This is a genomic window from Streptococcus downii (assembly GCF_004353325.1).
Taxonomy (GTDB): domain Bacteria; phylum Bacillota; class Bacilli; order Lactobacillales; family Streptococcaceae; genus Streptococcus; species Streptococcus downii.
The window spans coordinates 346,228-461,570 of sequence record NZ_MZNX01000009.1; the positions used below are offsets into that span (position 1 = coordinate 346,228).

Annotated in this window: 115 protein-coding genes, 3 pseudogenes, 1 CRISPR repeat array and 1 other annotated feature (2 of these 120 only partly in view); of the genes and pseudogenes, 107 read left to right on the forward strand and 11 right to left on the reverse strand. The window is 41.0% G+C overall.

What is annotated here, in order from left to right; all coding sequences use genetic code 11:
* The 4 genes from E2R31_RS07955 to yaaA form a co-directional block, all read left to right on the forward strand.
* Positions 1-2,641, forward strand: partial view of a cation-translocating P-type ATPase gene (locus tag E2R31_RS07955; protein ID WP_132973860.1) — the 3' portion only. The gene continues 56 nt to the left of window position 1, outside the view; only the last 2,641 of its 2,697 coding nucleotides appear in the window; its start codon lies off the left edge, out of view; the stop codon is at positions 2,639-2,641.
* A 104-nt stretch (positions 2,642-2,745) separates the two neighbouring features.
* Positions 2,746-3,156, forward strand: a complete 411-nt coding sequence (locus tag E2R31_RS07960) for a peptide deformylase (RefSeq protein ID WP_132973862.1) — start codon at positions 2,746-2,748, stop codon at positions 3,154-3,156.
* Positions 3,157-3,167: 11 nt separating this feature from the next.
* Positions 3,168-4,763, forward strand: coding sequence for a hypothetical protein (locus E2R31_RS07965; protein ID WP_132973864.1), 1,596 nt, complete (start codon positions 3,168-3,170; stop codon positions 4,761-4,763).
* 76 nt (positions 4,764-4,839) lie between these two features.
* Entirely contained in the window at positions 4,840-5,568 is a 729-nt protein-coding gene (yaaA, locus tag E2R31_RS07970; RefSeq protein WP_132973866.1) for a peroxide stress protein YaaA, read from the forward strand.
* 31 nt (positions 5,569-5,599) lie between these two features.
* Here the strand turns inward: yaaA and E2R31_RS07975 are convergent, their stop codons facing one another.
* Together E2R31_RS07975 and E2R31_RS07980 are read right to left on the reverse strand one after the other, a co-directional pair.
* Positions 5,600-6,148 (reverse strand): NAD(P)H-dependent oxidoreductase, encoded by a 549-nt coding sequence (locus tag E2R31_RS07975; protein ID WP_132973868.1) that lies wholly within the window; start codon positions 6,146-6,148, stop codon positions 5,600-5,602.
* Positions 6,149-6,238: 90 nt separating this feature from the next.
* Complete coding sequence (locus E2R31_RS07980) at positions 6,239-6,685, reverse strand: MarR family winged helix-turn-helix transcriptional regulator (protein ID WP_132973870.1); 447 nt, start codon at positions 6,683-6,685, stop codon at positions 6,239-6,241.
* A 118-nt stretch (positions 6,686-6,803) separates the two neighbouring features.
* Here E2R31_RS07980 and E2R31_RS07985 point away from each other — a divergent pair, with 118 nt between their 5' ends.
* The 17 genes from E2R31_RS07985 (at position 6,804) to E2R31_RS08065 (ending at position 18,903) form a co-directional block, all read left to right on the forward strand.
* Positions 6,804-7,280, forward strand: coding sequence for a cell wall elongation regulator TseB-like domain-containing protein (locus E2R31_RS07985; RefSeq protein ID WP_132973872.1), 477 nt, complete (start codon positions 6,804-6,806; stop codon positions 7,278-7,280).
* 9 nt (positions 7,281-7,289) lie between these two features.
* Positions 7,290-8,471, forward strand: coding sequence for a pyridoxal phosphate-dependent aminotransferase (locus tag E2R31_RS07990; RefSeq protein ID WP_132973874.1), 1,182 nt, complete (start codon positions 7,290-7,292; stop codon positions 8,469-8,471).
* Positions 8,471-8,842 carry a VOC family protein gene (locus tag E2R31_RS07995; protein ID WP_132973876.1) on the forward strand — a complete coding sequence of 124 codons (372 nt, stop codon included), beginning with the start codon at positions 8,471-8,473 and terminating at the stop codon, positions 8,840-8,842. The genes E2R31_RS07990 and E2R31_RS07995 overlap by 1 nt, the downstream gene beginning before the upstream one ends.
* 13 nt (positions 8,843-8,855) lie before the next feature.
* Positions 8,856-10,199 (forward strand): asparagine--tRNA ligase, encoded by a 1,344-nt coding sequence (gene asnS, locus E2R31_RS08000; protein ID WP_000167131.1) that lies wholly within the window; start codon positions 8,856-8,858, stop codon positions 10,197-10,199.
* A gap of 133 nt (positions 10,200-10,332) precedes the next feature.
* Complete coding sequence (locus E2R31_RS08005; RefSeq protein WP_084926080.1) at positions 10,333-11,541, forward strand: MFS transporter; 1,209 nt, start codon at positions 10,333-10,335, stop codon at positions 11,539-11,541.
* A gap of 132 nt (positions 11,542-11,673) precedes the next feature.
* A complete protein-coding gene (gene rpsF / locus E2R31_RS08010; RefSeq protein WP_049505311.1) occupies positions 11,674-11,964 on the forward strand; it encodes a 30S ribosomal protein S6 in 291 nt (96 codons plus the stop codon).
* Between the two features lie 11 nt (positions 11,965-11,975).
* Positions 11,976-12,446: a single-stranded DNA-binding protein SsbA gene (gene ssbA, locus E2R31_RS08015; RefSeq protein ID WP_000609594.1), complete on the forward strand. Its 471-nt coding sequence runs from the start codon at positions 11,976-11,978 to the stop codon at positions 12,444-12,446.
* A gap of 31 nt (positions 12,447-12,477) precedes the next feature.
* Complete coding sequence (rpsR, locus tag E2R31_RS08020) at positions 12,478-12,717, forward strand: 30S ribosomal protein S18 (RefSeq protein ID WP_000068664.1); 240 nt, start codon at positions 12,478-12,480, stop codon at positions 12,715-12,717.
* Positions 12,718-12,942: 225 nt separating this feature from the next.
* Positions 12,943-13,452, forward strand: a complete 510-nt coding sequence (locus E2R31_RS08025; protein WP_084948899.1) for a GNAT family N-acetyltransferase — start codon at positions 12,943-12,945, stop codon at positions 13,450-13,452.
* An 81-nt stretch (positions 13,453-13,533) separates the two neighbouring features.
* Positions 13,534-14,934 (forward strand): bifunctional Cof-type HAD-IIB family hydrolase/peptidylprolyl isomerase, encoded by a 1,401-nt coding sequence (locus E2R31_RS08030; protein ID WP_132973878.1) that lies wholly within the window; start codon positions 13,534-13,536, stop codon positions 14,932-14,934.
* 1 nt (position 14,935) lies between these two features.
* A complete protein-coding gene (locus E2R31_RS08035; RefSeq protein ID WP_000689611.1) occupies positions 14,936-15,295 on the forward strand; it encodes a S1 RNA-binding domain-containing protein in 360 nt (119 codons plus the stop codon).
* A 32-nt stretch (positions 15,296-15,327) separates the two neighbouring features.
* Positions 15,328-16,074 carry a tRNA1(Val) (adenine(37)-N6)-methyltransferase gene (locus E2R31_RS08040; RefSeq protein ID WP_084948896.1) on the forward strand — a complete coding sequence of 249 codons (747 nt, stop codon included), beginning with the start codon at positions 15,328-15,330 and terminating at the stop codon, positions 16,072-16,074.
* On the forward strand, positions 16,064-16,348 hold the full coding sequence (locus E2R31_RS08045; protein ID WP_084948895.1) for a GIY-YIG nuclease family protein: 285 nt from the start codon (positions 16,064-16,066) through the stop codon (positions 16,346-16,348). The genes E2R31_RS08040 and E2R31_RS08045 overlap by 11 nt, the downstream gene beginning before the upstream one ends.
* A gap of 85 nt (positions 16,349-16,433) precedes the next feature.
* On the forward strand, positions 16,434-17,369 hold the full coding sequence (locus E2R31_RS08050) for a manganese-dependent inorganic pyrophosphatase (RefSeq protein WP_084948894.1): 936 nt from the start codon (positions 16,434-16,436) through the stop codon (positions 17,367-17,369).
* Positions 17,370-17,454: 85 nt separating this feature from the next.
* Positions 17,455-17,967: a YiiX/YebB-like N1pC/P60 family cysteine hydrolase gene (locus E2R31_RS08055; RefSeq protein ID WP_132973880.1), complete on the forward strand. Its 513-nt coding sequence runs from the start codon at positions 17,455-17,457 to the stop codon at positions 17,965-17,967.
* The gene (locus E2R31_RS08060) at positions 17,951-18,601 is read left to right on the forward strand and encodes a DUF1803 domain-containing protein (RefSeq protein ID WP_125449487.1); all 651 of its coding nucleotides are present in this window, start codon (positions 17,951-17,953) and stop codon (positions 18,599-18,601) included. The genes E2R31_RS08055 and E2R31_RS08060 overlap by 17 nt, the downstream gene beginning before the upstream one ends.
* A 101-nt stretch (positions 18,602-18,702) precedes the next feature.
* Positions 18,703-18,903 carry a CsbD family protein gene (locus tag E2R31_RS08065; RefSeq protein WP_000051179.1) on the forward strand — a complete coding sequence of 67 codons (201 nt, stop codon included), beginning with the start codon at positions 18,703-18,705 and terminating at the stop codon, positions 18,901-18,903.
* 36 nt (positions 18,904-18,939) lie between these two features.
* Here the strand turns inward: E2R31_RS08065 and E2R31_RS08070 are convergent, their stop codons facing one another.
* The gene (locus tag E2R31_RS08070) at positions 18,940-20,385 is read right to left on the reverse strand and encodes a UDP-N-acetylmuramoyl-L-alanyl-D-glutamate--L-lysine ligase (protein WP_132973882.1); all 1,446 of its coding nucleotides are present in this window, start codon (positions 20,383-20,385) and stop codon (positions 18,940-18,942) included.
* 105 nt (positions 20,386-20,490) lie between these two features.
* On the opposite strand from E2R31_RS08070, the gene E2R31_RS08075 reads away from it, so the two are divergent.
* Positions 20,491-22,113, forward strand: coding sequence for a putative polysaccharide biosynthesis protein (locus tag E2R31_RS08075; RefSeq protein ID WP_132973884.1), 1,623 nt, complete (start codon positions 20,491-20,493; stop codon positions 22,111-22,113).
* Between the two features lie 109 nt (positions 22,114-22,222).
* Here E2R31_RS08075 and E2R31_RS08080 read toward each other — a convergent pair whose 3' ends face one another.
* On the reverse strand, positions 22,223-22,588 hold the full coding sequence (locus tag E2R31_RS08080; protein ID WP_025168386.1) for a DUF3397 domain-containing protein: 366 nt from the start codon (positions 22,586-22,588) through the stop codon (positions 22,223-22,225).
* A gap of 91 nt (positions 22,589-22,679) precedes the next feature.
* Between E2R31_RS08080 and mnmL the strand changes: the two genes are divergently transcribed.
* From mnmL to E2R31_RS08115, 7 genes are all read left to right on the forward strand, one after another.
* On the forward strand, positions 22,680-23,618 hold the full coding sequence (gene mnmL, locus E2R31_RS08085; RefSeq protein ID WP_000867020.1) for a tRNA modification radical SAM protein MnmL/YtqA: 939 nt from the start codon (positions 22,680-22,682) through the stop codon (positions 23,616-23,618).
* 1 nt (position 23,619) lies between these two features.
* Entirely contained in the window at positions 23,620-24,177 is a 558-nt protein-coding gene (gene mnmM, locus E2R31_RS08090; RefSeq protein WP_000828444.1) for a tRNA 5-(aminomethyl)-2-thiouridylate-methyltransferase MnmM, read from the forward strand.
* Entirely contained in the window at positions 24,170-24,424 is a 255-nt protein-coding gene (locus E2R31_RS08095; protein WP_000361094.1) for a hypothetical protein, read from the forward strand. Before mnmM ends, E2R31_RS08095 begins: the two co-directional genes overlap by 8 nt.
* 11 nt (positions 24,425-24,435) lie before the next feature.
* Positions 24,436-26,490, forward strand: coding sequence for a cation:proton antiporter (locus tag E2R31_RS08100; protein ID WP_084948884.1), 2,055 nt, complete (start codon positions 24,436-24,438; stop codon positions 26,488-26,490).
* A 29-nt stretch (positions 26,491-26,519) separates the two neighbouring features.
* On the forward strand, positions 26,520-27,404 hold the full coding sequence (locus E2R31_RS08105) for a YihY/virulence factor BrkB family protein (protein ID WP_084948882.1): 885 nt from the start codon (positions 26,520-26,522) through the stop codon (positions 27,402-27,404).
* Positions 27,405-27,493: 89 nt separating this feature from the next.
* Positions 27,494-27,946: a MarR family winged helix-turn-helix transcriptional regulator gene (locus tag E2R31_RS08110; protein WP_125837564.1), complete on the forward strand. Its 453-nt coding sequence runs from the start codon at positions 27,494-27,496 to the stop codon at positions 27,944-27,946.
* Between the two features lie 13 nt (positions 27,947-27,959).
* A complete protein-coding gene (locus E2R31_RS08115; protein WP_132973886.1) occupies positions 27,960-28,667 on the forward strand; it encodes a B3/B4 domain-containing protein in 708 nt (235 codons plus the stop codon).
* Between the two features lie 61 nt (positions 28,668-28,728).
* On the opposite strand, the gene queA is transcribed toward E2R31_RS08115, so the two are convergent.
* Positions 28,729-29,757, reverse strand: coding sequence for a tRNA preQ1(34) S-adenosylmethionine ribosyltransferase-isomerase QueA (gene queA, locus E2R31_RS08120; RefSeq protein WP_132973888.1), 1,029 nt, complete (start codon positions 29,755-29,757; stop codon positions 28,729-28,731).
* 147 nt (positions 29,758-29,904) lie between these two features.
* Between queA and E2R31_RS08125 the strand changes: the two genes are divergently transcribed.
* From E2R31_RS08125 to E2R31_RS08260, 27 genes and pseudogenes are all read left to right on the forward strand, one after another.
* Entirely contained in the window at positions 29,905-30,612 is a 708-nt protein-coding gene (locus E2R31_RS08125) for a glucosamine-6-phosphate deaminase (RefSeq protein ID WP_132973890.1), read from the forward strand.
* A gap of 104 nt (positions 30,613-30,716) precedes the next feature.
* A complete protein-coding gene (locus E2R31_RS08130) occupies positions 30,717-31,334 on the forward strand; it encodes a class I SAM-dependent methyltransferase (RefSeq protein ID WP_132973892.1) in 618 nt (205 codons plus the stop codon).
* Between the two features lie 13 nt (positions 31,335-31,347).
* Positions 31,348-31,968 (forward strand): Type 1 glutamine amidotransferase-like domain-containing protein, encoded by a 621-nt coding sequence (locus tag E2R31_RS08135; protein WP_132973894.1) that lies wholly within the window; start codon positions 31,348-31,350, stop codon positions 31,966-31,968.
* Between the two features lie 126 nt (positions 31,969-32,094).
* Positions 32,095-32,652 (forward strand): hypothetical protein, encoded by a 558-nt coding sequence (locus E2R31_RS08140; protein WP_132973896.1) that lies wholly within the window; start codon positions 32,095-32,097, stop codon positions 32,650-32,652.
* 93 nt (positions 32,653-32,745) lie between these two features.
* Positions 32,746-32,922 (forward strand): 30S ribosomal protein S21, encoded by a 177-nt coding sequence (gene rpsU, locus E2R31_RS08145; protein ID WP_000048054.1) that lies wholly within the window; start codon positions 32,746-32,748, stop codon positions 32,920-32,922.
* A 130-nt stretch (positions 32,923-33,052) separates the two neighbouring features.
* Positions 33,053-33,988 carry an HPr(Ser) kinase/phosphatase gene (hprK, locus tag E2R31_RS08150; protein ID WP_000115188.1) on the forward strand — a complete coding sequence of 312 codons (936 nt, stop codon included), beginning with the start codon at positions 33,053-33,055 and terminating at the stop codon, positions 33,986-33,988.
* Positions 33,981-34,769: a prolipoprotein diacylglyceryl transferase gene (lgt, locus tag E2R31_RS08155; RefSeq protein WP_132973898.1), complete on the forward strand. Its 789-nt coding sequence runs from the start codon at positions 33,981-33,983 to the stop codon at positions 34,767-34,769. The genes hprK and lgt overlap by 8 nt, the downstream gene beginning before the upstream one ends.
* A complete protein-coding gene (locus E2R31_RS08160) occupies positions 34,770-35,153 on the forward strand; it encodes a DUF948 domain-containing protein (protein WP_061417113.1) in 384 nt (127 codons plus the stop codon).
* A gap of 15 nt (positions 35,154-35,168) precedes the next feature.
* Positions 35,169-35,567 (forward strand): YtxH domain-containing protein, encoded by a 399-nt coding sequence (locus E2R31_RS08165; protein ID WP_132973900.1) that lies wholly within the window; start codon positions 35,169-35,171, stop codon positions 35,565-35,567.
* A 73-nt stretch (positions 35,568-35,640) separates the two neighbouring features.
* Complete coding sequence (gene hemW / locus E2R31_RS08170; RefSeq protein ID WP_132973902.1) at positions 35,641-36,771, forward strand: radical SAM family heme chaperone HemW; 1,131 nt, start codon at positions 35,641-35,643, stop codon at positions 36,769-36,771.
* Between the two features lie 4 nt (positions 36,772-36,775).
* Positions 36,776-37,513 carry an acyl-[acyl-carrier-protein] thioesterase gene (locus tag E2R31_RS08175; RefSeq protein WP_049550086.1) on the forward strand — a complete coding sequence of 246 codons (738 nt, stop codon included), beginning with the start codon at positions 36,776-36,778 and terminating at the stop codon, positions 37,511-37,513.
* Positions 37,514-37,523: 10 nt separating this feature from the next.
* Positions 37,524-38,297: a TIGR01457 family HAD-type hydrolase gene (locus E2R31_RS08180; protein ID WP_132973904.1), complete on the forward strand. Its 774-nt coding sequence runs from the start codon at positions 37,524-37,526 to the stop codon at positions 38,295-38,297.
* The gene (locus E2R31_RS08185; RefSeq protein WP_132973906.1) at positions 38,287-38,907 is read left to right on the forward strand and encodes a TIGR01906 family membrane protein; all 621 of its coding nucleotides are present in this window, start codon (positions 38,287-38,289) and stop codon (positions 38,905-38,907) included. Before E2R31_RS08180 ends, E2R31_RS08185 begins: the two co-directional genes overlap by 11 nt.
* A gap of 197 nt (positions 38,908-39,104) precedes the next feature.
* On the forward strand, positions 39,105-39,506 hold the full coding sequence (locus E2R31_RS08190) for a Spx/MgsR family RNA polymerase-binding regulatory protein (protein ID WP_004246303.1): 402 nt from the start codon (positions 39,105-39,107) through the stop codon (positions 39,504-39,506).
* Positions 39,507-39,785, forward strand: a complete 279-nt coding sequence (locus tag E2R31_RS08195) for a UPF0223 family protein (RefSeq protein WP_125449470.1) — start codon at positions 39,507-39,509, stop codon at positions 39,783-39,785. It abuts the gene before it with no gap.
* Entirely contained in the window at positions 39,775-40,548 is a 774-nt protein-coding gene (locus E2R31_RS08200) for an inositol monophosphatase family protein (RefSeq protein WP_132973907.1), read from the forward strand. Before E2R31_RS08195 ends, E2R31_RS08200 begins: the two co-directional genes overlap by 11 nt.
* Entirely contained in the window at positions 40,549-41,853 is a 1,305-nt protein-coding gene (locus E2R31_RS08205; protein WP_132973909.1) for an RsmF rRNA methyltransferase first C-terminal domain-containing protein, read from the forward strand.
* A 210-nt stretch (positions 41,854-42,063) separates the two neighbouring features.
* Positions 42,064-42,942: a phosphate ABC transporter substrate-binding protein PstS gene (locus E2R31_RS08210; RefSeq protein ID WP_132973911.1), complete on the forward strand. Its 879-nt coding sequence runs from the start codon at positions 42,064-42,066 to the stop codon at positions 42,940-42,942.
* Positions 42,942-43,859 carry a phosphate ABC transporter permease subunit PstC gene (gene pstC, locus E2R31_RS08215; RefSeq protein WP_001070951.1) on the forward strand — a complete coding sequence of 306 codons (918 nt, stop codon included), beginning with the start codon at positions 42,942-42,944 and terminating at the stop codon, positions 43,857-43,859. The genes E2R31_RS08210 and pstC overlap by 1 nt, the downstream gene beginning before the upstream one ends.
* A complete protein-coding gene (pstA, locus tag E2R31_RS08220; protein WP_000543055.1) occupies positions 43,849-44,733 on the forward strand; it encodes a phosphate ABC transporter permease PstA in 885 nt (294 codons plus the stop codon). Before pstC ends, pstA begins: the two co-directional genes overlap by 11 nt.
* A gap of 10 nt (positions 44,734-44,743) precedes the next feature.
* Positions 44,744-45,546: pseudogene (gene pstB / locus E2R31_RS08225) on the forward strand (phosphate ABC transporter ATP-binding protein PstB).
* Positions 45,547-45,558: 12 nt separating this feature from the next.
* Entirely contained in the window at positions 45,559-46,317 is a 759-nt protein-coding gene (pstB, locus tag E2R31_RS08230; RefSeq protein ID WP_132973913.1) for a phosphate ABC transporter ATP-binding protein PstB, read from the forward strand.
* Positions 46,318-46,328: 11 nt separating this feature from the next.
* Complete coding sequence (phoU, locus tag E2R31_RS08235) at positions 46,329-46,982, forward strand: phosphate signaling complex protein PhoU (RefSeq protein WP_000946469.1); 654 nt, start codon at positions 46,329-46,331, stop codon at positions 46,980-46,982.
* 350 nt (positions 46,983-47,332) lie between these two features.
* Positions 47,333-48,385 (forward strand): DNA cytosine methyltransferase, encoded by a 1,053-nt coding sequence (locus tag E2R31_RS08245; protein ID WP_009730329.1) that lies wholly within the window; start codon positions 47,333-47,335, stop codon positions 48,383-48,385.
* A complete protein-coding gene (locus tag E2R31_RS08250) occupies positions 48,382-50,370 on the forward strand; it encodes an ATP-binding protein (RefSeq protein WP_132973915.1) in 1,989 nt (662 codons plus the stop codon). Before E2R31_RS08245 ends, E2R31_RS08250 begins: the two co-directional genes overlap by 4 nt.
* 77 nt (positions 50,371-50,447) lie before the next feature.
* A complete protein-coding gene (locus E2R31_RS10025) occupies positions 50,448-50,585 on the forward strand; it encodes an NUDIX hydrolase (RefSeq protein WP_232194157.1) in 138 nt (45 codons plus the stop codon).
* 272 nt (positions 50,586-50,857) lie between these two features.
* A complete protein-coding gene (locus tag E2R31_RS08260) occupies positions 50,858-51,673 on the forward strand; it encodes an ABC transporter substrate-binding protein (protein WP_132973917.1) in 816 nt (271 codons plus the stop codon).
* A gap of 19 nt (positions 51,674-51,692) precedes the next feature.
* Here the strand turns inward: E2R31_RS08260 and E2R31_RS08265 are convergent, their stop codons facing one another.
* Complete coding sequence (locus E2R31_RS08265; protein WP_132973919.1) at positions 51,693-52,964, reverse strand: aminotransferase-like domain-containing protein; 1,272 nt, start codon at positions 52,962-52,964, stop codon at positions 51,693-51,695.
* A 145-nt stretch (positions 52,965-53,109) separates the two neighbouring features.
* On the opposite strand from E2R31_RS08265, the gene budA reads away from it, so the two are divergent.
* The 7 genes from budA to E2R31_RS08300 all read left to right on the forward strand — a co-directional run bounded on the left by budA (position 53,110) and on the right by E2R31_RS08300 (position 59,563).
* Positions 53,110-53,841 carry an acetolactate decarboxylase gene (gene budA, locus E2R31_RS08270; RefSeq protein ID WP_132973921.1) on the forward strand — a complete coding sequence of 244 codons (732 nt, stop codon included), beginning with the start codon at positions 53,110-53,112 and terminating at the stop codon, positions 53,839-53,841.
* 9 nt (positions 53,842-53,850) lie between these two features.
* Positions 53,851-54,606 (forward strand): YhfC family glutamic-type intramembrane protease, encoded by a 756-nt coding sequence (locus E2R31_RS08275; RefSeq protein ID WP_132973923.1) that lies wholly within the window; start codon positions 53,851-53,853, stop codon positions 54,604-54,606.
* A 111-nt stretch (positions 54,607-54,717) separates the two neighbouring features.
* Positions 54,718-55,623, forward strand: a complete 906-nt coding sequence (gene murB, locus E2R31_RS08280; protein ID WP_165941807.1) for a UDP-N-acetylmuramate dehydrogenase — start codon at positions 54,718-54,720, stop codon at positions 55,621-55,623.
* A gap of 158 nt (positions 55,624-55,781) precedes the next feature.
* Positions 55,782-56,939: an ABC transporter ATP-binding protein gene (locus E2R31_RS08285; protein ID WP_000742900.1), complete on the forward strand. Its 1,158-nt coding sequence runs from the start codon at positions 55,782-55,784 to the stop codon at positions 56,937-56,939.
* Complete coding sequence (locus tag E2R31_RS08290) at positions 56,920-57,726, forward strand: ABC transporter permease (protein ID WP_084948849.1); 807 nt, start codon at positions 56,920-56,922, stop codon at positions 57,724-57,726. The genes E2R31_RS08285 and E2R31_RS08290 overlap by 20 nt, the downstream gene beginning before the upstream one ends.
* Positions 57,723-58,496 (forward strand): ABC transporter permease, encoded by a 774-nt coding sequence (locus E2R31_RS08295; protein WP_084948848.1) that lies wholly within the window; start codon positions 57,723-57,725, stop codon positions 58,494-58,496. Before E2R31_RS08290 ends, E2R31_RS08295 begins: the two co-directional genes overlap by 4 nt.
* Positions 58,493-59,563: an ABC transporter substrate-binding protein gene (locus tag E2R31_RS08300; protein WP_132973925.1), complete on the forward strand. Its 1,071-nt coding sequence runs from the start codon at positions 58,493-58,495 to the stop codon at positions 59,561-59,563. Before E2R31_RS08295 ends, E2R31_RS08300 begins: the two co-directional genes overlap by 4 nt.
* A gap of 1,148 nt (positions 59,564-60,711) precedes the next feature.
* A CRISPR array of direct repeats spans positions 60,712-61,390; the repeat unit is 29 nt; unit sequence ACCTATCTACCTCGCGAGGGGCCGGAAAC.
* Between the two features lie 121 nt (positions 61,391-61,511).
* On the opposite strand, the gene E2R31_RS10170 is transcribed toward E2R31_RS08300, so the two are convergent.
* On the reverse strand, positions 61,512-61,598 hold the full coding sequence (locus tag E2R31_RS10170) for a YopX family protein (RefSeq protein ID WP_380439960.1): 87 nt from the start codon (positions 61,596-61,598) through the stop codon (positions 61,512-61,514).
* A 775-nt stretch (positions 61,599-62,373) separates the two neighbouring features.
* Between E2R31_RS10170 and cas6 the strand changes: the two genes are divergently transcribed.
* The 9 genes from cas6 (at position 62,374) to alaS (ending at position 73,073) form a co-directional block, all read left to right on the forward strand.
* On the forward strand, positions 62,374-63,105 hold the full coding sequence (gene cas6 / locus E2R31_RS08310) for a CRISPR-associated endoribonuclease Cas6 (protein ID WP_084948843.1): 732 nt from the start codon (positions 62,374-62,376) through the stop codon (positions 63,103-63,105).
* Positions 63,086-65,338 (forward strand): type III-A CRISPR-associated protein Cas10/Csm1, encoded by a 2,253-nt coding sequence (cas10, locus tag E2R31_RS08315; RefSeq protein ID WP_132973927.1) that lies wholly within the window; start codon positions 63,086-63,088, stop codon positions 65,336-65,338. Before cas6 ends, cas10 begins: the two co-directional genes overlap by 20 nt.
* Positions 65,339-65,719: a type III-A CRISPR-associated protein Csm2 gene (gene csm2, locus E2R31_RS08320; protein WP_132973928.1), complete on the forward strand. Its 381-nt coding sequence runs from the start codon at positions 65,339-65,341 to the stop codon at positions 65,717-65,719.
* Complete coding sequence (gene csm3, locus E2R31_RS08325; protein ID WP_093585740.1) at positions 65,719-66,381, forward strand: type III-A CRISPR-associated RAMP protein Csm3; 663 nt, start codon at positions 65,719-65,721, stop codon at positions 66,379-66,381. The genes csm2 and csm3 overlap by 1 nt, the downstream gene beginning before the upstream one ends.
* Position 66,382: 1 nt before the next feature.
* A complete protein-coding gene (gene csm4 / locus E2R31_RS08330) occupies positions 66,383-67,288 on the forward strand; it encodes a type III-A CRISPR-associated RAMP protein Csm4 (protein WP_132973929.1) in 906 nt (301 codons plus the stop codon).
* Positions 67,285-68,364: a type III-A CRISPR-associated RAMP protein Csm5 gene (csm5, locus tag E2R31_RS08335; protein WP_132973930.1), complete on the forward strand. Its 1,080-nt coding sequence runs from the start codon at positions 67,285-67,287 to the stop codon at positions 68,362-68,364. The genes csm4 and csm5 overlap by 4 nt, the downstream gene beginning before the upstream one ends.
* Entirely contained in the window at positions 68,361-69,650 is a 1,290-nt protein-coding gene (csm6, locus tag E2R31_RS08340) for a type III-A CRISPR-associated CARF protein Csm6 (protein WP_165941808.1), read from the forward strand. Before csm5 ends, csm6 begins: the two co-directional genes overlap by 4 nt.
* Positions 69,651-69,946: 296 nt before the next feature.
* Positions 69,947-70,432, forward strand: coding sequence for an LURP-one-related/scramblase family protein (locus E2R31_RS08345; RefSeq protein WP_132973931.1), 486 nt, complete (start codon positions 69,947-69,949; stop codon positions 70,430-70,432).
* Positions 70,433-70,454: 22 nt separating this feature from the next.
* Positions 70,455-73,073 (forward strand): alanine--tRNA ligase, encoded by a 2,619-nt coding sequence (gene alaS, locus E2R31_RS08350; protein ID WP_132973932.1) that lies wholly within the window; start codon positions 70,455-70,457, stop codon positions 73,071-73,073.
* Positions 73,074-73,160: 87 nt separating this feature from the next.
* Here alaS and E2R31_RS08355 read toward each other — a convergent pair whose 3' ends face one another.
* Positions 73,161-74,609 carry an alpha-amylase gene (locus E2R31_RS08355; RefSeq protein ID WP_132973934.1) on the reverse strand — a complete coding sequence of 483 codons (1,449 nt, stop codon included), beginning with the start codon at positions 74,607-74,609 and terminating at the stop codon, positions 73,161-73,163.
* Positions 74,610-74,881: 272 nt separating this feature from the next.
* Here E2R31_RS08355 and E2R31_RS08360 point away from each other — a divergent pair, with 272 nt between their 5' ends.
* The 16 genes from E2R31_RS08360 to E2R31_RS08435 all read left to right on the forward strand — a co-directional run bounded on the left by E2R31_RS08360 (position 74,882) and on the right by E2R31_RS08435 (position 92,814).
* Entirely contained in the window at positions 74,882-76,045 is a 1,164-nt protein-coding gene (locus tag E2R31_RS08360) for a class I SAM-dependent rRNA methyltransferase (RefSeq protein ID WP_165941809.1), read from the forward strand.
* Complete coding sequence (gene aroD, locus E2R31_RS08365) at positions 76,042-76,719, forward strand: type I 3-dehydroquinate dehydratase (protein WP_084948828.1); 678 nt, start codon at positions 76,042-76,044, stop codon at positions 76,717-76,719. The genes E2R31_RS08360 and aroD overlap by 4 nt, the downstream gene beginning before the upstream one ends.
* Positions 76,709-77,563 (forward strand): shikimate dehydrogenase, encoded by an 855-nt coding sequence (locus E2R31_RS08370; RefSeq protein WP_084948827.1) that lies wholly within the window; start codon positions 76,709-76,711, stop codon positions 77,561-77,563. Before aroD ends, E2R31_RS08370 begins: the two co-directional genes overlap by 11 nt.
* Positions 77,564-77,581: 18 nt before the next feature.
* Complete coding sequence (gene aroB, locus E2R31_RS08375) at positions 77,582-78,649, forward strand: 3-dehydroquinate synthase (protein WP_132973936.1); 1,068 nt, start codon at positions 77,582-77,584, stop codon at positions 78,647-78,649.
* A gap of 9 nt (positions 78,650-78,658) precedes the next feature.
* On the forward strand, positions 78,659-79,825 hold the full coding sequence (gene aroC, locus E2R31_RS08380) for a chorismate synthase (protein ID WP_132973938.1): 1,167 nt from the start codon (positions 78,659-78,661) through the stop codon (positions 79,823-79,825).
* A 9-nt stretch (positions 79,826-79,834) separates the two neighbouring features.
* Positions 79,835-80,938, forward strand: coding sequence for a prephenate dehydrogenase (locus E2R31_RS08385; protein ID WP_084948823.1), 1,104 nt, complete (start codon positions 79,835-79,837; stop codon positions 80,936-80,938).
* A gap of 10 nt (positions 80,939-80,948) precedes the next feature.
* Positions 80,949-81,287, forward strand: a complete 339-nt coding sequence (locus tag E2R31_RS08390; RefSeq protein ID WP_084948822.1) for a YlbF/YmcA family competence regulator — start codon at positions 80,949-80,951, stop codon at positions 81,285-81,287.
* A 90-nt stretch (positions 81,288-81,377) separates the two neighbouring features.
* A complete protein-coding gene (gene aroA / locus E2R31_RS08395; RefSeq protein ID WP_132973940.1) occupies positions 81,378-82,661 on the forward strand; it encodes a 3-phosphoshikimate 1-carboxyvinyltransferase in 1,284 nt (427 codons plus the stop codon).
* Positions 82,654-83,130: a shikimate kinase gene (locus tag E2R31_RS08400; RefSeq protein WP_132973942.1), complete on the forward strand. Its 477-nt coding sequence runs from the start codon at positions 82,654-82,656 to the stop codon at positions 83,128-83,130. Before aroA ends, E2R31_RS08400 begins: the two co-directional genes overlap by 8 nt.
* Positions 83,127-83,975: a prephenate dehydratase gene (gene pheA, locus E2R31_RS08405; RefSeq protein ID WP_084948817.1), complete on the forward strand. Its 849-nt coding sequence runs from the start codon at positions 83,127-83,129 to the stop codon at positions 83,973-83,975. Before E2R31_RS08400 ends, pheA begins: the two co-directional genes overlap by 4 nt.
* Positions 83,972-85,252: an LCP family protein gene (locus E2R31_RS08410; protein ID WP_084948815.1), complete on the forward strand. Its 1,281-nt coding sequence runs from the start codon at positions 83,972-83,974 to the stop codon at positions 85,250-85,252. Before pheA ends, E2R31_RS08410 begins: the two co-directional genes overlap by 4 nt.
* Before the next feature lie 147 nt (positions 85,253-85,399).
* Complete coding sequence (locus E2R31_RS08415) at positions 85,400-86,236, forward strand: LicD family protein (protein ID WP_132973944.1); 837 nt, start codon at positions 85,400-85,402, stop codon at positions 86,234-86,236.
* Positions 86,233-87,201 (forward strand): glycosyltransferase family 2 protein, encoded by a 969-nt coding sequence (locus tag E2R31_RS08420; RefSeq protein ID WP_132973946.1) that lies wholly within the window; start codon positions 86,233-86,235, stop codon positions 87,199-87,201. The genes E2R31_RS08415 and E2R31_RS08420 overlap by 4 nt, the downstream gene beginning before the upstream one ends.
* A 21-nt stretch (positions 87,202-87,222) precedes the next feature.
* On the forward strand, positions 87,223-89,397 hold the full coding sequence (locus E2R31_RS08425) for a LicD family protein (RefSeq protein ID WP_084948811.1): 2,175 nt from the start codon (positions 87,223-87,225) through the stop codon (positions 89,395-89,397).
* A gap of 42 nt (positions 89,398-89,439) precedes the next feature.
* The gene (locus tag E2R31_RS08430) at positions 89,440-90,252 is read left to right on the forward strand and encodes a LicD family protein (protein ID WP_132973948.1); all 813 of its coding nucleotides are present in this window, start codon (positions 89,440-89,442) and stop codon (positions 90,250-90,252) included.
* Positions 90,253-90,288: 36 nt separating this feature from the next.
* Positions 90,289-92,814, forward strand: coding sequence for an MBL fold metallo-hydrolase (locus tag E2R31_RS08435; protein ID WP_132973950.1), 2,526 nt, complete (start codon positions 90,289-90,291; stop codon positions 92,812-92,814).
* Positions 92,815-92,861: 47 nt separating this feature from the next.
* On the opposite strand, the gene E2R31_RS08440 is transcribed toward E2R31_RS08435, so the two are convergent.
* Entirely contained in the window at positions 92,862-94,340 is a 1,479-nt protein-coding gene (locus tag E2R31_RS08440) for an oligosaccharide flippase family protein (protein WP_132973952.1), read from the reverse strand.
* 122 nt (positions 94,341-94,462) lie between these two features.
* Here E2R31_RS08440 and mecA point away from each other — a divergent pair, with 122 nt between their 5' ends.
* From mecA to E2R31_RS08515, 13 genes and pseudogenes are all read left to right on the forward strand, one after another.
* Complete coding sequence (gene mecA / locus E2R31_RS08445; RefSeq protein ID WP_125448557.1) at positions 94,463-95,203, forward strand: adaptor protein MecA; 741 nt, start codon at positions 94,463-94,465, stop codon at positions 95,201-95,203.
* A gap of 147 nt (positions 95,204-95,350) precedes the next feature.
* Complete coding sequence (locus E2R31_RS08450) at positions 95,351-96,637, forward strand: homoserine dehydrogenase (RefSeq protein ID WP_132973954.1); 1,287 nt, start codon at positions 95,351-95,353, stop codon at positions 96,635-96,637.
* Position 96,638: 1 nt separating this feature from the next.
* Complete coding sequence (thrB, locus tag E2R31_RS08455; protein ID WP_132973956.1) at positions 96,639-97,508, forward strand: homoserine kinase; 870 nt, start codon at positions 96,639-96,641, stop codon at positions 97,506-97,508.
* A gap of 259 nt (positions 97,509-97,767) precedes the next feature.
* Positions 97,768-98,706, forward strand: a pseudogene (gene msrB / locus E2R31_RS08465) (peptide-methionine (R)-S-oxide reductase MsrB).
* Positions 98,707-98,765: 59 nt separating this feature from the next.
* Positions 98,766-100,490, forward strand: coding sequence for an ABC transporter ATP-binding protein (locus E2R31_RS08470; RefSeq protein ID WP_132973959.1), 1,725 nt, complete (start codon positions 98,766-98,768; stop codon positions 100,488-100,490).
* Position 100,491: 1 nt separating this feature from the next.
* Positions 100,492-102,240 carry an ABC transporter ATP-binding protein gene (locus E2R31_RS08475; protein WP_132973961.1) on the forward strand — a complete coding sequence of 583 codons (1,749 nt, stop codon included), beginning with the start codon at positions 100,492-100,494 and terminating at the stop codon, positions 102,238-102,240.
* Between the two features lie 99 nt (positions 102,241-102,339).
* Positions 102,340-103,599, forward strand: a complete 1,260-nt coding sequence (locus E2R31_RS08480) for a TRZ/ATZ family protein (protein ID WP_132973963.1) — start codon at positions 102,340-102,342, stop codon at positions 103,597-103,599.
* Between the two features lie 71 nt (positions 103,600-103,670).
* Positions 103,671-103,806, forward strand: a sequence feature (ribosomal protein L10 leader region).
* A 38-nt stretch (positions 103,807-103,844) separates the two neighbouring features.
* Positions 103,845-104,345 (forward strand): 50S ribosomal protein L10, encoded by a 501-nt coding sequence (rplJ, locus tag E2R31_RS08490; RefSeq protein WP_001287274.1) that lies wholly within the window; start codon positions 103,845-103,847, stop codon positions 104,343-104,345.
* 75 nt (positions 104,346-104,420) lie between these two features.
* Positions 104,421-104,789: a 50S ribosomal protein L7/L12 gene (rplL, locus tag E2R31_RS08495; protein ID WP_001196964.1), complete on the forward strand. Its 369-nt coding sequence runs from the start codon at positions 104,421-104,423 to the stop codon at positions 104,787-104,789.
* Between the two features lie 410 nt (positions 104,790-105,199).
* Positions 105,200-106,102 (forward strand): DUF2268 domain-containing putative Zn-dependent protease, encoded by a 903-nt coding sequence (locus tag E2R31_RS08500; RefSeq protein WP_132973965.1) that lies wholly within the window; start codon positions 105,200-105,202, stop codon positions 106,100-106,102.
* Positions 106,103-106,164: 62 nt separating this feature from the next.
* Positions 106,165-106,533, forward strand: coding sequence for an EXLDI protein (locus tag E2R31_RS08505; RefSeq protein ID WP_132973967.1), 369 nt, complete (start codon positions 106,165-106,167; stop codon positions 106,531-106,533).
* Between the two features lie 212 nt (positions 106,534-106,745).
* Entirely contained in the window at positions 106,746-107,750 is a 1,005-nt protein-coding gene (locus E2R31_RS08510) for an NADP-dependent oxidoreductase (protein WP_084948790.1), read from the forward strand.
* Between the two features lie 16 nt (positions 107,751-107,766).
* Entirely contained in the window at positions 107,767-108,411 is a 645-nt protein-coding gene (locus E2R31_RS08515; protein ID WP_084948788.1) for a TetR/AcrR family transcriptional regulator, read from the forward strand.
* 204 nt (positions 108,412-108,615) lie between these two features.
* On the opposite strand, the pseudogene E2R31_RS08520 reads toward E2R31_RS08515, so the two are convergent.
* Positions 108,616-109,102 (reverse strand): annotated as a pseudogene (locus tag E2R31_RS08520) (GNAT family N-acetyltransferase).
* A 31-nt stretch (positions 109,103-109,133) separates the two neighbouring features.
* Positions 109,134-110,480: an NADP-specific glutamate dehydrogenase gene (gene gdhA / locus E2R31_RS08525; RefSeq protein ID WP_000199519.1), complete on the reverse strand. Its 1,347-nt coding sequence runs from the start codon at positions 110,478-110,480 to the stop codon at positions 109,134-109,136.
* A 205-nt stretch (positions 110,481-110,685) separates the two neighbouring features.
* Here gdhA and E2R31_RS08530 point away from each other — a divergent pair, with 205 nt between their 5' ends.
* The 6 genes from E2R31_RS08530 to E2R31_RS08555 all read left to right on the forward strand — a co-directional run.
* Positions 110,686-111,621: a dihydroorotate oxidase gene (locus E2R31_RS08530; protein ID WP_084948787.1), complete on the forward strand. Its 936-nt coding sequence runs from the start codon at positions 110,686-110,688 to the stop codon at positions 111,619-111,621.
* A 33-nt stretch (positions 111,622-111,654) separates the two neighbouring features.
* Positions 111,655-112,692 carry a DNA polymerase III subunit delta gene (gene holA, locus E2R31_RS08535; protein ID WP_132973969.1) on the forward strand — a complete coding sequence of 346 codons (1,038 nt, stop codon included), beginning with the start codon at positions 111,655-111,657 and terminating at the stop codon, positions 112,690-112,692.
* Positions 112,693-112,761: 69 nt separating this feature from the next.
* Positions 112,762-113,367, forward strand: coding sequence for a superoxide dismutase SodA (gene sodA, locus E2R31_RS08540; protein WP_132973970.1), 606 nt, complete (start codon positions 112,762-112,764; stop codon positions 113,365-113,367).
* A gap of 154 nt (positions 113,368-113,521) precedes the next feature.
* The gene (locus E2R31_RS08545; protein ID WP_049550365.1) at positions 113,522-114,052 is read left to right on the forward strand and encodes a YutD family protein; all 531 of its coding nucleotides are present in this window, start codon (positions 113,522-113,524) and stop codon (positions 114,050-114,052) included.
* A gap of 20 nt (positions 114,053-114,072) precedes the next feature.
* Positions 114,073-115,158, forward strand: coding sequence for a dual-specificity RNA methyltransferase RlmN (rlmN, locus tag E2R31_RS08550; protein ID WP_000804762.1), 1,086 nt, complete (start codon positions 114,073-114,075; stop codon positions 115,156-115,158).
* A 1-nt stretch (position 115,159) separates the two neighbouring features.
* On the forward strand, positions 115,160-115,343 hold the 5' end (the start) of the coding sequence (locus E2R31_RS08555; RefSeq protein WP_132973972.1) for a VanZ family protein. Its footprint extends 296 nt past the window's final position; the window shows 184 of its 480 coding nt (coding positions 1-184); the start codon lies at positions 115,160-115,162; its stop codon lies beyond the right edge, outside the window.

Sequence of the window (115,343 nt, forward strand, 5' to 3'; positions counted from 1 at the left end):
GAAGTCAGTTGAAGCAACTGAGCAAGGTCTTTCGTCAAGCGAAGCGCAGAAACGTCTAGCTGAATATGGACGCAATGAACTGGAAGAGGGTGAGAAAAAATCTCTCCTAGTCAAGTTTATCGAGCAATTTAAGGATTTGATGATTATCATCCTAGTTGCTGCGGCTATCTTGTCAGTCGTAACTTCTGGTGGGGAAGATATCGCAGATGCCATCATTATCCTAGCCGTGGTTATCATCAACGCTGCCTTTGGTGTTTACCAAGAAGGAAAAGCAGAAGAAGCCATCGAAGCCCTCAAGTCTATGTCTAGTCCAGCTGCTCGCGTTATTCGTGATGGGCATATGGCTGAGATTGACTCAAAAGAATTGGTACCAGGTGATATCGTTGCTCTTGAAGCTGGTGATGTAGTTCCAGCAGACCTACGATTGCTAGAAGCTAATTCTCTTAAAATCGAAGAAGCAGCATTGACAGGTGAGTCTGTTCCAGTTGAAAAAGACTTGACAGTCGAGCTCGCTGGAGATGCTGGTATTGGTGACCGTGTCAATATGGCCTTCCAAAACTCAAATGTGACTTATGGTCGTGGTCTTGGTGTTGTTGTCAATACAGGTATGTACACTGAAGTGGGTCATATCGCTGGCATGCTCCAAGATGCGGATGAGACGGATACACCACTCAAACAAAACTTGAACAACATTTCTAAGGTCTTGACCTATGCAATTTTGGTCATTGCCCTTGTTACTTTTGTAGTTGGAGTCTTCATTCAAGGGAAAAATCCACTTGGTGAGTTGATGACCTCTGTTGCGCTTGCTGTTGCAGCCATTCCAGAAGGACTTCCTGCTATCGTGACGATCGTTCTTGCCCTTGGTACTCAAGTTTTGGCCAAACGAAACTCTATCGTTCGTAAGTTGCCAGCAGTAGAAACACTTGGTTCAACAGAAATCATCGCTTCTGATAAGACTGGTACGCTTACCATGAACAAGATGACAGTCGAAAAAGTCTTCTACGATGCAGCCCTACATGATTCTGCTGATGACATTGAACTTGGCTTGGACATGCCGCTTCTTCGTTCTGTTGTCTTGGCCAACGATACTAAGATTGATGCTGAAGGAAACTTGATCGGGGATCCAACGGAAACAGCCTTCATCCAGTATGCCTTGGACAAGGGCTACGATGTTAAAGGATTCTTAGAGAAATATCCTCGTGTAGCTGAATTGCCGTTTGACTCAGATCGTAAACTCATGTCAACGGTTCATCCATTGCCAGATGGTAAATTCCTCGTGGCAGTCAAAGGGGCTCCAGATCAACTTTTGAAACGTTGTGTTGCTCGTGATAAAGCAGGAGATGTTGCTCCGATTGATGAGAAAGTTACTGAATTAATTCACACAAATAACTCTGAAATGGCTCACCAAGCCTTGCGTGTCCTTGCAGGTGCTTATAAGATTATCGATAGTATTCCAGAAAATCTTACTTCTGAAGAGCTTGAAAACAACTTGATCTTTACTGGTTTGATTGGGATGATTGACCCTGAGCGTGCCGAAGCAGCAGAAGCCGTTCGTGTGGCTAAGGAAGCGGGAATCCGTCCAATCATGATCACTGGTGACCACCAAGACACAGCGGAAGCTATTGCCAAACGTTTGGGAATTATCGACGAAAATGACTCGGAAGACCATGTCTTGACTGGTGCTGAGCTTAACGAACTTTCTGATGAAGAATTTGAAAAAGTCGTTGGTCAATACTCTGTTTATGCGCGTGTATCTCCAGAACACAAGGTTCGTATCGTGAAAGCTTGGCAAAACCAAGGTAAGGTCGTTGCCATGACAGGTGACGGTGTTAATGACGCTCCAGCTCTGAAAACAGCCGACATCGGTATCGGTATGGGAATCACTGGTACAGAGGTTTCTAAGGGAGCTTCTGACATGATCCTTGCAGATGATAACTTTGCGACTATCATCGTCGCAGTTGAAGAAGGACGTAAGGTCTTCTCAAACATTCAAAAGACCATTCAGTACCTACTTTCTGCCAATACGGCTGAAGTATTAACGATCTTCCTATCAACCTTGTTTGGTTGGGATGTCCTACAGCCAGTTCATCTTTTGTGGATTAACTTGGTAACCGATACCTTCCCAGCTATCGCCCTTGGTGTTGAACCAGCTGAGCCAGGTGTTATGACCCACAAACCACGTGGACGCAAATCAAGCTTCTTCTCAGGTGGGGTCATGAGTTCCATTATTTATCAAGGTGTACTCCAAGGGGCACTCGTCTTGACTGTTTATGGTCTTGCTCTTGCTTATCCGGTCCATGTAGGAGATAATCACGCCATTCACGCAGATGCCCTTACAATGGCCTTTGCAACACTCGGTTTGATTCAGCTCTTCCATGCTTACAACGTTAAGTCTGTTTACCAATCCATCTTGACAGTTGGACCATTCAAGTCTAAGACCTTCAACTGGTCTATCTTGGTATCCTTCATCCTCTTGATGGCAACAATCGTCGTAGAACCGCTTGAAGGAATTTTCCACGTAACCAAACTAGACTTGTCTCAATGGGCTATTGTTCTAGCTGGAAGCTTCTCAATGATACTTATCGTCGAAATCGTCAAGTTTGTTCAACGTAAACTTGGTCTTGATAAGAACGCGATTTAAAAAGAAAGTCATCTTCGGATGGCTTTTTTTGCATTTGAGGGAAAGGACTAGAAGTTGCCCTCTTTTGTGCTATAATAAAGTAAAGTAGCAAGGAGTGAAAGAGAATGGAAAAGAAAATTGTCCGAGATGTCTTATTCTTGTCGCAGGTCTCGAAAGCTGCAAGTCAGGAAGACCTTTATCTAGCTAAGGATTTGCAGGATACCCTGCTTGCTAATCGCGAGACCTGTGTCGGTCTGGCGGCTAATATGATTGGGGTGCAGAAGCGTGTCATTATCTTTAATCTTGGTTTGGTTCCAATTGTCATGTTTAACCCCATTCTCCTTTCTTATAAAGGACCTTACGAGACAGAGGAAGGATGTTTGTCCTTGACTGGGGTGCGACCAACAACTCGCTATGAAACGATTACGGTATCTTATCGTGATAGCAAGTGGCAGGAACAGACCATTACGCTAACAGGTTTTCCAGCTCAGATCTGCCAACATGAACTGGATCATTTGGAAGGGCGGATTATTTAGGAGGAACTCAGATGAAACGTATACTTTTTGAACTTGTTTTGGTCGCGACGACCTGGTATATCTTTTTGCCACCACTGAATCTTACCAGTTGGGAATTTATCTTTTTCCTATGTGTACATTTGGTGGTGATGGGGATTTTGTTTAGTTTCCGCAAGGATACCAATCTCCTCAAAACTGTTCATGTACGTCATGGCAAGGTTGCCAACGAACTCAATCTAGAAGGGCTTCATTTTAATAAATTAGGTGGAGGATTGTTGCTGGCTGCAGGCCTTATCTTTGCCCTTGCTGGTCTGGTAAGCCTAGTTACCTCTAGCTTTTTCCAAGCAAAAAACTATGCTAATGTGGTGTCTATCACAGAAAAAGACTTTAAAGATTTTCCTAAGAGTGATACCAGTAAGGTTCCGATCCTAGATCGGAGCACTGCAGAAAAGATCGGTGACCGTTATCTAGGCTCTCTGACGGATAAGGTCTCCCAGTACGTGGCAGCAGATACTTATACCCAGCTGACGGTTGATGGCAAACCTTATCGAGTGACTCCTTTGGAGTATGCCGACCCGATCAAATGGTTTAATAATCAGTCCAAGGGAATTGGCGAGTATATCAAGGTTGATATGGTGACAGGAAATGCGGAATTGGTGGATTTAAAAACGCCGATGAAGTATTCGGACTCTGAGTATTTTAACCGCGACGTCAAACGCCATCTTCGGATCAAGTACCCAACCAAGATTTTTAAAACGCCCTCCTTTGAGGTGGATGATGAAGGCAATCCTTTCTATGTAGCAACCGTTTATCAAAAGCAGTTTGGTCTAGGAGTTCCTCGTCCTTCATCTGTTATTATCTTAGATGCTACCAATGGAGAAACCAAGGAATACAGCTTGGATGAAGTCCCAGAATGGGTGGATCGTGTCTATCCAGCGGAAGAAACCATCGAGCAAATCAACTACAACGGCAAGTATAAAGACGGCTTCTGGAATGCCTTGATTTCTAAGAAAAACGTTACCCAAACGACAGAAGGCTATAACTATCTTTCTATCGGAAATGACATTTATCTCTACACAGGGGTGACTTCAGCAAATGCTGACGAAAGTAATCTAGGATTTATCCTTGAAAATATGCGCACTGGTGAAATCACCAAGTACAATCTAGCATCAGCAACCGAAGAATCAGCCCGTGCTTCCGCAGAAGGAGCAGTGCAAGAGAAAGCCTACAAGGCTACCTTCCCTATCCTTGTCAATCTCAACGACAAACCGCTCTATATCATGGGCTTGAAGGACAATGCAGGTTTGGTCAAGGAGTATGCTTTGGTTGATGCAGTGGAGTATCAAAACGTCATCGTAGCAGCTACGGTAGATGAACTCCTCAGCAAGTATGCCAATAAAAACGACCTCGAGCTGGATAATGAAACGGTAGAAAACATCAAGGGAGTGGTTTCAGATCTTAAATCAGCTGTCATCAAGGGGGATACAGTCTATTTCTTTAAAGTTGATGGCAAGATTTATAAGGTCAAGGCTTCCGTATCAGACGACCTTCCTTACCTCGAAAATGGCCAAACCTTCGAAGGTCAAGTTGGAAAAGATAATTATCTCAAGACCTTTAAAGTCAAGTAAAAGAAACCTCGGTATGAACCGAGGTTTTTAAGATGAAATTCTTGGTCGTGGTTGAAAAATATGCTACACTAACAATATGAAAATTTTAATCCCAACAGCAAAAGAAATGAACACAGACCATCCTTGTATTGAAGCGCTCCCTTTGAGGGAAGAAAGTCAGGCAGTCCTTGACTCACTGGCGCACTACTCAGCCAGTGAATTAGAGACTTTTTATAAGGTATCTGCCGAGAAAGCAGAAGAAGAGTACGGGCATATTCAAGCTTTAAAAGATCACAGGGCTAAACATTATCCAACTTTGAAACTCTTCGATGGTCTCATGTATCGCCACATCAAACGAGATGGGTTAACCGAGGCTGAACAAACCTATCTTGAAAATCATGTCCTGATCACCTCGGCTTTATACGGTGTTGTCCCTGCCTTGTCGCCCATGGCTCCTCATCGTTTGGACTTTTTGATGAAGTTAAAAGTTGCTGGTAAGACTTTAAAGAGTCATTGGAAGTCAGCCTACGATGAGGCGCTAGAGGATGAGGATTTGATATTCTCCCTCCTATCATCTGAGTTTGAGACCGTATTTTCGAAGGAAATCAGAGAAAAGATGGTGACCTTCAAATTTATGGAGAACAAGGCAGGACAGTTGAAAATCCACTCAACTATTTCCAAGAAAGCGCGTGGGGCTTTTTTGACAGCCTTGATAGAAGGACAAGTTCAAACAGTCGAACAAGCTCGTAAGCTCAGTTTCGCCGGTTTTGACTATCGACCTGATTTATCAAGTGACTTAGAACTCGTCTTTGTGAAACAAGCATAAAACCAGCTCGAATGAGCTGGTTTTTACTAGATTAGTTGATGGCTGCAAGAAGGTCGTCAGCTTGTTTTTCAAGTGATGAAGCAGTTGCTTCTTCTAACACCAATTTTCCATCTGCCCAAGCAGAGTCATTGACACGTGCAGCAGTGAAATCACCAACGACTTGTGTACGGATAAATGGCAAGAGGTCTTTGTAAATCGCAAAGAGTTGTTCGTGACCGGCATTGGCTACAGATGAGACAGTAACAAACTTGTTTTGGAGGGCAGAAGCACCACGTGTATCAGACAAATCAATGGCACGAGAGAGCCAGTCAAGCAAGTTTTTCACTGTTCCAGGGATAGAGAAGTTGTAGACTGGAGAGAAGATCCAGATTGCATCCGCAGCAAGAACTGCTTCACGAGCAGCAGCTACAGCTGGATGAGTTGGAACTTCAAGATCTTGGCTGAAGAGGGGAACAGCTGAGTAATCAAGATAGCTAACTTCCGCTTTTCCTGCAAGTGCTTTTTCAGCTTCGAGGGCCATTTGGTGGTTGAAAGAACCTTGGCGAAGTGATCCGACGATAAATAGTACTTTTTTAGACATGATGTGTCTCCTTTAGTTAAAATTTAAAGATCGAACTCTTTTGTCACCATCTATGTTACAACAAATAATACTAATTAGCAATAATTTTGCTCACAAATTTTTAAATTTTTTTAAAATCCGAATCAAATCTTCCTTTTCCTCATCTTCCAAGATACTAAAAGCATCTACAATAGAGTTAATATGGTCAGGAAGAACCTCTTCAATTTTTTTGCGTCCAGCAGGTGTTAGTTTCAGGAAAAAAGAACGACGGTCTTTTGGGTCACAAGTTTTAGAAATCCACCCATCTCGAACCATGTTTCGAATAACAACAGTCATGTTTCCAGAAGTGGCTAGCATTTTTTCAATCAAATCCTGAATGCGCAGTTCCCCCTTGCTATAGAGGGTTTCCAAAACTGAAAATTGAGTGGGTGTTAGTCCGTGTTCTTTAGCAGCCTTGGCTTCATATGGTTTAAAAGTTCGTATGGCTTTATTGAGGACGATAGCCGTTTTTAAGTCTAATTGATTATCGGAAATTTTCTCTTTCAAATATTGTTTCATAAGGTTATTTTATCAATAATGAGAGAGAAAAACAAGAACTTATATTTTATAGGGAAAGATTCTTAGAATGTTCCTGTCTTCACTTGTAATAAAGGAGGAGAGATGGTAAAATAGACGAGTGAAACTAAGACAAAAAAAAGCAAAAAATAAGCTACTTTTACAGTATGGAATCGGCATTGCTCTGGTAGTACTAGTCATGACCACTTCCTTCCTTTATCTGATATCACTCAGCATGAAACCCTATCAAGATGCTAGGGTTGAAGGAGAAAAACTGGCCAAGCAGTATGCAGAATTGGAACAGGCAGATCAGGTTGATTTTTATAATGGACTAGAAGGTTATTACAGCGTTTTAGGACATAATAAAAAGCAAGAGGCCATTGCCGTACTGATTGAAAAGAATGACCACAAGATTTATGTTTATCAGCTTGATAAGGGGATTTCTCAAGACAAGGCGGCGACGATTTCGAGGGAAAAAGGAGCTAGCGACATTGACAAAGTCACCTTTGGTCGCTATCAGGACAAGCCGATTTGGGAAGTCAAGTCAGGAAACCACTACTATCTGGTCGACTTTGAAACAGGAGCAGTGATCCAATAAGGAGGGCATATGAAACTATCCAAACGTGTACTAGAAATGGAAGAAAGCGTCACTCTAGCCAGTGATGCAAGAGCCAAAGCATTAAAAGCTCAAGGAAAAGATGTTCTTTTCTTAACCTTGGGACAACCAGATTTTCATACTCCTGAAAATATTCAGGATGCGGCGGTGGAAGCGATTCGTGATGGACGAGCTTCCTTTTATACAGTTGCTTCTGGTCTACCAGACTTAAAGGCTGCGGTTAATACCTATTTTGAACGCTACTATGGCTATTCCGTAGCAGCCAACGAGGTTACCTTTGCCACAGGTGCTAAGTTCTCTCTCTATACCTTTTTTATGGCCGTGGTCAATCCAGGTGATGAGGTCATCATCCCTACTCCATACTGGGTCAGTTATGGAGACCAGGTCAAGATGGCAGAAGGTGTGCCAGTCTTTGTCCAGGCCAAGGAAGACAATCACTTTAAAGTAACAGTAGAGCAGCTAGAAGCAGCCCGAACAGATAAGACCAAGGTCTTGGTTCTCAATTCGCCATCTAATCCGACCGGTATGATCTACTCTCGTGAGGAACTCTTGGCTATCGGAAATTGGGCGGTTGAACATGATGTCCTTATCCTAGCAGATGATATTTATGGTCGTTTGGTTTATAACGGGAACGAATTTGTTCCAATCTCTAGTCTGTCAGAAGCCATTCGCAAGCAAACCATCGTGATTAACGGTGTATCTAAGGCTTATGCTATGACTGGTTGGCGGGTAGGTTATGCAGTAGGAAATCCTGAAATTATCGTTGCTATGAGCAAATTGACAGGACAAACGACTTCAAATCTGACAGCAGTGTCTCAATATGCTACCATTGAAGCCCTAACTGGACCGCAAGATTCTGTCGAAACCATGCGCCAAGCATTTGAGGAACGGTTGAACACTATTTATCCTCTCTTGTGCCAAGTACCAGGATTTGAAGTTGTCAAGCCCCAAGGAGCCTTCTATCTTTTCCCAAATGTTAAAAAAGCGATGGAGATGAAGGGTTATACCGATGTGACGGACTTTACAACAGCTATCCTTGAAGAAGTTGGTCTTGCCTTGATTACAGGAGCTGGATTTGGAGCACCAGAAAATGTTCGTCTCAGCTATGCCACAGACTTGGATACCTTGAAAGAAGCTATTCGTCGTTTGCATCAGTTTATGGAGGAATTATAATGATAGATCATTTTACCCTTAAGGTAAAGAATTTAGAAGTTTCTAAAGCTTTCTATCAAGCTACTTTAGCTACTTTAAATTATCACCTTCAATTTGATACGGGGCAGGTCGTTAGTTTCACAGAACCGCGAGATGTGGATCCAGGTGGTGATTTTTGGCTAAATGTTGGTCAACAAGAGCCGATGCATTTTGCCTTTAGTGCTCGAACTTGTCAAGAAGTAGATGCTTTCTATCATGTAGCTTTGGCTGCTGGAGGAAAGGATAATGGTGCACCTGGCGAACGTAAAAATTACCATGTGGGATACTATGCTGCGTTTATTATTGACCCAGATGGAAATAACATAGAGGCAGTTTGCCATAAAGAAGAATAGAAAAGGAAAAATAATGACAAAACGTGTAACAATTATCGATGTAAAAGACTACGTTGGTCAAGAAGTGACGATTGGCGCTTGGGTTGCCAACAAATCAGGAAAAGGGAAAATTGCCTTCTTGCAATTACGTGATGGGACAGCCTTTTTCCAAGGTGTAGCCTTTAAACCAAACTTTATTGAAAAATTTGGTGAAGAGGTAGGACTTGAAAAATTTGACACCATTAAACGCTTGAGCCAAGAAACTTCTGTTTATGTGACAGGGATTGTCAAAGAAGACGAGCGTTCTAAGTTTGGTTATGAGCTCGATATTACAGATATCGAAGTTATTGGTGAATCTCAAGACTACCCTATCACACCAAAAGAACACGGAACAGACTTCTTGATGGACAACCGTCACTTGTGGCTCCGCTCTCGTAAGCAAGTGGCTGTGATGCAAATCCGTAACGCTATCATTTATGCAACTTATGAGTTCTTTGATAAGAACGGCTTCATGAAGTTTGATAGCCCAATTCTTTCAGGAAATGCGGCAGAAGATTCAACTGAACTCTTTGAAACTGACTACTTTGGAACGCCAGCCTACTTGAGCCAATCAGGTCAGCTTTACCTAGAAGCAGGAGCTATGGCTCTTGGCCGTGTCTTTGACTTTGGTCCAGTATTCCGTGCGGAGAAATCAAAAACGCGCCGTCACTTGACTGAGTTCTGGATGATGGATGCGGAGTACTCTTACTTGACACATGATGAGTCACTTGACTTGCAAGAAGCGTATGTTAAAGCCCTTCTTCAAGGTGTTCTTGATCGTGCGCCTCAAGCCTTGGAAACCTTGGAACGTGATACAGAGCTCTTGAAACGCTACATTGCTGAGCCGTTCAAACGCATCACTTACGATCAAGCCATTGACCTTTTGCAAGAGCATGAAAATGATGAAGATGCTGACTACGAGCATTTGGAGCATGGAGATGACTTTGGTTCACCACACGAAACCTGGATTTCAAACCACTTTGGTGTACCAACCTTTGTCATGAACTACCCAGCAGCCATCAAGGCCTTCTACATGAAACCAGTTCCTGGTAACCCAGAGCGCGTGCTTTGTGCAGACTTGCTGGCACCAGAAGGGTATGGAGAAATCATCGGTGGTTCTATGCGTGAGGAAGACTACGATGCCCTTGTCGCTAAGATGGAAGAACTTGGTATGGATCGTACAGAGTATGAATTCTACCTTGACCTTCGTAAATATGGTACAGTACCACATGGTGGATTTGGTATCGGTATCGAGCGTATGGTAACCTTCGCAGCAGGAACAAAACATATCCGTGAAGCTATTCCATTCCCACGTATGTTGCATCGTATTAAACCATAAAAAAACTAAAACGCCGTAATAGGCGTTTTTTCAAAACACCATAATACTTGAAGGAAGAGGTGAAGGACATGTAAAGTAAAGCTTAACAAGTGACAAACACAAAGATACAAATACACTTGTTAAAGGAGAAACTATGTTTAAACGAAATTACCGGAAGAATATCGGTCTCATGGCTGGTGTGGAATTTTTTGCCTTTTTGGGCATTACCAGCTTTTGGATTCTATTTCTCAGTCAAAACGGGATGTCGCTTTGGCAGATTGGCTTATTGGAAAGTATTTTTCATGCCACTAGTGTCATCTGTGAAATTCCCTCTGGAATGTTAGCTGACCGCTATTCCTATAAAACCAATCTGTATTTAAGTCGAATAGCTGGGATTGCGTCGTCTATTCTCATGTTACTAGGACAAGGTAATTTTTGGATTTATGCACTTGCTATGGTGGTGAGTGCCTTGTCTTATAATTTCGATTCGGGGACGAGTGCAGCCATGGTTTATGATTCGGCCGTGGAAGCTGGATTAAAAGAGCGCTACTTGTCCATCTCAAGTTTTATGTCAGGAGTAGCAGAAGGAACTCGGTCTTTGGGAACCGTTTTAGCAGGATTTTTTGTCCATGATCAGTTGCACTCGACCTACTATGTCATGATTGCTACTTCTATAATCGTTCTTTTCCTAACTTGGATGCTAAAAGAGCCTAGTGTTAAAGCACAAAAATCTGAGCGCTTGACGATGAAAAAAATAATCTGGACTGTCAAAGAGGAGTTGCAGCGAAATCCCAGTCTTTTTGGTTGGATGATTCTGTCCCAAATCATCGGAACACTGATGTGTATGTTTTATTTTTACTATCAAAATCAACTGCCTGACCTAGAAGGATGGCAGATTTCGATGGTCATGCTGATGGGCAGTGCTTTGAATATCTGGGCAGTTTATCTAGCAAGTAAGATTGGAAAGAGGTATTCAGCCTTAAAGCTTTTTCCAATTCTTGTGCTCTTGACGGGAGGAACTTATTTGCTGTCCTACTTTGGTACACCACTGATTTATATTTTAGTTTATTTGATCAGTAACGCCTTATATGCTCTCTTTCAACCAATTTTTGACAACGATTTACAAAAGCGACTCCCAAGTGAGGTACGGGCAACCATGCTAAGTGTCTACTCTATGATGTTCAGCCTGAGTATGATCGTCATTTTTCCTCTGACGGGATGGTTGATTGACTATCTAGGATTTGTAGTAGCCTTTCTTTACTTAGGGTTCATTTTAGTACTAGCCAGCTTTTTGCTATTTTTCATTTTGAAAGAGATGGCCGGATTTTTGGAACTAAAAGAGAATGTTATTTCTAAGAAATAGAGTTATTTTTCACTTTTATCTTTTTTCTCTTGCCATCTACTAGCTTTTCTAGTATAATAGTTAATTGTGAGCAAACCTCACTTACCCCTTGCAAAGACTAGGGGTCATTAGACCAAAAGGAGGAACATATCAATGGCTAAATACGAAATTCTTTATATCATTCGTCCAAACATTGAAGAAGAAGCGAAAAACGCTTTGGTAGCACGTTTTGACTCTATCTTGACTGATAACGGTGCAACTGTTGTTGAATCAAAATCATGGGAAAAACGTCGTCTTGCATACGAAATCCAAGATTTCCGTGAAGGACTTTACCACATCGTTAACGTTGAAGCAAACGATGACGCAGCTCTTAAAGAGTTTGACCGTCTTTCAAAAATCAACACTGACATTCTTCGTCACATGATCGTCAAACTTGACGCGTAAGAAGGTAAATTATGATTAACAATGTTGTACTTGTAGGGCGTATGACACGTGACGCTGAGTTGCGTTATACCCCATCAAATGTAGCAGTTGCGACTTTTACTCTTGCAGTAAACCGTACATTCAAGAGTCAAAATGGCGAACGTGAGGCTGATTTCATCAATGTCGTTATGTGGCGCCAACAGGCTGAAAATCTTGCTAACTGGGCTAAAAAAGGCTCTCTTATCGGGATCACAGGTCGTATCCAGACTCGTAGTTACGATAACCAGCAAGGACAACGTGTCTACGTAACAGAAGTCGTGGCTGATAATTTCCAAATGTTGGAAAGCCGTAGCGTGCGTGAAGGACATACAGGTGGAGCTTATTCTGCACCAACTGCTAGTTATACAGCACCTACACAATCAGTACCTGACTTTTCACGTGATGAAAATCCATTTGGAGCAACCAATCCGTTGGATATTTCAGATGATGATTTACCATTCTAATGGACAATTAAAACTATAAAGGAGAAAAAACATGGCTCAACAACGTCGTGGCGGATTCAAACGCCGTAAAAAAGTTGATTACATCGCAGCAAATAAAATTGAATATGTTGATTACAAAGATACTGAGCTTCTTAGCCGTTTCGTTTCAGAACGTGGGAAAATCCTTCCACGTCGTGTAACAGGAACTTCAGCTAAAAACCAACGTAAAGTAACAACAGCTATCAAACGCGCTCGCGTAATGGCTTTGATGCCTTTCGTAAACGAAGATTAAAAAAAAGACCCGGGTGGGTCTTTTTTTCAGGTCCCCCGGACCTCTTTTTCAGCTTCATACGGGCCTTTTTATCAGGTCCTATGAATCTCTTTTTCAGACTTTACAGGACTCTATTAGAAAGGGCTCTCTTTTGATCTAGTAAGATTCTTTTGCCTTACTAGGTTTTTTCTTTTAATTTTTATTATCGTGTTATAATGGTAGGAGAAAGCTTTAAAGGAGCATCTTATGAAGACGACATGTTCAATTAGAAAAATGCAAGAATCTGACATTAAAGATCTATCTCAAGGATTTATCAGCCAAGGTTGGCCAAGTAGAGAGGAAATTTTAACTCTATACTTTAAGGAACAGGAGAGTGGAGAGAGGGAAGCTTTAGTTGCTAATTTTGAGGGTGTAGTAGCGGGGTACATCACTATTTTACCAATTGCCAAGCATGGTCCCTTTGCTGGAATGTCTCCAGAACTTTCAGATTTCAATGTCTTTGAGCCCTTTCAAAATCAAGGTATTGGAAATCTCTTGCTGGAAGAAGCAGAAAAACGAGTTAAGCTCATATCGGATAAGGTGACTCTTGGTGTTGGGCTCCATTCAGGGTATGGACCTGCCCAGAGATTGTACATCAAACGAGGTTATATTCCAGATGGAACGGGAGTTTGGTATCGAAACCAACCGTTGGAAATGAATGCCACTATTCAAAATAATGATGATTTGGTTTTGTACTTATCCAAGGAATTAGAATAAGAGGTAGCAAATTTTTTGGAGATATGGGATTTCTCTACTTTATGGTATAATGGAAAGAGTTAGATTGAAAGAGGTAGAGAGATGGATGCAAAATTAAAATATAAGGCAAAGAAGATTAAGATTGTCTTTTTTGATATTGATGATACCTTGCGTACGTCAAAGACAGGTTTTATTCCAACTACAATTCCCACTGTCTTTAAACAGTTGCGTGAAAAAGGAATTTTAACAGGAATCGCCTCTGGACGAGGGATTTTCGGTGTCGTACCAGAGATTCGTGACCTCAAGCCTGACTTTTTTGTGACCTTGAATGGTGCCTATATAGAAGATAAAAAAGGAAATGTCATTTATCAAAATCAGATTGAGAAGTCAGATGTAGAGGAGTACATTTCTTGGACGAAGGAAGAGGGAATTGAGTATGGCTTGGTTGGAAGTCATGACGCCAAACTCTCCACGCGAACAGAACTGATCAGTGAGGCTATTGATCCGATTTATCCGAACCTGGGTGTGGATCCTGACTTTCATGAAAAAGCAGATATATACCAGATGTGGACCTTTGAAGATAAAGGGGATGGCTTGCACTTACCAGAGTCTTTATCGGATAAACTTCGCATGGTGCGTTGGCATGAACATTCATCTGATGTGGTACCAATTTCAGGTTCAAAGGCTGCTGGTGTGGCAAAGGTTGTAGAACACCTAGGATTGAAACCAGAGAATGTCATGGTCTTTGGGGATGGTCTCAATGATATGGAACTCTTTGATTATGCTGGAATCAGTATTGCTATGGGAGTTTCCCACGAAAAAATCAAAGAAAAAGCAGATTATATTACAAAAACAGTAGAAGAAGATGGCATTTTTGATGCCTTAGAAGGATTTGGTATGGTAGAAAAAGAATTGCATTTCCCACAAGTAGAAATTGAAACAGTAGAAGGTCCTCTAGCGACTATTAAGACGAATCATGGAGACTTGCGTATCAAGCTCTTCCCTGAACAGGCTCCCAAAACAGTAGCAAACTTTGTCGCTCTTTCAAAAGACGGTTACTATGATGGTGTGATTTTCCACCGTATTATCAAGGACTTTATGATTCAAGGTGGAGACCCAACTGGTACTGGTATGGGGGGAGAGTCTATTTATGGACAGGCTTTTGAAGATGAATTTTCAGAAGAACTTTATAATGTTCGTGGCGCTCTTTCTATGGCCAATGCTGGGCCCAATACCAATGGCAGCCAGTTCTTTATCGTGCAAAACCAACATTTGCCATACTCTAAGAAAGAGATTGCGCGTGGTGGCTGGCCTGAGCCAATCGCTGAGATTTATGCAGAACAAGGTGGAACTCCTCACCTTGACCGTCGTCACACTGTTTTTGGGCAATTGGTCGATGCAGAATCATTTGCGGTCTTGGATGCCATTGCAGCTGTTGAGACAGGCGCTATGGACAAACCAGTTGAAGATGTGGTAATTGAAACGATTGAAATTGAGGATTAAGATGAAAATCGGTGATAAGCTAAATGGGCGTATTACAGGAATCCAGCCCTATGGTGCCTTTGTCGAATTAGAGACAGGGGTGATTGGGTTGATCCATATTTCAGAGATTCGGACAGGATTTATCGAAAATATCTATGAAGTTTTGAAAATTGGTGAAGAAGTGCAAGTTCAGGTTGTTGATTTAGACGAATTTTCAGGTAAAGCTAGTCTATCTATTCGCACTCTGGAGGAAGAAAAACACCAACTACCAAGACGGAGACGTTTTTCAAATGATCGTATCAAGCACGGTTTTGCACCACTTGGGCGAATGATGCCAATCTGGACAAAGGAAGCCCTCAACAATCTGAGAGAGAAAAACTAGTCTATTAGATTTCGTATTTTTAAAATCAATATATGGAAGAACAATTATTAAAACCAGGAGAGCGAATCAATCAGCTCTTTTCGACAGATATCAAGATCATTCAAAATAGAGAGGTGTTTAGCTATTCGGTGGATAGTGTTCTCTTGTCACGCTTTCCTCGCTTCCCTAAACGGGGCTTAATTGTGGACTTTTGTGCTGGAAATGGTGCAGTGGGACTTTTTGCTAGTTCACGTACTCAGGCGCGGATAATATCTGTAGAGATTCAGGAGCGCTTGGCAGATATGGCAGAGCGTTCGGTTCAGTTGAATGGCTTGGAAGAGCAGATGCGAGTCATCTGCGATGATTTGAAAAATATGCCTGCCCACATTCAGGGAAGTAAGGTAGATATGATTTTGTGTAATCCGCCTTATTTCAAGGTGGATCCATATTCCAATCTCAACGAGAGTGAACACTACCTTCTGGCCAGACACGAAATTGCGACTAACTTAGAAGAAATTTGTCGAAGTGCTCAGAGTATTCTCAAATCCAATGGACGTTTGGCCATGGTTCATCGTCCAGATCGGCTCTTGGATATCTTAGACATGCTTCAACGCCACAATTTGGCACCTAAGCGCCTGCAATTTGTCTATCCTAAACGAGAGAAGGAGGCCAATATGCTCTTAATCGAAGCTATCAAGGATGGATCGACAAGTGGCTTCAAGGTCCTGCCACCACTCATTGTTCACAATGATGATGGTTCTTATACGCCAGAAATTCAAGAGATTTACTATGGATCATAAGGCCTATATGTATGTGGTGGAGTGCCGTGACGGTTCTTACTATACGGGCTATACAACGGATGTGAAGAGGCGCCTTGCCGTTCATAATAGTGGTAAGGGAGCCAAGTATACCCGAGCTCGCTTACCAGTCAAACTCGTCTATGCAGAAGGCTTTGCCAGTAAGGAAGAAGCCATGTCTGCGGAGGCTCTCCTCAAACGCAAGAAACGTCCACAGAAAGAACGATTTTTATCTGAAAATCAAGAGAAAAATCTAGTCAATCATATTGATATCTAATGAGGAGTCCTTTGGCTCCTCTTACTTTTGTCAAAAAAGGAAAAAAGTGCTAAAATAAGATGAATAAATTTAAAGAGGTATTATCATGTCTAAGATTCTAGTATTTGGTCATCAAAATCCAGACTCAGATGCCATCGGGTCATCTGTAGCCTTTGCCTATCTTGCAAAAGAGGCTTATGGATTGGACACGGAAGCAGTAGCTCTCGGTACTCCAAATGAAGAAACAGCTTTTGTTTTGAACTATTTTGGTGTAGAAGCACCGCGTGTTATCACATCTGCTAAAGCAGAAGGTGCAGCGCAAGTTATCTTAACTGACCACAATGAATTCCAACAGTCAGTGTCAGATATCGCTGAAGTAGAAGTTTACGGAGTTGTGGATCACCACCGTGTGGCTAACTTTGAAACTGCAAGTCCGCTTTACATGCGTTTGGAACCAGTTGGATCAGCCTCATCTATCGTTTACCGCATGTTTAAAGAACATGGTGTAGCAGTTCCTAAAGAAATCGCAGGTTTGATGCTTTCAGGTTTGATTTCAGATACCCTTCTTTTGAAATCACCAACAACTCACCCATCTGATAAAGTCATCGCTCCTGAATTGGCAGAATTAGCAGGCGTGAACTTGGAAGAATACGGTCTTGCTATGCTCAAGGCTGGTACTAACTTGGCTAGCAAATCTGCTGAAGAATTGATTGACATCGATGCTAAGACTTTTGAACTCAACGGAAACAAGGTCCGTGTTGCCCAAGTTAATACAGTTGATATTGCTGAAGTCTTGGAACGTCAAACTGAAATCGAAGCAGCAATGCAAGCAGCTAATGCAGCAAATGGCTACTCTGACTTTGTCTTGATGATTACAGACATCGTAAACTCAAACTCAGAAATCCTTGCTCTTGGGTCAAACATGGACAAGGTCGAAGCAGCATTTAACTTCAAACTTGAAAACAACCACGCTTTCCTTCCAGGTGCTGTTTCACGTAAGAAACAAGTGGTACCTCAGTTGACTGAAAGCTTTAATGGCTAATAGCTTGAGTGATAATTGAAACGTGGAAACACTTGTTTCCATATAGCTAAAGGGGTTTCGGCTCCTTTTTTTCTAGGAGAGGAAGATGTTAGAAAATGGCGATTTGATTTTTGTGAAGGACCTTTCAGACATGGGGCAGGCCATCCAGGCTTCTACTGGGAATTATAGTCATGTAGCCATCTTTTTGGACGGTTTCATCTACCATGCTAGTGGGCAAGCTGGTGTCATCTGTCAAGAACCAGATGAATTTTTTGAACCGACTCATCTCTACGATCTTTATGTCTATCCAGAGCTGGAAGTTGACTTGGTAAAGGAGAAAGCATGCCAGCATCTAGGTGCTCCTTATAATAGCTCGTTTTATCCAGATGGGTCTGGTTTTTACTGCTCCCAGTACATCGCTGAAATCCTACCTATTTTTGAAACTATTCCGATGAAATTTGGGGATGGGGAGCAGGAGATTAGTGATTTTTGGAGGGAATATTACAGGGAACTCGAACTTCCTGTGCCCCTGAATCAACCAGGGACCAATCCCAGTCAGTTGGCAGCATCCCCTCTTTTAGAATGTAAAGAAAGGAATCTTCATGATTCAAATTTTTAATCCCTCCCGTTTGACTCGACAGCCATTTTTTATAGATTTAGTGGACTATCTGGACCAGCATGACGATGTGATCCTTCGAGAAATCAAGGCTCAGTTTCCAGATGTGGCAGTTGATAAACTCATGGAAGAGTATATAAAGGCAGGCTTGATACTAAGGGAAAACAAACGCTATTTTCTCAATCTCCCCTTTTTAGAATCTACGGAGGATTTAGCCCTTGACCAAGAAATTTTTATCAGAGAGAGCAGTCCAGTCTATCAAGCCTTACTGGAGCAGAGTTTTGAGACGGAATTGCGCAATCAAACCAATGCTGCCATTTTAGTCGAACGTACGGACTTTGCAAGAGAAAAGATGACCTTATCCAACTATTTCTACAAGGTCAAGCACCAATCTCCTTTGACAGAAAAACAGCAGGAACTCTATGCCATTTTGGGAGATGTCAATCCTGAGTATGCCCTCAAGTATATGACGACCTTTTTACTGAAGTTTCTCAAAAAAGACCAACTGATACAGAAACGTCGTGATATCTTCGTTGAGAGTCTAGTCGTCTTGGGCTATGTTGTGCAAAACGAAGAAGGGAAGTATGAGTTGGCTGTTGATTTCGACAAGGAACGGTTGACTTTCTATTTACCTTAATTGCTTGCTTTTGAGCAGATTATTTGACTTTACTAAAGAATAAGCATAAACTGAATGTAAGCGATAACGTTTATCGTATTAAAAGCAAAGGAGACAGAGCTATGTCACTTGAAAATAAATTGGATCAAGCAACTGGTGCTATCAAAGAAGGATTTGGTAAAGTTACTGGCGATAGCAAGACAGAAGCAGAAGGTACTGTAGAAAAAACAGTTGCGAAAGCAAAAGAAGTTGTTGAAGATGCTAAAGGCGCTGTAGAAGGTGCCGTTGAAGGTCTTAAAAATTCATTTAAGAAAGAAGACTAAAAAAATCAAGGGAATGTTTTCCTTGATTTTTTGATTTTATAGATAACGTTCTGCGATGGCTGCGTCCCCAGGATAGTCTTCTTTCTTTCCTTGGACAATCTGGTAGCAATCAGCTCCCTTACCAGCAATAATCACGGCATCGAGTTCTTGATTTGTGATGGTCATCGCTGTCTTGATAGCTTGTTCACGATCGGCAATCTTTTCAACGGGATGACTGATATAGCTGCTGATTTCTTCAGCAATGGCCATTGGATCTTCATAGTTGGGGTCATCAGCAGTCAGAAAGACTTGAATTTCAGGATGTTGATCGAGGAGAAGTCCAAAGTCTTTGCGACGACTTTCACCCTTGTTTCCAGTCGAACCGAGAACCAGAGCGATCTTTCCAGTTTGATGGGTTTCAACAACAGAAATCAGTTTTTTCAGACTATCGCCATTGTGGGCGTAGTCGATGAAGACCTTGGCTCCATTTTTCTGTGTGAGGACTTCCATACGTCCAGGGACGCGGGTTGTAGCGATTCCTTTTTTGATATCCTCCAGACTAGCACCTAGACGGAGGCAGGCAAGTCCTGCAGCGACTGCATTTTCTTGGTTAAAGTGACCGATGAGTTGAATATCATAATCTCCAGCAAGTTTACCAGTAGCTGAAAAGCTAAAAGCTCTGGAATTCTCGATTTGGTTACTTGACTGGCTACCATAGAAGTCATGTTCTTGATGTTCCACTTGTTCCTTCAGTACAGAGAAGTGGTCCATGTCGCTGTTAATAACAACTGCTCGGCTATTTTTCATCAAGAGACGTTTGTGGTAGAAGTAATCTTCAAAACTAGGATGTTCAATTGGTCCGATATGATCAGGGCTGATATTGAGGAAAACTCCTACATCAAAAGTCAGACCATAGACTCGTTTGACCAGATAGGCTTGACTAGAGACTTCCATGATGAGATGAGTTCTACCATTCTTAACAGCCTGATCCATCATATCAAAGAGATCAATGCTCTCAGGAGTTGTGAGGGCAGATTTAAAGAAGGTCTTACCATCTAAGGTTGTATTCATGGTAGACAGCATAGCTGGGCGATGGTGTTGAGCTAAGATGTTATAGGCAAAATAGGTCGCTGTTGTCTTACCCTTGGTTCCAGTGAAGGCGAGAATTTTGAGTTTTTCTTGTGGATTGCCATAAAATCCCATAGCAATCAAACTCATGGCTTTTTTGATATCGTTCACAATGATGACGGGGATACCGACTTCGTAGTCCTTTTCTGCGACATACCAAGCTAAGCCTTGGCTTATAGCAGAAATGAGGTATTCTTTTTTAAAGGCAGCGCCTTTTGCAAAAAAAAGAGTGCCTTCTTTTACTTTTCTGCTGTCGTAACTGATACTATCAAAAACAACTTCGCTGTAGTTGTAGTGGTAATGACCTTGGTCAATAATCTCACGAAAAAGGCCATCTTTCTTTAATATATTTAATACGGTTTCAATCTTAATCATACTTTCTATTATAAACTTCAAGTCTGAATTTTACAAGTAACAAGGAAAAGTTTATAATGGAAGATAGGGAACTTTTCCTAGTTATCAAAATTGAATGAGGAAGCTATGTCTAACGAAAATAATCACCAGCAAGCCCAGATGTTGCGAGGGACTGCTTGGCTAACAGCTAGTAACTTTATTAGTCGCCTCCTTGGGGCTATCTATATTATTCCCTGGTATATCTGGATGGGGACTTATGCCGCCAAGGCAAATGGTCTCTTTACCATGGGCTACAATATTTATGCTTGGTTCTTGCTGATTTCGACAGCGGGTATACCTGTTGCGGTCGCCAAACAAGTGGCTAAGTACAATACCATGCGAGAAGAAGAGCATAGCTTTGCCTTGATTCGGAGTTTCCTAAGCTTTATGACGGGCTTGGGCTTAGTCTTTGCTTTGGTCTTGTATCTCTTTTCTCCCTGGTTAGCAGATTTGTCAGGTGTGGGGAAAGACCTGATTCCCATCATGCAGAGCTTGGCTTGGGCGGTCTTGATTTTCCCATCTATGAGTGTTATCCGAGGTTTCTTCCAAGGGATGAATAACCTGAAACCCTATGCTATGAGTCAAATCGCCGAGCAGGTGATCCGTGTTATCTGGATGTTGATGGCAACCTTCTTCATTATGAAGATGGGTTCTGGTGACTATTTAGCAGCCGTTACCCAATCGACTTTTGCAGCTTTTGTGGGGATGGTGGCAAGTTTTGCAGTCTTGATTTATTTTCTTTCCAAGGAGGGACTGCTCCAAAAGGTATTTGAAACACGGGATAAGATCAATAGCAAGCGACTCTTGGTTGATACCATCAAGGAAGCCATTCCCTTTATCCTGACAGGATCAGCCATCCAGCTCTTCCAGATTTTAGACCAGATGACCTTCATCAATAGCATGACCTGGTTTACCAACTACAGCAATGAAGACTTGGTTGTCATGTTTTCTTATTTCTCTGCCAATCCTAATAAAATTACTATGATTTTGATTTCTGTCGGTGTCTCGATTGGAAGTGTCGGTTTGCCACTTTTGACGGAAAATTATGTTAAAGGTGATTTGAGAGCCGCTGCTCGCCTGGTTCAAGATAGTCTAACCATGCTCTTTATGTTTCTTTTACCAGCAACAGTTGGGGTCGTCATGGTAGGGGAGCCTCTCTATACAGTCTTTTACGGGAAGCCAGATAGTCTGGCCATGGGCTTGTTTGTCTTTGCGGTTTTGCAGTCTACTATCCTAGGCTTGTATATGGTTTTGTCTCCTATGCTTCAGGCCATGTTCCGCAATCGCAAGGCAGTTCTTTACTTTGTCTATGGTTCCCTTGCCAAGTTAGTCTTGCAGTTACCAGCTATTGCCATTTTCCACAGTTACGGTCCCTTGATTTCTACGACTATCGGACTTATCATTCCAAATGTCTTGATGTACCGAGACATCTGCCAAGTAACGGGTGCTCGTCGAAAGATAATCTTGAAGCGAACTATCTTAATTACCATTTTGACACTGGTCATGTTTATTCTGGTTGGTTTCCTACAGTGGATTTTAGGATTTTTCTTCCAACCAACGGGACGCTTCTGGAGTTTCCTTTATGTAGCCCTCATCGGAGGTCTCGGGGGAGGGCTTTATGGTTTAATGAGTCTTGGAACTCACCTATTGGATAAGATTATTGGTAAACCTCAAGCAGACCGCCTACGAGCAAAATTTAAACGATCTTAACAAAATAGATTTATAACTAAAAGAAAAGCTAGCTCCTTGTTAAGTGTCTGGGTTAGCTGACACTTAATTTCCATAAATTAAAATCCCTAGAATCAGTTGTTCTAGGGATTTATTGGGGTGTGAGCATCATTAATTCTACAATCATAGCGATATAGAGGACTAAGGTTAGGAGAAAACCTGCTCTCCAGAAGAATTTGATAAATTTAGGGTAATAAAAACTTCGTTTTTTGAGTAGGAAAAAGACAACTAGGAGGATTGCTAGGAGAGAAAGTGCAACACCAAGTCGTGGCAGAAAGTTGTGGGTAAAGGCTTTTGCAGTGATAAGATAATACTCGAATACCAAAAGTGGAAAAGCTAAATCTGCAAAGTTCAGTCCTAGTTTTTTCAGTTTAAAAAGTTTTGTTACAATGATGGAGACCACGAGGGTTAATACCAACAATAAAGTAGCTGCTATTTTCATTAAAATCATACCCATATTGTATCATAAAAAATCATTAAAGGAAACGAGAAACAAGGGAATCTGTAGGAAAGTCAGGCTTTTGAGATTGTGGGTGATTTTTGTTATAATGAAAGTTATGAAATCTTATAATACCTTGAATGATTATTATCGAAAACTCTTTGGAGAAAAGACTTTTAAAGTTCCTATTGATGCGGGATTTGACTGTCCCAATCGGGATGGAACTGTAGCTCATGGGGGCTGTACCTTTTGTACGGTTTCAGGTTCTGGAGATGCCATTGTAGCACCAGATGCCCCTATCCGTGAGCAATTTTATAAGGAAATCGACTTTATGCACCGCAAGTGGCCAGATGTTAAAAAGTATCTGGTTTATTTTCAAAACTTTACCAATACCCATGAAAAGGTGGAAGTGATTCGGGAGCGATATGAGCAGGCTATCAATGAGCCAGGTGTAGTAGGGATCAATATCGGAACACGGCCAGACTGTTTACCCGATGAAACCATCAAATATTTGGCTGAGTTATCGGAGCGCATGCATGTGACGGTAGAATTGGGCTTACAGACAACCTTTGAAGCAACCTCTGACCTGATTAACCGTGCTCATTCTTATGAATTGTATGTTGAAACAGTAAAACGCTTGAGGAAATATCCCAAGATTGAGATTGTTTCCCATTTGATTAATGGCTTGCCCGGTGAGACTCATGAGATGATGGTCGAAAATGTCCGCCGCTGCGTCACGGATAATGATATTCAAGGAATTAAACTGCACTTGCTCCATCTCATGACCAATACGCGTATGCAAAGAGATTACCACGAAGGACGCTTGCAACTGATGAGTCAGGACGAGTATGTCAAGGTTATCTGTGACCAGTTGGAAATCATTCCTAAGCATATTGTCATCCATCGAATCACAGGAGATGCACCTAGAGATATGCTGATTGGTCCCATGTGGAGCCTCAATAAATGGGAAGTGCTAAATGCTATTGAAACTGAGATGCGCCGTCGTGGAAGTGTGCAAGGATGCAAGGCTGTAAAACAGGAGTTTTAAAATGAAAAGACCACTTGAGATGGCACATGATTTTTTGGCTGAGGTTGTGACTCAGGATGATATCGTAGTGGATGCGACCATGGGCAATGGACATGATACGCTTTTTTTAGCCAAGTTAGCCAAGCAAGTCTATGCCTTTGATATCCAGGAGCAGGCTTTGGAGAAGACGCAAGAGCGTTTGTATCAGGCTGGAATGACAAATGCCCAGTTAATCTTGCAAGGTCATGAGACGCTTGACCAGTTTGTGACAGAAGCTAAGGCAGGGATTTTTAATCTGGGTTATCTGCCTTCTGCTGACAAATCTGTCATTACACAACCTCAGACTACTATTGAAGCTTTAGAAAAGCTGTGCCATTTGCTTGTCAAGGGGGGACGGATTGCCATTATGATCTACTATGGTCATGAGGGAGGAGACATTGAAAGGGATGCTGTTTTGGACTTTGTTAGCCAGTTGAACCAACAAGAGTGTACAGTTGCCATTTATCGGACTCTCAACCAAGTTAACAATCCACCGTTTTTAGTTATGATTGAAAAATTAGAAAGGTATAGACATGGATAAACAATACCTTCGTGAGAAGCTAGAGGCTATGCGCCAAAATTTTGTCGAGTCAACGCATCACGAGCGAGCAGTCGGGGTGCTCGACGAAGCACATATGAGCAAGAAAATGCTTAAAATTAAGAAAAAATTAGTGGCTCTTGAAATGGAACGATGCCAGAAAAAAATTGAGCACAAAGACTGTTCTAAGATTGATCAGAAAATCCAAGAGCAAAAGGAGATTTTTGAATCTTGTTGTAAAAAAGATTAAGGAGGAATTGTGTGGAATTACTCATTTACTTGATTCTATTTTTATTTGTCTTAATCATTTCAACCACGACCAATAAACTTCTCCCTTTTTTGCCCCTTCCTCTTGTGCAAATCCTTTTAGGGATTGGGATTGGCTTATTTGTTCCCGATGCGGACTTTCATCTCAATACAGAGCTGTTTCTGGCCATGGTTATTGGTCCCTTACTTTTCCGGGAGGCAGAAGAAGCAGATATTACATCTGTTTTAAAACACTGGCGCATCATTGTCTACTTAATCTTTCCAGTGATTTTCATCTCGACCTTGAGTTTGGGAGCCTTGGCTCATTTCCTTTGGCTCAGTCTTCCCTTAGCTGCCTGTTTGGCTGTTGGGGCAGCGCTTGGTCCGACGGATCTGGTAGCCTTTGCTTCTCTTTCTGAGCGTTTTCGTTTTCCAAAACGGGTATCCAATATTCTCAAAGGAGAAGGACTTCTAAATGATGCTTCGGGCTTGGTAGCCTTTCGAGTGGCACTGGCTGCATGGACAACTGGCGCTTTTTCCCTCAGTCAGGCTGGAACATCCCTAGCACTTTCAATCCTTGGTGGTTTTGCAGTCGGTTTTGTGACGGCAATGATCAATCGTTTCTTGCATACATTTTTACTGAGTGTGCGAGCGACTGATATAGCGAGTGAACTCTTGCTTGAACTGAGTTTGCCTCTCATGACCTTCTTTATCGCTGAAGAAATCCATGTTTCAGGGATTATCGCAGTTGTAGTCGCAGGTATTTTGAAGGCCAGCCGCTTTAAGAAAATTACGCTCCTTGAGGCTCAAGTAGACACCGTGACGGAGACCGTCTGGCACACAGTGACCTTTATGCTAAACGGATCAGTCTTTGTTCTCTTGGGAATGGAATTAGAGTTGATTGCAGAGCCGATTCTGTCTAATTCTCTCTACAATCCCTTTCTTTTACTACTTTCAGTTGTCGTTCTGACCTTCTTGCTTTTTGCGATCCGCTTTGTCATGATTGCTGGTTTTTACTTTGTGAGAACGCGTCGACTTAAGAAAAAAATTCATAAGTACATGAAAGATATGCTTCTTTTAACCTTCTCTGGTGTTAAAGGGACAGTATCTATCGCGACCATTCTCCTCATACCAAGTCATTTGGAGCAGGAATACCCTCTGTTACTCTTCCTAGTAGCAGGCGTTACACTATTAAGCTTTCTAACAGGTTTACTGGTCCTCCCTCACTTATCTGAGGAACAAGAGGAAAGCAAGGATCATTTGATGCATATTGCGATTCTGAATGATGTAGCTGCAGAATTAGAAAAAGAGCTGGACCATCACAAGAACAAACTTCCTCTTTATGCAGCTATTGATAATTATCATGGTCGGATTGAAAACCTCATCCTTAGTCTGGAAAACAAGAGAGTCCAAGAGGACTGGGAGTCCCTCAAGCTTCTTATCTTGAGTATTGAGAGTGACGGTTTGGAGCAAGCCTACGAAGAAAATAGAATCAGCGAGCGTGGCTATCGAGTTTACCAACGTTACCTAAAAAACATGGAGCAGAGTATCAATCGGAATTTCGCTTCTAGAGTGACTTATTACTTCCTAGTTTCTTTACGGATACTGCGCTTTCTACTCCATGAAATGTTTACCTTTGGCAAAACTTTCCGTAGTTGGATGAATGAAGAATCTCGTAAACTACTAGCAGTTGACTATGATCAGATTTCAGAGTTGTATTTGGAAAATACAGAGCTGATTATCGAGAGTTTGGAAAACCTCAAAGGGGTTTACAAGAGTTCTCTGATTAGCTTTATGCAAGAATCTCGTCTACGCGAGACGGCCATTATCGGAAGTGGTGCTTTTGTTGAGCGGGTTATCAATCGCATCAAGCCAAACAATATCGATGAAATGCTACGAGGCTACTATCTCGAACGCAAGGCAATCTTTGAATACGAAGAAGCTAAACTGATAACAGCCAAGTATGCCAAAAAACTACGCCAAAATGTGAATAACTTAGAAAATTATTCTCTGAAAGAGGCCGCAAATACCTTACCTTATGATATGCTAGATTTAATCAGAAGAACTTAGATGATGAAGAAAATGACGGAGGATGGGATATGAAAAAGTGGTGGAAGGAGCTATTGGATAAGCCCTTATTGAAAGCTTTTTTGCATTATTATCAAGCATCTGATAGCGAGTTGACTAGTGTCGCTGTTGCCTACTATTGGTTGATTTCAATCTTTCCTTTGCTAATGATAATGGTCAATATTTTGCCTTATTTTCAGATTCCGGTCTCAAATTTCTTACTGACGATCAAGGAATTTTTGCCCGATACGGTGTATGATGTGGTCGCCAAGATTGTCCGAGAAGTTCTGACTCAACCATCAACTGGTTTGTTGAGTTTTGCCGTTTTATCTGCACTCTGGACCTTTTCGAAATCAATGGATTTCCTTCAAAAAGCTTTTAACAAAGCCTATGGGGTGACCAAGAGTCGAGGAATTATCTCCCATCAGTTGATGAGTCTACTTGTTAGTTTCGGCTTGCAGATCCTTTTTGCCTTTGCCTTGTTTTTGAGTATGTTTGGTCGTATGTTGCTCAACCTCCTCAAAACTTACTGGCAATCAGACAGTTCGCTATTTTCCTACCTGCAAGATTTTACAGGTCCTCTGGTCTATGCCTTGATCTTTGCCATTCTAGTCATGATTTACTATTTTCTACCAAAAGTAAAAGCACCACGAATCCGCTATGTTTTACCAGGAAGTATCTTTGTCTTGCTGACTCTTGTCTTTTTATTGAATATCTTTTCTGCTTATTTTAATAACTATGTCAATCACCTAGTGGACGTTCGCTTTTTCAGTTCCATTATCGTGGTAGTGATGATGTTCTGGTTTATTCTTATTGCAAAGATTTTGATTATCGGAGCAGTTATCAATGCCAGTGTACAGAGTTTGAAGGATCCAAAGTTTAGTGATAACACATTCTTTTTAAAAAATGAAGAATAAAAAAAGACGCTTTGTTTTCAAAGTGTTTTTTTATTGCATTTGCAACAAAAATGTGCTATTCCATCATCATAGATGCGAGAGGTGGAAACATGTCGTTATTACGCGAAATCGGAATTATAGCTCGTGCCCTAGATTCTATTGCTAATATTGAGTTTCGTGATATTGAACTAGCTCGTGGGCAATACCTTTATTTAGTACGAATCAAGGAGAATCCAGGAATCATTCAAGAAGCCTTGTCGGATTTACTAAAGGTTGACCGTTCGACAGTTGCTCGTTCAGTAAAAAAACTGGAAGAAAAGGGGTTAATAAAACAAGGAATGACCAGTACAAATCGGAAAAATAAAGAGTGGTTTGTCACTGAAAAAGGAGATGCACTTTATCCTTTTATCCTTGCTGAACATCACTATTCAGAGAATTCTGCCCTAAAAGGATTTTCTAGGGAAGAGGCCAGGGAACTGGAGAGCCTACTAATTCGGGTTAGAAAAAATATTACTAGTGATTGGGATATGGTCAAAAAAGGCCAGAAAAGAAATTATTTATAATAAGAGGTGAAAGATGAAAGTTATCGTTGAAAATGAATTTTGGAGCTTGTTTCCAGAAGCACAGATTAGCGTTTTAGTAGTAAAGGGATTAGATAATATAGTTGATGAAAGCAAGGATCCCTATTTCAAAACCTTGCTAGATAAGGGAGCTAAACGAGCTGAGGATTTCATTTCGGATGAAAATTTTACTCAGAATGATGTCATTCAAGAATGGCGTCAGGCTTTCAGCAAGTTCAAAACGAAAAAGGGTGCTCGTTCTTCGATTGAAGCCTTACTTAAGCGGGTCAGTCAGGGAAGAGAGTTCAATCCCATCAATCCCTTGGTAGACATCTACAATAGTGTCTCTCTATCTTATGCGGTTCCCTGTGGTGGCGAGGATGCGAACAAGATTGTAGGCAATCTTCATCTTGGTCAGGCCAAGGGAGGAGAACCTTTCTTTCCACTAGGAGCTGAAAACGATGCTCCTGCACTTCCAGAAGAGCTGATCTATTATGATGATGAAGGAGCGGTTTGTCGCTGTCTCAACTGGAGAGAGGCGCAGAGAACCATGCTGACAGAAGAGACAAAAGATGCTGTCTTAGTGATTGAAGCGATCAATGGTGAACAGGCGGCGCGTGCTCGGGCTGCCATGGAAGAATTACAGGACTTGGTAAAGGACTACTTTGGTGTTCAAGGCAAACTGATTCATTTAACTTCTGAGTCCCCAGAAATTACACTTTAAACAGAAATAGCCCCGTCATCTCTTAGGAATAAACTATCCTAAAGAAATAGCGGAGCTATTTTTAATAGATAAACATGGCATCACCGAAACTGAAGAAACGGTAGTGTTCTTGAATAGCGTGCTGGTAAGCATCTAAGACTAAGTCACGACCTGCAAAGGCAGAAACCAACATGACGAGAGTTGATTTTGGCAGATGGAAGTTGGTTGAGAAAGCATCGACAACCTTCCATTCGTATCCAGGTTTGATAAAGATATTGGTCCAACCAGAATCTGCTTGGATTTGCCCATCAAACTTGGAACCGATGGTTTCCAGTGTGCGGATCGAAGTAGTTCCAACAGCAATAACACGACCTCCATTTTCCTTGACAGAGCGAAGGGTGGCAGCTGCTTCCTCAGAAAGTTGGTAGAATTCGGAGTGCATTTCGTGTTCGTCCAGATTGTCCACAGAAACAGGTCTAAAAGTTCCTAAACCAACGTGGAGAGTCAAATAAACCAAATGGACACCCTTGGCTTGGATTTCTGCTAGCAGTTCTTTGGTGAAGTGGAGGCCAGCAGTCGGTGCAGCAGCAGAGCCACTTTCCTTAGCGTAGACGGTTTGATAACGTTCACGATTATCCAGTTTTTCATGGATATAAGGTGGCAGTGGCATTTCACCGAGACTTTCCAAAACTTCTAGGAAAATTCCTTGGTATTCAAAGCGGACAATGCGGCCCCCGTGGGTCAATTCTTCCGTAACTACAGCGCTGAGGCGACCATCACCAAAGCTGACGCGAGTGCCGACCTTGAGGCGTTTGGCAGGTTTGGCTAGGACTTCCCACTCATCACCGGCAGTATTTTTGAGAAGGAGAAGTTCCACATGGCCTCCTGTTTCTTCCTTTTGACCATAAAGGCGAGCAGGGAGAACACGGGTGTCGTTCATAACAAGAGCATCGCCAGGTTCCAACATATCAATAATAGAGTGGAAGTGTTTATCCTGAAACTCTCCCGTTTCTCGGTTTACGATGAGGAGTTTAGAGGCATCTCGTTTTTCAAGTGGTGTTTGGGCAATCAATTCCTCAGGTAAGTGGAAATCAAAATCAGCTGTATTCATATATCTGTTCATTCTTTCTAAGTTCTAATCCTATCCATTATAACATGTTTCAAGTTTGGACGCTCTTTTTTTGGAAATTAAATCGTTTTCACTTGACAAAAATTGGTCTATACCATATAATGAATATAGAAATATGGAGGATATGAAATGAAAGTTATTAAAGTTGAAAATCAAGTCGAAGGTGGAAAAGTAGCTTTTGAGATTTTGAAGGAAAAGTTGGCCAATGGTGCTCAAACATTAGGACTTGCGACAGGGAGCAGTCCGCTTGAGTTTTACAAGGAAATCGTTGAGAGTGACCTTGATTTTTCAAATTTAACCAGTGTGAACCTTGATGAGTATGTAGGGCTTGACGGAGACAATCCTCAGTCTTACCGTTACTTTATGCAAGAACACTTATTTAACCAAAAACCATTTAAAGAAAGCTTCTTACCCCGTGGGATTAAGGACAATGCTGAAGCTGAGGTAGAACGTTACAACCAAATTTTGGCTGATCATCCTGTTGACCTGCAAATCTTGGGAATCGGTCGCAATGGTCATATTGGCTTTAATGAGCCTGGTACTCCATTTGACAGTCAAACGCATCTAGTCGAACTTGACCAGTCTACAATCGAAGCCAATGCTCGTTTCTTTGATAAGATTGATGACGTCCCAACTCAAGCCATTTCAATGGGGATTAAAAACATCTTGGATGCCAAGTCAATTATTCTCTTTGCTTACGGTGAGTCGAAAGCAGAAGCAATCGCTGGAACAGTGTCTGGTCCAGTGACTGAGAAACTCCCAGCAAGCAGCCTACAAAACCACCCTGATGTGACCATTATCGCTGATGCAGAAGCGCTCAGCTTGCTTGAAAAGTAAAATTACAAGAACCACTTGCTCTTTGGAGTGAGTGGCTTTTTACTTCAAATGTTCACTATCCTGCTAAAGTGGTATAATATAGCTATACAGGGGAGGCTCGAACTTTGATTTATATAATCGGTTTTATTTGTTTTTTACTTTTAATGTTACTGTTTAGTCGCTTAATTCAGCAATCAAAAAACCCTTCGGGCTTTCTAGGAAAACGAATGATGAAATTGTGGAATAGAGCCTACCTTCCCATGTTTGTATGGGCAATTCGTTATCTGGATAGAACATCTTACCCTGCAATCTTAGATGTAGGAGTTGGAAACGGCCGTTCAACCATCCTGCTGAAAAAAACCTTTCCGCAAAGTACCATAACTGGAATCGATATTTCAGATACTGCAATAGCTCAAGCCAAACAGATAGAGATGACTAATCTAAATTTTGAACGAAGAGATGTTAGGGAGACAGGTTTTTCTGATGAAAGTGTTGATTTAATCACAGCTTTTCAAACTCATTTTCATTGGCAGGATTTAGAGGCTTCTTTTATGGAACTTCGAAGAATACTCAAATCAGACGGGATGCTCTTACTGGCTTGTGAATATAACAAGTTGTCTTACTTTTTACCAGAGGTCCAAAACGAAGAAGCATTTAGACGATTCTTGTTATCAGTAGGCTTTGAGCTCATAACTAGTCAAAGAAAGGGATCGTGGATCCTTTATAAAATTATCAAACATTAATGGAGGTACAATCATGAAACAATTATTTTTATGTTCATATTTTGCTGGTGTCAAAAATCTTTTTAGTGATTATGTAAAGGAAAAAAATCTAGAAAAAAAGGCTTTATTTATTCCTACCGCTGGGAACAAAGAGGACTATACTGCCTATATTGATGAGGCTCAGCAAACATTCAGAGATTTAGGATTTGAGATAGAGGTTCTAGATATTGCTTCTTGTGATCGAGAAACTGCTCAGGCAAAGATTTTCCAAAGCAAGATTCTTTATATCTCAGGCGGGAATACCTTTTATTTATTACAAGAATTAAAGAAAAAACAACTCCTATCTCTTATCAAAGAGCAAATAAGAGATGGGCTGGTCTATGTGGGAGAATCAGCAGGAGCTATCATTACAGCCAAGGATATTGACTACAATAAACTCATGGACGACAAGACGGTAGCGACAGAGTTATCTGATACAGCGGGATTAGATGAAGTGGATTTTTACATACTTCCACATTATGGTGAGGAACCTTTTACTGATAGTAGTCAGAAGACCTTTGAAACATATAAAAATCAGCTGGAATTGCTACCACTTCATAACCACCAAGCAATTATCGTTAACAATGAGCAAATAGATATCTTAACAATAGAATAAAGATAATAAAGATGTGGTTGGAAGAACATTAATATTTTACCACTAAAATGATTAGAGGTTGATAACTCACTTAGCGAGAATTTGTTATGGATGAATTAATTTTACGAATTCAAGGAGAGAAAAGTTATGAAAATAAAAACGTTAGATAAAATAGGTGGGTTTATATTCTTGTTTCTAACGATTGCTATCATTGCCGTTTTTTTATCAGATACGAACTTCTTTGAGTGGGCGTTTACTAGACACCAGAATACTCTGAGTTGGTATATTCGCCCTCTCTTTATTATTCCAATTGTAATGGGAGCTTATAAAAAATCCTATAGCCTGATTTTCTTTTCTATATTTTGCTTATTCACTAGTATGTTCTGGTTCCCAAAGCCGGAAATAGTTGATGTAAAAGTAATTGAATTTTTGAATTTTGAGAAGACTTATTTAACGAGCGGATGGAGTATTGAAAAAATTATCATTCTGGCGATGATTCTAGCATTTTTTACGGCGATTATATCCTTAACATGGAGTAGACGTTGGTATGGATTATTAGCAACGGTAGTAATTGGAGCGTTTCTGAAGGTTGCCCATAGTCTTTTATTTAGTGGAGGAAGTGGCATATCGATTGTGCAACCAGCGATTTTGGGCTTGATTCTCTGCATCTTAGTGATTTATTTCATCTTCAAAAGAAAAAAGTAAAAAGAATAAAAGTTTATGGTTGCTTTTCTCTTGACAATTATTCACTTTGTGTGTAGAATAGAATAGATCTTGAACTTGAAGGGAGTGAAAAAAATGTCTAAAACAGTAGTACGTAAGAATGAATCTCTTGACGATGCACTTCGTCGTTTCAAACGTGCGGTTACTAAAGCTGGTACTCTTCAAGAAACACGCAAACGTGAATTCTATGAAAAACCTTCTGTAAAACGTAAACGTAAATCAGAAGCAGCTCGTAAACGTAAAAAATTCTAATTTGAAATGAAAGGCTAGAGAAATCTAGTCTTTTTATTTTAAAATAAATACTGTAAATCCTGCAAAAAAAGGAAACTTCCACCTACAATCTGATATAATAGTAAGGAGAACTTGATTGAAGGAGGAAATTATGTCGGTTTTAGTAAGAGATGTCATTGAAAAGCTCAGACTAGATATTGTCTATGGTGAAGGCGAGTTACTTGAAAAGGAAATCAACACTGCGGACATTATGAGACCAGGTCTTGAAATGACGGGCTATTTTGATTACTATACTCCAGAACGGATTCAACTGTTAGGGATGAAGGAGTGGTCCTATTTGGTCGCCATGCCTGCCCATAACCGTTATCAAGTTTTGAAGAAAATGTTTCTACCTGAAACACCTGCTGTCATCGTTGCTCGTGGCTTGGTAGTGCCAGAAGAAATGTTGAAAGCTGCTAGGGAATGTAAGATTGCGATTTTAACCAGTCGAACATCAACTAGTCGTTTATCTGGAGAGTTATCTAGCTACCTTGATTCCCGTTTGGCTGAACGTACGAGTGTTCATGGTGTCTTGATGGACATCTATGGCATGGGGGTCTTGATCCAAGGGGATAGTGGTATCGGTAAGAGCGAGACGGGTCTTGAGCTTGTGAAACGTGGACACCGTTTAGTAGCAGATGACCGTGTAGATATCTTTGCCAAGGATGAAATGACCCTTTGGGGAGAGCCCGCTGAAATTTTGAAGCATTTGCTTGAGATTCGTGGAGTGGGTATTATTGACGTGATGAGTCTCTACGGAGCAAGCGCTGTAAAAGATTCTTCACAAGTTCAGCTGGCAGTCTATTTGGAAAATTACGATACCCATAAGACCTTTGACCGTCTAGGAAACAATGCCGAAGAACTCGAAGTTTCTGGTGTGACGATTCCGCGTATCCGCATCCCAGTAAAAACAGGACGCAATATCTCCGTTGTTATTGAGGCGGCAGCCATGAACTATCGCGCTAAGGAAATGGGCTTTGATGCGACGCGTTTATTTGAAGAACGCTTGACTAATCTCATCTCCAAAAATGAGGTGAAAGATGATTAATCCAGTTGCATTTGAAATCGGTCCTTTTTCCATTCGTTGGTATGCTTTGTGTATTGTGGCTGGCTTGGTCTTGGCAGTCTATCTTGCCATGAAAGAAGCTCCCAAAAAGAAAATTCTATCAGATGATATTTTGGATTTTATCCTGATTGCTTTTCCAGTTGCGATTTTAGGTGCTAGACTATACTACGTACTCTTTCGCTTAGATTATTATCTTCAAAATCCAGGTGAAATCATCGCTATCTGGAATGGTGGTTTGGCCATTTATGGAGGTTTGATAGCAGGGGCTATTGTTCTTTATATCTTTGCAGATAGAAAGCTGATTAATACTTGGGATTTCTTAGATATTGCAGCACCGAGCGTCATGGTTGCGCAAAGCTTAGGACGCTGGGGAAACTTCTTTAACCAAGAAGCCTACGGTGCAGCAGTAGATAGTCTGGATTATTTGCCAGGCTTCATTCGTGACCAGATGTACATTGATGGTAGCTACCGTCAGCCGACCTTCTTATATGAGTCGGTTTGGAATCTGACTGGATTTGCTTTGATTCTGATTTTTAGACGAAAATTAAAGGGAATCAGACGTGGTCATATTACTGCTTTCTACTTGATTTGGTATGGCTTTGGTCGTATGATTATCGAAGGGATGCGGACGGATAGTCTCATGTTCTTTGGTTTGCGAGTTTCCCAATGGTTATCAGTTATCCTTATCGGACTCGGTATTTTTATCATACTTTATCAAAATCGAAAGAAAGCCCCTTTCTATCATACAGAGGAGGAAAAATAAATGTTAGAAGTTGCATATATTCTTGTTGCGATTGCTTTGATTGTCTGTTTAGTCTATTTGACAATCACGATTCAAAAAGCAGGTCGTATGATTGATGAGACAGAGAAAACCATCAAAACGTTGAGTTCAGATGTGAACGTTACCTTGCATCAGACCAATGAATTGTTGGCTAAGGTCAATGTGTTAGCAGACGATATCAATGTCAAAGTTGCGACAATTGATCCACTCTTTACGGCGGTGGCTGACTTATCAGAATCAGTATCTGATCTCAACCAACATGCACGTGTTTTAGGCAAAAAAGCTTCATCAGCTGGTTCTAAGACCATTAAAACAGGTGCGAGCTTGTCCGCTCTTCGTTTCGCAAGTAAATTTTTCAAAAAATAAAAAAGGAGAAATCTTATGGGTAAACTATCCTCTATCCTTTTAGGAACTGTTTCTGGTGCAGCTCTTGCTTTATTTTTGACGAGTGACAAGGGCAAGCAAGTTTGTAGTCAAGCTCAGGTTTTTCTAGATGATTTGAGAGAAGATCCAGAATACGCTAGAGAGCAGGTTTGTGAGAAATTGACAGAAGTCAAGGAACAGGCAACTGATTTTGTGCTGAAAACAAAGGAACAAGTAGAATCTGGTGAAATCACTTTTGATAGTGTCCTTGACCAAGCTAAAAACTGTGCTCGACAAGCAACAGAAGCGTCAAAGGAAACCTTTAACAACCTCAAGGAGCAGTGGCAAGAACAGTCAGCAACTCCAGACGTTGCTGAAGACCAAGAAGAAATCATCATCGATATTACTGAAGTATAAGGTATCACCATCTCTGGTTTTTGGAGATGGTGATTTTTATCTTTAAGCCTGTCTTTGTGGTATAATAAATACTATGCAGAAAAAACCAACGTCCGCCTATGTGCATATTCCCTTTTGCACACAGATTTGTTATTATTGTGACTTTTCAAAAGTATTTATCAAGAATCAACCAGTAGATAGTTACCTGGAGCATCTGCTAAAGGAGTTTCGTTCTTATGATATCCAAAAGTTACGAACCCTCTACATTGGAGGTGGGACGCCAACGGCTCTGTCCGCTCCGCAATTAGAGCTGCTCTTAGATGGCTTGACTAAAAACTTGGACTTGTCTGTCTTGGAAGAGTTGACCATTGAAGCCAATCCAGGAGACTTAGATGCGGATAAAATTGCGGTTTTGAAACAGTCGCCAGTCAATCGTGTTTCTTTAGGTGTGCAGACTTTTGATGACAAAATGCTGAAAAAGATTGGGCGTAGTCACTTGGAGAAGGATATTTATGAGAATATCGACCGTCTCAAACTGGTTGGTTTTGACAATATCTCCATCGATCTAATCTATGCTCTTCCAGGTCAAACTATGGCTCAGGTCAAGGACAATGTAGCTAAGGCTATCTCGCTTGATATTCCTCATATGAGCCTTTATAGCTTGATTTTGGAAAACCATACGGTCTTTATGAACCGCATGCGACGAGGGAAGTTGCCCCTACCCAAGGAAGAGTTAGAAGCGGAGATGTTTGAGTACATCATCGCAGAACTGGAGCGAGCTGGCTTTGAGCATTATGAGATTTCCAATTTCTCTAAACTCGGATTTGAAAGTCGCCACAATCTCATGTACTGGGACAATGCCGAGTATTATGGTATCGGTGCGGGTGCTTCAGGTTATGTGGACGGGGTGCGTTATAAAAATCATGGTCCTATCCGCCACTATCTCAATGCGGTAGAGGCAGGAAATGCTCGGATTACAGAAGAACACCTGAGTCAAAGGGAGCAGATGGAAGAAGAAATGTTCCTAGGCCTCCGCAAGAAATCAGGGGTTTCCATGGCGCGATTTGAGGAAAAATTCGGACGGTCCTTTGATGGACTTTATGGCGAAATCATCAGAGACTTGGTTCAACAAGGTCTTATGCAGATCGATGGTGATCGTGTCCGAATGACAAAGAGAGGTCTCTTTTTAGGAGACACCGTAGCAGAACGATTTATTTTGGAGTAGAACAATGGGCTTAACTTATCAAATGAAAATGAAAATTCCTTTTGATATGGCGGACATGAACGGTCATATCAAACTTCCAGATGTGATTTTGCTGTCCTTGCAAGTATCAGGTATGCAATCGATTGAGCTAGGAGTCAGTGACAAGGATGTGCTAGAACGTTACAATCTAGTCTGGATTATTACAGACTATGCGATTGACGTGGTTCGCTTGCCACGCTTTGCTGAGGAGATTACGATTGAAACAGAAGCACTGACTTACAATCGTCTTTTTTGCTACCGCCGTTTCACTATCTATGATGAAGCAGGTCAAGAAATCATTCGAATGGTAGCAACCTTTGTTCTCATGGACAGAGACAGTCGTAAAGTTCATGCTGTCGAACCGGAGATTGTTGCTCCTTACCAGTCTGAGTTTGATAAAAAACTCATCCGTGGGCCAAAGTATGCAAATCTAGAAGATCCGATCAGTAAAGACTACCATGTTCGTTTTTACGACTTGGATATGAATGGTCATGTCAATAATAGCAAATACCTGGATTGGATTTTTGAGGTCATGGGAGCAGATTTTTTGACCAAGTATATTCCAAAGAAAATCAATCTCAAATATGTCAAAGAAGTGCGACCGGGTGGTATGATTGCCTCAGCTTATGAACTCAAGGGACTAGAAAGCAAACATGAGATTATCAGTGATGGGGAGATCAATGCCCAAGCTATGATTACTTGGCAAGAAATTGAAGCGAATTAGAAAGGACTATATGGCTTATAAAGGTTATTTAATTGATTTAGACGGAACCATTTACAAGGGGAAAGACAGAATTCCCGCGGGTGAGGCTTTTGTGCATGAGTTGCAAAAACGAGAGATTCCCTATCTCTTTGTGACTAATAATACAACTCGAACTCCTGAGAGTGTTCAAGAGATGTTGGCACAGAATTTTAATATTGATACGCCTCTATCAACTGTATACACAGCAACTCTGGCAACCATCGACTATATGAATGACTTGGGACTGGAAAAGACAGTCTATGTCATCGGAGAAGCAGGGCTCAAGGATGCCATTCAGGCGGCTGGTTATGTTGAAGACAAGCAAAATCCTGCCTATGTGGTAGTTGGACTGGACTGGCAAGTGGACTATGAAAAATTTGCCACAGCAACTCTAGCTATCCAAAAGGGTGCTCACTATATCGGAACCAACCCTGACCTCAATATCCCGACGGAACGTGGTCTTTTGCCAGGTGCTGGTTCACTAATTACACTTCTTGAAGTAGCAACACGAGTGAAGCCTGTTTATATTGGGAAACCAAATGCTATCATTATGGACAAGGCGGTTGAGCACTTAGGTTTGAAAAGAGAAGAATTGCTCATGGTTGGGGATAACTACTTGACAGATATCCGAGCAGGAATTGACAATGGCATTCCAACGCTCTTGGTGACAACAGGTTTTACCAAGGCAGAGGAAGTAGCGGACCTGCCAATTGCACCAACTCATGTAGTTTCTAGCCTTGCGGAGTGGAATTTTGATGAAAACTAAACTGACCTTTTTGGGAAGTATGCTCTTTCTCCTCTCCCTTTCTATTCTCTTAACCATTTATCTGGCTTGGATTTTCTATCCCATGGAGATTCAGTGGCTGAACTTAGCGGATCGAGTCTATCTAAAGCCCGAAACCATTCAGTACAACTTTCATATCTTGATGAATTATCTGACCAATCCCTTTAGTCAGGTCTTAGAGATGCCGGATTTTCGTTCATCAGCGGCAGGTCTACACCACTTTGCGGTGGTGAAGAATCTCTTCCACTTGGTTCAGCTAGTTGCCCTAGTGACATTACCAAGTTTCTATTTCTTTGTTAGAAAAATTGTAAAAAAAGGCTTTCTGCCCCTATATCGTAAAAGTATCCTGGCCCTAGTGCTATTGCCTCTAGTCATTGGCCTTGTAGGAGTGTTAATTGGTTTTGAGCAATTCTTTACTCTTTTCCATCATATTCTCTTTGTGGGAGATGATACCTGGCTTTTTGATCCCGCAAAGGATCCCGTTATTTTGATTTTACCAGAGGCCTTCTTCCTCCATGCTTTCCTTCTCTTCTTTGGACTCTATGAAAGTTTCTTTGGTTTTCTTTATTTGAAAAGTCGTAGAATACTTTAATGTGTTGCATTGATAAAACAGAGATGAAGTTAAAAATTCTTACGAGGAGTGAATTAACTTCATTGGAATTGAGTAATTCGTTCGCATACAGTCTATTTTTCTAGAAAAAAATATGCTTTTTTCTAGAAATTGCTAGTCAAGCGCTTTATTTTTTTGTATAATAAGAATAGCAAAGTATAGATAAAGAAGAGAAAAGCATGATTACACTATTTTTATCACCGAGCTGTACATCATGTCGTAAGGCAAAGGCCTGGTTAGAGACGCATAAAGTTCCTTTTGAGGAGCACAATATTATGACCAGTCCTTTAACAAGAAAAGAATTGCAACACATTCTTTCCTTGACCGAAAATGGTACTGATGACATCATTTCAACTCGTTCAAAAATTTTTCAAAAATTGGATATTGATGTAGAGAGTATTTCGGTATCGGAGTTGCTTCAGTTGATTGAGCAATATCCTAGTCTTTTGCGTCGCCCAATTATTATAGATACCAAACGCATGCAGATCGGTTTTAATGAAGATGAGATTCGTGCTTTTCTCCCTCGTAGTTACCGTAAACAAGAACTAAAAGAAGCAACATTGAGAGCTGGTATTGGATAGATGAACAAACAGTATAGTTACCCACTAGATTTGTCGTGGAGCACTGAAGAACTTGCTTCAGTGCTTTCTTTTTTTAATGATGTTGAAGCTGCCTATGAAGACAAGGTAGAGGCTAAGAAACTGCTAGAATCTTACAAGAAATTTAAGTCTGTGGTTCCAAGCAAAAGCGAAGAAAAGCGCTTAGGTCGTGAATTTGAGGCGGCTAGCGGTTATTCCTTCTATCATGCAGTTCAATTAGCAAAAGAAAAAAGAGAAGGGAAGATTTCTCTTGGAAACTAAATTTGAATTTGCCAAACAGATTGTGCAGGAAGCTGCTGACTATATTTTGGCTCACATGAAAGAAGATTTGCAGGTTGAGCGCAAGTCTTCGCCTACAGACTTGGTGACGCGTTTGGACAAGGAGGTCCAGGAACTCTTGGTTGATCGGATCAAGTCCTCCTATCCTGAGGACTTGATTTGCGCGGAAGAGGGTTGTTTACGTGCTGCAGTCGGTCAAGGTTCCGTTTGGGTGATTGATCCCATTGACGGTACCAATAACTTTGTCGCTCAGCAGGAAGATTTTGCTGTTATGTTGGCCTATTTTGAGGATGGTGTGGGCAAATTTGGCGTCATCTACGATGTCATAAAAGGTGATTGCTATCATGGTGGTGGTGCCTTTCCTCCTTATCGTAATAATGCTCCCTTACCGGCTTTTAAAAAGAAACCTCTTCAAGAATTTTTAGTTGCCGGTAACTCAGGTATGTTTGAAACCAATGAGTGGGGCTTGGCGGATTTGGGGCGAGCAGCGTTGGGAGTCCGTGTTTACGGCAGTGCGGCCATTAGTTTTGCCAAGGTTTTATCGGGTCGCCTTCTGACTTATATTACCTACTTGCAACCATGGGATTACGCTGCGGCTAGTATTTTAGGAGAAAGTCTGGGTTATCGCCTTCTTACGGTATCAGGGGAAGCTGCCGATTTTAAAACTCGTCAGCCTGTCATGATGGTGCCAATCGAGATGCAAGAAGAGATTCAGTCTTATATCTACGAAAGGAAAGAGAACTAAATGCAATTTCCAGAAGGATTTGTTGAAAAATATGAAGCGATACTAGAAGATGAGGCAAGAGACTTTCTTGCCTCTTTTAAACAAGAAGCAGTTTCGGCTTTTCGGGTTAATCCCTTAAAAGAAAGTCAGTTATCGTTTGCAGATGCTATTCCCCATACACCTTGGGGGTATTATGGCAAGGTTTCTGGAAAGTCACCAGAGCACGCGACCGGTCTTGTTTATTCGCAAGAGCCTGCAGCTCAAATGGTGGCCCAGGTAGCTCAACCAAGTCCTGGTATGAAGGTCTTGGACTTGGCGGCAGCACCAGGTGGAAAATCCACTCAACTAGCAGCTTATCTGGCTAATCAAGGAGTCCTTGTCTCCAACGAAATTTCAAGCAAGCGTGCTAAAATTTTAGTGGAAAATATGGAGCGATTTGGAGCGACAAATGTTGTTGTAACCAATGAATCTGCTGACCGCTTGGCCAAGGTTTTTAAAGGTTACTTTGATGTGATTGTCCTTGATGCACCTTGCTCGGGTGAAGGGATGTTTCGTAAGCAGCCAGATGCCATGGATTATTGGAGCCTCGATTATCCTAGCCAATGCGCTAGTCTCCAAAGAGAAATTTTAGAAGATTCAGTGACTATGCTTGCAGAAGGTGGTCGTCTGGTCTATTCGACCTGTACTTGGGCAGCAGAGGAAAATGAAGAAATCGTCCACTGGTTACTTGATACTTATGATTTTGAATTGCTTCCAGTCGAGCGTGTGAACGGTATGGTAGCAGGAATTGATCTTCCTGAAACGGCGCGAATGTACCCTCACCATTTTAAGGGAGAAGGCCAGTTTGTTGCCCATTTGCAGTTTAAGGGAAAAAATCCAGCATCTAAATTCACAGCTAGCAAGAGCAATCTCAGTCGTGAACAGCAGAACTTGTGGCATGATTTTGCCCAAAAACACTTACAGGTCAATCTAACTGGTATCTTGCAGACTTTTGGAGACCAACTTTATCTCTTACCAGAGATGCTACCTGATCTAGGGAAACTCAAAATTGCCCGAAATGGACTCCATCTGGGTACTTTTAAGAAGAAACGCTTCGAACCAAGCTTTGCTCTGGGATTAGCCTTGAAACCAAGCCAAGTAAAACAAAGGGTCGAAATCAATGATGAGGACTTTGTAAAATATGTGGCTGGTGAGACTGTTCAATTGTCTGAATCTCGACCAAATGGATGGTATCAAGTTGTGGTTCAAGGAAATGGATTAGGCTTTGCCAAAGTAACGGGAAATGTTTTGAAAAATTATTATCCAAAAGGGCTCAGATTCAGGTGAAAAAGCTAGTCAAAGAGCCTATTCTATGTTATAGTGGAAGTATGAGTTTTTTCTGATAGTCTTTCATTATTACTTATATTATACGATGGAATTGTCCTCTCCTAAAAATGACTAGATAAAATAAAGCGGGACAATCATTGATGATAATTGGATGATCAGGATAAACGGAAGAAATCAGAACATTTATCATTATGTTCAAGGAGAATAACAGTGAAAAAAAGAAAAAAGCTCGTCATGTCTCTTGCAGCTCTTTTGATGGCAGGTTCTCTAGCAGGATGTGCTAGCTGGATTGATCGTGGAGAATCCATGACAGCCGTTGGTTCAACAGCTCTTCAGCCTCTTGTTGAAGCAGCAGCAGATGAATTTGGTTCTAGAAACATCGGAAAAACAGTCAATGTTCAAGGTGGTGGATCGGGTACAGGCCTTTCCCAAGTCCAGTCTGGAGCAGTAGACATCGGTAACTCTGACGTCTTTGCAGAGGAAAAAGATGGAATTGATGCTTCGGCTCTAGTAGACCACAAGGTTGCAGTGGCAGGTCTTGCAGTGATTGTAAACAAGGAAGTGGATGTAAAAAATCTCACAACCGAGCAACTTCGCAAAATCTTTACAGGTGAAGTGACCAACTGGAAAGAAGTTGGTGGCAAAGACCTAGCAATTTCAATCATCAACCGAGCAGCAAGTTCTGGTTCAAGAGCGACGTTTGACAGTGTGGTTATGAATGGCCAAGCAGCAATGCAGAGCCAAGAGCAGGATTCTAACGGGATGGTCAAGTCGATTGTATCCCAAACACCTGGAGCCATTTCTTACCTGGCTTTTGCCTATGTAGATGACTCAGTGAAAAGTATGAAACTGAATGGGTACGAGCCTACGTCTGAAAATGTAACGACCAACAATTGGCCTTTGTGGTCTTATGAACATATGTACACACTTGGTCAGCCTAATGAGTTAGCTGCTGAATTCCTGAACTTCGTCCTCTCAGATGAAGCTCAAAATGGAATTGTTAAGGGCATGGGCTACATCTCTATCAATGAAATGAAAGTCCAAAAGGATGCTTTAGGTACCGTTACAGCAGTAGAAGGAGGTCAATAATGAATCAAGAAGAATTATCTAAAAAATTACTCTCTCCTTCAAAGAACTCTCGCCTTGAGAAGTTTGGTAAAGGTTTGACCTTCACTTGCCTTTCTTTGATTGTCATCATTGTGGCGATGATTTTGATTTTTGTAGCTCAAAAAGGCTTGTCGACCTTCTTTGTCAATGGAGTGAATATCTTTGATTTCCTCTTTGGACAAACTTGGAATCCTTCAGGGAAACAATTTGGTGCCCTGCCGATGATTTTGGGTTCCTTTATTGTGACGATTTTATCTGCCCTCATCGCAACTCCCTTTGCTATTGGAGCAGCAGTTTTTATGACAGAAGTATCACCAAAAGGTGCAAAGATTTTGCAACCAGCCATTGAACTCCTCGTCGGTATTCCTTCAGTCGTCTATGGATTTATCGGTTTGCAAGTTGTGGTGCCTTTTGTCCGTAGCGTCTTTGGTGGAACTGGTTTTGGGATTTTGTCAGGGATTTTCGTTCTTTTTGTCATGATCCTACCAACTGTAACCTTTATGACAACAGACAGCTTGCGTGCTGTTCCTCGTCATTACCGTGAAGCTAGTTTAGCTATGGGAGCCACTCGTTGGCAAACCATCTGGCGTGTGACCTTGAAAGCAGCACGTTCAGGTATTTTCACTGCAGTGGTCTTTGGGATGGCGCGTGCTTTTGGTGAAGCCCTTGCTATTCAGATGGTTGTCGGAAACTCAGCAGTTATCCCAACCTCACTAACAACACCAGCTGCGACTTTGACATCTGTATTGACTATGGGAATTGGGAATACCGTCATGGGAACGGTTGATAATAACGTTCTCTGGTCACTAGCCTTGGTCCTTCTCTTGATGAGTTTAGCCTTTAACAGTGTCATTAAATTGATTACGAAAGAAAGAGGAAAGAAAAACTATGCACGCTAAGAAATTAGATAAACTTGCAACAGCTGTCCTCTATACCATCGCGGGTATCATCGTGACCATCTTGGCGTCCTTGATTCTCTATATCCTGGTTCGAGGGTTACCTCATATCTCTTGGTCCTTCTTGACTGGGAAATCTTCCTCTTATCAAGCAGGTGGGGGTATCGGGATTCAGCTCTATAATTCCTTCTTCCTTTTGGTCATTACCTTGATCATTTCTGTTCCCCTGTCTATGGGAGCTGGCGTTTTCCTTGCTGAGTATGCCAAAAAAGGACCTGTGACCAATTTTATTCGTACCTGTATTGAGATTTTGTCTTCTCTGCCATCAGTCGTTGTGGGTCTCTTTGGTTACTTGATTTTTGTAGTCCAGTTTGAGTATGGATTTTCAATCATTTCAGGTGCCTTGGCCTTGACGGTCTTTAATCTCCCTCAGATGACTCGAAATGTTGAGGACAGTTTAAAACACGTTCACCATACACAACGTGAGGCTGGTCTGGCCCTCGGAATTTCTCGTTGGGAGACTGTGGTCCATGTCGTCATTCCAGAAGCCCTTCCAGGTATCGTAACGGGTGTTGTCTTGGCATCTGGCCGTATCTTTGGTGAAGCTGCTGCTCTTATCTATACGGCAGGACAATCCGCTCCAGCCCTTGACTGGTCTAACTGGAATATCCTCAGTGTTACCAGTCCTATTTCAATCTTCCGTCAAGCAGAAACCTTGGCTGTCCACATCTGGAAGGTCAACAGTGAAGGAACCATTCCTGATGCTACCATTGTATCTGCTGGTTCTGCCGCCGTGCTCCTCATCTTTATCTTGATTTTTAACTTTGGAGCTCGCAAACTCGGAAGCTATTTACACAAGAAATTAACCGCTGCCTAAAGGAGAAGCCATGTCAAAATATAACTGGGATGAAAAGCATATCATCACCTTCCCTGAAGAAAAAGTGGCCCTCTCTACCAAGGATTTACATGTTTACTATGGTAAAAATGAATCCATCAAGGGCATCGATATGCAATTTGAAAAAAATAAAATTACAGCCTTGATTGGTCCTTCTGGATCAGGGAAATCTACTTATCTTCGTAGTCTCAATCGGATGAATGATACCATTGATATTGCCAAGGTCACAGGTCAAATCCTATACCGAGGGATTGACGTCAACCGCCCAGAAATCAATGTCTATGAGATGCGCAAGCATATCGGAATGGTCTTTCAACGTCCAAATCCATTTGCCAAGTCCATTTACCGCAACATCACTTTTGCTCAGAACGTGCAGGAGTTAAGGACAAGAAAGTCCTTGATGAAATTGTAGAAACCTCTCTAAGACAGGCTGCCCTTTGGGATCAGGTCAAAGACGACCTCCACAAATCAGCCTTGATGCTTTCTGGTGGTCAGCAACAACGTCTCTGTATCGCTCGCGCCATCTCTGTTAAGCCAGATATCCTCTTGATGGATGAACCGGCTTCAGCCTTGGATCCAATTGCGACAGCCCAACTTGAAGAAACCATGTTGGAATTGAAGAAGGACTTTACCATCATCATCGTTACCCACAGTATGCAGCAGGCTGCGCGTGCGAGTGACTACACAGGATTTTTCTACTTGGGTGATTTGATTGAGTATGATAAGACATCCAATATTTTCCAAAATGCTAAGTTACAGTCAACCAATGACTATGTAACAGGACACTTTGGTTAGAAAGGAAACGGTATGTCAGAAGCGATTTTACAGGTGTCAGACCTGTCCGTTTATTACAATAAAAAGAAGGCCTTGAATAGTGTTTCCCTTTCTTTCCAACCTAAGGAAATAACGGCCTTGATTGGTCCTTCTGGATCAGGAAAGTCTACCCTGCTCAAAGCCATCAACCGCATGGGCGATTTAAATCCTGAGGTAACAACAACGGGATCAGTAGTCTATAATGGTCACAATATCTACAGCCCCCGCACTGATACGGTTGAATTGCGTAAGGAAATCGGTATGGTCTTTCAACAGCCTAATCCCTTCCCTATGTCTATCTACGAAAATGTTGTCTATGGGCTGCGTATCAATGGGGTTAAGGACAAGCAAGTCCTTGATGAAGCAGTAGAAAAGGCCTTGCAACGTGCTTCTATCTGGGATGAAGTAAAGGATCGTTTGCATGATTCGGCCATTGGTCTCTCAGGAGGTCAACAGCAACGTGTATGTGTTGCCCGTGTTTTGGCAACCAGTCCTAAAATCATCCTCTTGGACGAACCAACTTCAGCTTTGGATCCTATCTCGGCTGGTAAGATTGAAGAAACCTTGTATGGTCTAAAAGACAAATACACCATGCTCTTGGTAACGCGTTCCATGCAGCAAGCTTCTCGTATCTCTGATAAGACGGGATTTTTCCTAGATGGGGATTTGATTGAGTTTAATGATACGAAGAAGATGTTCCTTTCCCCTCAACACAAGGAAACAGAAGATTATATTACAGGAAAATTTGGATAAGGAGTTGAAAGATGTTACGATCTCAATTTGAAGAAGATTTGGAGAAATTGCACAACCAGTTCTATGCCATGGGACAGGAAGTGCTTTCACAAATCAATCGTACAGTACGTGCCTTTGTCACGCATGACCGTGATTTGGCAAAAGAAGTCATCGAAGACGATGCAGAAGTAAATGAATATGAAGTGAAGTTGGAAAAAAAATCATTTGAAATGATCGCCCTCCAACAACCTGTTTCGCAAGACCTTCGTACCGTCTTGACCGTTCTCAAGGCAGTGTCAGACGTGGAACGCATGGGAGATCATGCAGTGTCTATCGCTGAGGCGACCATTCGTATGAAGGGAGAGCAACGTATCCCTTCTGTTGAAGAAGAAATCAAAAAGATGGGACGCGACGTGAAAAACTTCGTTGAAGCAGCTCTAGATCTCTATCTCAACGGTTCTGTGGATCAAGCCTACGAAGTAGCAGCGATGGACGAAAAAATCAACCATTACTTTGATAGCATCCGTGATTTGGCTACAGAAGAAATTAGGAAAAATCCTGAAGCTATCGTTACAGGCCGTGATTACTTCCAGGTCATTTCTTTCTTGGAACGTATTGGAGACTACGCAAAAAATATCTGTGAATGGGTTGTTTACTTTGAAACAGGTAAGATTGTCGAACTATAAAGTATTCAAATGATAAAACTATTGTGAAAGCTTACTTTTTAATATAGTAAGCTTTCGTTGTATTGATGGTTTATTTTGTCAGAGGTGAGTAATGTACTACATACAGAATATAAGAAAAAAGCAGGAAAAGATAAAATAATTTTAAATTTTACCTGTGGAATATTAAGTCAATCAGGAAAAATTTTATTACAAAAACGAGCAGATAAAGGAACGTGGGGATTACCAGGTGGTGATGTGCATAATAACAGGTGTTTAAAACGTTGATAAAATAAGAGGTTGAGTTTTTACCAATTATATATACTGTAAAAAGTTCAAAAAGAATGCTATAATTTAAAATGGAGGATATTGCCATGAAAATTAATGCTGTAGATTTATTTTGTGGTGTTGGAGGGTTGACCTGTGGTGTTCAGCAAGCAGGTATAAATGTAATAGCAGGTTATGATATAGATCCTCGTAGTCAATTTGCATACGAATTTAACAATAACGCGAGATTTATTTTAAAGGACATAAAAAAAATAGATAGCAAGGAAATTACTAATCTTTTTCCAGATGATACTGATATAAAAGTTTTAATGGGATGTGCTCCATGCCAACCCTTTTCAACATATAGTCATAAGTATAAAAATAATGAGAATACACTTCAAAAGATGGATCTTTTAGATTATTTTGGCAAACAAATTGGATATGTCCAACCTGACATTGTTTCGATGGAAAATGTTCCACAAATGGTCAATGAAAAGGTATTTGATAAATTTATCCAGATTTTGAATGATAATAATTATTTAATTGATTACAAAGTGGTATTCGCGCCAGATTACGGTGTTCCTCAAAAAAGAAAGAGATTATTGCTTTTAGCTTCAAAATTAGGAGAAATCAAATTAATTCCTGCTCAATTTAATAAAGATAATTACCCTACACTTCGAGATACAATTGGAAATTTACCAAAATTGAAGGCAGGAGATACTGATTTAAGTGATCCTCTTCATAGAAGCAGAAATATATCTGAACTGAATATGAAGAGAATAAAACAGTCAAAACCTGGTGGAACTTGGAGGGATTGGGACGAGGAACTATTACTGGAAGCTTATAAGAAAAAAAGCGGAGCTTCTTTTGGATCAGTATATGGTCGTTTAGAGTGGGATAAACCTGCTAATACAATTACAACACAATTCCCAGGAATAGGAAATGGGCGATTTGGACATCCTGATCAAGATAGAGCTTTAAGTCTACGTGAAGGTGCAATGTTACAAACATTTCCGAGAGATTACTTATTTACACAACCTGAACTTGGGGGAAACTATCCAATAGCACAAGTTGCATTACAAATTGGGAATGCTGTTCCTCCGAAGTTAGGTGAAGTTATTGGAAATAGTATATTGAAGCATTTGGAGAAAATTAAATGAGTATTGAAAAAATTGACTTGCAAATTGCCTATGGTGCAGTAAAGCATTTTGGTAGAAATTTATATACATCAAATCCACCAGCAATCACAGAATTGATTGCAAATTCTTGGGATGCTTATTGTACAGAGTGTAATATTTTCTACAATGATATTGAAAATGATGGGGATAAAAAAACTTCTTTGCTAATTGTTGATGATGGTATTGGTATGACAGATGAAGAGTTGTCTGGGAGATATGCTATTTCTGGTACAGAAAAAAATACTGATTCAGTTAGACGTCCTGATGGAATTACACTTAGACCTTATATGGGGAGAAAAGGTATCGGAAAATTTTCAGCATTTAGTTTAGGTGATAGTTATGTACTTTATACAAAGAGTGACATAGATACTCAATGGAAAAAGATGATTTTTAATTATGAATTATTACTTGAAGACAGACCGACTGTTCCAATTGCTGTGGAATATATTGATTCATTGCAAGAATTAAAAAAGTTCTTCCCAGATTTAGAAGAAAATACTACTGGAACAATTGTTTATATACCTGAGATGAGAAGAAAAATCATTTCATCAAGTATTGAGGGATTGAAGAATTTAATTTCTAGAAGATTCTCGATAAATGTAATTAATAACCATGATTTTAGTCTTAAAATTAATTCTGAAATTGTAGATTTGAGTCAGCATTTTTACGATGATAATTTAGAGTTTGTTTATTATTTCGGTACAGAGTTAGAAGAAATCAAACAACGCTTCCCTAATATTCCAGAAAATAATTTTTACAAAGAAGATGATGAATTCTTTACAAATTATTCAATTAGTGGATGGCTTGGTACTGTTGAAATTCCCAGTCAATTACTTGCTGATGAAAATATAAGTATTTCAGGCGTAACAGTCTATATTCATGGAAAATTAGCTGATGAGGATATTTTACGGGATAAATTAAAAAATAGGATAACAAATTCATACTTTTTAGGCGAAGTCAACGCAGATTTTCTTCAAAATGAAGAAGACCCTGTGCTTAGTAGTAGAGAGGGTTTGAATAAAGAAATACCAAATGTCAAATTATTAATTGAAAAACTATCTAAAATTAGTAATAAGTTAAATGCAAATTGGAATAATTTACGTGCTAATAGAGTTAGAGAAAAACTAAATTATCTTGATAAAATGTTAAGTACTGATAGCGGATTGGGGACCGCATTCAAATTTTATAGCGAAGAACAGCAAAAACAGGTTGCAAAGCTTGCACAAAGAGTTTTTGATAATGATGAAAAATATTCAGATGCTGAATATAGGGTTTATGGACAAGCAATCTTTGCACTTGTAAATAATAAAGTTATAAATGAAATTACTATAGATACAGATACGGATACTTTTGGAGAGATCTTAGAGAAGTTCTATAGCTTATTTGAGAAAACGGAACTAAATGCTGCTTTACGTATGAAATCTAATATTGAAGATCGTATTAGTATTATCAATAAACTAAAACTAATTATTGACGATGAGGAAGTTGAGAGTGTTTTTGAGGAACATCTAGCTAAAAATCCATGGTTGATTAATCAATATTGGGATAAACCAAGTAATGAAATAGTGATTGAAACACAAAACAAATATAAAGCAATTATTCAAGAACGTAAGGTTAGTGGAAGAACCGATATTATTACAAAAGTTGCAGATGAGCCTTATCCAATTATCTGTGAGCTAAAAAGAGAGAAAGTTACTGCGTACTCTACACCTGAAATTTCCGAAATAACCAATCAGATCTATAAATACAGACGATTTATTAGTGATGAAATAAACCGATCAAATAATCCTTTAAGAATCTCAAATACTAAGGATATAAAAGCTTATTTTATTTGTGGTGAGAAATCTAAGGAAAAACTAGAAGATTTAGATTTAATTGAATTGAAAAATAACAATATCGAATTAAAAACATATCAAGAGATTATTAGACAAGCTGAAAGAGTTTATAGTGATAGAGTAAGAGAGTAAAATTTTTTATTTAATAAGCCGTATTCCCCTTACCGTGGGGTTCCATTGAACTTGGTGAATCGGCTTTAGAAGCTTTAGTGCGAGAGTTTTATGAAGAAACGGGAGTCGAAGTGAGAGTGGAAAAACTCTTAAATGTTTATACAAAATATTCAGATAGTTATCCGAATGGTGATGAGGCTCAAGTTCTTACAATTTTTGTATTTAGTTTCATCTGAAACTTCTATTTCTACAAATTTTTTTACAAGTGATGAAACTTTAGAATTAGGATTATTTGATCATATAGACATACAAAATATCGTACTTGTAAACCGGCAATATCAAGAAATGATAAATGATTTTTTTGAAAATAATTTCCCAATAGATAGATAAACTAACCACTGAATTTCTATTTTTTGTAACTATATTTTATGAAAATGCAAGAAAAACGTTGACAGTCAGTTTCGAAAGAGTTATAATTATTCAGGAAAAACAGAAAGGTCGTTTATTTATGAAATTTAAGAAATGGATATTAGTTGTGTGTAGTATGCTTGCCAGCATGATTTTAGTAGCTTGCCAGTCAGGAACAGATAGTTCTCAGTCTGCTGTGGACGCTATTAAACAAAAAGGAAAGCTAGTCGTTGCGACCAGCCCAGACTATGCACCGTTTGAATTCCAAGCCTTGGTAGATGGTAAAAATCAAGTGGTTGGTGCAGATATTGATATGGCTCAAGCGATTGCGGACGAGCTTGGGGTTAAACTTGAAATCTCTAGTATGAGTTTTGACAATGTCTTGACCAGTCTTCAAACTGGAAAGGCTGACTTGGCCATTGCAGGAATTAGTGCCACCGATGAGAGAAAGGAAGCCTTTGACTTTTCAATCCCTTACTATGAAAATAAGATGAGCTTCTTGGTTAGAAAAGCCGATTTAGACAAGTACAAGGATCTTTCAAGTCTCGCAAGTGCCAATATCGCAGCTCAAAAGGGAACTATGCCAGAAACCATGGTCAAGGAACAATTGCCAAATGCCCAGTTGACATCCTTGACCAATATGGGGGAAGCAGTCAATGAATTGCAGGCTGGAAAAGTGGATGCTGTTCATATGGATGAACCAGTTGCTCTTAGCTATGCAGGTAAAAACTCAGATCTTGTCGTTGCATCTGTTAACTTGACGATGAAAGATGGCGAAGCCAATGCTGTTGCTATCAAGAAGGATCAATCAGACTTGAAAGCAGTAGTCGATAAGGTTATCCAAAAACTGAAAGATGACGGAACCTATCAAAACTATCTTGAAAAAGCAGCGAAACTAACGGAAGTTGAACAATAAGAAAAAGCAGAGTTGGACTTTAATCCAATTCTGCTTTTATGTATTCTAATAGCTCTTCTAGATTTTCAAGAGAGACTTTGGCGAACTGATAAGGACAGGCGTCCAAATAAGCCTTCTCAAAAAAGTCTAGTTTGAGTGAGCTGTGTTTCAAACTGGCAATTTTAGGATAGTGTCTCAAATCAAGCAAGAGACCATCGTGTAGAGGATAGTGGGGCAAGGGACAGGTGTTTTTTTCAAGTACTTCCTTAATCTGAGCCTGATAGTTCTCTTGAAGGGTCAGTCTGGCCAGTCGATTTTTTTCAAATAACTGGCTATCGATGTAAAGAGACAGAGCCTTTTGCATGATGAGATTGCTGTCATAGTCCAGGATATTTTTGTAGGAAACAAAAGCCTCTTTTAGGGCATTTGGGAGAATGAGAGCGGTAATACGAAGGGCTGGAAAGAGACTAGTTGAGAAGGACTTGATATAAATGACCCGATCCTCAGTATCCAGATAGTGGAAGGTTTGGCCCTTTCTAGGATCTAGGTCCCCTAAATAGTCATCCTCTACGATGTAAACACCATACTGGTTTGCTAGATCCAGAATAGCTCTTTTTTCTTGATCAGAATAGGAATGGCCTAGGGGATAGTGGAAGCGAGGAATGGTATAGAAAAACTTGATTTTTCCAGATTTGAACTGTTCTTCTAGTTCTTCAAGGTCAATGCCATCAATACGGCGTTCAATGGTCTGGTAGGCCAATTCCTGAGCGACCAAGAGGCGGTTCATTCGGTGATAGGTAGGCTGTTCGACCAAAATCTCCTCTCCCTTACTTGGGAAGTTAATCTGAGAAAGGATAAAGAGAGCTTGTTGGGTACCAGATGTTAGAACCAGTTGGTCGGGTTTGCAGTAGAGGGCTTGGTTGAAAAGAAGTTGATGGACAGATTGTCTCAGTTCCTCAAGGCCTTCCTGGTTGTCATAGTAGTTGAAGAGGTAGTTTTCTCGGCCTATCAGGGTTTCATTGACGCAGAGTCTGAAGTCGTCATAAGCACTGGCATGTTCGTCAGTGACTTCGATTTCCAAGTCCTGATGCTGTCCTTGTTCTAGAATATAGTAGCCACTTTGGGGTTTGGCATAGAGGTATTTTTCATGGCGTAATTCCAGCAGGGCTCGTTGGACAGTGTCCTTGCTACAATGAAAGTCTTGGCTCAGTTGACGGATAGAGGGAAGTCTGCTACCTGTTGGAAATTTTCCTGATTCGATACCTTTTTTGAGAAAGGAAACGACTGCTTGGTATTTACTTTCTTTCTTCATTCCAGACCTCCCTTGATTTTGTTACATTGTACCTTTTTTTTGCCTCCTTTGCAATGGGAAAAGTATTTCTCCCTTTCACAACTAGGAGCAAATGTGGTATACTTAGAAAGTATGATGATTCATTGAAAAGAAGATAAGAAAGAGAATGGATAGAAAAGTGCAGGAACCGGTAAAATTATTTCAATACAATACTCTAGGTGCCCTAATGGCAGGTCTCTATGGTGGAACCATGACAGTAGGAGAATTGCTGGAGCATGGCGACCTTGGTTTAGGAACCCTTGATTCGATTGATGGGGAGTTGATTGTCCTTGATGGCAAGGCTTATCAAGCCAAAGGTTCAGGGGAACAACCTGAAATTGTAGAAGTCGCACCTGATGCCCTTATTCCTTATGCGGCAGTGGTTCCCCATCAGGCAGAAGTGATTTTCCGCCAGCGCTTTGAGATGACGGATAAGGAATTAGAAAAGCGGATTGAGTCCTACTATGATGGGGAAAATCTCTTTCGCTCCATCAAGATTCATGGGGAATTTGCCCACATGCACGTACGGATGATTCCTAAATCCACACCTGATACCAAGTTTGCTGATGTAGCGACTCACCAACCTGAATATAGCCGTGAAAATATTTCAGGAACCATTGTTGGATTTTGGACACCGGAGATTTTCCATGGGGTCAGTGTGGCAGGCTACCATTTGCACTTTATCTCAGATGATTTGACCTTTGGTGGGCACGTGATGGACTTTGTTATCAAAGAAGGAATAATCGAGGTTGGGGCAGTCGATCAGTTGGATCAACGTTTTCCAGTCCAAGATCGACAGTATTTATTTGCCAAATTTAACGTTGACGAGATGAAGAAAGACATTGACAAGTCAGAATAGGAGAAAAAGATGACACTACATATTATCCTTACCATGATCGTTTTGGTTTTGGTTCTAGTAGGTGGGACTTGGTACGCCAAAAAACGCTTTAAGATTTCTCTTGCAGTCATGGGCTTGGGGGCAATCGCATTTTTCGTTTCTTCTCAAGTGTTAGAGAAGATGGTCCATTTTCTAGTTCTTCAACCGCAAAAAGATGGAACGATTTCGCTCATGAATGAACACCCCTTCCTATATGTTCTTTACGCGATTGCTATGGCTTCCCTCTTTGAGGAAACTGCCCGCCTTGTCTTTTTTAAATGGTTGGAGAAAAGGAGAAGTCTAGAAGAGAAAGACGCTTTGGCTTATGGCTTGGGACATGGAGGCTTGGAGCTGCTCTATCTCGGTATGGGAAGCTTGATCAGTTTGTTGATCCTCTTTTCACTCATCCAGTCTTCAAATACGGATGTAGCCAATCTTCTTCCAAAGACTACACTCGAAACGGTTCAGTCTCTTTCTGTATGGCAGGTTTATTTACTAGGAGTTGAGCGTGTGCTTGCTCTAGTTCTCCAAATCGGTCTTTCCATCTGGGTTTACCAAAGTGTTAGCCGAAAGAAATGGATCTATCTCTTTGCTGCCTATGGTTTGCATGCCTTGTTTGATTTGGCTCCAGCTTTATCTCAAGTGGGATGGATTGCAAATCCACTTCTAGTTGAGGTCATTCTTCTTTTAGAAGTACTAGCCTTTATCTGGCTAACAAAATCTACATTTTGGAAAAAATCATCATAAAAAGAGGGAAACCTCTTTTTTTAACGCAATGCTTTGACACCAAGAATTTTCCTGTCGTCAAAAGCCCTTAAAAATGGTATAATGAAATGACTTTACAAAAGGATGAGAGATATGACATTCGTAACTAAAATACAAGAACAATTAGAAGGAATTGATATTCGTTTCAAGGAACCCTTGAAGACCTATACCTATACCAAGGTTGGAGGTCGAGCGGATTACCTAGTTTTGCCACGCAATCGCTATGAGATGGCGCGTGTCGTCCAATTTGCCAATCAGGAGAATATTCCTTGGATGGTGCTAGGAAATGCCAGCAATATCATCGTTCGTGAAGGTGGAATCCGTGGTTTTGTCATCTTGTGCGATAAGCTTAATAACGTTTCAGTTGATGGTTACACTATTGAAGCTGAAGCGGGTGCTAATTTGATTGAAACGACACGTATTGCCCTTCGTCATAGTTTGACTGGTTTTGAGTTTGCCTGTGGCATTCCAGGGAGCGTCGGTGGAGCAGTCTTTATGAATGCGGGTGCCTACGGAGGAGAGATTGCTCACATTTTGCAGTCTTGTAAGATTCTGACCAAGGAAGGGAAAATCGAGACCTTATCTGCTAAGGATTTGGCTTTTGGTTACCGCCATTCAGCTATTCAGGATTCTGGGGCGATTGTCTTGTCAGCTAAATTTGCCCTAGCTCCAGGAAATCACCAGGTTATCAAGCAGGAAATGGATCGCTTGACTCACCTTCGCGAACTTAAACAACCTCTAGAGTACCCATCTTGTGGCTCAGTCTTTAAGCGTCCAGTAGGGCATTTTGCAGGTCAGTTGATTTCAGAGGCTGGTCTGAAAGGCTATCGTATCGGTGGTGTTGAAGTATCTGAAAAGCATGCAGGCTTTATGGTCAATATTGCTGACGGAACGGCTAAAGACTACGAGGACTTGATCCAATCTGTTATTGAAAAGGTAAAAGAACACTCAGGTGTCACTCTTGAGAGGGAAGTCCGTATTTTGGGTGAGAAGGAGTAAGGTTTCACCAGAATAGTTGCTGCTATGTCAATGGAAAGGGGGTGAAAGCCTATCGGTAGCGAAGATGTATGCAGGTGGTTTTACTCCCTGCAAGAGGTAGTAGCGGCTTGACAGAGCCCTGATCTGTTAATTTATGAAAAAGAAGGAATTTATGCCAATTGAAAAAACCAATTATCGAATTCAAAAACGTCTCTAAAGTTTTTGAAGATAGCAACACCAAGGTTCTCAAAGACATTAACTTTGAGTTGGAAGAAGGGAAGTTTTACACACTTCTAGGTGCATCTGGTTCTGGGAAATCAACCATCCTAAACATCATTGCAGGTTTGCTGGATGCGACGACGGGAGATATTTTGCTAGACGGGGTACGGATCAACGACATCCCAACCAACAAGCGAGACGTCCATACAGTCTTCCAATCCTATGCCTTGTTTCCACATATGAATGTGTTTGAAAATGTTGCCTTTCCGCTTCGCTTGCGTAAGATTGACAAGAAAGAAATCGAGCAGCGAGTAGCGGAAGTTCTCAAGATGGTCCAGCTGGAAGGTTATGAAAAACGTTCCATCCGTAAACTATCTGGAGGACAACGTCAGCGTGTGGCCATTGCCCGTGCCATCATCAACCAACCTCGTGTGGTCTTGTTGGACGAGCCTCTGTCAGCGTTGGACTTGAAATTGCGAACAGATATGCAGTACGAGCTGCGTGAACTGCAACAACGATTGGGGATTACCTTTGTCTTTGTTACTCACGATCAGGAAGAAGCCCTAGCTATGAGTGACTGGATTTTCGTTATGAACGATGGTGAGATTGTCCAGTCAGGAACACCTGTGGATATCTATGATGAGCCCATTAACCATTTTGTTGCCACCTTTATCGGTGAGTCCAACATCTTGCCAGGAACCATGATTGAGGACTACTTGGTCGAGTTTAACGGCAAACGCTTTGAAGCGGTCGACGGTGGGATGAAGCCTAATGAACCTGTTGAGGTTGTTATTCGTCCAGAAGACTTGCGCATTACCCTTCCTGAAGAAGGCAAGCTCCAAGTTAAGGTGGATACTCAACTTTTCCGTGGGGTTCACTACGAGATTATCGCCTATGACGAACTTGGAAATGAATGGATGATCCACTCAACTCGTAAGGCCATCGTTGGTGAGGAAATCGGTCTGGACTTTGAACCAGAAGACATCCATATCATGCGTCTCAATGAAACTGAAGAAGAGTTTGATGCTCGTATCGAAGAATACGTAGAAATCGAAGAGCAAGAAGCAGGTCTGATTAACGCGATCGAGGAGGAAAGAGATGAAGAAAACAAGCTCTAAACTCTTTGTAGTGCCCTACATGCTTTGGATTGCACTCTTTGTACTCGCACCCTTGGTCTTGATTTTCGGTCAATCCTTTTTCAACATTGAAGGGCAGTTCAGTTTAGAAAACTATAAATCTTACTTTGCGTCACAAAACTTGACCTACCTCAAAATGAGCTTCAACTCGGTGCTCTATGCTGGGATTGTAACTCTAGTGACACTTCTTATCAGCTATCCAACAGCCCTCTTTTTGACTCGTCTCAAGCACCGTCAACTCTGGCTCATGCTGATTATCCTGCCGACTTGGATCAATCTCCTCCTAAAGGCCTATGCCTTTATCGGGATTTTTGGTCAAGATGGGTCTATTAACCAATTCTTGGAATTCATCGGAATTGGTTCGCAACAGTTGCTCTTTACCGATTTCTCCTTTATCTTTGTCGCAAGCTACATCGAGCTTCCCTTTATGATTTTGCCGATATTCAATGTCTTGGATGATATGGACAACAATCTTATCAATGCCAGCTATGACCTCGGTGCGACCAAGTGGGAAACCTTCCGCCACGTTATTTTCCCTCTGTCTATGAATGGAGTGCGAAGTGGAGTCCAATCTGTCTTTATCCCTAGCTTGAGCCTCTTCATGCTGACACGTTTGATTGGTGGTAACCGCGTTATCACCTTGGGGACGGCCATTGAGCAGAACTTCCTGACAAATGACAACTACGGTATGGGTTCAACCATCGGTGTGATTCTCATCCTGACAATGTTTCTCACCATGTGGGTGACCAAGGAAAGGAGAGAACGATGAAAAAATTTGCCAATCTCTACCTAGCCTTTGTCTTTATCATCCTCTATTTGCCAATTTTTTACTTGATTGGCTATGCCTTTAATGCTGGCGATGATATGAACAGTTTTACTGGTTTTAGCTTGAACCATTTTAAAACTATGTTTGGTGATGGTCGTCTCATGTTGATCCTCACCCAAACCTTTTTCTTGGCCTTTCTATCAGCCTTGATTGCGACAGTAATTGGTACCTTTGGGGCTATCTATATCTACCAATCACGCAAAAAATACCAAGAAGCCTTTCTATCACTCAATAATATCCTCATGGTTGCGCCTGATGTTATGATTGGTGCCAGCTTCTTGATTCTCTTTACCCAGCTGAAGTTTTCACTTGGCTTTTTGACGGTTCTATCCAGTCACGTGGCCTTTTCCATCCCAATCGTGGTCTTGATGGTCTTGCCTCGTCTCAAGGAAATGAATGATGATATGATTCACGCAGCTTATGACCTAGGTGCCAGCCAGTTTCAGATGTTCAAGGAAATCATGCTTCCGTACCTGACTCCGTCTATCATTGCAGGTTATTTCATGGCCTTTACCTATTCGCTGGATGACTTTGCCGTGACCTTCTTTGTAACGGGAAATGGCTTTTCAACCCTGTCAGTCGAGATTTACTCTCGTGCTCGGAAGGGGATTTCGTTAGAGATCAATGCCCTGTCTGCACTCGTCTTTCTCTTTAGTATTATCCTAGTTGTAGGATATTACTTTATCTCTCGTGAGAAGGAGGAGCGAGCATGAAAAAACTCTATTCATTTTTAGCAGGAATTACAGCGATTATCCTCGTCTTGTGGGGAATTGCGACTCATCTAGACAATAAAATCAATAGCCGAGATAGTCAAAAACTGGTTATCTACAACTGGGGAGACTATATCGATCCAGAACTCTTGGAGCAATTCACAGAAGAAACAGGAATTCAAGTCCAGTACGAGACCTTTGACTCCAACGAAGCCATGTATACCAAGATTAAGCAGGGTGGAACGACCTACGACATTGCCATCCCGAGTGAATACATGATCAACAAGATGAAGGATGAAGACCTCTTGGTTCCACTCGATTATTCAAAAATTGAAGGAATCGAAAATATCGGACCAGAGTTTCTCAACCAGTCTTTTGATCCGGGCAATAAATTCTCTATCCCTTACTTCTGGGGGACCTTGGGAATTGTCTACAATGAAACCATGGTAGATGAGGTGCCTGAGCATTGGGATGACCTCTGGAAACCAGAGTACAAGGATTCCATCATGCTCTTTGATGGAGCGCGTGAGGTGCTGGGACTGGGTCTTAACTCACTCGGTTACAGCCTTAACTCAAAGGATCCTCAGCAGTTGGAAGAGACAGTAGATAAGCTTTACAAACTGACTCCAAATATCAAGGCCATCGTGGCCGATGAGATGAAGGGTTACATGATCCAGAACAATGCTGCTATCGGCGTGACCTTCTCTGGGGAAGCCAGCCAGATGTTGGAGAAAAATCCTAATCTCAAGTATGTCGTTCCGACAGAAGCCAGCAATCTCTGGTTTGATAACATGGTCATTCCAAAAACCGTGAAAAATCAAGATGCCGCCTATGCCTTTATCAACTTTATGTTGAAACCCGAAAATGCTCTGAAAAATGCGGAGTATGTAGGCTATGCAACGCCAAATAACACAGCCAAGGAACTGCTCCCAGAGGAGACCAAGGAAGACAAGGCCTTCTATCCAGACGCTGATACCATGAAAAACCTAGAAGTTTATGAGAAATTTGACCATAAATGGACAGGCAAATATAGCGACCTCTTCCTCCAGTTTAAAATGTATCGGAAGTAGGAGTTAGCAGTTATGAAACGAATCAGTCAAGCTGGTTCGTTTTTTTCGTTCTTGAAAAATTAATATTTGGGCTTGAAAAAAGTAATTTTGGTGATAAAATAGTATCCTTTATACATTTAGGAGGAATAAAAAAGAGATGTGATTTATTTGGTATTCAGAAATGAAAACTCTTACAAAATATGGTATACTAATAGTAGTTTCCAATAGGTTATATCTAGTGCTTGTTATAGGTTTACATACAAGATATGGGGTATAGCTACCTATCTACCTCGAGAGGGGCCGGAAACATCGGCTGAAAAAGAGTGAGATTTCCTTTTAATTTACGGTAAGTATAGATACCTACCTACCTCTCGAGGGGGACGGAAATGCATGTTTTTCGGGCTTCACATCAGGAACTGAGACAGTATATCTCCCTATCTCCCTCGAGAGGGGCCGGAAACAAGTTTTGTCGAAGCACATTTTTAGGTTCTACAATGTATAGCTACCTATCAACCTCGCGAGGGGCCGGAAACGCCATGTAACCATCTTCGTCGAACCAGTACCGCTTACGTATAGGTGCCTATCTACCTCGCGAGGGGCCGGAAACAACATTTTCTGAGGGTTGTACCATTTTTCTTTTTCTTGTATAGATACCTATCTACCTCGCGAGGGGCCGGAAACCCGCTAAATTTTCGCTTTTTCGAATACTGAAAGCTATCGTATAGCTACCTATCTACCTTGAGAGGGGCCGGAAACTTCTTAGCTTTCGCGTTTTCTTCTTTGACAGTCTTGTATAAGAACCTATCTACCTCCTACCTCGCAAGGGGCCGGAAACAAGTTAGCGTCCAAGTTAGTATTGCGTGCATACCCGTATAGATACCTATCTACCTCGAGAGGGGCCGGAAACGCTCCAAGAACATGTGTATCTGTAAATGCCATATTTCGTGTAGAACAACCTATTCACCCTGCGAGGGGCCGGAAACCAAGCGTCTCTTTATCAGCAGACCACCCAGATAGAAAGGTATATATACTTATCTACTTCGCGAGAAGTCGGAAACAATTCAGGTTTCGCATACCATGATACATCCGATAAACCACCCACTTCACCTCGTGAAGGGCCGGAAACGCTAACCAAATCTCTCGTAGATTCATCCGATCAGTGTATAGCTACCTATCTACCTCGCGAGGGGCCGGAAACAAGTCTTTTCTTCCTTTAAGTAAATTTACCATTGTATAGCTACCTATCTACCTCGAGAGGGGCCGGAAACTGGTTGTTTGCTTTAGACTTTTCAATACGAGCTTGTTTTGTTAGCTACCTATCAACCTCGCGAGGGGCCGGAAACTTTTCCATCACAATTGTTTGTGCAGGAACCGGTGCTTGTATAAATACCTATCTACCTCGCGAGGGGCCGGAAACTGTCCTTGGTTAGAATTTTGTCCTTGGTTAGGATTTTGTGTATAGCCACCTATCTACCTCGCGAGGGGCCGGAAACACTATTTTGCTCGACGGTAAAAGTACTATTGTATAGATACCTATCTACCTCGAGAGGGGACGAAAACGAAGTGCAAAAACAAATATTATAAAAAGCCATAAAAAGGTATAGATACCTATCTACCTCGCGAGGGGCCGGAAACTAACAATTATTTTTTGCAGCATAATGTACTCACCTCCGTATAGCTACCTATCAACCTCGAGAGGGGTCGGAAACATTGAGATAATGAGCTCTTTCAGTGACTGCTCTACTGTATAGAAACCTATCTACCTCGCGAGGGGCCGGAAACTTGGTCATGCTGCAAGCTGCACAGTTATTGTATAGCCACCTATCTACCTCGAGAGGGGTCGGAAACTCATCATCGTTCTTAAAGCGTAATATACCCTTATCATCCAGAGTATAGCTACCTATTTACCTCGAGAGGGGGCGAAAACCCATTTCCTACAACATGAGAGAAGAATCCGAGTTCAGTATAATTACCTATCTACCTCGTTAGGGGCCGGCAACTCCAAAAGCTCAGGATTTTCGTAGATGTTTCCTATAACTTTATAGATACCTATCAACCTCGGGAGGGGCAGGAAACGCTTCTTGTTTCACATAGTCAGCTTCAATTTCTTTTTGGTATAGCTACCTATCTACCTTGAGAGGGACGGAAACTAGAAAATGTATTTTCCAACATTAGCGAAGTTACCTTGAAGATAAACACCTGTCTACCTCGCGAGGGGCCGGAAACGGATAAGGGCCATCTGACTCCTCCCACCACCAGCCGGGTATAGATACCTATCTACCTCGAGAGGGGCCGGAAACTTTAGGAGGTCTTGATTGATAACATACGACCATTTGGTATATCTCCCTATCTACCTCGCGAGGGGCCGGAAACACAATATATCCATATCCACGTTCAGTATCTTCTACTTGTATATCCACATATCAACCTCGCGAGGGGTCGGAAACTTGATAAAGTCAGAGTTTGTACTTTGGTCAAACTCAGGTATAGACACCTATCTACCTCGCGAGGGGCCGGAAACAAGTTTGCATCCAAGTTAGTGTTACGAGCATAACCTTGAATCAGTATAGCTACCTATCCATCTCGAGAGAGGCCGGAAACGCAGATAGAACAATCCAGATTGCGATGAATCGTTTGTATAGATCCCTATCTACCTCGCGAGGGGCCGGAAACTTACGAATAGAACCGTAAGCTTTAGTTTCTCTATTAAAGGTATATTTCCCTATCTACCTCGAGAGGGGACAGTTTCAAAAGGGAAAAGGATTCCAAAAGTAAAATAAAAAAGCGCTCATGAGAAACCAAAAGCGCAATTGTATCAATAAAGGAGGCATATGAAACGCATCGAACTATCATTTAAGCGGATTGACCAATCACCGAGCGAGCTATCGACAAAATTCCAAGGTTTTCTCATGGAAAACCTAGAACCAGACTATGTGACTTGGCTACATGAGCAGGAGACCAACCCCTACTCACTAAAAATCATCCATCAAAAGGATAAGACCCTATGGTCTCTTCATCTCCTAACGGATGAGGCTGTCAAGCAGATTTTGCCTGTTCTATTGGAGCTCAAGAAAGTAGAACTTCATGATTTACCGACTCTCATGGTGGAGTCTTTGTCCATGCAAGATCTCAGTTCGGAGCAACTCTTTGAGTTTTTTAATGAAAATCAAGATCGGTCACTCTACACTATCCATTTTCAAACTCCGACAGGATTTCGCTCCCAGGGAGAGTACGTGCTCTTTCCGACCATGCGTCTCATCTTTCAGAGTTTGATGATGAAGTATGCACGTCTGGTCGAGAATCGTCAGGAAATCGAAGAGGAAACCTTGGACTACTTGGTCAAGCATAGTAGAATTACCAGCTATCGATTGGAATCCAGCTATTTTAAAGTCCATGGCAAAAAAATACCTGGTTTCAGGGGGAGATTAACCTTTAAGATTACAGGTCCAAATACCTTGAAAGCATACGCCAATATGCTTCTAAAATTTGGGGAATACTCAGGTCTAGGTATGAAAACTAGCTTAGGGATGGGAGGTTTAGAACTTGAAGAAAGAAAAGATTGATTTAGTTTATGGATCGCTTTTGCACGCTATCGGCAAGGTGATTCAAGGTTCCAGGTATGATGAGAAAGACCTGGGTACCATTGGGTCCGAATGGTTTAAACGCTTTTCGGACAATGAAAAAATAGCCCAGCAGATAGCCAAGGCGACTTCTAGTGATTTGCCGACGGACTTGGCTCCTGATAGTTTGGTCTATATCACGTCTGCTGCCGCAAAGATTGCTTCAGGCCTAAAAGGGGCAGTAGACACTCATGAAGGGAAAGAGGATTTCCTAAGTAAACAATCGGATATCTTCAATGTATTTTTAGATACCCCTAGTCTGCGTTATCTTGATGCGCGGCTATTAGAGCTTGACGGGGAGCCAAACTATGCTAAGGAATCGAGTGAGCCGTCTGACCAGTCAGATTATGACTTGATAGTAGAGACCTTAGAAAAAGAGTTTGAGAGATTAGACTTTAGCCAGTCTGAGATAGATGCCCTTTTGAATCTCCTTGAGTCTACTCTTTCCTATGTACCTGTTTCGACAGGAACCAAAGGATTGTCAGATATTTCTCTAGCAACCTACAGTCGTCTGACAGCTGGCTTTGCCCTAGCCATAGAGGACTATTTAGCAGACAAGAATTGCCGTGACTATGAGAAGGTACTGGGGCAGGATTTAGAAGCTTTTTATAGCGAAAAAGCCTTTTTATTAGCAAGTTTTGATCTGTCAGGGATTCAGGACTTTATCTACAATATCGCAACAGCTGGTGCAGCCAAGCAACTAAAAGCACGTTCCTTGTATCTAGATTTTATGGGGGAACATATCGCTGACAGCTTACTGGAAAGGTTAGAGCTTACAAGGGCTAATCTCCTCTACGTCGGTGGAGGGCATGCCTACTTTATCCTTCCAAACACCGAAAAAACTAGAGAGACCTTGGCTAGCTTTGAAGCAGAATTCAATCAGTTTTTGGTCAAGCATTTCCAGACAGGCTTGTACGTAGCATTTGGTTGGAGTCCATTTTCAGCCAATGATATGACAACGACACTGGCTGACTATCGAAAAGTCTATCAAACAACTAGTCGGATGATTTCCCAAAAGAAAATTTCTCGCTATGACGCCAAAACGCTCCTTGAACTCAACCAAGGAGGAAGAAGTTCTCAGAGAGAATGTGCTATTTGCCACTCAGTCGAAAAGCTTACCAAGTATAAAGATCAAGAAGTCTGCCATATCTGTGCAGGAATGTATCACTTTGCCAAGGAAATACAAGAAGACTACTATATTGTGACAAAAGAAAAAGGCCTGCCGATAGGTCCGGGAGCCTATATTAGTGGTATTTCCAAAGCCGACCTCGCTAATGAAGAGTGGGACCGTGTTTATGTCAAGAATAGCTATAGGACAGATATCCTAAAAGCAACCCATGTCTTTGTCGGAGATTACAAGTATGATGAGATTTATGAGTATGCTAAACTATCTCAGGATGGTGAAACTGGACAAGGGATTAAGCGATTAGCAGTCGTTAGACTAGATGTGGATGACCTAGGAGCAGCCTTTATGGCTGGATTCTCCTATCAAGATGGTGGCAAGTATAATACTCTGGCACGGTCAGCGACCTTCTCTAGAAGTATGAGTCTCTTCTTTAAAGTCTATATCAACCAGTTTGCCAAAGAGAAAAAACTATCAATCATCTATGCCGGTGGAGATGATGTATTTGCTATTGGTTCCTGGCAGGATATTATTGAGTTTACTATTTGTCTCCGACAAAACTTTATCAAGTGGACAAATGGCAAATTAACCCTATCAGCAGGGATCGGACTCTTTCCAGATAAGACTCCAGTTAGCCTCATGGCTGAAGAAACTGGTAAGTTAGAAGGAGCAGCAAAGGATAACGACAAGGATAGTATTTCCCTTTTTGAAAAAAATTATACCTTGAAGTTCGACCAATTCATTAACAATGTTTATAATGGAAAACTTAAGAGTATCCGATACTACTTTAATATTCAAGATGAGCGTGGAAAGAGTTTTGTATACAGACTGATTGAGCTCCTTCGTAACTACGATCGTATGAATATTGCTCGATTAGCCTATTATTTGACGCGCTTAGAGGATCAAACTTCTAAGGATAAAAAAGAAGAGTTTAAAGAGTTTAAAGAGTTTAAAGATTTATTCTTTTCTTGGTATACAGGTAGCAAAAATGAACGTAAGGAAGCAGAGATAGCTTTACTTCTATATATTTATGAGATTAGAAAGGATTCATAGATGGAAATTTTAAGAGATGATAATTACGTAGATAAGGCAGAGAATGTTATTAAATCACTGAATCGAAACACTAGAGATTCTAGGAACCCTGAAGCATTCCTTTTAACAACTAGCAAAATTAGAAACCTGCTAAGCTTGACGAGTACCCTCTTTGATGAAAGTAAGGTTAGAGAGTATAAGGATTTAGCTGACAAAATTGCTTATTTGAGAGTGCAGTTTGTTTATCAATCGGGCCGTGAAACTGCGGTTAAAGACTTGGTGAAAAAGGCTGAAATTCTAGACATTCTAAAAGAAATTAACAACAAGGAAAGTCTCCAACGTTTTTGTCGCTATATGGAAGCGCTAGTAGCTTATTTCAAATTTTATGGAGGAAAAGATTAATGGCATTTGCAAAAATTAAAGTAACAGGACAAATTCGTCTCGAAACAGGACTTCATATTGGGACAAGCAATGCATTTGCGGCAATTGGGGCTACGGACTCACCTGTGATTAAAGATCCAATTACAAACTTACCTGTTATCCCAGGTTCTAGTATCAAAGGGAAAATGCGTACACTGCTGGCAAAAGTATATAACACTAAATTAGCAGAAAAACCAGGAGACGATGGGGAAATTATTAGTCGTCTCTTTGGGAATAGTTCAGACAAAGACTATAAAGTAGGAAGACTCATTTTTAGAGATGCCTTTCTAACTAACAAAAAAGATTTAGATTCACGAGCTGTCAAAGGTTATACTGAAGTTAAGTTTGAAAATACTATTGATCGTATCACTGCTGAAGCAAATCCAAGACAAATTGAACGTGCTATCCGAGACAGTATCTTTGGATTTGAGTTGATCTATGAGGTGACAGACAAGAGTCAAGCTCAAGTGGAAGAAGACTTTAAAGTGCTTCTTGATGGATTAAAGCTGTTGGAACTTGATTATTTAGGAGGTTCAGGATCTCGTGGATATGGTAAAGTTGTTTTTGAGAATCTTAAAGCAAATACAGTTTTCGGAAACTATGATGTTAGTAAATTGAATGAACTTTTAACTACGGAGGTCTAATATGACCTATAAGATGTATATTATGAACTTCCAGTCTGCTCACTTTGGAGCAGGTACTCTGGATAGTTCTAAAATGACTTTTGCAGCTAATCGCTTATTTTCTGCCTTAGCTATTGAAGCGAAAAAAATGGGGAAAATGGAGGAATTTGTGTCATTAGCAGGTCAAGATGATTTTGTTTTGACTGATGCCTTTCCTTATCAGTCAAGTCCATTTTTACCTAAGCCTATTGGATTTCCAAAGTTTGATCAGCAAGACTTAACAACGGATGTTAAAGAAGTAAGACGTCAAGCGAAAATGGCAAAGAAACTTCAGTTTATTCCTTTAGATAAATTTGATTCCTATGTAAATGGGACGCTTTTTGAAGATGCAGAACATGCAGTAACAAACATTATCACTAAAAACCAACCTCATGTGGATGGGGCTCTTTATCAAGTTTCTACGGTTAGATTTGCTGATAAGTCTGCTCTCTATGTGATTGCTACCGAATCAGACCTTTTGAATGAACTCATGACAAGTTTGCAGTACGCGGGAATTGGGGGTAAACGTTCTAGCGGCTATGGACGGTTTGATTTAACCATTACAGACATACCTGATGCTCTTAAAAATCGTCTTACTAAGGTCCATCAAGGAACAGTCATGGCCTTAACAACTTCTTTACCCATTGAAAAGGAACTTGAACATGCTATGGAAACAGGTTCCTATTTACTAAGTAAATCAAGTGGTTTTGCCTTTAGTACAGAAACTAATGAAAATTATCGTAAGCAGGATTTATATAAGTTTGCTTCTGGATCTACTTTCTGTGAAACCTTTACAGGACAGATTGTAGATGTAAGGCCTCTTGATTTCCCGCATGAAGTATTAAACTATGCTAAGCCACTATTTTTCAAGATGGAGGGAGAAAGATGAAAACAGAATATAGAACCTTTCAATTCAGCCTCCTAGCTATGGCTCCTATTCATATTGGGAATGGTGAAAAATATACTTCTCGAGAATTTATCTATGAAAATGGGTACTTTTATTTCCCTAATATAGGTAAGTTTTATAATCGCATGGTGGAGAAAGGATACGATCAGAAGTTTGAGCGTTTTTTACAAGAGACAAAGCCAAGCGCTAGAAATAATCGCTTGATTTCCTTCTTGGATGATAACCGGATATCTAATCGTGATTTCGGTGGTTACCGGATTGTTGAGACTGGTTTGGAAATCGAAAAGAATAATCGCGATTCCAAATTAGGTACGATAAATGAAGTGGCAAAATTTATTAGAGACCCTTTTGGGAGTCCGTATATTCCAGGTAGTTCCTTAAAGGGAGCCATTCGGACCATTTTAATGAACACAAATCCTGACTGGAACAATAAGAATGCAGTTGATTTTCGTGGTAGAAGTCCCAAAGAAAACAAGAAGATGATTCCATGGGGTACTAAAAAGGGTCAAGAATTTAATGATTTGTTTAATGCTATTCGTGTTAGTGATAGTGCTCCATTTAACAATGAGCAGATTATTCTAGTTCAAAAATGGGATTATTCAGCCAAGTCCTTAACTGCCAAGTCTCTTCCTTTATACAGGGAAGCAATCGCGCCCTTAACTAAAATCAATTTCACTATTACTACAACTACTAAGGAAGCTGGAATCCTAATGGAAGAATTAGGACAGAGAGCGCAAGCCTTCTACAAAGAATATAAAGACTTTTTCTTATCAGATTTTCCTGAAAATAAAATTCAGCCAAATCTTCAATATCCTATCTATTTGGGAGCGGGAAGTGGAGCCTGGACAAAAACCTTATTTCAACAAGCAGATGGAATCTTACAAAAACGGTATAGTCGAATGAAGACCAAGATGGTTAGTAAGGGAGTGTTGAAACTTACAAAAGCACCAAGGAAATCTGTTAAAACAACACAAGCAACTCGTAAACTGATAATAAATGATGAATCCTTCTATGAGATGGGCAAGGCAAACTTTATGATTAAGGAGTTTACTAAATGACAATTTTAATTTCAGCAGTAGGTAATACGGATCCTATCAGTAAGAACAGAGACTCAGCGTTAATGCACATAGTTCGAAAATATAAACCAGAAAGAATCGTCTTACTCTACAGTGAGGAAATGTTAGTTAAAAAAACTCTTATTGAGAGAGCCCTTTTTTCATTTAAAGACTATAAACCTGATGTGAAAATTCATGAGCAAATATTAAGGAATGATGAGGTTTATTTGTATGATAAAATGTATGAGGTCATAGGAAAAATTATAAAAGAGTATTCTAAATTAGGAGAGGAATTAATTCTAAATCTATCTTCCGGCACTCCTCAGATAAAATCAGCTCTATTCGCTATAAACCGAATTGATGACTATAATACGCAGGCAATTCAAGTTACCACTCCTAGTAATTCATCTAACAATCCCCAAAAAATACTCTCCAAGGAAGAGGAAGATAATCTGTTTAAAAATAATGAAGATAATCAGGATAATTATGACAATAGATGTATCATGGATGTAGCGGAGAAGTTCAATCATTCTTTAATTAAACGTCATTTAAGAAGTTTGATAGAGTCATATGATTATTTAGCAGTTGAAAAGATTGTTATCCGGAGAGATTCGAAGGGGCTACTTTCAAATAAGCAATTAGCTCGTTTAAGAATCATTCTAACTGACTTAGTAAATGTTTTTAAAAAACAAGAAGTTCTTTCAGAAATTCAGAAATATTCACTTTCAGATGTTGAAAAAAAAGCTCTTAATTATTTTTTGATGATTGAGATTCTAAACAAACGAGATCAAGTAGCGGATGTTTTGATAAAGTCAAAATCATTAGTCGAATTTATATTAGAAGATAGAATAAAAAGGAATCATCCGAATCTAATAACATATAAAAATAAGTTACCTAAGCTAAACAAAGAACATCAAGATTTTGAAAAAGTTATCGGTTATTTAGATAGTGATTATAAAAAATCACAGAATGAAAATGAGGGCAAAAAAGAAGACTTTTCTCCTACAACAACTCTAAATCTAATTATATACACTAAAATTTTAGAGTATTACAAATATAGTCCTGAATTAATTAAGTCACTTAGAGTTATCATTTCTTTAAACAATGAGAGAAATAAGGTGGCACATGGCTTGTCAGAAATTGATAGTAAACTAGTCAATTCTAAGAAATTGCAACAGACAATAGATACCTTGCGTTTTATTTTACAAGATACATTTGAGATTGATGAAAGCTATTTCTCTTGTTATCAAACACTCAATAATGAAATGCTTGACTTACTTCGTCAATAATATACTTATTAATAAATCTATTTTGCTGAAGATACATATAATGAGATTGCAAGTGCTTGTTTTCCCAGTTGACGAACTCCTCCAAAAACGATATAATAATAAAGTTGAGAATTGATTTTCAGTTGCCTTAGTCCAGAGAATTGGCGGTGCTGCGAGCCATCTAAGCTAGGAAGTCATGCTACTCAATCAGACAATTGCATAAGAATAAGAGAATGACAAGTTCATTGAATGAAGGTGGTACCGCGGTTTTTCGCCCTTCGTGATGTGAGCTTGTCTTTTGATTTTTGGAGGTGTTTATGAAGACATTTCTCGTGAAACAAAAGTTTCGTCTCGGAGGCGAACGCTTTGATATCAAGGATGATAGAGGAGTAGTGAACTATCAGGTGGAGGGATCATTTTTCCAAATTCCTAAGACCTTTACCATCTATGACGCCTATGGTGAGCAAGTCAGTGAAATCAGCAAAGAATTTTTCACCTTGCTTCCTCGCTTCAACATTCAGCTACGGGACGGGTCAAATTTCGTCATTCGTAAGAAGTTGACCTTCTTTCGAGATAAGTATGAGTTTGATCATCTAGGACTTCGTATCGAGGGCAATATCTGGGATTTGAATTTCAAATTGCTAGATGATCGTGATCAGCTTATCGCCGAGATTAGGAAAGAAATTTTCCATTTGACCTCAACTTATGCTGTAACTGTTCTCGAAGACTCTTATGCAGATTTAGTCATTTCCCTCTGTGTCGCAATTGACTATGTGGAGATGCTGGAAAGCCAATCAAATTAAACAAGTGAAATAAGGAGACAATATGAAACAACTATCTAGTGCACAAGTACGCCAAATGTGGCTTGACTTCTGGGCAAGTAAAGGACACTCTGTAGAACCATCAGTAAGCTTGGTTCCAGTAAACGACCCAACACTTTTGTGGATCAACTCTGGGGTAGCAACTCTTAAGAAATACTTTGACGGAACCATCATCCCTGAAAATCCACGTATTACCAATGCCCAAAAAGCCATCCGTACTAACGACATCGAAAACGTAGGGAAGACAGCACGTCACCATACCATGTTTGAAATGTTGGGGAACTTCTCTATCGGTGATTACTTCCGTGATGAAGCCATCACTTGGGCTTATGAACTTTTGACAAGCCCAGAATGGTTTGATTTCCCTGCTGAAAAACTTTACATGACTTACTATCCAGATGATAAAGATTCTTACAACCGCTGGATTGAAGTAGGAGTAGACCCAAGTCACTTGATCCCAATCGAGGACAACTTCTGGGAAATCGGTGCGGGACCTTCTGGACCTGATACTGAGATCTTCTTTGACCGTGGGGAAGCTTTTGACCCAGAAAATATTGGTCTTCGTCTGCTTGCAGAAGATATTGAAAACGACCGTTATATCGAAATCTGGAACATTGTTTTATCACAATTTAACGCGGATCCTGCTGTTCCTCGTAGCGAATACAAGGAATTGCCACACAAGAACATTGATACGGGCGCTGGTTTGGAGCGTTTGGTAGCCGTTATCCAAGGGGCTAAGACAAACTTTGAAACAGACCTCTTCATGCCAATTATCCGTGAAGTTGAGAAATTGTCAGGTAAGGTCTACGACCAAGATGGCGATAACATGAGCTTTAAGGTTATCGCTGACCACATCCGTTCTCTTTCATTTGCAATCGGTGATGGTGCCCTTCCAGGAAATGAAGGCCGTGGCTATGTCCTTCGTCGTCTGCTTCGCCGTGCTTCTATGCATGGTCAAAAATTGGGCATCAACGAACCTTTCCTCTACAAACTCGTTCCAACTGTTGGAAAAATCATGGAAAGCTACTATCCAGAAGTGCTTGAAAAACGTGACTTTATCGAGAAAATCGTTAAGAGCGAGGAAGAGTCATTTGCTCGTACCCTTCACTCAGGTCAACACTTTGCAGAAACCATTGTAGCAGACTTGAAAGAAAAAGGTCAATCTGTGATTGCTGGGCAAGATGTCTTCAAACTCTACGACACTTACGGATTCCCAGTTGAGTTGACGGAAGAAATCGCTGAAGAAGCTGGGATGACTGTAGACCGTGAAGATTTTGAAGCAGCCATGAAAGAACAGCAAGAACGTGCGCGTGCGTCAGCTGTCAAAGGCGGCTCAATGGGAATGCAAAATGAAACCCTTCAAAATATCACAGTGGAAAGTGTCTTCAACTACAATGCTAGTCAATTGCATTCTAAGTTGGTGGCTATCGTAGCGGACAATGCTGAAGTTGAAGCTGTTTCAGAAGGAACTGCCTCCCTGTTCTTTGCTGAGACTCCATTCTACGCGGAAATGGGTGGACAGGTGGCTGACCACGGTCAAGTCTTGGACGCTGCTGGAAATGTCGTGGCTACTGTGACAGATGTTCAAAAAGCTCCAAATGGCCAGCCACTTCATACTGTTGAAGTTCTTGCACCGCTTGCTTTGAATGCAGAATATACTTTGGCAATCGATACCGACCGTCGTCTTCGTGTCATGAAGAACCACACGGCGACTCACTTGCTCCATGCAGCTCTTCACAATATCCTTGGTAGCCACGCAACTCAAGCAGGTTCACTTAATGAGGTCGAATTCCTTCGCTTTGACTTTACGCACTTCCAAGCAGTAACTTCTGAAGAATTGCGCGCCATTGAACAACAGGTCAATGAGAAAATCTGGGAAGCAATTGCAGTAGAAACTGTTGAGACAGATATTGACACTGCTAAAGAAATGGGTGCTATGGCCCTCTTTGGTGAGAAATACGGTAAGGAAGTTCGTGTTGTTACGATTGGTGACTACTCAGTGGAACTTTGTGGTGGTACCCACGTTGGCAACACTTCTGAGATTGGTCTCTTCAAGATTGTCAAAGAAGAAGGAATCGGATCAGGAACTCGCCGTATCTTGGCAGTGACTGGTAAGGAAGCCTTTGAAGCCTACCGTGAACAAGAAGACGCTCTGAAAGCAGTCGCAGCAACCTTGAAAGCACCTCAACTCAAAGAAGTACCCCACAAGGTGGAAGGGCTTCAAGAACAACTCCGTCAGCTTCAAAAAGAAAATGCAGAATTGAAGGAAAAAGCAGCAGCAGCAGCCGCAGGCGATGTCTTCAAGGATGTGAAGGAAGTCAACGGACACCGTTACATTGCAAGCCAAGTTTCTGTATCAGATGCAGGTGCCCTTCGCACCTTTGCGGATAACTGGAAACAAAAAGACTACTCTGATGTGCTTGTCCTAGTTGCAGCTATCGGTGACAAAGTCAATGTTCTTGTAGCTAGCAAGACAAAAGATGTGCATGCAGGAAACCTTGTCAAAGAATTGGCTCCAATCGTCGATGGACGTGGTGGTGGTAAACCAGACATGGCCATGGCAGGAGGAAGCAACCAAGCGAAAATCCAAGAACTCTTGGATTCAGTAGCAGGTAAATTTTAAGACAATAAAGATCTATCCATTAGGGTAGGTCTTTTTGTGCATACAAAAAAGCCAAATCTGCTTGGATCTGGCTTGTAACTGATAGGTTTATTTTGTTGCCCAGACACTGACTGAACCCGCTGCTACTGGAAATTCTCCATAACCTTCAGCATTGATTGTAACTTGTGCTGGATGATTTTCAAGGAGATCAACAAAGGTTTGGTCAGCCCATTCTTGACCAACAAACATAGACTTGCTGTTTTCTTGGTCATTTGAGATAAGGACAGCGATTGGAGATTGATGTTCAGCACCTGAACGAACCCATCCGATACAGTTGGCATCGTCAAAGTAGTCTGTTTGCTCTCCATAGGCCTTGTCTTTTCGGATGGCTAGGAGACGATCAAGAACTTCTCTGAAATCTTGTTGAGCAAATTGCCCTGAGATGCCGTAATAGTCTCCGTAAAAGACACATGGAAGCCCATCTTGGCGTAATAGAATAAGGGCATAGGCTGCTGGCTTGAACCATTCTTCAACAGTAGACTCAAGGGCTTGTCCTCGTTGAGTATCGTGGTTGTCAACGAAAGTGACAGCCTTGTCAGGCTTGAGTTCAACCAAGCTATCTGTGAAAATATTACGAAGGTCGTAGCTTGCTCCAGCCTGACTAGCTTCAAAGAGGTTCTGGTGGAGGCGAACATCGACAAGGTCAAAACGTTCCTCTGTTTTCTCGAGATAGTCTAGATTGGCTTCCTTGTCTGGATTCCAAAATTCACCAAAAACATAGAAATCTTGACCGTATTTTTCCTTCATATCACGAATGAAATTTCCCATAAAGAAGGAGTCGATGTGTTTAACGGCATCCAAGCGGAAACCAGCTACACCAGTTGTTTCCATGAACCAGTCAGCCCAGTCATAGATGTTTTGGATGACTTCAGGGTGTTTAAAGTCTAGGTCGGCATACATGAGGTAGTCGTAGTTACCGTTTTCGTTATCGACCAATTCCTCATTTGCCCAGCCTTTATTGTCTCCTTGGATCAGGTAAATACCAGACTTACGGCGTTTGGCATCGTAGTCTGTACCTGTGAAGTGGTACCAGTGCCAGTGGAAGTCATTGTAGGTATCTTGGCGACCATCGAAAGTAAAGTGAGTCCAGCCATTGATAGTAAAGGGTTCGCTTAGTTGAACGGTACGATCCTCAGGGTTCACTTCAATAACCTGAAAGGCTTCCATGTGATCGGCAGCAGCCTTGTGATTGAGCACCACATCGGCCATAGGTTGAATTCCCTGCGTCTTTAGGGCTTGAACGGCTTGAAGATAGTCTTCTTTAAACCCATACTTGGTGCGGACAGTTCCTTTTTGGTGAAACTCGCCTAGGTCAAAAAGATCATAAACACCATAGCCGACATCTTTTTCATTGGTTGCCTTAAAAGCTGGTGGCATCCAGACGTGACTGATACCAAGGTTTGCTAGGTGCTCTGCATCATTTGTCAGTCGATTCCAGTGTTGGCCGTCATGAGGCAGATACCATTCAAAGTATTGCATAAGTGTCTGATTTTGCATTGTTTTTCCTCTTGCTTATCAATGTTGTGTTTTATTCTACCATAAAGTTTAGAACTAGGCAAACGTTTGCGCAAGATTCTATACTCATTTCTGTTTTTGTCTATTTTTAGCGAATAGAATCTCTCTTTCCATCACAAGGGAGAGGATGTTTTGGTGAAAAAGTAAATGGGATAAACTTATTTTAACAAAAATGACACTCAGTAAACTAAAGTACAACTGGTTAAACGGTTTCTTTTTTGAGAATTGTCACAAAATTTGCTATAATAGTAGCTATGAATAGAATTAGGGTCAGCAGACGCGTTGAAAAAAAGCTAGCTAAGGGTCTAGTTCTTTTGGAAGCAAGTGATTTAACAGATATTGAACTGACGGATCAGGCAGTAGAAGTTCTTAGTCAAGACGGGAAGTTTTTAGGGAGCGCCTATCTTTCCCAGCAGAACAAGGGAATCGGCTGGTTCATCAGCAAGGAAAAGGTTCGTTTCAATCAAGCTTTTTTTGAAATCCTGTTTCGTAAGGCCAAGGAAGCTAGAAAGCCTTATTATCAGGATGACTTGACTACTGCCTTTCGCCTTTTTAACCAAGAGGGGGATGGTTTTGGTGGTCTGACTGTTGATCTCTATGGAGATTATGCTGTCTTTTCTTGGTACAACTCCTTTGTTTACCAGATTCGTAAGCTGATCATAAATGCTTTTAAGGAAGTTTTCCCTGAGGTCTTGGGTGCTTATGAGAAGATTCGTTTTAAAGGTCTAGACTACGAGTCTGCCTATGTTTATGGTGAGGAAGCGCCAGATTACTTTACTGTTCTTGAGAATGGCGTGCTCTATCAAGTCTTTATGGATGATGGCTTGATGACAGGGATTTTCCTAGACCAGCATGAGGTTCGTGGGAGTCTGGTTGACGGTCTAGCCATGGGCAAATCCTTGCTCAATATGTTTTCCTATACGGCTGCCTTTTCAGTTGCTGCAGCTATGGGAGGCGCTAGTGAGACGACTTCTGTCGACTTGGCCAAACGGTCCAGAGAGCTGTCAGAAGCTCATTTTCAGGCAAATGGACTCAGCACGGATAATCACCGTTTTATCGTCATGGATGTTTTTGAGTACTTCAAGTATGCCAAGCGAAAAGGCTTGACCTATGATGTGATTGTGCTTGATCCGCCGAGCTTTGCCCGCAATAAAAAACAAACATTCTCTGTAGCTAAGGACTATCACAAGTTGATTTCCCAGAGTCTAGAGATTTTAAATCAGGGAGGCATTATCATTGCTAGTACTAATGCTGCCAATGTTTCCCGCCAGAAATTTACAGAACAAATTGATAAAGGTTTTGCAGGAAGAAGGTATCAGATTTTAAACCAATATGGTCTTCCTGCAGACTTTGCCTATAATAAAAAAGATGAAAGCAGTAATTACCTCAAGGTGATTAGTATGAAGGTTAGTAAATGAAATTAGTCGTCTCAGTAATGCCAAGAAGTTTAGAAGAAGCGCAAGAACTGGATGCCACTAGGTATGAAGATGCCGATATCATCGAGTGGCGTGCGGACTTTCTTGCAAAGGACGCTATTTTACAGGTAGCACCCGCTATCTTTGAGAAATTTGCAGGACGCGAACTTGTCTTTACCCTTCGAACTCGCGCTGAGGGAGGAGAAATCGAACTTTCCTCAGAAGAGTATGTTCAAATTATCAAGGAAGTCGCTCAGCTCTATCAGCCGGATTATGTAGATTTCGAGTATTTCAGCCACAAGGATGTTTTTGAGGAGATGTTGGATTTTCCAAATCTGGTCTTGAGTTATCACAATTTCCAAGAAACACCTGAAAACATGATGGAAATCTTGTCTGAATTGACCAGCTTGACTCCAAAAGTAGTGAAGGTATCGGTAATGGCAAATACAGCTCAGGATGTTTTAGACCTGATGAATTATACGCGAGGTTTCAAGACACTCAATCCTGAGCAAGAGTACGTGACCATTTCCATGGGGAAAATTGGTAAGGTTTCGCGTATCACTTCAGATGTGACAGGTTCCAGCTGGTCTTTTGCTAGTATGGATGCGGCCAGTGCACCGGGTCAGATTTCTCTATCAAGTATGAAAAAAATCAGGGAGATTTTGGATGAAGCTTGATGGCTATACACGTTTAGCTGCAGTTGTTGCCAATCCCATCAAACACTCTATTTCACCCTTTATCCACAATAGGGCCTTTGAGGCGACAGCTATTAATGGTGCCTATGTAGCTTGGGAGATTGAAGCGGGTGATTTGGCAGAAACAGTTGCCAATATTCGCCGTTACCAGATGTTTGGGATTAACCTGTCTATGCCTTACAAGGAGCAAGTGATTCCTTATCTGGATGAGTTGAGCGATGAGGCTCGTTTGATTGGGGCGGTCAACACAGTTGTTAATCAAGACGGAACGTTAATTGGATATAATACAGATGGCAAGGGATTTTTTAAGAGCTTGCCTTCTTTTACAATTTCGGATAAGAAAATGACCATTCTGGGCGCAGGTGGTGCGGCCAAATCAATCTTGTCACAAGCCGTTTTGGACGGCGTCAGTCAGATTTCTGTCTTTGTGCGTTCAGCTTCCATGGAAAAAACAAGACCTTATCTGGACAAGTTACAGGAGCAAACAGGCTTTAAAGTGGACTTGTATGCTTTAGAAGATGCTTCTGAACTGCAAGCAAGGATTGCTGAGTCGGACCTGCTCGTCAATGCGACCAGTGTAGGGATGGATGGGCAGTCGTCCCCAGTTCCAGAAAGCATCAATTTACCAGAAACTCTCTTGGTCGCAGATATCATTTACCAACCCTTTGACACGCCATTTTTGAAATGGGCTAAAAGTCAGGGCAATCCAGCCGTCAATGGCCTGGGGATGTTGCTCTATCAAGCTGCTGAAGCTTTTCAATTGTGGACAGGTAAAGAAATGCCGACAGAAGAGATTTGGCAGTCCTTAACAGAAAAATATAAATAGTGAAAAGGAGACCCTACTATGAAAATCAGAATCGATATTCCACGTCATCCTTATGATATTCAGATTGAAAAAGGTTGTCTAGCTCAGGCTGGTCAATGGTTGCGAGAACTCTGGCAACCTCAAAAAGTGGTTATCGTAACCGACAACCATGTAGCTTCTCTTTATGCAGAGAAGGTCAAGCTCAGCCTAGAAGATGCTGGTTTTCAGGTAGCTGTTTTTGACTTTTTAGAAGGTGAAGAAAGAAAAAATTTAACTACTGTTCAGAAAGTCTATGAATTTCTAGTTAAGCAAGGTCTGACTCGTAGCGATGGGATTGTTGCTCTTGGTGGTGGTGTCGTTGGGGACCTGGCTGGTTTTGTGGCCTCTACCTATATGCGGGGCATTCACTTTGTTCAGATTCCGACTAGTTTGACAGCCCAGGTTGATTCTTCTATCGGTGGAAAGACAGGTGTTAATACTCCTTTTGCTAAGAATATGGTAGGGACTTTTGCCCAACCAGATGGGGTTCTGATTGATCCGCTTGTCCTAGAAACGCTTGGAAAAAGAGAGCTGATTGAAGGAATGGGTGAGGTTATCAAGTATGGCTTGATTGAGGATCCGAAACTATGGGCTCTCTTGACGGAGCTAGATGGTTCTGTAGAGAGCATTTTGGAACATGCAGAGACTTTGATTGAACATTCTTGCCAAGTTAAGCGCAAGATGGTAGTTGAGGATGAGTTGGACAACGGTGTTCGTCTTTACCTCAATTTTGGCCACACTATTGGCCATGCCATTGAAGCGACTGCAGGTTATGGAAAAGTCATGCATGGAGAAGCCGTTGCAATGGGAATGGTGCAGATTTCCAAGGTTGCTGAGGGGAAAGGCCTCATGCCAGAAGGAATGACCCAGTCCATCACAGAAATGTGTCTGAAATTTGGACTTCCTGTGGAGTATGAAAATTGGGATGTTGAAAAGCTTTATCAGGCTTTGACTCATGATAAGAAAGCGCGTGGCAACACCTTGAAATTGGTCTTGGTGCCGGATCTTGGGTCAGCGACCATTCACCCTGTTTCCCTAGAAGAGATGAAAGACTACTTGGTAAAATAAGGAGAGCCTATGAGATATTTAACTGCAGGAGAATCACACGGACCCCGTCTGACAGCTATCATTGAAGGAATTCCAGCGGGCCTTCCTTTAACAGTAGAGGACATCAATGAGGATCTGAAACGCCGTCAGGGTGGCTACGGTCGTGGTGGTCGTATGAAGATTGAGAGTGACCAGGTTGTCTTTACATCGGGCGTTCGCCACGGGAAGACGACAGGAGCTCCCATTACCATGGATGTTATCAATAAGGACCACCAGAAATGGCTGGATATCATGTCTGCGGAGGGCATTGAAGACCGCCTCAAAAGCAAGCGGAAAATCACTCATCCTCGTCCAGGTCACGCCGACTTGGTAGGGGGAATCAAGTACCGTTTTGATGACTTGCGAAATTCTTTGGAGCGTTCATCAGCTCGTGAAACAACTATGCGGGTGGCAGTCGGGGCAGTAGCTAAACGTCTCTTAGCCGAGCTGGATATAGAGATTGCCAACCATGTCGTGGTCTTTGGTGGCAAGGAAATCGATGTACCTGAAATTCTGACAGTTGCGGAGATTAAGGAACGAGCTGCCCAGTCTGAAGTTTCTATTGTCAACCAAGACCGTGAACAAGAAATCAAGGACTATATTGACCAAATCAAACGTGACGGCGATACCATCGGTGGGGTTGTCGAAACGGTCGTTGGAGGTGTTCCAGTCGGCCTCGGTTCCTATGTTCAATGGGACAGAAAATTGGATGCGCGATTGGCCCAAGCAGTTGTCTCTATCAATGCCTTTAAAGGGGTGGAATTTGGTCTTGGATTTGAAGCTGGTTACCGAAAAGGCAGCCAGGTTATGGATGAAATTCTCTGGTCTAAAGAAGACGGTTATACTCGCCGCACCAATAATCTAGGTGGTTTCGAAGGTGGTATGACAAATGGGCAACCTATCGTTGTTCGTGGAGTCATGAAACCCATTCCCACTCTTTACAAACCACTTATGAGTGTGGATATCGAAACCCACGAACCTTACAAGGCAACTGTGGAGAGAAGTGATCCGACCGCCCTTCCAGCAGCTGGTGTAGTTATGGAAGCCGTTGTAGCAACGGTTCTGGCGCAAGAAATCCTTGAAAAATTCTCATCAGATAATCTTGAAGAATTAAAAGAGGCAGTTGCCAAACACCGAGACTATACAAAGAACTATTAAGGAGTCCTTATGGCAAAAACCATCTATATCGCAGGTCTCGGTTTGATTGGTGCTTCGATGGCACTCGGTATCAAGCGCGATCATCCTGATTATGAAATTTTAGGTTATAATCGCAGTCAGGCTTCGAGAGATATTGCCTTGGAGCGAGGAATGATAGACCGTGCGACGGATGATTTTGCCAGTTTCGCTCCTCTAGCAGATGTCATCATCTTGACCTTGCCAATCAAACAGACCATTGCTTTTATTAAAGAGCTGGCAGATTTAGACTTGAAAGAAGGCGTCATTATCTCGGATGCAGGCTCAACCAAGTCAGCCATTGTAGATGTGGCGGAGCAGTATTTGGTTGACAAGCCTGTTCGCTTTGTCGGGGCCCATCCCATGGCTGGTAGCCACAAGACAGGGGCTGCCTCTGCGGATGTTAATCTCTTTGAAAATGCCTACTATATCTTCACACCTTCGAGCCTGACAAGTCCTGACACACTTGAGGAAATGAAGGATCTGCTTTCAGGCCTTCATGCTCGTTTTATCGAGATTGATGCCAAGGAGCATGATCGGGTGACTTCTCAGATTAGTCATTTTCCTCATATTCTGGCTTCCAGCCTTATGGAGCAGACAGCAGTTTATGCTCAAGAACATGAGATGGCAAGACGCTTTGCGGCGGGTGGTTTTCGAGATATGACTCGCATTGCGGAAAGCGAGCCAGGTATGTGGACTTCTATTCTCTTGTCCAATCGTGAGACTATTCTAGATCGAATTGCGGATTTCAAGGATCGCCTAGATGAGGTTGGACAAGCCATCAGCAAGGGAGATGAAGAGCAAATTTGGAATTTTTTCAATCAGGCGCGTGCGCAACGTCAGGCTATGGAAATCCATAAGCGTGGTGGTGTGGATAGCTCTTACGACCTCTATGTCGACGTTCCCGATGAAGAAGATGTCATCTTGCGTATTTTGGAATTGCTACGTGGAACTTCCTTGGTCAACATTCACATCAACGAAGAAAACCGTGAGGATGTTCACGGGATTCTACAAATTTCATTTAAAAATGCTCAAGATTTGGAACGAGCGGAGCGCTTAATTACAGAAAATACAGACTACACAGTCGTCATCAAATAAGGAGAAAATCATGTCAAATATTTACGATAGTGCAAACGAACTCAGTCGCGGTCTACGCGAATTACCAGAATACAAGGCGGTTAAGTCAGCCAAAGATGCTATCCAAGCTGATGAACAAGCTAGCAAGATTTTTGCAGACTACCTCGCCTTCCAGCAAGAAATCCAAGTCATGGCGCAAACGGGACAAATGCCAGATGCCTCTTTCCAAGAAAAGATGCAGTCTTTCAGCAAGCAAATCCAAGAGAACGCTCTTTTGTCAGATTTCTTTGCCAAACAGCAACAGTTATCTATTTACCTTTCAGACATTGAAAAAATTGTCTTTGAACCTGTTTCAGAATTATTGAAATAGTATTTTATCTGTATAAAAGCCAGAAATTTCAGGAATTTCTGGCTTTTTTGTGATAAAATAAGAAAAAGTATTGCAAGTATGAGGTCAACTATGAAACTAAAAACAAACATTCGCCACTTACATGGCAGTATCCGGGTTCCAGGTGACAAGTCTATTAGCCACCGTTCGATTATTTTTGGAAGTTTGGCTGAGGGCGAGACTAAGGTTTATGATATTCTGCGTGGAGAGGATGTTCTCTCAACCATGCAGGTTTTTCGTGATCTTGGTGTTGAAATAGAAGATAAAGACGGTGTGATTACGATTCAAGGTGTAGATATGGATGGCTTAAAAACTCCGCAAAACGCCTTGGATATGGGGAATTCTGGCACCTCGATTCGCCTGATTTCAGGTGTCCTTGCTGGTGCAGACTTCGAAGTAGAGATGTTTGGAGATGATAGTCTTTCTAAACGTCCTATGGATCGTGTGACGATTCCATTGAAAAAAATGGGCGTTAGCATTGCAGGGCAAACCGAGCGAGACCTGCCTCCTCTTCGCCTAAAAGGGACGAAAAACCTTACACCTATTCACTATGAGTTGCCAATCGCCTCTGCCCAAGTCAAGTCCGCCTTGATGTTTGCAGCCTTACAGGCTCAGGGGGAGTCCGTTATTATCGAGAAAGAATGTACTCGTAACCACACCGAAGATATGCTTCAGCAATTTGGTGGTCATTTAAGTGTGGATGGCAAGAAAATTACAGTCCAAGGACCACAAAAACTTACCGGACAAAAGGTAGTTGTGCCAGGAGATATTTCCAGTGCAGCCTTTTGGTTGGTCGCAGGTTTGATTGTGCCAGATTCTCGTGTGGTGCTGCAGAATGTGGGCATCAATGAAACGCGTACTGGTATTATTGATGTCATTCGTGCCATGGGAGGAAAACTAGAAATAACTGAAATTGATCCAATCGCTAAATCTGCAACCCTGACTGTCGAGTCTTCGGATCTCAAAGGAACAGAGATTGGTGGAGCCTTGATTCCCCGCTTGATTGATGAATTGCCTATTATTGCCCTTTTAGCGACACAAGCACAAGGTGTAACTGTCATTAAGGATGCTGAAGAACTCAAGGTCAAGGAAACCGACCGCATTCAGGTGGTGGCAGACGCTTTAAATAGCATGGGGGCGGACATCACCCCTACAGCAGACGGGATGATTATCAAAGGGAAATCAAGACTTCATGGCGCTAGAGTCAATACTTTTGGTGACCACCGTATCGGCATGATGACAGCCATCGCATCCCTCTTGGTTGTAGATAGAGAAGTGGAGCTTGATCGTGCCGAAGCCATCAATACCAGCTATCCTAGCTTCTTTGATGATTTGGAGACCTTGATTCATGGCTAAGGTATTACTCGGATTTATGGGAGCTGGTAAGTCGACAATCGCTAGAGGATTGGACCCAGACTACATCGATATGGATGCCTTAATCGAGGAACGTTTAGGCATGTCCATTGCGGATTTTTTCGCTGAAAAGGGAGAAGTGGCCTTTCGTCAAGTGGAGTCAGAAGTTCTAGCTGACTTACTAAAAACGGACCGAGTTGTGTCAACTGGTGGAGGAGTAGTCGTTTCTCAGAGAAATCGTGACTTGCTTAAGACTAATCCTGATAACATTTATCTAAAATCCGATTTTGAAACCCTCTACCAACGTATCGCAGCTGATAATGACAATCAGCGCCCGCTTTTTCTCAACAAAAGTAAAGAAGAACTGGCCAGTATTTTCCAAGAAAGACAAGCTTGGTATGAGGAAGTAGCCAGTCGTGTTCTGGATGTGACCAAGCTAAGCCCAGAGGAAATTATAGAGGAACTGAGATGAAAATTGCCTATCTAGGTCCCAAGGGATCTTTTTCGCATCATGTTGTGCAGACAGCATTTCCCAAAGAGGAATTGCAGGCTTTTGCTAATATCACAGATGTTATTAAGGCCTATGAACAGGGCTTGGTGGACTATTCTGTGGTACCAGTTGAAAACTCCATTGAGGGGAGTGTGCATGAAAGCTTAGACTATCTGTTTCATCAGGCGGATATTCAGGCTGTTGCAGAAATCGTACAACCCATTCATCAGCAGCTGATGGTAGTTCCTGGTCAGTCAGAAATTGAGAAAATCTTTTCTCATCCTCAGGCTCTGGCTCAGGGAAAGAAATTCATAGAGGAGCATTATCCAGAAGCTCAGCTTGAAGTGACGGCAAGTACAGCTTATGCAGCTCGCTTTATTGCTGAACATCCAGACCAACCTTTTGCAGCTATTGCGCCTAGAAACTCAGCTAGAGAGTATGGTTTGGAATTGATAGCAGAAGATATCCAAGAAATGGAGGCCAATTTCACTCGTTTTTGGGTTTTAGGGTCTGAGATTCCCGCTATCCCTTTGCAATCACAAACTGAAAAAATGAGTTTGGCCTTAACCTTGCCAGACAATCTTCCTGGGGCACTTTATAAGGCTCTTTCAACCTTTGCTTGGCGAGGTATTGACTTAACCAAGATAGAAAGTCGTCCCCTCAAAACGGCACTAGGTGAATACTTTTTCATCATAGATGTGGATTATAGTGCCAAAGAGCTGGTTCATTTTGCCAGACAAGAACTAGAAACAATTGGTATCCAGTACAAGATACTGGGGACCTACCCTATTTTCACTATTAGGGATTTAGGAAAGGAGAGCCTATGAGCAAAGAAAGCCCTTTAAGTCATCATGAGAAGTTACGCTATGACTACCTTTTTAAGAATATTCATTACCTAAATGACAGAGAAAAGAGAGAATTTGACTATTTAAAAAGAAAAATGGACGGTGGATTTCCCTCTAATGAAGGTGAAAGGGAAAAAAATCTAGGGAAGGACATTGGAATTCCACAATATTCCAATCAAAGTCGCTCGAATAGACATCAGAAATTTTCCTCTCTTCCAGAAGTAAAAAAGAAGAAACCAAGAAGATTTTTTAAACGAGTTCTAATTTGGCTTTTACTGTTGATAACCTGTGTGGCTGCGGGCATGATTATTATGTTCCTTCGAGGTTTCCAGTCGGCAACTACTAGCAATAAGCCAGCTGATGCAAAAGCGGCACAAGTAGAGGTCTTTAATGGTCAAGATACTAAAGACGGGGTGAATATCCTAATCATGGGGACAGATGGCCGTATTGGTCAAAATAGTGCAGAAACTCGCACAGACACGATTATGGTGTTGAATGTTAGTGGTTCGGATAAGAAAATCAAGCTAGTCAGCTTCATGCGTGACAACCTAGTCTATATTGATGGCTACAGCCAGATTGTGAATGGCAAGAAACAAACGGATAATAAACTCAATGTTGCCTATGAACTTGGGGAACAAGAAGGGCAAAAAGGGGCAGAAATGGTCCGCAAGGTTCTAAAAGACAACTTTGATTTGGATATTAAGTACTATGCCCTAGTGGATTTTCAAGCCTTTGCAACAGCTATTGATACGCTATTTCCTGATGGGGTGACTATAGACGCTAAGTTTTCAACGTTAAATGGTCAGCCTCTGACAGAAGCCACAGTTGGAGATGATCTTCATGCAACAGAAACCGAATCGCCAACTCAAACGATTAAAGTTGGGAAACAGCAGATGAATGGCTCCACCTTGCTCAATTACGCTCGCTTCCGTGATGATGATGAAGGAGACTATGGTCGTACCAAACGTCAGCAGCAAGTCATGTCAGCTGTTCTTGAGCAAATCAAGGATCCAACCAAACTCTTTACAGGATCAGAGGCACTTGGAAAAGTCTTTGGAATGACCTCAACCAATCTACCTTATACCTTCCTGCTGACTAATGGTTTGTCAGTTATCGAAGGCGCACAGAATGGTATCGAAAGATTGACAGTGCCAGAACTTGGCGATTGGGTAGATGCTTATGATGTCTACGGAGGACAAGGTCTACTTGTCGACCAGAACAAATACCGGACTAAACTCGCCCAAATGGGAATGAGATAATATGTAAATAAATAAAAATCAAAGCTTCATTCACTGGTAAAAATGGTGGATTGGGCTTTGATTTTTTACGGTATCTGATGGATTTTTAAGGCTTTTTTATGGTATAATAAAACGATATAACTCGTTATTGGACAGAAGAGGAGAGACATGAGTGATTTGAAAGCGATTCAGGCTCGTAGTCTGGAAATGGCTGAATATTTCGTCGCATTTTGTAAAGAACATAATTTGTTATGCTATCTCTGTGGTGGAGGAGCGATTGGTGCCCTTCGCAACAAGGGCTTCATTCCTTGGGATGATGACCTAGATTTTTTCATGCCTCGCAAGGACTATGAAAAGTTAGCCGAACTATGGCCTCGTTATGCAGATGAGCGTTATTTCTTGTCAAAGAGTCACAAGGATTTTGTAGACCGTAACCTCTTTATTACCATTCGTGATAAGGAAACGACCTGTATCAAGCCTTATCAGCAGGATTTGGATTTGCCACATGGTTTGGCTTTGGACGTTTTGCCTTTGGATTATTATCCTAAAAATCCAGCTGAGCGCAAGAAACAGGTTCGCTGGGCCTTGATTTATTCCCTTTTCTGTGCGCAAACTGTTCCAGAAAAGCATGGTGCAGTCATGAAATGGGGAAGTCGTATCTTACTCGGTTTGACTCCCAAATCTCTACGTTATCGTATTTGGAAAAAAGCTGAAAAAGAAATGACCAAGTATAGTCTGGCTGAGAGCGATGGAATCACGGAATTATGCTCAGGTCCCGGCTACATGAGAAACAAGTATCCAATCGCTTCCTTTGAAGAGAATCTCTTCTTGCCATTCGAAGGAACAGAGCTGCCCATCCCAGTCGGCTATGATGCCTATCTCAGCACGGCTTTTGGGGATTATATGACGCCACCACCAGCAGACAAGCAAGTACCGCATCATGATGCTGTCATAGCTGATATGGATAAGTCTTATACAGAATACAAGGGAGAATATGGAGCATGATGGGAGAAAAAATAAGCGTTATCGTTCCGGTCTACAATGTAGAAGACTATCTGGAGCGATGTGTGGAGTCGATTCTTCAACAGACTTATACCCATTTTGAGTTAATCCTAATCAATGATGGCTCTACCGATTCCAGCGGACTGATCTGTGAGAATTTAGCCTCTCGGCATGAGAATATCAAGGTTTATCATATCGAAAATGCTGGAGTCTCAAATGCGAGAAATACGGGAATCAAGCTGGCGACGGGTGCTTGGGTTACCTTTATTGATAGCGATGATTTCGTTACCCAAGATTACCTAGCTACTTTAGCAAGTGCAGTTGAAGGGTTGAATGTAGGCTTTGTAATTGCTCCTCTACACCATATCAAAAATGGCATTGTGACAGATTTACCTCCACATTCTGGAAAAACAGAACTCTGGTCAACAGAAGAAACCATGAAGGAACTACTGATGACTACCAGAACGTCATTTTTTCCAGTTGCAAAACTGTTTAAGAGAGACCTGCTTGCGGATGAAAAGTTTAATACAAATTATCACCTAGCTGAAGATGCCTTATTTTTAACTGAATTGCTACTAAAGACAAGATGCAGTAGCGTATTTATTGACAAACCTGTTTATTATTATGATCATCGTGAGGGAAGTGCAACAACATCTGTTAACCAGCATGTATTTGACACGATAGAAGTTTATAAGCAAATAATTGCTCAAGTTTCACAAGTCTTTCCTAATTTAAAATACGAATTAAAAAATAGAGAATGTTGGTCGTACATCACAGTTTACGATAAAATTATCTTTACTTCATCTGAACAGTACCAAAAGGAGAAAGCTGAGTTGAGGACTTGGATTGTTCGGCATCGACGCGAAATATGGAAGGATGCTTATTTCACTACTTTTCGCAAGGTAGCGATCCTTTCACTTGTCATTTCTCCATGGCTATATAAGAAAATTGTTGGATTAAAAAATTAATATCATGAGAAGGAGTTGAAAATGAATTTTTCAAAAATGGATGAATACTTTGAAAAATCAAAACGATGGATTGCATATCTGTTTGTTTTCATTTCGATTTTAAGTATGAGTTCACTGGTTTATAAGATAGCAAATCCAATCTATAAGGGATTGTCAGCGATTGTTGTACTTTATATTTGCTACACATTGTTGTTTAAGTGGAAACAGATTACAGTAGATCGAAAGTTTTTGGCCTTATTTGGCTTGTTATCTGGAAGCCATCTGCTATCAGCTATATTCAATCGCTCTGGACATTTGATTGGAAATGTGATTGAAATCCTCTTCATGGTAACCTATGTTTTATTATTTACCATGTTACAATCAGGGCAACTTAAAAAATTATTTGACTGGATTGCCTATACGGTTCAAATTGTATCTTTTTCTTCAGCAATTTTTGCGTTTGGTTTATTGATAAGTAGAGTCCTTATCCTATTTAAGATTGGCGAACAATCCTATTACTATGGTGTCATGAATGGACGTCTATGGGGAATTGTTAATCCTAATGCAAGTGCGATATTTTCATACATTAGCATTATTTTAGCTATGTATTTGATCCACAAAGGAAGTAAATATTCTGTTTATCTTAAACTGAACAATCTGATTCAATTAGTTTACTTCGCTACAATGCAAAGTCGGGGAGCCTTACTTTCTTTACTTATCATGATTGGACTCTATAGTTTCTTTGCTACTAGAGGAAGTATCGTTAAACGATCCCTCACTTTTATAGTTGCTAGTTTGCTGATTACTGCTACCAACATTGGATTAAGCTATGTAACTTCAATCTATATCGCATCTGAAACTGCGACTGTTTTTGACTTAAACAAAGGACAGTCCTACGCTGAGACAGATTCGTCTGTTACCAAGAAGAACGGTGAACTCCATCTAATTGAAACAACACCAAGTGGTAGAACCTATATATGGAAAAATGCCATCAAGATGGGAAGTGCCAAACCAATTTTTGGTTATGGTGTACGGAATGTTCCAGATTACTATACAGAATATTTCAGTAAATTCGAGATTCAAAACTCCCTTATCGGTGGGAATTTCCATAACATTTTTGTGACCATATTTGTCAGTTCGGGAGTTCTAGGCTTGGTATCCTTCCTTCTTATACTGGCTTATGTCATCAAGCGCTTTTTAACTTATTTGATTGTGTCCAAGAAAAATACTGACAAATTGATTATGATTCTTTTCTTCGGTATTTTGTTTGGTCAGTTGTTTGAAAGTCAGATTATGTACTCTACCAACTTTATCAATATCATCTTTTGGTTGGCAATCGGTTATGGACTAGTGGTTTGTAAACGAGATGAAGGAGTTCGGTATCAAGAAGTAACAGATGTCAGTGAAATTCAACAGATGGAACTTGGAATCATGGAGTACATTCATGAAGTTTGTCAGAAAATTGGAGTCAAGTATTTCCTAGCATATGGAAGTCTAATTGGTGCGGTTCGCCATAAAGGTTTTATCCCTTGGGACGATGATATGGATATCTGCATGTTACGAGAAGATTATGAGAAACTACAAGATTACCTTATCGCTAACCCTGATGAACGTTATGAGGTCATGTCTTATAAAAATAATCTCAATTATGTCTATCCTTTTATGAAAGTGCAGGATAACCATACCTACTTGCTAGAAGAAGATGTACGAATTGATTCCAATATGGGAATTTATGTGGATATTTTCCCTGTAGATGGTTATGAAGATGATTCAGATTTTAAAAACAAGATGACGAAACTCATAAAGAAACGTCAATTGAGTTGTTACACTTTTAAAGGAATTACCAACACGAAAAGTCTACTAAATTCTTTGATCCGTTATATCTCTGTTGTCATTTTCTATTTTACAAATACGAATAAGTATGTTGAGCAAATTGATGAGCTTGCTAAATCTAGAGCAGTTGCTGACTATGAGCAAGTTGACTATTTGATTTACAAGGATATGAATAAGCCAGTTTGGAAACGTGAGTGGTTAGAACAAGTGATTGTGGGAACATTTGAAGGTAAGGAATTTATGATTCCAAAACACTACCATGAAATTTTGACCTCTGACTATGGGGATTACATGCAATTGCCCCCTCTTGAACAGAGAGTATCTCACCATGATTTCAAACTGTGGAAAATCACTAAAAGTTCTAAGCAAGCAAATCGCAGTTAAAAATCGTTTAAAAAATTAGTCAAAATTAGGAGAATAGAAAGTATGTCTGAGAGAGTTTTAAGTCTTGAAGAAATAAAACAAGTGGAGTTGGATATTTTAAAGTATCTACATGAACTATGTGAACAGCATCAGATTAAATATTTTATTGATTTTGGAACCTTACTAGGAGCTGTTCGCCATAAAGGATTTATCCCTTGGGATGATGATACGGATATTTCCTTGGCGCGAGATGAATTTGAAAAGCTTTATAAGGTTTTAAAAAATGAGAATCATCCCTACTACAAATTGATTTCATTTAGAGAAACAAAAGGCTATCCTTACAGTTATCTACGTGTTCATGACATTCGAACACGTAGAGATGCCAATCTTCTGGACCCGACAGTCGTATTGGGAACTTGCGTTGACATTTTTCCATACGATGGTGTCGTGACGGAGGAAAGTGATTGTAAGAAAATGAAGCTCTATAAACACTTTGTCCGCCTTTCTTCTTTGAATTTCAAAGGAATTAAATCAGAAAATGGGGGGCTAAAAAATCTGCCTCGTTATATTGGATCAGCTATTTTTCGTCTAAGCTCTCCACAAACTTGGAATCAAAAATTAGAGAACCTTGCTTTGAAATATAGTGTAAATCAAGCTACAGATCTTACCTGTACGATATTTGATCCAAGTTTTCCAGAGGGAATCAAAAAAGAATGGCTCTATGATCTGATTGATGTGCCATACGAAAACATCGTAGTGAAGGCTCCGAGAAAATACCATGAAATTCTTGCCTACGAATTTGGAGCAGACTATATGACTCCACCACCTGTTGAACAGCAGGTTCCAGGAACTGATAAGAATTATTGGATTGCTTAGTAAGAGATTGTTTTCATCTAGAAAGGAGTATTCAAGATGAAGAATAAAAAATTAGTTAAATCAGTCAGTTATGGTTTACTTGCTTTCCTTTTTGTGTTGATTGGTTTATCACAACAAGTTAATGCAGACACCATTACTGCTGGTTCAGGCAATCGTATCCATTTCATAAATACTAAAGCAAAATCTGGGAGTGATGCTATCCTTCTGGAAAGCAATGGTCATTATGCCTTGATTGATATGGGGGAAGATTATGACTTTCCTGATGGGAGTGATCCACGCTATCCAAGTCGTTGGGGAATTTCCATGAGAAATTATCAAGTCTTGGAAGACCGTTTGATTCGCCACCTTGATCAGATTGGTGTTAAAAAATTAGATTTTATTATAGGAACTCATGTCCATAGTGACCATATTGGTGGAGCGGACGAAATACTCAATCGATATCAAGTCGGTAAGTTTTATTTGAAAAAATATTCAGATGATCGGATCACAGCAAACTGGGGACTCTGGGATAATCTTTTTAATTACGATAATGCTTTGAGAGCCGCACAAAAACGAGGGGTTACTCTTATTCAGAATATTACAGACGAGGATAGTCACTTTAAATTAGGTGATATGGATATCCAACTCTATAATTATAAAAATGAATATGATGCTGAGGGGAATCTGAAAAAAGTTCTAGATGATAACTCCAACTCTATCGTTTCAGTGGTGACTGTGGCAGGAAAGAGAATCTATCTTGGTGGAGATTTGGATAATGCCGAAGGAGCAGAAGATAAGTTAGGTCCTGTTATCGGCAAGGTTGATATGATGAAATGGAACCATCATTATGATGCGACAATTTCAAATACGATTAATTTTCTTGAAAACCTATCTCCAAAGATGATTATTCAAACAACTGGTGGTGATATTAATGTTGCTTCAACCAGAGAATATCTCCAAAAGAAAAATATTCAAGTTCTCAGAGCTTCTAGTCAAACTCAAGATGCTACCGTTTTTGATATTAGTGATAGCGGATTTGCCAATGTTTCTAATCTCTTCCCTGACATCCCTGTAGTTGACGAAAAATGGTATCAAGAAGGTGGCTACTGGAAATATCGTTTAGCAGATGGAGAAATGGCTATCGGTTGGAAAGAGATTGGCGGAGCCACTTACTTCTTTAATGGAAAAGGACAAATGCAAGCAGGTCGCTGGCTTCACCTTAACGACGACTGGGGAGAAAATGCCAAAGGGAACGATTACTATTTGAACCAAAATGGTAAAATGCAAACTGGTGGTTGGTTCAAGCTGGATGGCTCTTGGTATTATATCCAATCAAATGGTGCTAGACGATTTAGTGAGCTTTCTGAAATTGGAGGGAAGAAATATCTCTTTGCAGCAGATGGAAAGATGCTAACAGGAAATCAATTCTTTAATGGCAAGAAGATGTTCTTTGCAGACAGTGGTGCACTCCAAACAGCAGGTAAACCTTTAACTTGGCAAAAGATTGATTCAGATTGGTATTTCTATGATGAGGATGGGCTACGGACTATCGGTAAAAAGAATATCAATGGAAGCACATATTACTTTAATCAAGAAGGTGTGATGCAAACAGGCTGGGCCTTTGTTGATGGTCACTGGAACTATTTTGCTAGTTCTGGAGCTATGAAAACTGGATGGATCAAGGATCAGGATACTTGGTATTATCTGGACAAAGATGGTATCATGCTCACTGGAAAACAAGAAATCAACAGTACTCGTTACTATTTGAACGCTAGTGGTGCCATGCAAACAGGCTGGAAATGGCTAGAGAACCATTGGTATTACTATGCGAACTCAGGAGCTATGAAAACAGGCTGGATTAAGGATAATGAGAAATGGTATTATCTAAATCAAGATGGTATTATGCAGACTGGAAAACAAGAAATCAATGGTACGCGTTACTATTTGAATACCAGCGGTGCCATGCAAACAGGCTGGCAGTGGCTTGATAAACACTGGCATTACTACGCTGACTCAGGAGCTATGAAAACTGGTTGGTTGAAGGATCAAGGAACATGGTATTATCTTGAAGATCAGGAAGGTATCATGCTGGTCGGTTTCCAACAAGTAGATGGTAAGCAGTATTACTTTAGTGCATCAGGAGCTATGCAAACAGGCTGGAAATGGTTTGATAATCATTATCGTTACTTTGAAGGAAGTGGAGCTATGAAGACAGGTTGGATAAAGGATAAAGGAATCTGGTATTATCTCAATCCTGAAGATGGCATCATGCTAGTTGGTCTTCATAAAGTAAATGGTGATCATTATTACTTTGATGAATCAGGAGCTATGCAGACCGGTTGGAAACGAATTGACGGTAATTGGTACTATTTCCAAACAGATGGTTCCTTGTTGAAAAATGCCACCACACCGGATGGTTATAAGGTAAACGAGGAAGGCATTTGGAGACAGGCTGTTGCTGCTGTCAATGGCGAAGCAGATCAGTCAGAGAAGAAGCAAGAAGCTAGTTCTTCTATTGCTGAACAGCCAAAACAAGATTCAAATCTAGAAGTCAATACTTCTGACAAGAAAGAAAAAGAATAAAAGAAACACCCTACTAGTAAACGCTCGTTTATCAGTAGGGTGTTCTTTTAGTTTCTTTTGATCTTAGCTAGTACTAGGTTCAGTGCATAGTGTAATGTTTTGTCTTTGGCGATAAAAAGCATCAAGAGATAGTAGATTCCACAAGTAGCTATGGTAGAGAGAACCATGAGGATCATGTTGAGGTTCACCGTATAGGAACTGATTTGGAAAATCATCTTGAAAATATAGAAGATCGGAATAAATCCAAGGGATATGAGACCATAACGTGTTAAGGTCACAAAGATTTCTTTTAAATTAATTAGTTGATGTTTCTTAATAAAATGAATTTCTAAGAGAACAACGATGGCTTCGGCAATAATGGTAGTAGCAATATAATACTCAGGGGCAAAAATATTATTGATATACAAGATACAGTTGAAGAGGAGATTTGCTCCACCACCAGCAAAGTAGAAAGCGGTCAAGCGGTTCTCGTGGTCATTGATAAAGATAATTTGCTTACCAAGAATCAATTCAATAGCCCAGATAATGGTTCGAAAGGCGAAGACGCTAGTCACGATACCTGCTTCAAGATACTTTTCAGAAGAGTAGATAACCGTTGCATACTTTCCTAAAATCATAATTCCGAAACTAGTTGGAATCATGAGAAAATAGAATAATGATGCCGCTTGATTTACAAGATAATTATAAGAATTGTAATCCTTTTTCCCAAGGTAGTAGCCGAGACGTGGAATGCTGACACTGATAGCTCCACTTAAGACACCAGCAATCAGCATGACGATGCTATAGGCAATTGTATAATAAGAAATATAATTTTCATCTGGTCCCTTGGTGATAAACATTCTATCTAGCAAGGTATAAAGCATATTGGCATTTGCCAAGAGAAGCATAGTAAAGAGTGGTTTAGAAGCCTTAGCTAACTCGATGAAACCAATTTTGACAAAGGAAACTTCTCTCTTGATCCAAAGAAAACTAAGGAGGTAGTTGAGGATAGTTGTCGCTGTCATGACGATAGCATAAGGAACGATATCATCAGCAGTTTTGACAAAGGCAAAGATAGCGACCAGCATGGTAATCCGAATAATCAATGTCTTGTAAAGGATAAAAGCATAGTTTTCATAGGCTTCGTTCATCCATTCGATATTGAGAAATTGGAAGAGTGCTTGAGCTCCTAGGATGTAGTAGAGAACTTTCAGATTCTCAATGCTGGTGTCAAAGAAGATAAAGAGGAAGTAGATACCAGTCGTCAGGAGAGAAGTGAAAACCGAGATATAAAACAACTTAGAAAAGACATAGTTGATTTTATTCTTATCGTCCTTAACCTTACTGATAGCACGAATCCCGTAGTTGTAAATCCCAAAGGCAGCTAGTGGAATAACGAAACTTGCCCAGGTATTGGCGGTATTGAAATAACCGTAGTTGGATTTGCTGAGAATCCGCGTCAGATAAGGGTTGGTTATCAGAGGAAAAACGATATTGAGAATATTGACCAGCAAGCTAGCCAAGGCATTTACTTTTATATTTTTCATTGAACTTTCTTTCTTAAATCTTAAATCATATCTAGTATTATATCACATTCCAGCTTCATTCTTTTGATAAAATCGTAAAAATCTAGTATAATAGATAGACTGAAAGTATGAGGTTACTAGATATGAAGATGAAACAAATTAGTGATACAACACTGAAAATCACGATGACTTTAGATGATTTGATGGATCGAGGAATGGAAATTGCAGACTTTCTCGTTCCTCAGGAAAAAACCGAAGAGTTTTTCTATGCTATTTTAGATGAACTGGAAATGCCAGACAATTTCTTGGACAGTGGCATGCTGAGTTTCCGTGTGACGCCAAAACCTGATAAGGTGGATGTCTTTGTGACCAAGTCCAAGATTGACCAGAATTTGGATTTTGAAGATTTGGCGGATCTGCCGGATATGGAAGAATTGGCCCAAATGTCGCCGGACGAATTTCTCAAAACATTGGAAAAGAGCATTGCAGACAAGACCAAGGACGATATTGAGGCTATCCAATCTCTAGAACAGGTAGAAGCTAAAGAAGAAGAGCAAGAGCAGGCAGACAAGGAGACGGAGAATAAGAAAGAACCTTATATCTACTATATCCTGCGCTTTGCAAGCCTTGCTGACTTAGTTGCTTTTGCAAAGACGGTTAACTACCAGATGGAAACATCTGAACTCTATAAGATGAATGGGCACTACTATTTGACAATCTTAGTCGATGTGGAAAATCATCCTAGTCCATATCCAGCTTGGCTCTTGGCTCGTATGCGTGAATTTGCAGATGATAGTAATATCAGTCGTTCTGTCTTACAAGAGTATGGTCAAATCTTGATCAATCACGATGCAGTCCTTGGTTTGCAAAAGGTTAGTTCGTAGATTTTGAAAATCAATTTTCATTTATCAAGAAAGGCGAATCACATGATTCGTTTTTCTTTTCTATCGATAAATAGTGGCTTCCTTGGATAGGAATTTTCGAAAAATTCTGTTATAATGGCTATATCAGAAAATTTCGAGGAGACAAACATGACAGTTAAAATTGCTTTACTTGGATTTGGTACCGTTGCAAGTGGTGTGCCTTTCCTCCTAAAGGAAAATGGAGAAAAAATCATCCAATCAGCTCATTCTGAGATTGAAGTAGCCAAGGTATTGGTCAAGGATGAAGATGAAAAGAACCGCTTGCTTGCAGCAGGAAATGACTTTAACTTTGTAACCAATGTAGACGATATTTTGTCAGACAAGGACATTACTATCGTAGTGGAATTGATGGGGCGTATCGAACCAGCTAAGACCTTTATCACTCGTGCCTTGGAAGCTGGGAAACATGTTGTAACAGCAAACAAGGATCTTTTGGCTGTTCATGGCACAGAATTGTTAGAAATTGCTAAAGAGCATAATGTAGCACTTTACTATGAAGCTGCAGTTGCTGGTGGGATTCCAATTCTTCGTACTTTGGCAAATTCGTTGGCTTCTGATAAAATCACGCGCGTTCTTGGTGTCGTTAACGGAACTTCTAACTTTATGATGACCAAAATGGTAGAAGAAGGCTGGTCTTATGATGATGCTCTGGCGGAAGCGCAAAGACTTGGATTTGCAGAAAGCGACCCTACAAATGACGTGGATGGGATTGACGCAGCCTACAAGATGGTGATTTTGAGCCAATTTGCTTTTGGTATGAAGGTTGCCTTTGACGATGTAGCCCACAAGGGAATCCGCAACATCACACCAGAAGACGTAGCTGTAGCCCAAGATCTAGGCTATGTAGTGAAATTGGTTGGTTCTATCGAGGAAACTCCTTCAGGTATTGCTGCAGAAGTGACTCCAACCTTCCTTCCTAAAGCACATCCACTTGCCAGTGTAAATGGAGTAATGAACGCTGTTTTTGTAGAATCTATCGGTATCGGTGAATCGATGTACTACGGACCAGGTGCGGGTCAAAAACCAACAGCAACAAGTGTTGTAGCAGATATTGTCCGTATCGTTCGTCGTTTGAATGATGGTACCATTGGCAAAGACTTCAACGAATATAGCCGTGACTTGGTTTTGGCAAATCCTGAAGATGTTAAAGCAAACTACTATTTCTCAATCTTGGCTCCAGACTCAAAAGGTCAGGTCTTGAAACTAGCTGAAATCTTTAATGCTCAAGATATTTCCTTCAAGCAAATCCTCCAAGATGGCAAAGAGGGTGACAAGGCGCGTGTAGTGATTATCACTCATAAGATTAATAAAGCACAGCTTGAGAATGTTTCAGCTGAGTTGGCCAAAGCTTCAGAATTTGACCTCTTGAATACCTTCAAGGTGTTAGGAGAATAGGATGAAGATTATTGTACCTGCAACCAGTGCCAATATCGGGCCAGGTTTTGATTCGGTCGGTGTAGCTGTAACCAAGTATCTTCAAATTGAGGTCTGTGAAGAACGAGATGAGTGGTTGATTGAACACCAGATTGGCAAATGGATTCCCCATGACGAGCGTAATCTCTTGCTTAAGATTGCCTTGCAAATTGCGCCTGACTTGCAACCGAGACGCTTGAAAATGACCAGTGATGTTCCCTTGGCGCGTGGTTTGGGTTCTTCTAGCTCGGTTATCGTTGCTGGAATTGAACTGGCTAACCAACTGGGCAATCTCAACTTATCTAACCACGACAAATTGCAGCTGGCGACTAGGATTGAAGGACATCCTGACAATGTGGCTCCAGCTATCTATGGAAATCTTGTTATTGCGAGCTCCGTTGAAGGAAATGTTTCAGCGATTGTGGCTGACTTCCCAGAGTGTGATTTTCTAGCTTATATTCCCAACTATGAATTACGTACTCGAGACAGTCGTGGTGTCCTTCCTAAGAAATTGTCCTACAAGGAAGCTGTTGCGGCTAGTTCTATCGCCAATGTGGCGGTTGCGGCCTTGTTAGCAGGAGATATGGTGACAGCTGGACAAGCAATCGAGGGGGACCTCTTCCACGAGCGTTATCGTCAAAGTCTGGTCCGTGAATTTGCGACGATTAAGCAAGTAGCCAAAGAGAATGGTGCCTATGCAACCTATCTCTCTGGAGCCGGGCCAACAGTTATGGTCTTGGCTTCTCATGACAAGATGCCAGCGATTAAGGCAGAATTGGAAAAGCAACCTTTCAAAGGAAGACTTCATGATTTGAAAGTTGATACCCAAGGTGTCCGTGTCGAAACAAAGTAAAGAAATAGAAGATAGGATGGGGAAACTCTCGACCAGAGGGCTTCCTATCCTTTTTTTGAAAAGAAGTTTATACTCAATGAAAATCAAAGAGCAAACTAGGAAGCTAGTCGCAGGTTGCTCAAAACATGGTTTTGAGGTTGTGTATAGAACTGACGAAGTTAGCTCAAAATACTGTTTTGAGGTTGCAGATGTAAGCTGACGTGGTTTGAAGAAATTTTCGAAGAGTATTAGTTAAAAACTTGATAAAGGAGAAATAAAGATGGCAGAAATTTATCTAGCAGGTGGTTGTTTTTGGGGCCTAGAGGAGTATTTTTCACGAATTTCAGGCGTATTAGCAACCAGTGTCGGCTACGCTAATGGGCAAGTCGAAACGACTAATTATCAGTTGCTCAAAGAAACAGACCATGCAGAAACGGTTCAAGTGATTTATGATGAGAATACAGTATCACTAAGAGAGATTTTACTTTATTATTTCCGAGTCATCGATCCTTTATCGATTAATCAACAAGGGAATGACCGTGGTCGCCAATATCGAACAGGTATTTATTACCAAGATGAAGCAGACTTGCCAGCCATCTACACAGTGATGCAGGAGCAGGAGCGCATGCTTGGTCGAAAGATTGCAGTGGAAGTGGAGAGACTTCGCCACTACATTCTGGCTGAGGACTACCACCAAGACTATCTTAAGAAAAATCCTTCTGGTTACTGTCATATCGATGTGACCGATGCTGAGAAGCCCTTGATTGACGCCTCTAATTATGAAAAGCCTAGTCAAGAAGTGTTAAGGGAAAGTTTGTCAGAAGAGTCTTACCGTGTCACCCAAGAAGCTGCAACAGAGGCGCCATTTATCAATGCCTATGACCAGACCTTTGAAGAAGGAATTTATGTAGACATCACGACGGGTGAACCACTCTTTTTCGCCAAGGATAAGTTTGCCTCAGGTTGTGGTTGGCCGAGTTTTAGTCGTCCGATTTCTAAGGAATTGATTCACTACTACAAGGACCTGAGTCATTGAATGGAGCGAATCGAGGTTCGTTCTCGGTCAGGTAATGCTCACTTGGGTCATGTTTTCACAGATGGACCTCAGGAGTTAGGTGGTCTGCGTTACTGTATTAATTCTGCTTCCTTACGCTTTGTAGCCAAGGATGAGATGGAAAAAGCAGGATATGGCTATCTATTACCTTACTTAAACAAATAAAACTGAGAGGGTGGGGCTTCCCACTTTCTTCATTTCTAGAATATGAATAGAAGGGATTTATGAAACACTTACTATCTTACTTCAAATCCTATATCAAGGAATCAATTTTAGCACCCTTGTTCAAGTTACTTGAAGCTGTTTTTGAACTCTTGGTTCCCATGGTGATTGCTGGGATTGTTGACCAATCCTTGCCTCAGAGAGATCAAGGCCATCTCTGGATGCAGATTGGCCTGCTCCTTGTCTTTGCAGTGATTGGTGTTTTAGTGGCCTTGGTAGCTCAGTTTTACTCAGCCAAGGCAGCGGTTGGTTTTGCCAAGGAATTGACAGACGACCTTTATCGTCATATTCTTTCCTTACCCAAGGACAGCAGAGATCGTTTGACAACTTCTAGCTTGGTGACCCGCTTGACTTCGGATACTTACCAGATTCAGACTGGTATCAATCAATTCCTGCGCCTCTTTTTGCGAGCGCCTATTATCGTCTTTGGGGCTATCTTTATGGCCTATCGCATCTCGGCTGAGCTAACTTTCTGGTTTTTAGTTATGGTTGTCATTTTGACGATTGTCATTGTCGGTCTCTCTCGACTGGTCAATCCTCTCTACAGTAGTCTCAGAAAGAAAACGGATCAGCTGGTTCAGGAAACACGCCAGCAATTGCAAGGGATGCGAGTTATTCGTGCTTTTGGTCAAGAAAAACGAGAGTTACAGATTTTTCAAACTCTTAACCAAGTTTATGCTAGATTGCAAGAAAAGACGGGTTTCTGGTCTAGTTTGTTAACACCTCTGACTTATCTGATTGTCAATGGAACCCTTCTCGTCATCATCTGGCAGGGCTATATTTCAATTCAAGGAGGTATACTCAGTCAAGGTGCCCTCATTGCTCTTATCAACTACCTCTTGCAGATTTTGGTGGAATTGGTTAAGCTCGCCATGCTGATCAATTCCCTCAACCAATCCTATATCTCAGCCAAGCGAATTGAGGAAATTTTTACCGAAGCTCCAGAAGATATTTTTTCAGAATTAGAACAAAAACAAGCTACCGGTGATCGGGTTTTGCAAGTCAAAGAATTAACCTTTACCTATCCTGATGCGGCTCAAGCTTCTCTGAGAGACATTTCCTTTGATATGAAGCAAGGGCAAATCCTTGGTATCATCGGGGGAACTGGTTCAGGTAAATCAAGCTTGGTGCAAGTCTTACTTGGACTTTATCCAGTAGACAAGGGGAGCATTGACCTTTATCGAAATGGTCGTAGTCCTCTTAATCTTGAGCAGTGGCGGTCTTGGATTGCCTATGTACCTCAAAAAGTCGAACTCTTTAAAGGAACCATTCGTTCCAACTTGACATTGGGTTTCAATCGAGAAGTATCTGACCAGCAACTCTGGCAGGCCTTGGAGATTGCGCAAGCTAAGGATTTTGTCAGTGAAAAGGAAGGACTTTTGGATGCCCTAGTTGAGGCAGGAGGACGAAATTTCTCAGGTGGACAAAAACAACGTCTGTCTATAGCACGTGCAGTCTTGCGCCAAGCTCCATTTCTCATCCTAGATGATGCGACCTCTGCACTGGACACCATTACCGAGTCCAAGCTTTTGACAGCTATCCGAAAAAATTTGCCAAATACGAGCTTAATCTTGATTTCTCAACGGACTTCGACACTTCAGATTGCTGACCAGATTCTCCTCTTGGAAAAAGGTGAGCTCTTAGCTATCGGCAATCACGAGGAATTGATGAAGTCCAGTCAAGTCTATCGCGAAATCAATGCATCCCAACATGGAAAGGAGGACTAGCATGAAACGACAAACTGCAAACCAGACGCTCAAACGTTTGGCTAAGGATTTAGCAAGCCATCCCTTCCTCCTTTTCCTTGCCTTTCTAGGAACTATTGCCCAAGTTGGCTTATCAATTTACCTACCTATTCTGATTGGGCAGGTCATAGACCAGGTTCTAGTGGCTGGTTCATCACCAGTTTTTTGGCAAATTTTTCTCCAGATGATCTTGGTGGTCATAGGAAATACACTGGTACAATGGGGCAATCCTCTCCTTTATAATCGCCTAATCTTCTCTTATACCAAGGACTTGCGAGAGAGAATCATCCATAAGCTCCATCGTTTACCGATTGCCTTTGTAGATAGGCAAGGTAGTGGGGAGATGGTTAGTCGTGTGACCACAGATATAGAACAGCTGGCAGCCGGCTTAACCATGATTTTCAATCAATTTTTCATTGGTGTTTTGATGATTTTGGTTAGTATTCTAGCCATGCTCCAAATTCACCTTCTCATGACCCTCTTGGTCTTGCTGTTGACGCCACTGTCCATGGTGATTTCACGCTTTATTGCCAAACGTTCCTATCATCTCTTTCAGAAGCAAACAGAGACCAGGGGCATTCAGACTCAGTTGATTGAAGAATCGCTTAGTCAGCAGACTATTATCCAGTCTTTTAATGCTCAAACAGAGTTTATCCAAAGACTGCACGAGGCGAATGCCAACTACGCAGGTTATTCTCAGTCAGCTATCTTTTATTCATCAACTGTCAATCCTTCGACTCGCTTTGTCAATGCGCTCATTTATGCTCTTCTAGCTGGAGTGGGAGCTTATCGTATCATGATGGGGTCCACCTTGACTATCGGACGTTTAGTGACTTTTTTGAACTATGTCCAGCAATACACCAAGCCCTTTAACGATATTTCTTCTGTTTTAGCCGAGTTGCAAAGTGCTCTCGCGTGTGCAGAGCGTGTCTATGCTGTCTTAGAAAGTTCTGAGGTGTCTGAAACAGGCAAGGAAGTCTTGACCAGTGACCAAGTTAAGGGAGCCATTTCCTTTAAGCATGTTTCTTTTGGATACAATCCTGAGAAGATCTTGATTAAGGATTTGTCTATCAATATCCCAGCTGGTAGCAAGGTGGCCATCGTTGGTCCGACAGGTGCCGGAAAATCAACTCTTATCAATCTCCTCATGCGTTTTTATCCTATTAATTCGGAAGATATCTTGCTAGACGGTCGTTCCATTTACGACTATACCCGAGCGTCATTGAGACAGCAGTTTGGGATGGTACTCCAAGAAACCTGGCTCAAGCAAGGAACTATTCATGACAATATTACATTTGGAAATCCTGATGCCAGTCGGGAGCAGGTGATTGCTGCTGCAAAGGCAGCCAATGCAGACTTTTTCATCCAACAGTTGCCACAGGGATACGATACTAAGTTGGAAAATGCAGGAGAATCTCTCTCTGTTGGTCAGGCTCAGCTCTTGACCATCGCCCGAGTCTTTCTAGCTATCCCAAAGATTCTTATCTTAGACGAGGCAACTTCCTCCATCGATACGCGGACAGAAGTGCTAGTACAGGATGCCTTTGCTAAACTCATGAAGGGGCGCACTAGCTTTATCATTGCCCACCGCTTGTCAACCATTCAGGATGCGGATTTGATTCTAGTCTTGGTGGATGGTGACATCGTGGAATACGGCAATCATCAGGAACTCATGGCTAGAAAGGGCAAGTATTACCAAATGCAAAAAGCAGCAGCTTTTAGCTCTGAATAATCCTTTCTATTTTGAAATCTTATGGACAAAAAAAGTTGCCTTCGGGTGACTTTTTTGTTACAATAGCTAGAAAAAATCAGGGTCTTAGAAGGAGAAAAAATGAAAGTCTACCAGCATGTAAATATCGTGACTTGTGACCAAAATTTCCATGTCTATTTGGATGGTCTCTTAGCTGTTGAAGCATCTAAAATCGTCTATGTTGGTCAAGAGAAGCAAGAAATTTTAGAGCAAGCTGAGCAGATTATAGACTATCAGGGAGCCTGGATCATGCCTGGTTTGGTTAATTGCCATACCCATTCTGCTATGACAGGCTTGCGAGGGATTCGGGATGACAGCAATCTCCACGAATGGCTCAAGGACTATATCTGGCCAGCAGAAGCAGGCTTTACTCTTGACATGACTACCAAGGCGGTCAAAGAAGCACTGACGGAGATGCTCCAGTCAGGGACAACAACCTTCAACGATATGTATAATCCCAATGGTGTGGATATTGAGAGAATTTATCAGGCAGTCAAGGCATCTAAGATGCGTTGTTATTTCTCACCGACCCTCTTTTCTTCAGAGGCTGAAACAACAGCTGAGACTATAAGCAGAACACGAGCCATCATAGAGAAAATCTTAGGATATGAAAATCCAAATTTCAAGGTTATGATAGCTCCACATTCTCCCTATAGTTGTAGTAGAGACTTGCTGGAAGCGAGCTTAGATATGGCAAAAGAGCTGGACATTCCAATCCATATCCATGTGGCAGAGACCAAGGAAGAGTCAGGAATTATCCTGAAACGATACGGCAAACGTCCCCTTGCCTTTCTAGAAGAACTGGGTTACTTAGATCATCCGTCTGTTTTTGCTCATGGGGTCGAACTAAACGAGCGAGAAATTGAACACTTGGCAACTTCTCATGTGGCTATCGCCCATAATCCTATTAGTAACCTCAAACTGGCCTCAGGGATCGCTCCAATCATCCAACTGCAAAAAGCAGGAGTAGCAGTCGGAATTGCGACAGACTCCGTTGCTTCCAATAACAATCTAGACATGTTTGAGGAAGGACGGACTGCAGCCCTCCTTCAGAAGATGAAGAGTGGAGATGCCAGTCAATTTCCTATCGAAACAGCCCTCAAAGCTCTGACGATTGAAGGAGCCAAGGTCCTCGGTATGCAAGAACTAATTGGAAGTCTTGAAGTTGGCAAGCAAGCGGATTTTCTGGTCATTCAACCACAAGGGAAAATCCATCTCCAACCACAGGAAAATATGCTCTCTCACCTTGTTTATGCAGTCAAATCCAGTGATGTTGATGATGTCTATATTGCCGGAGAACAAGTTGTTAAGCAAGGTCAAGTCCTGACAGTAGAACTTTAAAAGACAAGAAAAAAGTTTAAAAAAAGTTTGCAAAAATCTTGCATTCTTTTTTTGTCTATGCTATACTTATATACGGTTTGAAAAAACTGCCTAAGACAGTAGGGGAGCTTGACTCATAAGTATCCTACCGAGGACAAAACGTATCATGTAAAAAGAAGCGTATTGTACTTTCGTGTCTAGGTTTGGGCGCGTTTTTCTTTTGGAAAATTTCCCCAAGCAAAATAATTACGGAGGTGAACACACTAATGAGTGAAGCAATTATTGCTAAAAAAGCGGAACTAGTTGACGTAGTAGCTGAAAAAATGAAAGCTGCTGCATCTATCGTCGTTGTTGACGCTCGTGGTTTGACAGTTGAGCAAGATACAGTTCTTCGTCGTGAGCTTCGTGGAAGCGAAGTTGAGTATAAAGTCATTAAAAACTCAATCTTGCGTCGTGCAGCTGAAAAAGCTGGTCTTGAAGATCTTGCATCAGTATTTGTTGGACCATCTGCTGTAGCATTTTCTAACGAAGATGTTATCGCACCAGCGAAAATCTTGAACGATTTTGCTAAAAACGCTGAAGCACTTGAAATCAAAGGTGGTGCAATCGAAGGCGCTGTCGCATCTAAAGAAGAAATCGTTGCTCTTGCAACTCTTCCAAACCGCGAAGGACTTCTTTCTATGCTCCTTTCTGTACTTCAAGCGCCAGTGCGCAACGTTGCTCTTGCAGTCAAAGCGGTTGCAGACAACAAAGAAGACGCAGCTTAATCTTAAGCTACGCAGCGTAGCCTAGCTACGAAAAAAACTATTATAAAATTTAAAACTTATTTGGAGGAAATAACAATGGCATTGAACATTGAAAACATTATTGCTGAAATTAAAGAAGCTTCAATCCTTGAATTGAACGACCTTGTAAAAGCTATCGAAGAAGAATTTGGTGTAACTGCAGCTGCTCCTGTAGCTGTTGCTGCAGCTGGTGCTGCTGACGCTGGTGCTGCTAAAGACTCATTTGACGTTGAGTTGACAGCTGCTGGTGACAAAAAAGTTGGCGTTATCAAAGTTGTACGTGAAATCACAGGTCTTGGACTTAAAGAAGCTAAAGAACTTGTTGATGGTGCACCAGGTGTCATCAAAGAAGGCGTTCCAACTGCAGAAGCAGAAGAAATCAAAGCTAAATTGGAAGAAGCTGGAGCTTCAGTTACTCTTAAATAATAGAGCAACTACATTTGTAGCTTAAAAACGTGATTAAACCGCTATTCTTAGGAGTAGCGGTTTTTCTTTTTGTTCTAGAAGGGGCAAAAAAGGGGCAAACTATTATATAGTTTATCTAGGAGACAAACAACTTTTGAATAATAGGCTTTCCATAAAAAATGATCCAAGTTTTTACTCTTCAGGATTTATTTTCTTTCTAGTATCATCATTCCTATTAACAGTAGAAAAGTAAGTTTTTAATTTGTTTATACTCCGGATATTATAATCTCAATATTAAAGCACTTTATTGAAGGTAATTCTCAAACGGTTTGAGGTAATTTCAATAAAATTTTAAAAGATATTTAAATTTAGTCTTGACCCTGACCTTGGGTAAGGGATTATACTAATAGTAGATAAGAAAGGAGATTACTATGAAAATCAATATGATTCGTTCAGATAAAGTTTATCAAGAGATGTTAGAGCTACCCTTAGAAAAGAGAGAAGGTTGTTTTCGAGCCAAAATATTAGCACCTTTTGCAACAAAATATCAAACGCAACACATTCCTCTGAAAGCGAAGTATCCTGGAGGATTTGATGCCTTGTTCCTGCTTGGCTTTATGAATCAGTTGCCCGCAACTCTCTCAGAAAAGGATAGACCAGCTATCGACGCTCTGAGCTCTGATCAACTCTGGCAGGACTGCCAGGAAACCATCAAGAGGAGTATCGGTCTTTTTAAGCAAGCTGGCTATGATTTAGAGGTTGAGGATTACCATTTTACTATTTTATTGGGCAACCCTGAAAAGGCCATGTTACAGCTCAATAAGGGTTATAGCGGAGATGGTGGAATTCCAGGTTACCTCATGCTTAGTCTGCTACCGAATGACTATACTTTGCCACGTGTGCAAGCGGCACTGGCCCACGAGTGCAATCATAATGTCCGCTTCCAATTTATCAAATGGAACCAGCAGACGACATTAGTAGACTGGGTAGTCAGTGAAGGATTGGCAGAGTCTTTTGCAGCTGAGCTCTATGGCAAAGAGCTCATTGGACCTTGGGTCACTTCAACCAGTCCAGAGCAATTAGAGGAGATTAAGCCCATCATCTCAAGTCAGCTTCAGCTAACAGAGATGGCGGAAATGGCCCCTTATCTCTACGGTGATGAAATCGCGGAGATACAGGGTCAAATTCCAGTTGGTATGCCTTATGCTGCGGGCTATGCTTATGGCTATCATTTGATACAAGCCTATCTGAAAAATACTGGCAAGAGCATTATTGAGGCCACAGTAACACCAACAGAAGAGATTTTAGAGGCGACTGAAGACTTTTGGAAATGACACTTTTGTTTGAAAATTTGCCAGAACATGATATAATGTAGGTGATTTCAGGAGGTGATAGTATGCACTATAAAAGAATTGAATTGAAGGTGACAGATCAAGGAATTCATGAGAGTAAGATTTTTCAAGGTGTTAAGATTTTCAGCCGTAGTAAGTTATCTAAAGATCAGAAAAGCATTCTAACACAGAAGATTTACCTGACACCGAAGCAAAACATCGTTTACTATCAACGGACAGATGTCAACTATGACCAGAACTGGCATCATAATAAGGACTATTACGAACTAGTTTATGGTCAGTTGGACAGAGAGACTGTTTTTAAGGTTTGTCAAGATTTTGACGAACTAAGTCCTTTTCTGGAAAATGAGCTGCTTGAGAAGCTAAAAGAAAAGCAGTTAACAGGCAAATTTTTTGAAAAATTAGATATATAAAAATCCGGCTGCTTTTATAAGCAGTCGGATTTCTTTGAGTTATAGTTTGATAATCTTTCATAATAAAAATAGATCTATTTTTATCATGAGCAGCTAACTTAGTTAAAAGTTTTGGAAACAGTATAGTTGAAATCTATGAAGAATAAGTGTATAATCGAGAAAAATGATTGAGCGCTCACTCAATTATGTAGATGTGTAAAGGAGTTCATACAATGGTTGTTCAAGCAATACAATATAGTCGTTTCGGTGATGAAGAAGTGTTAGATTTAGTGAACATTAAATCTGATTCTTTGAAAGTGAATCAAGTTAGGGTAGAAGTTTATGCAGTTGGTTTAAATCCTATTGATTATAAAACTTTTGAGGGTGCAAAGCCACTTCGTTTTCTATCTTTTATGACGAAACTAAGGAGGCCAAGTCGTTGGTTTGAGTCAAAAGCATCTCTTTTTCCAAGAGGTATTGGTCGGGATTTTGCTGGAGTTATCACAGAAGTTGGTGAAGGAGTAAGTCGGTTTGCAGTAGGGGATAAGGTTTTTGGAACAATGATCAGTGACCCTGGATTAGGCACCAAGAGGGGAGCTTTGGCAACAGAAATTTGTGTCAATGAATCAGAAATTGTGTTGAAGCCAGAGATGATCGACATGACTCACGCAGCTACTATGGGAGTAGCTTCTCTAACTGTGGGTGGGGCTTTTAGAAGAATCGGTTTAAATTCAAGAGATACTGTTGTTATTTCAGCTGCAGCAGGAGGTATTGGAAGTATTGCAGTACAGTATGCAGTTGCTAAGGGGGCGACAGTGATCGGAATAGCAAGTAAGAAAAATGCAGAGTATCTGAAGTCTTTAGGTGCCATACCAGTAAGTTACGAAGAGAATATCAAGAAGGCTCTTCTATCAGCTAGTACAACGCCTATTACAAAATTTTTGGATTGCTATGGATCTGATTATGTTAGATTGGCTTTTAGTTTAGGCTTGAAAGGGACAGCTATTGGGACATTAGTACCTTCACCCTATGTTATGATAAAAGGTGCTCAGTTTACTGGTCCGAGACATTCCACATACGATGATTTTAGAACTTTAGCTGAAATGGTCTCAGACGGGAAGGTTCAGCTGAAAATTGATCAAGTGTATAACTTTTCTCTAAAGTCAGTTAGAGAAGCCTATCGAAGTCTGAAAATGGGACACAGTCGAGGCAAAAAAGTCGTAAAAGTAAGAGATTAGAATAGAGGTGCTAGCGATGGAAAGTTTAGAACAAAAGTATGCTCAGACGTTAGAAGCTAGCAACTTGAGCTTGAAACAACGTCGAGTATTATTATCAAGCTTAAAATTATTCTCAGAAATTGGGTTTGAAAATACAACGTCCAGCCTTATTGCCGAACGAGCTGGAGTGTCAGAAGGAACTGTTTTTAGTTACTTTAAAACAAAGGAAGGTATTTTAGAAGCCATTTTATCTACTTTTCTAGAACAGGTTATTCCAGATGTGATTGCTGATTTTTCTGAGAAGAAATTTACAGCAAACCAAGAGTCTTTTCCGCTATTTTTGAGAAGCATTGTTCGAGATAGACTAGTTTTCATTCAGAAGAATCAAATGCAAGTTAAAATTCTCTTGAGTCGTTCTTTTATTGATAAAACTATTTCTGACCAGTTAGGGAATGTTATTATTCACTCTATCATTAGGCCAATTAGTCCAGTTCTGAATCAGTTTAAAGAAAAAGGTGTTATCCGAGATTGGTCAAATGAAAGAATTGTTCGCTATATTTTAGCTTTGAGTCTTTCTTATGCTCTTCCAATGATGTTGAATAATAATGAGGTCCTAGACATAGATGAAGCAGTAAATGAAATTGTTGAATGCCTGTCTTTTGCCTTAGTAGAAGTAAAATAAATCTTGATTTTAAGCTTACTATTAAAAATAGTGAGCTTTTTTAAAACCAATATAAAAATCCCCAATCAGAGCGATTGAGGATTGAAAAATAAATTGAAACAATACCTTAACTATCATAACCTTGGATACATTTTTAAAAGTTGTTTTAGCTGTGTTGTGGTTCTTGGTCAGGATGTCCTCGAGACGACCAGAGTATACTAATATCTATTCATCTGATAAGAGGGATTTTATCATCCAGATATTCATAGCAGGGTGGCCAGCGGCGTTAGAAAGTGGTTCTTGCAATGCTGTAAAACTATAGTGCTGATAGATGGACACGGCCGTAGCCAGTTTAGTAGAGGTCTCTAGATAAAGCTGTTCATAACCTGCTAGACGGGCTTCCTGGAATATCCGCTTTATCAACCTGCTGGAATAACCTTTGCCACGGCTATTTTTAGTGACATACAGTTTTTGTAATTCAGCAATCTTATCAGACACCAGGTGCAAAGCCACCACAGCCAACCAGCTGACCTTCATCTTCCAGAATAAAGTAAGCTGCTCTCTCTTGCTGTTGATAGTAGTCGGCCAAATGATCTAGATGAGAATCAAAGTAGACAGTTCCTGGTTTGTCAAGCCCGAATTCTTCTAGGCTAGCTCGAATGAGTTGCGCTACAGCTGGATTGTCTCTCACTTCCATCGGCCGTAAGTTCATCATTTGTCCTCCGATAGGATGTATCGACTAATTAAACAATACCTTGTGCAATCATAGCGTTTGCTACATTTTCAAAGGCAGCAATATTAGCTCCTGCAAGGTAGTCAGTACCAAGACCGTATGTTTCAGCAGTTGTTTTAGCTGTGTTGAAGATGTTTGTCATGATGTCTTTGAGGCGGCCGTCAACTTCTTCACGGGTCCATGAGAGGCGAAGGCTGTTTTGGCTCATTTCAAGCGCTGATACAGCTACACCACCAGCGTTAGCAGCTTTGGCAGGTCCGTAAAGGATTCCGTTTTCTTTGTAGACTTTAATCGCATCAAGGTCACTAGGCATGTTAGCACCTTCAGATACACAGATAACGCCTTGAGCAACCAAACGTTTAGCTGCGTCGCCGTTGATTTCGTTTTGAGTCGCACATGGAAGAGCGATGTCGTAGTTTCCAGCGTAAGTCCATACAGAACCTTCATGGTAAGTAGCAGTTGCTTTCTCAGCTGCATACTCAGTCAAACGAGCACGGCGTTTTTCTTTAACATCAACCAAAAGATCAAAGTCAATTCCGTTTTCGTCGATGACATAACCGTTTGAGTCAGATACAGAGATAACAGTAGCGCCAAGTTCAGTCGCTTTTTGAAGAGCATATTGAGCTACGTTACCAGAACCTGAAATTACCACTTTCTTACCAGCAAAACTGTTACCATTAGCTTTGAGCATTTCTTCAGTGTAGTAAACCAATCCATAACCAGTTGCTTCTGGACGAATCAAGCTACCACCAAATCCAAGAGGTTTACCAGTCAAGACACCCGCATCAAATTGGTTAAGACGTTTGTATTGTCCGTAAAGGTAACCAATTTCACGTCCTCCAACACCGATATCACCAGCAGGTACGTCAAGTGATGGTCCGATGTATTTTTGCAATTCAGTCATGAAGCTTTGGCAGAAGCGCATCACTTCAGCATCAGTCTTACCTTTAGGATCGAAGTCTGATCCACCTTTACCTCCACCGATTGGAAGTCCAGTTAAGACGTTTTTAAAGATTTGTTCGAAGCCAAGGAATTTCAAGATCCCTTGGTTTACAGTTGGGTGGAAACGAAGTCCGCCTTTATATGGTCCAACAGCTGAGTTGAATTGAACACGGTAACCACGGTTCACTTGGACTTTACCTTCACGGTCAACCCAAGGAACACGGAAAGAAATCACGCGCTCAGGCTCAGTGATGCGTGCCAAGATGTTTTCTTCGATATACTCGGGATGTTTTTCAAATACAGGTTCCAAAGTGCTGAAGAATTCTTCAACCGCCTGGAGAAATTCAGCCTCATGCCCGTTACGAGCTTTCACAGTTGCAAACACGCTTTGGATATAGTCTTTAGCAGATGTCATATCGTTCTCCTTTTTGTTGTTATATTTTATTACATGAGCCATTATAGCAGAATTTTTTTTGAGTGTAAAGAAAAAAACAGAAATTTTCAAAAAATTCTTTCAATTTACAAAACCGAACGTTTTATATAGAAATTAGTTTCTCAAAGAGAAAATCTTAAAGTATGGTATAATATTAAAAATAAAAGGAATCTGGAGGATTAGAATCATGGTATCAACAAAAACACAAATAGCTGGCTTTGAGTTTGATAATTGCTTGATGAATGCAGCGGGTGTGGCTTGTATGACGGTAGAGGAACTTGAAGGGGTCAAAAACTCAGCGGCGGGTACTTTTGTTACGAAGACTGCGACCTTGGACTTTCGTCAGGGAAATCCTGAACCACGTTACCAGGATGTTCCACTTGGCTCCATCAATTCTATGGGTTTGCCAAATAATGGCTTAGACTATTATTTGGACTATCTTTTGGACTTGCAGGAAAAAGAGCCAAACCGTACTTTCTTTCTATCTTTAGTTGGCATGTCTCCAGAAGAAACACATACCATCTTGAAAAAAGTTCAAGAGAGTGAGTTTAAAGGACTGACAGAGCTTAATCTCTCTTGCCCAAATGTTCCAGGAAAACCTCAGATTGCCTATGATTTTGAGACAACAGACCGGATTTTGTCAGAGGTATTTGCCTACTTTACCAAACCTCTTGGGATCAAATTGCCACCATATTTTGATATTGTTCACTTTGATCAAGCGGCAGCTATTTTCAACAAGTACCCGCTCAAGTTTGTCAACTGTGTTAACTCTATCGGAAACGGCCTTTATATAGAAGACGAGTCGGTCGTGATTCGTCCTAAAAATGGTTTTGGGGGGATTGGTGGAGAGTATATCAAACCAACTGCTCTAGCGAATGTACACGCCTTTTACCAACGTTTAAATCCTCAAATCCAAATCATCGGAACGGGTGGTGTTCTAACGGGTCGTGATGCCTTTGAACATATCCTCTGTGGTGCAAGTATGGTGCAAGTAGGAACGACGCTCCACAAGGAAGGCGTTGGAGCTTTTGAGCGCATTACCAATGAATTGAAAGCTATTATGGTGGAAAAAGGGTATGAGAGCCTAGAAGATTTCCGTGGGAAATTGCGCTATATTGGCTAAATTAAATAGAAAAATCAGAAGAAAGGAGAGAAGATGATAGCCATAGAAGACAGTCAAAAGTTGACTTTATCAAATTTATCTAGCCTGAGCCTATTCACAGGGACAGACCAGGGTCAGTTTGAAGTTATGAAGAGTCAAGTGCTGAAACAGATTGGTTATGATCCCGCTGATCTTAACTTTGCTTACTTTGATATGAAAGAAGTAGCTTATAAAGACTTAGAGTTGGAGCTGGTCAGTCTCCCTTTCTTTGCGGATGAAAAAATCGTGATATTAGACCATTTTGTCGATATCACAACAGCTAAGAAACGCTTTTTAACAGATGATGAGCTCAATTCGTTTGAGGCATACCTTGATAACCCTTCGCCAACAACCAAGTTGTTGATTTTTGCTGAAGGAAAGTTAGATAGTAAAAGACGGCTGGTCAAATTGCTCAAACGAGATGCGACTGTATTTGATGCTATTGAACCCAAGGAACAAGAACTCCGCCAGTATTTCCAAAAATGGAGCCAGACACAAGGTCTGCAGTTTGTGGGACAATCCTTTGAAAATCTACTTATCAAATCTGGTTTCCAATTTAGTGAAATCCAGAAAAATCTCCTTTTTTTACAGTCTTATAAGTCAGATGGCGTGATAGAGGGGAAGGACATTGTCGAGGCTATTCCAAAGACCTTGCAGGACAACATTTTTGATTTGACTCAGTTTATTTTGGGCAAAAAGATCGACCAGGCGCGCGACTTGGTTAGAGACTTGACCTTGCAAGGGGAAGATGAGATCAAGCTCATAGCTGTCATGTTAGGACAGTTTCGAACCTTTACTCAAGTGAAGATTTTATCAGAATCTGGTCAGACGGAATCGCAGATTGCAAGCAGTCTGGGAACTTATTTGGGGCGCAATCCTAATCCTTATCAAATCAAGTTTGCATTGAGAGATTCGAGAGGGATTTCCTTGGCTTTTCTCAAGCGAGCGATATCTTATTTGATTGAAACAGACTACCAGATTAAGACAGGTGTCTATGAAAAAGGGTACCTGTTTGAAAAGGCACTTTTGCAGATCGCGGCAGAGGCAAATTGAGCAAAAAACTTGAAAAAAGAGGATGATTGCGTTATCATTTTCTTATAGAAAGAAAAAGAGGTATTACAGATGGCTATTATCTTACCAGACCTTCCATACGCATATGACGCTTTGGAACCTTACATTGATGCAGAAACAATGCACTTGCATCATGACAAACACCACCAAACTTATGTCAACAATGCAAATGCTGCTCTTGAAAAACACCCTGAAATTGGTGAAGACCTTGAAGCCTTGCTTGCTGATGTAGATTCTATCCCAGCTGATATCCGTCAAGCACTTATCAACAATGGTGGTGGACACTTGAACCACGCTCTTTTCTGGGAATTGATGACTCCTGAAAAGACAGCTCCATCAGCAGAACTTGCAGCAGCAATCGACGCAACATTTGGTTCATTTGAAGAGTTCCAAGCAGCCTTTACAGCAGCAGCTACAACTCGCTTTGGTTCTGGATGGGCGTGGTTGGTAGTCAACAAAGAAGGGAACCTTGAAGTAACTTCAACAGCGAACCAAGACACACCAATTTCAGAAGGTAAAAAACCAATCTTGGGCTTGGACGTTTGGGAACATGCTTACTATGTGAAATACCGCAATGTACGTCCTGACTACATCAAAGCTTTCTTCTCAGTCATTAACTGGAACAAAGTAGATGAGCTTTACGCAGCAGCAAAATAATGAATAGGAAGGGAAGAGTCATTCTTCTCTTTTTTGGTTTATATGGCAGAAGTCTGACAAAATCGTCAGACTTTTTTCATTTTTATGAGAAACGTGCTAACTGCCAGAAATTATGGTAAAATAGAGTGTTAAGTAATCGTGGAAAAGGAAGACTATGCGTAAAGAAATTGCACCTGAATTATACAACTATAACAAGTTTCCTGGCCCAGAATTTCATGTGAATGGGGATAAGGTTGAGACTGAAGGGATTGCTTTTACCTTGGTTGAAAATATCAAGGACGCCTTCGATGTGACAGTCTTTAATCAACGTTTCTCAGAAGTGTTGACCAAGTTTGATTATGTCGTGGGGGACTGGAGCAATGAACAGCTCCGTCTACGTGGCTTTTACAAAGACGACCGAACAGAGGAAAAAAATGAAAAGATTAGTCGGTTACAGGACTATCTTTTGGAGTACTGTAGTTATGGTTGTGCCTATTTTGTCCTAGAAAATCAAGCACCGAAGCGGGCTTCATTTGACAAGAAAATGCGTAAAAAGGAGGAGGAAAATCTTCCTAGAAGAGGCAAGAAACCTTCGCAAAACAAGAGAAAACCAAATGCGGATAAGCGAAATAGGCGTCGTCATAAGGAACAGAAATCTCAGAAAGAGGACAAGGGACAACGCCATTTTGTCATTCGTCAAAAATAGATAGAGAATAAGGAGAAGAGATGAAACCGTCTATTTATAGTTTAACACGTCAAACCATGCAAGAATGGGTATTAGAACAAGGAGAAAAGAAATTCCGAGCAGATCAAATCTGGGAATGGCTTTATCGTAAACGTGTCCAGTCCTTTGAAGAAATGACCAACCTTTCCAAGGATTTGATTGCCAAGCTCAATGACCAGTTTGTGGTCAATCCTTTGAAACAACGGATTGTACAAGAGTCAGCTGACGGTACTGTTAAGTATCTTTTCGAGTTGCCAGATGGCATGTTGATTGAGACAGTACTCATGCGTCAACACTACGGTTTGTCAGTCTGTGTGACCACTCAGGTTGGCTGTAATATTGGTTGTACCTTCTGTGCATCAGGCTTGATCAAGAAGCAACGTGACCTTAATAACGGTGAAATTGTAGCACAGATCATGCTAGTTCAGAAATACTTTGATGAACGTGGTCAGGATGAACGTGTCAGCCATATCGTTGTTATGGGAATTGGTGAACCATTTGATAATTACAACAATGTTTTGAATTTTGTCCGTACCATCAATGATGACAAGGGGATGGCAATCGGTGCTCGTCACATCACGGTTTCAACCTCAGGTTTGGCCCATAAAATTCGTGACTTTGCTAATGAAGGCGTACAGGTCAATCTGGCTGTTTCCCTTCACGCACCAAACAATGAATTGCGTTCAAGCATCATGAAGATTAACCGTGCCTTTCCGATTGAAAAGCTCTTTGCAGCTATTGAGTACTATATCGAAACAACTAATCGCCGTGTGACCTTTGAATACATCATGCTCAATGAAGTCAACGACGGTGTTGAACAAGCCTTGGAGTTGGCTGAATTGCTCAAGAACATCAAGAAATTGTCTTATGTCAACTTGATTCCTTATAACCCAGTTAGTGAACATGACCAATATAGCCGTAGTCCTAAAGAGCGCGTGATGGCCTTCTACGATACCCTCAAGAAAAAAGGGGTCAACTGTGTTGTCCGTCAAGAGCATGGTACAGATATTGATGCAGCTTGTGGACAATTACGCTCCAATACAATGAAACGTGACCGCCAGAAGGCAGTCGCAGCGGTAAATCCATAAAATGACTAAAAAAAGAGAATTAATCTTAAGATTGGGAGTGGCTATTTACAGTCTTTGCATTGTCTGTTTTTGCTTCACTCCCCAGCCTCAACTTCCTACAGGAGTGGAAACTCCAGGTATTCAAACTTTTGGACGCCTGGTTTTTCTTTTAACTCCCTTAAACTCCCTTTGGAATCTGGGTGAAG

Bases quoted from the DNA above. Each gene is read 5' to 3' on its own strand.
- E2R31_RS07960 (WP_132973862.1), top strand. From the start codon at position 2,746: ATGGAAAAGAAAATTGTCCGAGATGTCTTATTCTTGTCGCAGGTCTCG.
- E2R31_RS07965 (WP_132973864.1), top strand. From the start codon at position 3,168: ATGAAACGTATACTTTTTGAACTTGTTTTGGTCGCGACGACCTGGTAT.
- yaaA (WP_132973866.1), top strand. From the start codon at position 4,840: ATGAAAATTTTAATCCCAACAGCAAAAGAAATGAACACAGACCATCCT.
- E2R31_RS07975 (WP_132973868.1), bottom strand. From the start codon at position 6,148: ATGTCTAAAAAAGTACTATTTATCGTCGGATCACTTCGCCAAGGTTCT.
- E2R31_RS07980 (WP_132973870.1), bottom strand. From the start codon at position 6,685: ATGAAACAATATTTGAAAGAGAAAATTTCCGATAATCAATTAGACTTA.
- E2R31_RS07990 (WP_132973874.1), top strand. From the start codon at position 7,290: ATGAAACTATCCAAACGTGTACTAGAAATGGAAGAAAGCGTCACTCTA.
- E2R31_RS07995 (WP_132973876.1), top strand. From the start codon at position 8,471: ATGATAGATCATTTTACCCTTAAGGTAAAGAATTTAGAAGTTTCTAAA.
- asnS (WP_000167131.1), top strand. From the start codon at position 8,856: ATGACAAAACGTGTAACAATTATCGATGTAAAAGACTACGTTGGTCAA.
- E2R31_RS08005 (WP_084926080.1), top strand. From the start codon at position 10,333: ATGTTTAAACGAAATTACCGGAAGAATATCGGTCTCATGGCTGGTGTG.
- rpsF (WP_049505311.1), top strand. From the start codon at position 11,674: ATGGCTAAATACGAAATTCTTTATATCATTCGTCCAAACATTGAAGAA.
- ssbA (WP_000609594.1), top strand. From the start codon at position 11,976: ATGATTAACAATGTTGTACTTGTAGGGCGTATGACACGTGACGCTGAG.
- rpsR (WP_000068664.1), top strand. From the start codon at position 12,478: ATGGCTCAACAACGTCGTGGCGGATTCAAACGCCGTAAAAAAGTTGAT.
- E2R31_RS08025 (WP_084948899.1), top strand. From the start codon at position 12,943: ATGAAGACGACATGTTCAATTAGAAAAATGCAAGAATCTGACATTAAA.
- E2R31_RS08030 (WP_132973878.1), top strand. From the start codon at position 13,534: ATGGATGCAAAATTAAAATATAAGGCAAAGAAGATTAAGATTGTCTTT.
- E2R31_RS08035 (WP_000689611.1), top strand. From the start codon at position 14,936: ATGAAAATCGGTGATAAGCTAAATGGGCGTATTACAGGAATCCAGCCC.
- E2R31_RS08040 (WP_084948896.1), top strand. From the start codon at position 15,328: ATGGAAGAACAATTATTAAAACCAGGAGAGCGAATCAATCAGCTCTTT.
- E2R31_RS08045 (WP_084948895.1), top strand. From the start codon at position 16,064: ATGGATCATAAGGCCTATATGTATGTGGTGGAGTGCCGTGACGGTTCT.
- E2R31_RS08050 (WP_084948894.1), top strand. From the start codon at position 16,434: ATGTCTAAGATTCTAGTATTTGGTCATCAAAATCCAGACTCAGATGCC.
- E2R31_RS08055 (WP_132973880.1), top strand. From the start codon at position 17,455: ATGTTAGAAAATGGCGATTTGATTTTTGTGAAGGACCTTTCAGACATG.
- E2R31_RS08060 (WP_125449487.1), top strand. From the start codon at position 17,951: ATGATTCAAATTTTTAATCCCTCCCGTTTGACTCGACAGCCATTTTTT.
- E2R31_RS08065 (WP_000051179.1), top strand. From the start codon at position 18,703: ATGTCACTTGAAAATAAATTGGATCAAGCAACTGGTGCTATCAAAGAA.
- E2R31_RS08070 (WP_132973882.1), bottom strand. From the start codon at position 20,385: ATGATTAAGATTGAAACCGTATTAAATATATTAAAGAAAGATGGCCTT.
- E2R31_RS08075 (WP_132973884.1), top strand. From the start codon at position 20,491: ATGTCTAACGAAAATAATCACCAGCAAGCCCAGATGTTGCGAGGGACT.
- E2R31_RS08080 (WP_025168386.1), bottom strand. From the start codon at position 22,588: ATGGGTATGATTTTAATGAAAATAGCAGCTACTTTATTGTTGGTATTA.
- mnmL (WP_000867020.1), top strand. From the start codon at position 22,680: ATGAAAGTTATGAAATCTTATAATACCTTGAATGATTATTATCGAAAA.
- mnmM (WP_000828444.1), top strand. From the start codon at position 23,620: ATGAAAAGACCACTTGAGATGGCACATGATTTTTTGGCTGAGGTTGTG.
- E2R31_RS08095 (WP_000361094.1), top strand. From the start codon at position 24,170: ATGGATAAACAATACCTTCGTGAGAAGCTAGAGGCTATGCGCCAAAAT.
- E2R31_RS08105 (WP_084948882.1), top strand. From the start codon at position 26,520: ATGAAAAAGTGGTGGAAGGAGCTATTGGATAAGCCCTTATTGAAAGCT.
- E2R31_RS08110 (WP_125837564.1), top strand. From the start codon at position 27,494: ATGTCGTTATTACGCGAAATCGGAATTATAGCTCGTGCCCTAGATTCT.
- E2R31_RS08115 (WP_132973886.1), top strand. From the start codon at position 27,960: ATGAAAGTTATCGTTGAAAATGAATTTTGGAGCTTGTTTCCAGAAGCA.
- queA (WP_132973888.1), bottom strand. From the start codon at position 29,757: ATGAATACAGCTGATTTTGATTTCCACTTACCTGAGGAATTGATTGCC.
- E2R31_RS08125 (WP_132973890.1), top strand. From the start codon at position 29,905: ATGAAAGTTATTAAAGTTGAAAATCAAGTCGAAGGTGGAAAAGTAGCT.
- E2R31_RS08135 (WP_132973894.1), top strand. From the start codon at position 31,348: ATGAAACAATTATTTTTATGTTCATATTTTGCTGGTGTCAAAAATCTT.
- E2R31_RS08140 (WP_132973896.1), top strand. From the start codon at position 32,095: ATGAAAATAAAAACGTTAGATAAAATAGGTGGGTTTATATTCTTGTTT.
- rpsU (WP_000048054.1), top strand. From the start codon at position 32,746: ATGTCTAAAACAGTAGTACGTAAGAATGAATCTCTTGACGATGCACTT.
- hprK (WP_000115188.1), top strand. From the start codon at position 33,053: ATGTCGGTTTTAGTAAGAGATGTCATTGAAAAGCTCAGACTAGATATT.
- lgt (WP_132973898.1), top strand. From the start codon at position 33,981: ATGATTAATCCAGTTGCATTTGAAATCGGTCCTTTTTCCATTCGTTGG.
- E2R31_RS08160 (WP_061417113.1), top strand. From the start codon at position 34,770: ATGTTAGAAGTTGCATATATTCTTGTTGCGATTGCTTTGATTGTCTGT.
- E2R31_RS08165 (WP_132973900.1), top strand. From the start codon at position 35,169: ATGGGTAAACTATCCTCTATCCTTTTAGGAACTGTTTCTGGTGCAGCT.
- hemW (WP_132973902.1), top strand. From the start codon at position 35,641: ATGCAGAAAAAACCAACGTCCGCCTATGTGCATATTCCCTTTTGCACA.
- E2R31_RS08175 (WP_049550086.1), top strand. From the start codon at position 36,776: ATGGGCTTAACTTATCAAATGAAAATGAAAATTCCTTTTGATATGGCG.
- E2R31_RS08180 (WP_132973904.1), top strand. From the start codon at position 37,524: ATGGCTTATAAAGGTTATTTAATTGATTTAGACGGAACCATTTACAAG.
- E2R31_RS08185 (WP_132973906.1), top strand. From the start codon at position 38,287: ATGAAAACTAAACTGACCTTTTTGGGAAGTATGCTCTTTCTCCTCTCC.
- E2R31_RS08190 (WP_004246303.1), top strand. From the start codon at position 39,105: ATGATTACACTATTTTTATCACCGAGCTGTACATCATGTCGTAAGGCA.
- E2R31_RS08195 (WP_125449470.1), top strand. From the start codon at position 39,507: ATGAACAAACAGTATAGTTACCCACTAGATTTGTCGTGGAGCACTGAA.
- E2R31_RS08205 (WP_132973909.1), top strand. From the start codon at position 40,549: ATGCAATTTCCAGAAGGATTTGTTGAAAAATATGAAGCGATACTAGAA.
- pstC (WP_001070951.1), top strand. From the start codon at position 42,942: ATGAATCAAGAAGAATTATCTAAAAAATTACTCTCTCCTTCAAAGAAC.
- pstA (WP_000543055.1), top strand. From the start codon at position 43,849: ATGCACGCTAAGAAATTAGATAAACTTGCAACAGCTGTCCTCTATACC.
- pstB (WP_132973913.1), top strand. From the start codon at position 45,559: ATGTCAGAAGCGATTTTACAGGTGTCAGACCTGTCCGTTTATTACAAT.
- phoU (WP_000946469.1), top strand. From the start codon at position 46,329: ATGTTACGATCTCAATTTGAAGAAGATTTGGAGAAATTGCACAACCAG.
- E2R31_RS08245 (WP_009730329.1), top strand. From the start codon at position 47,333: ATGAAAATTAATGCTGTAGATTTATTTTGTGGTGTTGGAGGGTTGACC.
- E2R31_RS08250 (WP_132973915.1), top strand. From the start codon at position 48,382: ATGAGTATTGAAAAAATTGACTTGCAAATTGCCTATGGTGCAGTAAAG.
- E2R31_RS08260 (WP_132973917.1), top strand. From the start codon at position 50,858: ATGAAATTTAAGAAATGGATATTAGTTGTGTGTAGTATGCTTGCCAGC.
- E2R31_RS08265 (WP_132973919.1), bottom strand. From the start codon at position 52,964: ATGAAGAAAGAAAGTAAATACCAAGCAGTCGTTTCCTTTCTCAAAAAA.
- budA (WP_132973921.1), top strand. From the start codon at position 53,110: ATGGATAGAAAAGTGCAGGAACCGGTAAAATTATTTCAATACAATACT.
- E2R31_RS08275 (WP_132973923.1), top strand. From the start codon at position 53,851: ATGACACTACATATTATCCTTACCATGATCGTTTTGGTTTTGGTTCTA.
- murB (WP_165941807.1), top strand. From the start codon at position 54,718: ATGACATTCGTAACTAAAATACAAGAACAATTAGAAGGAATTGATATT.
- E2R31_RS08290 (WP_084948849.1), top strand. From the start codon at position 56,920: ATGAAGAAAACAAGCTCTAAACTCTTTGTAGTGCCCTACATGCTTTGG.
- E2R31_RS08295 (WP_084948848.1), top strand. From the start codon at position 57,723: ATGAAAAAATTTGCCAATCTCTACCTAGCCTTTGTCTTTATCATCCTC.
- E2R31_RS08300 (WP_132973925.1), top strand. From the start codon at position 58,493: ATGAAAAAACTCTATTCATTTTTAGCAGGAATTACAGCGATTATCCTC.
- cas6 (WP_084948843.1), top strand. From the start codon at position 62,374: ATGAAACGCATCGAACTATCATTTAAGCGGATTGACCAATCACCGAGC.
- csm2 (WP_132973928.1), top strand. From the start codon at position 65,339: ATGGAAATTTTAAGAGATGATAATTACGTAGATAAGGCAGAGAATGTT.
- csm3 (WP_093585740.1), top strand. From the start codon at position 65,719: ATGGCATTTGCAAAAATTAAAGTAACAGGACAAATTCGTCTCGAAACA.
- csm4 (WP_132973929.1), top strand. From the start codon at position 66,383: ATGACCTATAAGATGTATATTATGAACTTCCAGTCTGCTCACTTTGGA.
- csm5 (WP_132973930.1), top strand. From the start codon at position 67,285: ATGAAAACAGAATATAGAACCTTTCAATTCAGCCTCCTAGCTATGGCT.
- csm6 (WP_165941808.1), top strand. From the start codon at position 68,361: ATGACAATTTTAATTTCAGCAGTAGGTAATACGGATCCTATCAGTAAG.
- E2R31_RS08345 (WP_132973931.1), top strand. From the start codon at position 69,947: ATGAAGACATTTCTCGTGAAACAAAAGTTTCGTCTCGGAGGCGAACGC.
- alaS (WP_132973932.1), top strand. From the start codon at position 70,455: ATGAAACAACTATCTAGTGCACAAGTACGCCAAATGTGGCTTGACTTC.
- E2R31_RS08355 (WP_132973934.1), bottom strand. From the start codon at position 74,609: ATGCAAAATCAGACACTTATGCAATACTTTGAATGGTATCTGCCTCAT.
- E2R31_RS08360 (WP_165941809.1), top strand. From the start codon at position 74,882: ATGAATAGAATTAGGGTCAGCAGACGCGTTGAAAAAAAGCTAGCTAAG.
- aroD (WP_084948828.1), top strand. From the start codon at position 76,042: ATGAAATTAGTCGTCTCAGTAATGCCAAGAAGTTTAGAAGAAGCGCAA.
- E2R31_RS08370 (WP_084948827.1), top strand. From the start codon at position 76,709: ATGAAGCTTGATGGCTATACACGTTTAGCTGCAGTTGTTGCCAATCCC.
- aroB (WP_132973936.1), top strand. From the start codon at position 77,582: ATGAAAATCAGAATCGATATTCCACGTCATCCTTATGATATTCAGATT.
- aroC (WP_132973938.1), top strand. From the start codon at position 78,659: ATGAGATATTTAACTGCAGGAGAATCACACGGACCCCGTCTGACAGCT.
- E2R31_RS08385 (WP_084948823.1), top strand. From the start codon at position 79,835: ATGGCAAAAACCATCTATATCGCAGGTCTCGGTTTGATTGGTGCTTCG.
- E2R31_RS08390 (WP_084948822.1), top strand. From the start codon at position 80,949: ATGTCAAATATTTACGATAGTGCAAACGAACTCAGTCGCGGTCTACGC.
- aroA (WP_132973940.1), top strand. From the start codon at position 81,378: ATGAAACTAAAAACAAACATTCGCCACTTACATGGCAGTATCCGGGTT.
- E2R31_RS08400 (WP_132973942.1), top strand. From the start codon at position 82,654: ATGGCTAAGGTATTACTCGGATTTATGGGAGCTGGTAAGTCGACAATC.
- pheA (WP_084948817.1), top strand. From the start codon at position 83,127: ATGAAAATTGCCTATCTAGGTCCCAAGGGATCTTTTTCGCATCATGTT.
- E2R31_RS08410 (WP_084948815.1), top strand. From the start codon at position 83,972: ATGAGCAAAGAAAGCCCTTTAAGTCATCATGAGAAGTTACGCTATGAC.
- E2R31_RS08415 (WP_132973944.1), top strand. From the start codon at position 85,400: ATGAGTGATTTGAAAGCGATTCAGGCTCGTAGTCTGGAAATGGCTGAA.
- E2R31_RS08420 (WP_132973946.1), top strand. From the start codon at position 86,233: ATGATGGGAGAAAAAATAAGCGTTATCGTTCCGGTCTACAATGTAGAA.
- E2R31_RS08425 (WP_084948811.1), top strand. From the start codon at position 87,223: ATGAATTTTTCAAAAATGGATGAATACTTTGAAAAATCAAAACGATGG.
- E2R31_RS08430 (WP_132973948.1), top strand. From the start codon at position 89,440: ATGTCTGAGAGAGTTTTAAGTCTTGAAGAAATAAAACAAGTGGAGTTG.
- E2R31_RS08435 (WP_132973950.1), top strand. From the start codon at position 90,289: ATGAAGAATAAAAAATTAGTTAAATCAGTCAGTTATGGTTTACTTGCT.
- E2R31_RS08440 (WP_132973952.1), bottom strand. From the start codon at position 94,340: ATGAAAAATATAAAAGTAAATGCCTTGGCTAGCTTGCTGGTCAATATT.
- mecA (WP_125448557.1), top strand. From the start codon at position 94,463: ATGAAGATGAAACAAATTAGTGATACAACACTGAAAATCACGATGACT.
- E2R31_RS08450 (WP_132973954.1), top strand. From the start codon at position 95,351: ATGACAGTTAAAATTGCTTTACTTGGATTTGGTACCGTTGCAAGTGGT.
- thrB (WP_132973956.1), top strand. From the start codon at position 96,639: ATGAAGATTATTGTACCTGCAACCAGTGCCAATATCGGGCCAGGTTTT.
- E2R31_RS08470 (WP_132973959.1), top strand. From the start codon at position 98,766: ATGAAACACTTACTATCTTACTTCAAATCCTATATCAAGGAATCAATT.
- E2R31_RS08475 (WP_132973961.1), top strand. From the start codon at position 100,492: ATGAAACGACAAACTGCAAACCAGACGCTCAAACGTTTGGCTAAGGAT.
- E2R31_RS08480 (WP_132973963.1), top strand. From the start codon at position 102,340: ATGAAAGTCTACCAGCATGTAAATATCGTGACTTGTGACCAAAATTTC.
- rplJ (WP_001287274.1), top strand. From the start codon at position 103,845: ATGAGTGAAGCAATTATTGCTAAAAAAGCGGAACTAGTTGACGTAGTA.
- rplL (WP_001196964.1), top strand. From the start codon at position 104,421: ATGGCATTGAACATTGAAAACATTATTGCTGAAATTAAAGAAGCTTCA.
- E2R31_RS08500 (WP_132973965.1), top strand. From the start codon at position 105,200: ATGAAAATCAATATGATTCGTTCAGATAAAGTTTATCAAGAGATGTTA.
- E2R31_RS08505 (WP_132973967.1), top strand. From the start codon at position 106,165: ATGCACTATAAAAGAATTGAATTGAAGGTGACAGATCAAGGAATTCAT.
- E2R31_RS08510 (WP_084948790.1), top strand. From the start codon at position 106,746: ATGGTTGTTCAAGCAATACAATATAGTCGTTTCGGTGATGAAGAAGTG.
- E2R31_RS08515 (WP_084948788.1), top strand. From the start codon at position 107,767: ATGGAAAGTTTAGAACAAAAGTATGCTCAGACGTTAGAAGCTAGCAAC.
- gdhA (WP_000199519.1), bottom strand. From the start codon at position 110,480: ATGACATCTGCTAAAGACTATATCCAAAGCGTGTTTGCAACTGTGAAA.
- E2R31_RS08530 (WP_084948787.1), top strand. From the start codon at position 110,686: ATGGTATCAACAAAAACACAAATAGCTGGCTTTGAGTTTGATAATTGC.
- holA (WP_132973969.1), top strand. From the start codon at position 111,655: ATGATAGCCATAGAAGACAGTCAAAAGTTGACTTTATCAAATTTATCT.
- sodA (WP_132973970.1), top strand. From the start codon at position 112,762: ATGGCTATTATCTTACCAGACCTTCCATACGCATATGACGCTTTGGAA.
- E2R31_RS08545 (WP_049550365.1), top strand. From the start codon at position 113,522: ATGCGTAAAGAAATTGCACCTGAATTATACAACTATAACAAGTTTCCT.
- rlmN (WP_000804762.1), top strand. From the start codon at position 114,073: ATGAAACCGTCTATTTATAGTTTAACACGTCAAACCATGCAAGAATGG.